This is a genomic window from Marinobacterium aestuariivivens, from assembly GCF_042661465.1.
GTDB lineage: Bacteria > Pseudomonadota > Gammaproteobacteria > Pseudomonadales > Balneatricaceae > Marinobacterium_A > Marinobacterium_A aestuariivivens.
The window spans coordinates 3567843-3680868 of the sequence record NZ_JBHSWE010000001.1; the positions used below are offsets into that span (position 1 = coordinate 3567843).

Below are 113026 nucleotides of genomic sequence, written 5' to 3' on the forward strand. Positions count from 1 at the left end.
GACCGTGACGGTCTGGGACTTTTCCGCCAGAAAGCCCAGCGAGACCAGGCCGGAGCCGATCTGCTCGACGCCGAGTCCGAGCGTCGTGGAGATGCCGAAGATGGTGCCGAATACGGTCAGGATATCGACGGTATGGCCAATCGGACCGTAGATCCTGTTGCCGATCAGCGGATAGAGCGCCGAGCGCATCGACAGCGGCAGTCCCTTGCGGAACGCGAAGTAGGCCAGCGACAGACCGACGATGCCGTACATGGCCCAGGCGATGGTGCCCCAGTGGAAGATCGTCAGCTTGAGACCGCCGGCGGCGGCCTCGGCGACCAGGTCGCTCGGCACCGGGAATCCCGCATCGCCGGGCAGCAGGCCATTTTCCAGCGCGATGCGTTTCGCCTCGAAAAAGGCCGCGACCGCCGCCTTGACCTCATGGCTGAGGAAGGGGTTGCCGCCGCTCCAGCCGCTGGCGAAATGGATCATCGGCTCGGATACGCCGAAGAACAGCAGGGCGGCGCCGGTGCCGCAGCCGAACAGCATCGAAAACCAGGCGAAGTTGCTGAATTCGGGCCGGTCGTCGTCACTGCCGAGCCGTATCCTGCCGACGCGGGAGAAGGTGACGTAGATGCAGACCAGGAACGCCAGAAACATCATCAGGACGTAGTACCATCCCAGGGTACTTTCGATCCAGGTTTTCAGTCCCAGAAACTGTTCGTTGGCTGTTTTACCGAGCAGAATCGCGTAAAGCATGAAAAACACGATCATGGTGATCGCGGTGATGCCCAGGGTGGAGTTTAATCCCTTCAATACCCCTCTGGGCTCGATAAGAGCATCTATCTTTTCACTGGAGAGCATGGGCTTTCCTCGTCAGACTGTGTTGGATTATTTGCTTTTATTTTAATTTTCATGTCCCAATAGCAATGAAAATATTCCTTCGTGCGCCCCTGGCGTTTTATTCGTAGATCACCGGAATCTACCGGCGATTAAAATTTCTTCGGGGAGGGCGGATAATCTTTTCTTTTCAGTAACTCCTTAAAAAACGGGCAGGCGGGCACTGCCTTTATTTTTTATTGACCACCGGTTTTATGCTGTCCTGCGAGGCGGATGCTGGCATTGATAATGCCCAGTGCCGGCGAGTCTGTAAACCGAGTGCAGGCTAATGGGTGTGATCATATTTGCTTATGTCGTGAGCGGTGTTGCACCCGTCGCTTCCGGGCATGTTGTCTGTATATACATGCTGTGAGCGGAGGAGGTGCTTTAATGGCATTAGTAATTATGATGTCAGCCATTAGCTCGGCCCCAGTTTACAGTGTCGATGACCCTAGGCAAGATCGAGCCAGGTTAACGCTGAAGTGACATTAACAAAACTAAGAGTTAAGCCGGCCTGAATTCATTGACAGGAGCACCCATGAGCACGCAACAGCCCAACATTCTCTTTATCATGGCCGATCAGATGGCGGCACCCGTACTGCCGATCTACAATCCGCAGTCGGTCGTCAAGACACCGAATCTCGATGCACTGGCCGAAGGTGGCGTGGTCTTCGATTCCGCCTACTGCAACAGCCCGCTCTGTGCGCCGTCTCGCTTCGTGCTGATGACCGGCCGTCTGCCGTCGAAGATCGGCGCCTACGACAATGCCGCGGAGCTGCCGGCCGATATTCCGACCTTTGCCCATTACCTGCGGGATGGCGGCTACCGCACCGCACTGTCCGGCAAGATGCATTTCTGCGGTCCGGACCAGTTGCACGGCTACGAAGAGCGCCTGACGAGCGACATCTACCCGGCGGACTTCGGCTGGGTCGTGAACTGGGATGAATTCGAGAAACGCCCGAGCTACTACCACAACATGTCCTCGATCACCCAGGCCGGGACCTGCGTGCGGACCAACCAGCTGGATTTCGATGACGAGGTGGTGTTCAACGCCAGGCGATACCTCTACGACCATGTGCGTGGCAACGACAAGCGTCCGTTCTGCCTGACCGTGTCGATGACCCATCCCCATGACCCCTACGCCTGCACCGAGGAGTACTGGAACCGTTACGACGACGTCGAGATCGACCTGCCGTCGGTCCAGATCGCCCCCAAGACCAGGATCCGCATTCCAGGCGCCTGCAGTTCGTCTACGAGGCCGACAAGACCGCCGTGACCGACGAGCAGGTACGCAATGCCCGTCGCGCCTATTACGGCAACATCAGCTACGTCGACGACAAGATCGGTGAACTGATGAAGACGCTGAAGGAGACCGGGCTCGACCGTAACACCATCGTCGTCTTCTCCGGCGACCACGGCGACATGCTGGGTGAGCGGGGCCTCTGGTACAAGATGAGCTGGTTCGAGCCGTCCGCCCGTGTGCCGATGATCGTCTATGCACCGGAGCAGTTCGCACCGCGACGGGTGGCGGCCAGCGTCTCGACCCTGGACCTGCTGCCGACCTTCCTGGAACTGGCGCAGGCCGGCCCGCCGGCCGAAACCGTTACGCCGATCGAGGGGCGCAGCCTGCTGCCGCACCTGAACGGCGAACAGGGGCACGACGAAGTGATCGGCGAATACATGGGCGAAGGCGCGATTGCCCCGCTGGTGATGATTCGTCGCGGCGCCTTCAAGTTCGTGCATACACCGGCCGATCCCGATCAGCTGTTCGACCTCAGCCGTGATCCGCAGGAACTGACCAACCTGGTTGGCAGCCCCGAACATGCAGGGCTGGTGGAGGAGTTCCGCCAGGAAGTCGCCGCGCGCTGGGATTTCGACCAGGTCACCGGGGACGTGCTCTGGAGCCAGCGTCGTCGTCGCCTCGTGGCGCGGTCGCTGACGAAGGGCAAGGTCACCCTGGGATTTCCAGCCGATGGTGGATGCAAGCCAGCAGTACATGCGCAACACCATCGACCTGGATGATCTCGAGGCCAGAGCACGCTTTCCGCGGGTAGCCGACTGAGGCTACCGGTGCCCAACCCCCGAACGAGAGGATCGACAACATGAACAATAAGATAAAGCGGTACCTGGGTGGAACTTTCCTGGCAGCGTCCATGCTGGTCGCGGCCACGGCTCAGGCCGGTGATCCGCAGCAGTGCCAACTGGTGCGCTTTACCGATCCGGGCTGGACCGACATCAGTGTCACCAATGCGCTGGCGTCGACGTTGCTCGACGGCCTGGGGTACAGGACGTCGGTCGATCTTCTGGCGGTCCCCATCGGTTTCGAAAGCCTGAAGAAAAACGAAATCGATGTTTTCCTGGGCAACTGGATGCCGGCCCAGCAGGCGTTTATCGACAAGTACGGCAGCGATGTCGATAAGGTGCGGGCCAATCTGGAAGGGGCCAAGTTCACCCTGGCCGTGCCCAGGTATGCCTACGATGCCGGTGTCCGGAGTTTCGCCGACCTGGGCAGGCACGCCGACCAGTTCAGCCGCAGGATCTATGGCATCGATCCGGGCGCGCCGGCGAACGGCCTGATCCAGAAGATGATCGATACCGGCGAATTCGGGCTCGACGGCTGGCGCCTGGTGGAGTCGGGCGAGCAGGCGATGCTGAGCCAGGTACGCCGGGCCGTGCGCAAGCAGGACTATATCGTCTACCTGGGCTGGGCTCCGCACCCGATGAACCTGCACGTCGACATGGCCTACCTGTCCGGCGGTGACGACTACTTCGGGCCGGATTACGGCGGCGCCACCATCTACACCCTGACCCGCAAGGGGTACCGGCAGGATTGCCCGAATGTGGCGGCCCTGCTGGACAACCTGCAGTTCACGGTCGAGATGGAGAGCGAAGTCATGAGCGGCATCCTCGACGACGGCAAGGATGCGCCCGATGCCGCCCGGGACTGGCTGGTCGCCAATCCGGAGGTGCTGGGCACCTGGCTCGAGGGCGTCAGCACCCTGGACGGCCAGTCGGGCCTCGAGGCGGTCCAGCGCCACCTCGGCGTGACCGGGGGCTGATACCGCCAGCCTGAGGAGCCCCGGCTGTTATTGTCGCTTCTGCGCAGGGGGCTTGTCTCCAGCCCGATGAGCAGCGATCGCCAGTTCGATGATCTCAAAAGTGGAATCATAGATTGCCGGCTGCTCCGTTGAGCCGGGTGTGTCCGCTGCCGATAATCGTCCCATCATGAATGCGGGCCGGGGTGTCCTCCGGCCCGGTCAGCATCGACAGCCAGGATATCCGAAGCATGAATGATCAGCCGAAGACAGACTTCAGCCCGGAGGGCGTGACCGTTGTCATCTCGCGTCGGGTGAGCCCCGGCAAAGAGGCGGAGTTCGAACGCCTGAGCAGTCAGATGACGGAAGCCGCGTCCCACTATGCCGGCTATATGGGCACCCATCTTTTTCGTCCGGTGTCACCCCAGGATCCCGAGTACCGTATCATTTTCCAGTTCGCCAGCCAGGCGGATCTCGCGCGCTGGCACCAGTCCGGCACCCGGGCCGGGATCCTCAAGCAGCTGGAACCGCTGCTCCAGCAGCCGAGCCAGGTCGAAGTCACCGACGGCATCATCAACTGGTTCACCCTGCCGGGCCACAACCCGGTGCAGCCACCACCCAAGTACAAGATGACCGCGGTCAGCTGGCTGGCCCTGTATCCGCTTGTCACCCTGATTTTCTTTCTGTTTGGCGAGGTGCTGGCACAGCTGCCGTTGTTGCTGCGTACCCTGGTCGTCACGGCGGTCGTGATGATCCTGATGTCCTATGTGGCCATGCCGCGCTTTACGCGCTGGTTTGCCTTCTGGCTCTACCCGAAACGCGAGCGCGATGTGCGGTGAGGGGAATAGTTTCATCGCAGCTTGACGGCACGTCGCTGTCGGGCGCCCGGGACCGTCATTTGCTACCGCGTAAGCGTCTATAGGGGATACCCGGGCTCAGGCGACCAGATCAGGTTCATCGAGTGTCGCGGCAATGCCCTGCGTTTCGAGTCGGTACAGCGCCGCTTCGAATGCCGAGTTCAGGGCGGCAGATGCGTGCAGGCGACTGCCGTATATCTCCTCCAGCCCCAGAAAACGCGCGCAAAGCCCGTCGGGTTGCCGGCAGGCCTGCAGGAGCCTGGGCGCTGCGGGGTCTTCCACTCTGTAATCCGCATCCGCCTGCAGTGCGCCGCGCAGATACAGCGCCCAGCTGGCAAGAATCAGCGCAAAGCGTGCGATGGATGCCTCTGCGGCGAGCCGCTCCTCCAGGGTGGCGAGAATGAACTTGGGTATTTTGCTGGAGCCATCCATGCACAGGCGGGACAGCTGATCGCCAATGCTCGGGTTGGAGAAACGTTCTATCAGGGTATCCTTGTAGCGTTCCAGGTCGATACCGGCGATGATGCCGAGTGTCGGTGTCACGTCGGCATCCATAAAGGTGCGAATAAAGGCCGCGAACTGTGGATCCCGCATCACTTCATGACTGTAGCGGTAGCCGGCCATGTAGCCCAGGTAACTCATCGCCGAATGGCCGGCATTGAGCAGCCGCATTTTCATCTTTTCGTAGGGCGTCACGTCCTGAGTAAACTGCACGCCGACGCTTTCCCATTCCGGGCGCCCGTTGCAGAAATCATCTTCCAGCACCCACTGGGTGAAGGATTCGCAGACCACCGGCCAGCCGTCATCGAGACCGGTTTCGTTGCGCAACAGCGCCTTGTGGGCGGCAGTGGTCATCGGCGTGATGCGATCGACCATGCTGTTGGGAAAGGTGACATGCTGCGCGATCCAGTCCGCCAGTACCGGATTTTGTCGCCGGGCAAATCCGAGCAGAGCCTGGCGGGCCCGGTCGCCATTCTGAGGGAGGTTGTCGCATGACAGCAGGGTAAAGGCGGGCAGGCCGCGATCGCGCCTTTTGCCCAGCGCAGCGCTCAGGTAACCGAAAACGCTGCGGGGCGTCCCGGGGTGTGCGAGGTCATGTTCGATATCCGGATGAGAGAAATCGAATTCACCGCTATGGTCGTCGATCAGGTAGCCGCCTTCGGTGATGGTCAGGGATACGATGCGGGTGTCGGCACAGGCGAGCTTTTCGATGACCGCGTCGGGGGCGTCGGGGGCAAAAAGGTACGCGCTGATGGCGCCGATGACCTGAACCGCAGGCGCTGTCGCCGCGCCCAGCGTCATGACCGAGTAGAGATGATCCTGATCCTCGAGCACCCGCTGCATGGCCTTATCGCTGTCACGCAGGCCGACACCGCATATGCCCCAGTCGAGACTTCCGCCCCGTTGCAGCAGTTCGTCGGTATACACCGCCTGATGGGCGCGGTGAAAGCCACCCACGCCTATGTGCACGATTCCATGACGGAGCCGGTTGCGGTCGTAGGCGGGCTTGAGAATGCCGTCACCCAGAAGTGACAGGTTTTCAGCCTTGAGTTTCATCTGTTCGTTACCTTGGCCGGATTGAAGGCATTGGAAATGGCGTTTCGGTGTGTCTGGGCGCTACCTTTATTCGCTGCGGGGGCGCAGCTCCTACGGCGTTCGGTCGGCCCGTAGGAGCGCCGCCCCGGTGCGAATATCGTTGGCACGGAGGTATGCAGAAACCTCATTCGTTGCGGGGCGCAGCTCCCACTATGGTCAGGCGGCCTGGGCCGGAGCGCCGGGCTTGGGCACCGCCCGGCCCTCTTTGTCGAACAGGTGGCAGTGCGCCAGCTCCGGCGCCAGTCCCACCTGCTCGCCGAAACGGCCGGCGAAATCGCCGCCGGCGCGCACGGTCAGCGTCTCGCCGTTATCCGCCTTGACGTAGCAGTAGGTGTCGGCGCCCAGGTGCTCGGTGACGTCCAGGGTGACCCGGAACGGGCTGGCATCGGCCGCGACCACTTCGATATGCTCGGGCCGCACACCGAGAGTCACCGCATCGCCCGCCTTGAGACCGCTGCCATCCAGCGCCAGCTGATATTCGGGGCCGCAGTCGAGCGCCACGCTGACGCCGGCATGCTCGGCTTTTGCCACCTTTCCTTTCAGGAAGGCCATCTTCGGGGTGCCGATAAAACCGGCGACGAACTGGTTGACCGGATGGTGATAGAGCTCCAGCGGCGAGCCGACCTGCTCGATGCGGCCGCCGTTAAGCACCACCACCTTGTCGGCCAGCGTCATCGCCTCGACCTGGTCGTGGGTGACGTAGATCATCGTGGCGTTCAGTTCGTGGTGCAGCCGCGCCAGCTCCAGGCGCATCTGTACCCGCAGCGCCGCATCGAGGTTCGACAGCGGTTCGTCGAACAGAAAAATCTTGGGATGGCGCACGATGGAGCGGCCGATCGCCACGCGCTGGCGCTGACCGCCGGACAGTGCCTTGGGCTTGCGATCCAGCAGGTGGCCGAGTTCGAGAATCCTGGCGGCCTCGTTGACCTTGTTGTCGATCTCGGCTCTGCTGACGCCGGCCAGCTCCAGGGCGAACGACATGTTCTTGCGCACCGTCATGTGCGGGTAGAGGGCGTAGGTCTGGAACACCATCGCCAGGTCGCGCTTGGCCGGCGCCACGTCGGTGATGTCACGCTCGTCCAGATGGATACTGCCGCTGGTGACCTCCTCGAGGCCGGCGATCAGGCGCAGCAGCGTCGACTTGCCGCAGCCGGACGGGCCGACGAAGACCACGAACTCGTGGTCCCTGATGTCCAGGTCGATGCCTTTGATGATGTCGATGTCTTCGAAGCTTTTTTCAGGTTGCGAATAGTCAGATCAGCCATGGGGAAAACCTCTTGTTATTTGACGGCGCCAAAGGACAGACCGCGGACCAGCTGTTTCTGGCTCAGCCAGCCGAAGATCAGGATCGGTGCGCAGGCCAGGGTCGAGACGGCCGAGAGCTTGGCCCAGAACAGCCCTTCGGGGCTCGAATAGGACGCCACCATCGCGGTCAGCGGCGCGGCGGCGGAGGCGGTCAGGTTCAGCGACCAGAAGGCCTCGTTCCAGCTCAGGATCAGGGACAGCAGCACCGTCGAGGCCAGGCCGCCCTTGCTGATCGGCAGCAGCACCCGCACGATCTCCTGCCCGGGGGTGGCGCCGTCGAGGCGCGCGGCTTCGAGGATGTCCTTGGGAATTTCCTTGAAGTAGGTGTATACCATCCACACCATGATCGGCAGGTTGATCAGGGTGTAGATGATGACGAGGCCGGTCTTGGTGTCGAGCAGGCCCGCATCCTTGAACAGCAGGTAGATCGGCACCAGTACGCCGACCGGCGGCAGCATCTTGGTCGACAGCATCCACAGCAGCGTCGACTTGGTGCGCCTGGTTTCGAAGAAGGCCATCGAATAGGCCGCCGGTACCGCCAGCAGCATCCCGGCCAGGGTCGAACCGAAGGATACGACCACCGAGTTCCAGGCGAAGTGGAAATAGTCGCTGCGCGCGTCGATATGGATGTAGTTCTCCAGCGTCGGCGTGAAGAACAGCTGCGGCGGCGTCGCGAAGGCGTCGATCTCGGTCTTGAAGCTGGTCAGCACCATCCAGAAGATCGGGAAGAAGATCGTCAGCGCCACCAGCCAGGCCAGGCCGCCGAGCAGCACCGTCTGCAGACGACGGCTTTGTTTCAGGGTCAACATGCTCATATGCCGTCCTCCTAGGCCTTTTCCGTCAGGTTCTTGCCTATCATTCTTATCAGGATGAAGGCCGCTATGTTGGCGATCACCACCGCCACCAGACCGCCGGCACTCGCCATGCCGACATCGAACTGCAGCAGCGCCTGGCTGTAGATCAGATAGGCCAGGTTGGTGGTCTCGTAGCCCGGACCGCCGCCGGTGGTGGTGAAGATCTCGGCGAAGATCGACAGCAGGAAGATGGTCTCGATCATCACCACCACCGCGATCGGTCGTGCCAGGTGCGGCAGGGTGATATGCCAGAAGATGGCGATCGGGCCGGCGCCGTCGAGACGGGCGGCATCCTTCTGCTCCTGGTCGAGCGACTGCATCGCCGTCATCAGCAGCAGCACCGCGAACGGCACCCACTGCCAGGACACGATCAGGATGATCGCCTGCAGCGGATAGGCGGCGAACCAGTCCACCGGGGTGGCGCCGAAGAACTTCCAGACGGCGGCGAAGACCCCGGACACCGGGTGTAGCAGCAGGTTCTTCCACACCAGGGCGCTGACCGTCGGCATGATGAAGAACGGCGAGATCAGCAGCACCCGGACGATGCCGCGGCCCCAGAAGGGCGCGTCGACCAGCACCGCGATCAGCACCCCGGCAACGACGCTGGTCAGCAGCACGGCGCCGACCAGCCAGAGGGTATTGAAGGCGCCATGGACGAAGCCTTCATCGGTGAGGAAGTAGTAGAAATTCTCGAAGCCGACGAATTCGTTGTCGCCGGGATAGAGCAGGTTGTAGCGGATCAGCGAGAAATAGACCGTCATCGCCAGCGGCACCGCCATCCAGACCAGCAACACCAGTACCGACGGCGATACGGTGAACAGACCGACCCGGCTCTGCCGCCGCTTTTCGGCTTTCACGGTGTCAACACCGGTCTGCGGTGCGACCGTCATCCCGGCTTGCACAGTTGAGATACTCATGGGACAGACTCTTGTTGTCATTATTGAGGAGGCCCTGCTCCTGTGCATCCATGCACCCGCAAGACAAGTACATCCCTGTACAAAGCGTGGCCGGGGAAATCCCCGGCCTGGAGGCGTACTTAGTAGTAGCGGGCGCGCTTCATCTCACGCTCGGTGATGGTCTGGGCGCTCTTCAGGGCCTGGTCGACCGACATCTGACCGGCCAGGGCCCCGGAAACCAGCTTGCCGACCTGGGTCGCGATGGACTGGAATTCCGGGATCGCGGCGAACTGAATGCCGATATATGGAGAGGGTTTCAGTGTGGCGTTTTGCGGATCGGCCCGGTCCATCGATTGCAGTGTCCGGGCGGCAAACGGTGCCGCGGCCATGTAGTCGGCGTTGGCATAGGTCGAGGCACGGCTGCCGGGTGGCATGGCGGCGATGCCGAACTTGTCGGCGACCAGCTGACTGTAAGTCTTGGAGGTCGCCCAGGTCACGAACTCGGTGGCGGCGTCCTTGGCGTCGGAGCTGGCCGGAATGGCTAGTCCCCAGGACCAGAGCCAGCCGGCGCCATTCCCGGTCACCTGCTTCGGCGCCAGCGCGAAACCGACCTTGTCGGCAATATTGCTCTGGGACCTGTCGGTGACGAAGGCCCCGGCGACGGTGGCATCGACCCACATCGTGCATTTGCCGGAGTTGAACAGGGCCAGGTTCTCGTTGAAGCCGTTGGACGATGCGCCCGGCGGGCCATAGTTGCCCAGCAGGTCGACATAGAAGTTGATGGCACCGTGCCATTCAGCACCGTTGAACTCGGGTTTCCAGTTCTCGTCGAACCAGCGCGCACCGAAGGTGTTGGCAACTGTTGTGACCAGGGCCATGTTCTCACCCCAGCCGGCCTTGCCGCGCAGACAGATGCCGTACTGTTCCTCGTCCGGCTTGTGCAGCACCTTGGTGAAATCGAGCATCTGTTCCCAGGTCGGCTGTTCCGGCATTTCCAGACCGGCCTGCTCGAACAGGTCCTTGCGGTAATAGGTCATCGAGCTTTCGGAATAGAACGGCAGGCCATAGAGGGTGCCGTCTGCCGAAAGGCCATTGCGCACGGAGGGGAAGATATCGGCCAGGTCGTATTCGGCCGGAAGGTCGGTCATCGGCTCGAGCCAGCCCTTCTTGCCCCAGATGGGCGCTTCGTACATGCCGATGGTCATGACGTCGAACTGGCCGCCTTCTGTCGCGATATCGGTGGTCAGGCGCTGGCGCAGCACGTTTTCCTCCAGCACGACCCAGTCCAGCTTGATGTCCGGATGGGACTTTTCAAACTCCGAAGACAACTCCTGCATCCGGATCATATCGCCGTTGTTGACGGTACCGATGGTGACGGTCGTGGCGGCGCTCGCCAGCGTGGCGCCGGCGGTCAGGGTGGCGGCCAGTATGGCGGAGGTAGTCGGTGATTTTTTCACGTTACGAGCCTCTTTTATCGTTATAGGGTCGGTCGACCTGCTCTTGGGGCCTGCCGTTTTCGCATCTTGGCCAAAGCGGCTTGGGCTGAATCCATTACACAACTTCAGGTACGTGCCGCACAAATACCCTGCTGACTCAGATCTATACTTTTTTGATATTTGTCTTTAGGTGAGTCCGCGTTGCGCCGCATGTATCGGTGGTTTTGTTGGTTTTTCAGCAGTCTTGTCACAGTCTTGCGGCGAAAAAGTACATATCTGGAGATGGGTGGGTTCACTCGAAGACGTCCGGACACGGGGCCTGTCCGGCCCCGGAGAGGCTGTATAACCGGGGCGGAACGGTTGTTCGGACGCTGAAGCTGATCGAACTGTCAGGTTGGCAGGCTTCCTAAGCGCTCTAGCCCCTGTACAGCGCGTCCGCCGAGGCGCGCCGGTATTCCGAGGGGGTCATTCCCTTGACGGCATGGAAGCGGCGATTGAAATTGGCGATATTGTTGTAACCGACCGCGTAGCAGATATCGGTAATCGGTTCATCGGTATGGGCCAGCCGTTCGCAAGCCCGGTTGATGCGCAGGCTGTTGACGAAATCGATAAAACGGTGGCCGGTGGCCTTCTTGAAGAACTTGGAGAAGTAGCTGGGGGCCATGTCCAGATGGGCGGCAACGTCCTCCAGCGACAGCTCCTTGTCGTAACGCTCAAGAATGTAGTGGATGGCCACGTTGACTTTTTCCAGAACCTTCTTGTCGGTCGTCGGAATATAGCTGGTGGATGAGAGCAGCCGGTATTCCGGCGTCGAGGCGAGCAGATCGAGCAGTGTCCAGAAGCGGGTCAGGCGCCGAAAGCCGGTGGATGCAGCCAATTCCTCGAACAGGCTGTCGGCTTTGGCGACGGTGTCGGGATCAAGAAACTCGATGCCGAACCTTGCCCGTTGCCAGAACGGCTCCAGCACCTGCAGTTCGGGAATGGCGCCGGCGCAGGTTTCGATGAAGTCCTGGGAAAAATTGATGACCCTGTCACGGAGCTCGACCGACTGTCCCTCCGCCATCTGGCTGATCCAGTTGTGCGGCAGGTTCGGACCGACCAGTATCAGCTGGTTGGGGCCGAAGTTGCCGATATAGTCGCCGACAAATACCTTCCCCGAGGTCGCCTTGATCAAGTGCAGCTCATATTCCTTGTGGTAATGCCAGCGCACGAGGTCGCAGGGGTATCCATGCTGCAGGTAGCGAATGGATTCATCTCCCTGCTGATCCACCCATTCGAACTCCGGCTTGATTTGCGTTTTTACGTCTGTCACGGGATTCGGCCTTGATCTCGGTGTATCTCTGCTACCGGAAAACATCATTGCAGTTTAGCAACCGCTGGGCGTAGAAATCAGACCGTCCGATCGATGGAATGTTTCGGTGCACCGGGTTTTCTATCCCTTCCAGCGGGCTGCCCGCCATGCCTCCCGCTGCTCCGGCCCGAGGTAACTCCAGGTGACAAAACGGCTGATTTTCTGTCCCTGGGCCATCTCGACGGTTCGGACCTGTGCGGCGCCTGCTTTCTTCAGTTCCCGATAGATGCCGGACAGGCTCGACTGTCTGGCGACCAGGGAGCTAAACCAGCAGCAGCGTTCGCCAAAGCTCCTGCTCTCGCGCACCATGCGGCAGACGAAGGCTTCTTCGCCGCCATCGCACCAGAGTTCGTTGGCCTGACCGCCGAAGTTGAGTTTCGGTGCCGCCGAGGCCTTTCCGTGCTTGAGGCCGCGCCATTTGCGGTTCGATTCCGCCGTCATGGCTGCTTTCGAGCTGTGGAACGGTGGGTTGCACAGGGTGATATCGAAGCGCTCGCCGTTACGCCAGATGCCGGCAAAGATCCGGTCGTCCCGGTCCTGCAGCCGGGCTTCGATTTTGCCTGCCAGGCAGGGGTTTGCGCTGACGAGGGTTTTGGCCGCGGCAATCGCCGTGGTGTTGATATCGGAGCCGACAAAGCGCCAGCCGTATTCCCGGGTGCCGATAATGGGGTAGATGCAGTTGGCGCCAATGCCGATATCCAGGGCCTTGATTGCAGGTCCCCGGGGAATTGAACCGTCGTTCGACGTCGCCAGCAGGTCGGCCAGGTAATGGATGTAGTCGGCTCTGCCCGGAATGGGCGGGCAGAGAAATCCCGCGGGAAGGTCCCAGTACGCCACCCCGTAAAAGTGCTTCAGCAGGGCGCGGTTGAGCGCCTTGACGGCGGCGGCGTCGCCAAAGTCGATAGATTCATTGCCGAACCTGTTTGGCCTGATGAAGGGCTGCAGGTCGGGGCTGTCGGCGATCAGGGCGGGAAAATCGTACCTGGCGCGGTGCGGGTTGCGGGGATGGAGCTCCGGCTTGGCAGAGCGCTTGGTATCAGGCTTGTTCATGGGAGGATCTGCTCGGGGTTGGGCGCCAGTATACCCCCTGTCAGGCTGTTGAAAAACGTCGGCGAGTCGCCGGCGCAAGCCTGCCTTGACCGGCTCGAGGCGAGGCAGGGCGTTCGGCGGGTGGTAGGCCAGGCCGGTCTGTCGCTATAGGGGACTTGCTGTACGGGATCTGCATTGACTGCTGCGTTCGAGCACCTTTGGCATGGTTTTGCGGGTGACCACAGCAACGTAAACTGTACGGTTTCCTGGCTTTTATGGTCTTGTTAGCGGTACCAAAAAAGTTTTTCGGTGCGTCGTGCGACGAGTTAATAGGTGTCGTTATTGGATAAGGGTTTTTTTATGAATGGTAGTAGGTGTTTTTTATATTAAATTATCCGTTATTGCATCTATAAGTTAATTAATATGGCTGTCGGTTCAGGACAGGTTGAAGTCGAAATAAGGCATTGTGTTTTGTAAAGTGCTCCTTTATCGTGTTGTACCAAAGTATAACGGACTCTCGAGCCCGTCACTCCCAAAGCAGGATATTTGAAAGTTTTCGCTCGACCATAATTTAAGCCGGAGCAGTATTCTCTGGGCACTGTCTGCGATCCTTGTCCCGTGCTGCCGGATGCGGGGGCAAGGACCGCAGGTCAAAGGCGGGGGAGATCCGGTTGCGGGACCGGTCTTCACGCCCGGGTTGCGGGCCCTGCGTGACATCGGGCCGGGGCCAACAGCCTGGCCCGGTGTAACGGCGTCTGACCGCAGGCGGCGCGCAGTCGATCAGGCAGGGGTATTTCGAAACCCTTCAAAGTACCGAATTAGCAATCAGAACGGACCCTGAACAGGCAGAGTTGTCTGTGGGGCCGGTATTTTTATCTGCAGCCTTTTTAGTTGAGGAGAACGTATCAATGCGAATAGGCGTCCCAAGGGAGATCGAGGAGGGGAAAAGCGCGTTGCTTTGACCCCCGATGTGGCCGTACAGCTGCAAAAGCTCGGCTTTAGCCTCGCGATCGAAACCAATGCCGGTCAAGCGGCCAGTTTCGATGATGAACAGTATCGGGCTGCAGGCGTCGAGATCGTCGAGGATCCGCGGGAGCTGTGGCGTTCGTCCGATATCGTCATGAAAGTGCGGCCGCCGACTCAGCACCCGGAGCTGGGCTTCTATGGCGTCGAGCTGCTGGACAAGGGCCAGACCCTGATCAGCTTCCTCTACCCGGCGCAGAACCCGGAAATGCTGCAGGCACTGTCCGAACGCGGCGTCACAGCGCTGGCGATGGACTCGGTGCCGCGCATTTCCCGCGCCCAGAAGATGGATGCGCTGAGCTCGATGGCCAACATTGCCGGCTACCGCGCCGTGGTCGAGGCGGCGCAGCATTTCGGCCGCTTCTTCACCGGCCAGATCACCGCCGCCGGCAAGATCCCGCCGGCCAAGGTGCTGGTGATCGGCGCCGGTGTCGCCGGCCTTGCCGCCATCGGCGCGGCCAAGAGCATGGGCGCCATCGTGCGTGCCTTCGACACCCGCCCCGAGGTGAAGGAGCAGGTCGAGAGCATGGACGCCGAGTTCCTGATGCTCGACTTCAAGGATGAGGACGGCAGCGGCCAGGGCGGTTACGCCAAGACCATGAGCCCCGAGTTCATCGCCGCCGAGATGGCGCTGTTCGCCGAGCAGGCGAAGGACGTCGACATCATCATCACCACCGCGCTGATCCCGGGCAAGCCGGCGCCGGAGCTGATCACCGAAGCCATGGTGGAAAGCATGAAGCCGGGCAGCGTCATCGTCGACCTGGCGGCGGAAGCGGGCGGCAACTGCAAGCTGACGGTCGCCGGTGAAGTGGTGGAAAAGCACGGTGTCACCCTGATCGGCTACACCAACCTGCCGAGCCGCCTGGCGGCGCAGTCGAGCCAGCTCTATGCCACCAACCTGCGTCACCTGCTGACGGACCTGTGCCCGGAAAAGAACGGCGAGATCGACGTCAACATGGAAGACGAGGTGATCCGCGGTGCCACCGTGGTGAAGGAGGGCGACGTGACCTGGCCGCCCCCGCACCGCGCCTGTCCGTGGCGCCGAAGGCGGATATCGGTGACAAGGCCAAGGCGGAGCTGGAAAAGGCCGCGCCGAAACCGGCGCACCCGCTGGCCTTCCTCATTCCGCTGGCGATCGCCGGTCTTGGCCTCTTCGGCCTCGGCGCCGTGGCGCCGCCGGCCTTTATCGGCCACCTGACGGTGTTCGTGCTGTCCTGCTTTATCGGCTACATGGTGATCTGGGGCGTCTCGCACTCGCTGCACACGCCGTTGATGAGCGTCACCAACGCCATCAGCAGCATCATCGTCATCGGTGCACTCATCCAGATATCCAGCGACAGTCCCTGGTGGTGGTGCTGGCGACGCTGGCGGTCTTCATCACCAGTATCAACATTGTCGGCGGCTTCGCCGTGACCCAGCGCATGCTGCGGATGTTCCGGAAATAAGGGCGAATACGATGAATACAGGTGTAATCACGGCTTCCTACATCGGTGCCAGTGCGCTCTTCATCCTGGCGCTGGGCGGTCTCAGCCACCAGGAAAGCGCGCGTCGCGGCAACCTCTACGGCATGCTGGGCATGGGTCTGGCGCTGGTGGTGACGATCTTCGGCATCGTCTCGAACAACTACTTCGTACTGCTGCTGGGCATGGTCGCCGGCGGCGCGATCGGCTGGTACCTGGCGAAAAAGGTCGAGATGACCCAGATGCCGGAACTGGTGGCGATCCTGCACAGCCTGGTCGGCCTGGCGGCGGTCTTCGTCGGCTACGCCAACGCCCTCGATCACGGCACCGCGATCAGCGGCGTCGAGAAGACCATCCACGACGTCGAGACCTACATCGGCATCCTGATCGGTGCGGTCACCTTCACCGGTTCCGTGGCGGCGTACCTCAAGCTCAGCGCCAAGATCAGCGGCAAGCCGCTGCAGCTGCCGGGCCGGCACCTGTTCAATGCGGGTCTGGGCGTGCTGGCAGTCATCTTCGGCATCCTCTTCGTGCAGGGCTCCGCGGAGGGCGGCGGCCTGGGCTGGCTGGTGCTGATGACACTGATCGCGCTGGTGTTCGGCGTGCACATGGTCGTGGCCATCGGCGGCGCCGACATGCCGGTGGTGGTGTCGATGCTCAACAGCTACTCCGGCTGGGCGGCGGCGGCGATGGGCTTCATGCTCGGCAACGACCTCCTGATCGTGGTCGGCGCCCTGGTCGGCTCGAGCGGTGCCATCCTCAGCTACATCATGTGCAAGGCGATGAACCGCAAGTTCGTCAACGTCATTCTCGGCGGCTTCGGCAGCGGTTCGAGCAAGAGCAGCGGCACCGCGGGTGTGACCGATGAAGTCGGCGAAGTCCACCCGATCGAGGCGGAAGAGGCGGCGGGCCTGCTGGAGCATGCCGGAAGTGATGATCCTGCCGGGCTATGGCATGGCCGTGGCGCAGGCGCAGCATACGGTGTTCGAGATCACCAAGCGGTTGCGCGAGAAGGGCGTCAACGTGCGTTTCGGCATCCACCCGGTGGCGGGCCGCATGCCGGGCCACATGAACGTGCTGCTGGCGGAAGCCAAGGTGCCCTACGACATCGTCTACGAGATGGACGAGATCAACGAGGACTTCCCGAAGGTCGACGTGTCGATCGTCATCGGTGCCAACGACATCGTTAACCCGGCGGCGCAGGAAGTGCCGGACAGCCCGATCGCCGGCATGCCGGTACTGGAGCCCTGGAAAGGCAAGACCACCATCGTGCTCAAGCGCGGCATGAGCACCGGTTACGCCGGCGTCGACAACCCGCTGTTCTACAAGGAGAACACGCGGATGCTGTTTGGCGATGCCAAGGACAGCGTCGATGCGGTACTGAAAGCGCTGGCCTAAGAGCCTGTCGGACTTAGCACTGATCTACTGCGGAAAAGCCGATTTTGGTCATTCTTTGAGCTCTTTTTCGTTGAATAGAACCACTATTCGCCTCAAAAGAGCCCAAAAACTGCCTCAAAACGGTCTTTCCCTCGCTACGATCCGCCAAGCCCGACAGACTCCTAGTCGGGCTCCTCGAGCCCGGAAGGCGCTATGCGGTCAATCGAATGCCGGACAGTCTGACTGTCCGGCATTTTCTTTTTCCGGGCGTCGGATGCTGTCTTTATCGTATTGGCTGGCAGTTTTCTGGTGGGGCCTGATTCTCTTTCTTTGACTGCAAGAGCCTATTTATACAGCTATGGTTTACTACTGGTTGTATATTGTTCTTTTTTGGCGCAGCCCAAGGCTTTTTTAAAATTCTTTTGCAGCGGCTGTTGACTCTCCCGCTGGGGTCTGTAGAATTCGCCTCCTCGCTTGGGGAGACAGCCGGAAACGGACATCGAAACAGGCGGTGGGGCCGGAAATAAGTGGTTGATTTTCAATGAAAATTAACGATAATGACCGGCCTCTGAAACAGCTCCGATTCACAGTCGCCACGGCGACGAAAGTTGAAAAAAGAGTTGACTTCGAAACCGGGCGCGCTAGAATATGCGCCTCGCTCGAGACGCCGGAAGGCGCTTCGACAGAGACAAAAGGATCAAGTCATCGATCCGGTCTCAACGCTCTTTAACAGATTGATCAGGTAATTCGTGTGGGCGCTTGTCGGGATAGGGCAAACAAAAGCTTTATCAAGATAAGCAACCTTACATGTGAATTCATTTAAAGTTGTTTTAACTTGAGTCAGATTTAGAAGTGTTTCGGCATTTCGAAAATTTAAACTGAAGAGTTTGATCATGGCTCAGATTGAACGCTGGCGGCAGGCCTAACACATGCAAGTCGAGCGGTAGCACAGAGAGCTTGCTCTCGGGTGACGAGCGGCGGACGGGTGAGTAACGCGTAGGAATCTACCGAGTAGTGGGGGATAGCCCGGGGAAACCCGGATTAATACCGCATACGCCCTAAGGGGGAAAGTGGGGGCTCTTCGGACCTCACGCTATTTGATGAGCCTGCGTAGGATTAGCTAGTTGGTAGGGTAAAGGCCTACCAAGGCGACGATCCTTAACTGGTCTGAGAGGATGACCAGTCACACTGGGACTGAGACACGGCCCAGACTCCTACGGGAGGCAGCAGTGGGGAATATTGGACAATGGGGGCAACCCTGATCCAGCCATGCCGCGTGTGTGAAGAAGGCCTTCGGGTTGTAAAGCACTTTCAGTGGTGAGGAAAGGTGTGTGGTTAATACCCGCATACTGTGACGTTAGCCACAGAAGAAGCACCGGCTAACTCCGTGCCAGCAGCCGCGGTAATACGGAGGGTGCGAGCGTTAATCGGAATAACTGGGCGTAAAGCGCGCGTAGGTGGTTGAGTCAGTCAGATGTGAAAGCCCCGGGCTTAACCTGGGAACTGCACCTGATACTGCTTGACTAGAGTACGGTAGAGGGCAGTGGAATTTCCTGTGTAGCGGTGAAATGCGTAGATATAGGAAGGAACACCAGTGGCGAAGGCGACTGCCTGGACTGATACTGACACTGAGGTGCGAAAGCGTGGGTAGCAAACAGGATTAGATACCCTGGTAGTCCACGCCGTAAACGATGTCGACTAGCTGTTGGGAGACTTGATCTTTTAGTAGCGAAGTTAACGCGATAAGTCGACCGCCTGGGGAGTACGGCCGCAAGGTTAAAACTCAAATGAATTGACGGGGGCCCGCACAAGCGGTGGAGCATGTGGTTTAATTCGAAGCAACGCGAAGAACCTTACCTACTCTTGACATCCAGAGAACTTGCCAGAGATGGCTTGGTGCCTTCGGGAACTCTGAGACAGGTGCTGCATGGCTGTCGTCAGCTCGTGTTGTGAAATGTTGGGTTAAGTCCCGTAACGAGCGCAACCCTTGTCCCTATTTGCCAGCACGTAATGGTGGGAACTCTAGGGAGACTGCCGGTGACAAACCGGAGGAAGGTGGGGACGACGTCAAGTCATCATGGCCCTTACGAGTAGGGCTACACACGTGCTACAATGGCCGGTACAGAGGGTCGCGATCCTGCGAAGGGGAGCCAATCTCAGAAAACCGGTCGTAGTCCGGATTGGAGTCTGCAACTCGACTCCATGAAGTCGGAATCGCTAGTAATCGCGAATCAGCATGTCGCGGTGAATACGTTCCCGGGCCTTGTACACACCGCCCGTCACACCATGGGAGTGGACTTCACCAGAAGTAGGTAGCTTAACCGCAAGGGGAGCGCTTACCACGGTGGGGTTCATGACTGGGGTGAAGTCGTAACAAGGTAGCCGTAGGGGAACCTGCGGCTGGATCACCTCCTTAAACGACCTTGCCCATCCCGGCACAGCGTTCACACGAATTACCTGATCGACAGTTAAAGCGGCAAGCTATAAGTCATAAGCTTTCAGCGCAAAGCTTATCGCTTAAAGCTTTACGCTTTAAACGCTCTTTAACAATATGGATTCGAATTCAATTCGAGATAAGTCTTGTACTGAGTACAAGCGCCAATGGCGAAAAATCTTATCGTACTCTCGTCCTTAACCAGACGCCTTCGGGTTATATGGTCAAGTGACGAAGCGTGCACGGTGGATGCCTTGGCAGTCAGAGGCGATGAAAGACGTGGTAGCCTGCGAAAAGCTTCGGGGAGGTGGCAAACAACCTTTGATCCGGAGATCTCTGAATGGGGAAACCCACCCGCTTGCGGGTATCTCTTGTCTGAATACATAGGACTTGAGAGGCGAACCCGGGGAACTGAAACATCTAAGTACCCGGAGGAACAGAAATCAATTGAGATTCCCTTAGTAGCGGCGAGCGAACGGGGACCAGCCCTTAAGCTCAGTTGTTGTTAGCAGAACGCTCTGGAAAGTGCGGCCATAGTGGGTGAAAGCCCCGTATGCGAAAGCGGCAATTGAGTGAAATCGAGTAGGACGGGACACGTGTTATCCTGTCTGAACATGGGGGGACCATCCTCCAAGGCTAAATACTCCTGACTGACCGATAGTGAACCAGTACCGTGAGGGAAAGGCGAAAAGAACCCCTGTGAGGGGAGTGAAATAGACCCTGAAACCGTGTACGTACAAGCAGTGGGAGCAGGCTTCGGTCTGTGACTGCGTACCTTTTGTATAATGGGTCAGCGACTTAATTTCAGTAGCAAGGTTAACCGTCTAGGGGAGCCGTAGGGAAACCGAGTCTTAATAGGGCGTTTAGTTGCTGGGATTAGACCCGAAACCGGGCGATCTATCCATGGGCAGGTTGAAGGTTGAGTAACATCAACTGGAGGACCGAACCGACTACCGTTGAAAAGTTAGCGGATGACCTGTGGATCGGAGTGAAAGGCTAATCAAGCTCGGAGATAGCTGGTTCTCCTCGAAAGCTATTTAGGTAGCGCCTCATGTCTCACCACCGGGGGTAGAGCACTGTTTCGGCTAGGGGGTCATCCCGACTTACCAACCCGATGCAAACTCCGAATACCGGTGAGTGCAATCATGGGAGACACACGGCGGGTGCTAACGTCCGTCGTGAAAAGGGCAACAACCCAGACCGCCAGCTAAGGTCCCAAAGTTATCGCTAAGTGGGAAACGATGTGGGAAGGCTCAGACAGCTAGGAGGTTGGCTTAGAAGCAGCCACCCTTTAAAGAAAGCGTAATAGCTCACTAGTCGAGTCGGCCTGCGCGGAAGATATAACGGGGCTAAGCGATACACCGAAGCTGCGGATGCCACTTGTGGCATGGTAGAGGAGCGTTCTGTAAGCCGTTGAAGGGGAAGCTGTGAGGCACCCTGGAGGTATCAGAAGTGCGAATGCTGACATGAGTAACGATAATGGAGGTGAAAAACCTCCACGCCGGAAGACCAAGGGTTCCTATCCAACGCTATTCGAGGTAGGGTGAGTCGGCCCCTAAGGCGAGGCAGAAATGCGTAGTCGATGGGAAGCGGGTTAATATTCCTGCACCGGCTGTAACTGCGACGGGGGGACGGAGAAGGCTAGGCCAGCGCGGCGTTGGTTGTCCGCGTTTAAGGATGTAGGTTGAGGAGTTAGGCAAATCCGGCTCCTTAAGACTGAGATCTGATGACGAGGTCCCATGTGGACCGAAGTGGTTGATGCCAAGCTTCCAGGAAAAGCCTCTAAGCTTCAGGTTACAGCTGACCGTACCCAAAACCGACACAGGTGGTCAGGTAGAGAATACCAAGGCGCTTGAGAGAACTCGGGTGAAGGAACTAGGCAAAATGGTGCCGTAACTTCGGGAGAAGGCACGCTCCTGACGGTGACCCCCTGCGGGGTGAGCGGTTGGGAGTCGAAGATACCAGGTGGCTGCGACTGTTTATTAAAAACACAGCACTCTGCAAACACGAAAGTGGACGTATAGGGTGTGACGCCTGCCCGGTGCCGGAAGGTTAATTGATGGGGTTAGCGCAAGCGAAGCTCTTGATCGAAGCCCCGGTAAACGGCGGCCGTAACTATAACGGTCCTAAGGTAGCGAAATTCCTTGTCGGGTAAGTTCCGACCTGCACGAATGGCGTAACGATGGCCACACTGTCTCCACCCGAGACTCAGTGAAATTGAAATAGCTGTTAAGATGCAGTTTACCCGCGGCTAGACGGAAAGACCCCGTGAACCTTTACTATAGCTTCACAGTGGACTTTGACATTACTTGTGTAGGATAGCTGGGAGGCTTTGAAGCGTGGACGCCAGTCTGCGTGGAGCCGACCTTGAAATACCAGCCTGGTACTGTTGAGGTTCTAACTCTGGACCGTGATCCGGTTCGAGGACATTGTGTGGTGGGTAGTTTGACTGGGGCGGTCTCCTCCCAAAGCGTAACGGAGGAGCACGAAGGTACCCTCAGCATGGTCGGAAATCATGCAATGAGCGCAAGAGTAAAAGGGTGCTTGACTGCGACACAGACACGTGGAGCAGGTACGAAAGTAGGTTCTAGTGATCCGGTGGTTCTGTATGGAAGGGCCATCGCTCAACGGATAAAAGGTACTCCGGGGATAACAGGCTGATACCGCCCAAGAGTTCACATCGACGGCGGTGTTTGGCACCTCGATGTCGGCTCATCACATCCTGGGGCTGAAGCCGGTCCCAAGGGTATGGCTGTTCGCCATTTAAAGTGGTACGCGAGCTGGGTTTAGAACGTCGTGAGACAGTTCGGTCCCTATCTGCCGTGGGCGTTTGAGATTTGAGAAGAGTTGCTCCTAGTACGAGAGGACCGGAGTGAACGAACCTCTGGTGTTCCGGTTGTGATGCCAATCGCATTGCCGGGTAGCTACGTTCGGACGGGATAACCGCTGAAAGCATCTAAGCGGGAAGCCCCCTTCAAGATAAGATCTCACCGGGACCTTGAGTCCCCTAAAGGGCCGTTCGAGACCAGGACGTTGATAGGCTGGGTGTGTAAGCGTTGCGAGGCGTTGAGCTAACCAGTACTAATTGCCCGTGAGGCTTGACCATATAACGCCCAAGGCGTTTGGGGTCGGGAGTTCAGGTGAAGAGCCTGAGATAAGATTTGAGCATTGGCTGAAGCTTGTGCACAGACAGGACAGGCGCGAGAAAGCGCTGAAAAATCCGAATTGAAGACTGGGGATATACCGGCCAATCACAGGTTATCCACAGGCAAAAGAATCCATATTGTGCCAGTTTTGCTTGGCGACCATAGCGAGGTGGAACCACCTGATCCCATCCCGAACTCAGTAGTGAAACGCCTTAGCGCCGATGGTAGTGTGGGGTCTCCCCATGTGAGAGTAGGTCATCGCCAAGCATCTAATTAAACAAAAGCGCCCCGGCCTCTGGTCGGGGCGTTTTTGTTTTATATGCTCTGACCTGGTCTCACATGGGGCATGTGAACAGCGCCGCTTGCGGCCGCCTTACCATGTGATAGTAGGGTCAAAACGGGACTTGTCGAAGCCTGCTTCGACCCGTTTTGACGGCTGCGGCGTGCATCGCCCGCGGGACGGCTCAGGCTCCGCCTGAGGCGCCAAGCATCTAATCAACGAAACAGCCCCGGCCGAAGGTCGGGGCTTTTTCGTTTATGGCCGTTCGGCGGCGATGACCCTCACAGGGGGCCGGTAGACAGCGCCGCTTGCGGCCGCCCTGCCCATGTAGAGTAGGGTGATATCGGATAGAGACGAAGCCTGCTTCGTCCCGATATCGCGACCGCGGCGTGCATCGCCCGCGAGGACAAAATTGTCGGGAGCAATTTTGAACGTCGCCATTTATGGCGACGGCCCCGAAGGGGCGAGGGCAGGGACAGCACGAGTAAGGCTCAGGCTCCGCCTGAGGCGCCAAGCATCCTGTCAGGATCTCCGAGTACAGATCGAAGTACCGGCTTCAGGCCTTGCCGGGCATCTTGGTATCAGTTTAGTCGAGTGCCAGTATCATTCGCTGCGGGGCGCAGCTCCTACGCCCGTTTCAGCGGGCCACGATGCGGTTGCGGCCGTTGCGCTTGGCCTTATACAGGGTTTCATCCACTCGCCCGATAATGGTTTCGTAGTTGCTGTCACTGCGGACCAGGCTGCTGACGCCTGTGCCTGCAGGTCAACTGTCAACGCCCGGTCACCGTTATGCGACATGCTGCGACTGAACAAGCGATTGATCGTCAACAGTCAGGGGCGATTTGGGTACAATGTCCGCTTTGCCGGGGCCGGGCCTCGTTGCCTCGTTTTTATGTTAGGAGCATGGAATGAATTTTGATCTGACGGCGATGCCGACCACCTTCGATGCCGCGCACGTCGGCCTGGCTGTACTGGCCGCTCTGTTTCTGATTCTGTACCTGGTCAAGGGGGCGTCCGACAAGTCGGCACCCCAGACTGCGCCGGAGCCCGAGGCGAAAGAACAGCCCAGGCCCGAAGCCAAGGCGGCCCCACAGCTCAGGGAGGCGACCCCGGATGCCGCGCTGCAACTGCTGTCGTTGCTGCAGCAGGAAGCGCGTTTCATCGACTTCATCCAGGAAGACCTGGGCGGGTTCTCCGATGCCGATATCGGCGCGGCGGCCAGGGTCGTGCATGAAGGCAGTCGCAAGGCGCTGAACGAATACTTCACCCTGGCACCGGTACGCAGTGAAGAAGAGGAGTCCCGGGTCACGCTGCCCGAAGGCTTCAATGCCCACGAGGTGCGCCTGACCGGCAATGTCGTCGGCAAGGCGCCCTTCACCGGCACGCTGGTGCATCGCGGCTGGAAGGTCACCGAGGTGAAACTGCCGAAACTGGCGCAAGGTCACGATACCCGGGTGATCGCACCGGCGGAGGTCGAACTCTGATGAACGAACAGATCCGCAGCCGCTATGCGGTCGGCATCGACCTCGGTACGACCCACTGCGTACTGTCCTATGTCGACCTCCAGGCCGACGAGGGCGAATCCCGTCTCGAGGTCATGCCGATCCCGCAACTGACGGCCCCCGGCACCATCGACGAAAAATGGCAGTTGCCGTCCTTCCTGTATCAGGCCCACGAATCCGAACTGTCGGCAGACGATATCAGCCTGCCCTGGGGGACTGCACCGGCGATCGTCGGAACCCTGGCCCGGGAGCTCGGCAGCAAGACGCCGATCCGCCTGGTTTCAAGCGCGAAAAGCTGGCTCTGCCACGGCGGTGTCGACCGCCATTCCGCCTTTCTGCCGCTGAACAGCCCCGAAGAGGTCCCCAGGGTATCGCCGCTGGATGCGACCGGCCAGTACCTGGAGCACCTTCGCCAGGCCTGGGATTACTGGTACCCGGAGACGCCGCTCATCGATCAGGACGTCACCATCACGGTACCGGCCTCGTTCGATCCGGCTGCACGCGAGCTGACTGCCGATGCGGCCCGTGCCATCGGCTTTCGTCATCTGACCCTGCTCGAGGAGCCGCAGGCGGCGGTCTACAGCTGGATCGAGGCCAGTGAAGGCAACTGGCGTGATCAGGTCTCGGTCGGCGATATTATCCTGGTGGTCGATATCGGCGGCGGTACCTCGGACTTCTCCCTGGTGGCGGTCACCGAGGAGGACGGCAATCTGGCGTTGAACCGGGTCGCGGTCGGCGATCATATCCTCCTCGGCGGCGACAACATGGACCTGGCGCTGGCCTATCGGATCAAGGCCAAGCTGGCGCAGCAGGGCACCAATCTGCAGCCCTGGCAGGTGATGGGTATTACCCACGGCTGTCGCGAAGCCAAGGAGAGCCTGCTGGCGGATCCGGAAGTCGAAGCGGTGCCGATCGTGGTTCCGAGCCGTGGTTCGAAGCTGCTCGGCGGCACCCTGCGTACCGAACTGACCCGCGACGAGGTGCTCCAGACCCTGGTCGAGGGCTTCTTCCCGGTGGTCGGCATCGACGAGCATCCGGCGACCCAGCCCGTGGCGCCCTGACCCAGATGGGTCTCCCCTATGCACAGGATGCAGCGATCTCCCGTCATCTCGCGGCCTTCCTGAGCCGTCAGCACGGGGCGGCGGACGATCTCCTGGGGCAGGCGGGCAGCGACTTTATCAAACCCACCCGGGTGCTGTTCAACGGCGGCGTGCTGAAAGCACCGCTGCTGGCCGGGCGCACGATGGCCATCATCAACGGCTGGCTGACCACCGCCGGTGCCGATGAGGCCGCACTGCTGACCGGACTGGACTTGGATCTGGCGGTGGCGCGCGGTTCGGCCTATTACGGTTCGGTGCGTCAGGGGCAGGGTGTTCGCATTCGCGGCGGAATCGCCAGTGCCTACTATGTGGGTATCGAAAGCGCGATGCCGGCGATCCCGGGAATGGAGCCGCCGGTCGAGGCGCTTTGCGTCGCGCCTTTTGGCATGGAGGAGGGATCCGAGGCCGAGGTGCCCGGCCGCGAGTTCGGTCTGGTGGTCGGCGAGCCGGTGCGTTTCCGGTTCTTCGGCTCGACCACGCGCCGCGACGACGAAGCCGGTACCCTGCTGGACTTCTGGGAACCGGACGAGCTCGAAGAGCTGCCGGAAATTCAGGCGACGCTGCCGGTCGAGGATCGCCGTCCGGGCGAAGTGGTGCCGGTACGGCTGGCGTCGCGCGTCACCGAGGTCGGCACCCTGCGCCTCGAGGCGATCCCGCGTGAAGGCGGCCAGCGCTGGCAGGTGGAGCTCGACGTCCGGGAAGGGCAGTAGACCATGACTGCAGCACGTTACATCGTCGGCATCGACCTCGGCACGACCCATACGGTTGTCGCCTACGCGGACATTTCGGCAGGCGCGAAAGCAGCGAAGCCTGAACTGTTCGAGATCGAGCAACTGGTGGCACCGGGCGAGGTGGCAAAGAAACCGCTGCTGCCGTCGTTCCGCTACCACCCGACCCAGGGCGAGCTGGTCGCAGACGATCTGTTGCTGCCCTGGCCGAAACCGGATCTGCCGGGCGAGCTGGAGCAGGTGGTGGTCGGCGAATGGGCACGGGAGCTGGGGTCCAAGGTCGAAGGGCGGCAGGTCACCAGCGCCAAGAGCTGGCTGTCCCACAGCCAGGTCGACCAGAGCGCGGCGATTCTGCCCTGGGCCGCGGCCGACGATGTCGCCAAGGTGTCGCCGGTGCTCGCCAGCGCCAGCTACCTGAGCCATGTGCGCCAGGCCTGGAACCACGAACACCCGGACGCGCCGCTGGAGGCCCAGGAGGTCGTCGTCACGGTACCGGCATCGTTCGACGAGGTGGCGCGCTCACTGACGGTCGAGGCCGCGGCCATGGCAGGGTTGCCGGATATCCTGCTGGTCGAGGAGCCGCAGGCGGCCTGCTACGACTGGTACGCCCGTCATCTGGAACAGGCGCAGCAGGAACTGCAGGACGTGCGGCTGCTGCTGGTCTGCGATGTCGGCGGCGGCACGACCGATCTCAGCCTGATCCGGGTGGCGGTGCGCGACGGCAATCTGGAGCTGAGCCGGATCGGGGTCGGCGATCACCTGATGCTGGGCGGCGACAATATCGACCTGGCGCTGGCGCATCAGGCCGAACAGCGCATCGTCCAGGGCGGCCGGAAGCTGCGTGCCGCCAGCCTGTCCCAGCTGATCCAGCAGACGCGCCGGGCCAAGGAGCGGCTGCTGTCGGAACCTGCACCCGACCAGGCGAAAGTCACCGCTCTCGGCGCCGGCGCTTCGCTGATCGGCGGCGCCAAAAGCTGCGAGTTCAGCCGCGACGAGGTCCGGACGCTGGCGCTGGACGGTTTTCTTCCGCTCGAGGAACTGACCGCGGCGCCCGACCGGCGTCGCAGCGCGGTCGTCGAGTTTGGTCTGCCCTATGCCGCGGATCCGGCGATCAGCAAGCATATCGCGGAGTTCCTCCGCCGCCATGCCGCGGCCTGCCGGGAAGCCCTGCAGATTGGGAAGGGCGACGAAAGGCCGGCGGTTCCCGATGCGGTGCTGTTCAACGGCGGCCTGTTCAACAGTGCCGCCCTCGGTCAGCGAATGCTCGACATCCTGCAGCACTGGCGCGGTGAATCGGTGCGGCAGCTCGATAATATTCATCCGGACCTGGCCGTGGCCCATGGCGCCGTTGCCTACGGTCTGGCCCGTCGCGGCGCCCAGCTGAAAATCGGCGGCGGCTCGGCACGCAGCTTCTTCCTGCAGGTGGAGGCCGAAGGCGAGCAGCGCCAGGGCGTCTGCCTGCTGCCGCGGGGCTCGGAAGAGGGGCAGGAAATCCGCCTGAGCGATCGCCGTTTCGCCCTGCGTCTGGGGCAGCCGGTGCGTTTTCATCTGCTCTCGTCCACCGCCGATACCCGTTTCGAAGCCGGCGAGCTGAGCCCGCTGGAGGACGAAAGCTTTGTCGATCTGCCGCCGCTGTTCGCGGCGCTGGAGGCAGACGAGGGCAGCAACGCCGAGGTCGAGGTCGAGCTGGTGTCGACCCTGACCGAAGTCGGCACACTGAAGATCGAATGTGTCAGCCTCGCCGACAGCCGCCGGCGCTGGGCAGTGGAGTTCCAGATCCGCAGGGACCTGGCCCGTCAGCGCCAGAGCGCCGGCATGCCCGGAGCCTCGCTGCCGCCCAGGTTCGATGAAGCGAAGGAGAAAATCGACGAAGTCTTCGGCCAGAGCCGCAAGGCGTTCGATCCCAAGTCGGTGAAGACGCTGCGCAACGATCTCGAAAAGCTGCTCGGCAAACGGGATGCCTGGAGACGCCGCTGCTGCGCGCGCTGTTCGACGAGTTTCTCGAAGGCCAGCAGAAGCGCCGTCGCTCCGAGACCCACGAACGGGTCTGGTTCAACCTGGCCGGTTACTGCCTGAGGCCCGGATTCGGCTATCCGCTGGATGACTGGCGGCTGCAGCAGATCTGGCCGCTGTACCGACAGGGGCTGCAGTTCGACAAGGGCAACCCGGCCTGGAGCAACTGGTGGGTGTTCTGGCGGCGGGCCGCCGGCGGTCTCGATCAGGATCAGCAGCAGAAGCTGTTCAACGATATTGCCAAATACCTCGATCCCGTGGCGCTGCGCAACCGCAAGCTGATGGCCGACCTGCAGACCCGGGCGTATGACGATATGGTGCAGCTGGTCGCCGGATTGGAACGCCTGCCGGTCGAGACCAAGGTCAAGGTGGGCAACTGGCTGCTCAAACGCCTCGAGAAGAAAAGCGAGACCCAGACCAGCTGGTGGGCGGTCGGTCGTATCGGTGCCCGGGTGCTGTTCCATCGCAGTGCCCATAACGTGGTACCGCCGGAGGTGGCGACAACCTGGTTGCGGCGGTTGCTGAAAGAGGACTGGAAGAAGAATCAGCAGATCGCCTTTGCCGCGGTGATGCTGTCGCGCCTCAGCGGGGATCGCAGTCGCGATCTCGAGCCTGAGGACCGGGACCGGGTAATCGTGAAACTGCAGGACGCCAAGGCACCGGCACTCTGGATCGAACTGGTCTCGCAAGCCCGCGAACTGAGCGATGCCGAAAACCAGATGCTGTTCGGCGAGAAACTGCCGTCGGGGCTCAAGCTGATCGACTGACCAGACCCCTATTCGAACTTGGAGACACAAACCTGATGACGCCAGAAGAGATCGAGAAGCGCCTTGCCTTTGCCCGGGCCGTTGCCGAGGATGCCGGCAAGATTGCGCTGCGCTATTTCCGCCAGCCGCTGGAGGTCGAAAACAAGCTCGAAGGTGAGCAGTTCGATCCGGTGACCCGCGCCGACCGAGAGGTCGAGGCCGAGATCCGGCAGAAGCTCGGCGAAGCCTATCCGGATGACAGCATCATCGGCGAAGAGGCCGGCACGTCCGAGGGCAGCAGCGACATCGCCTGGATCATCGATCCGATCGACGGCACCCGCGCCTTTATCAGCGGCGTGCCGGCCTGGGGCACGCTGCTGGGTCTGATGGAGAGCGACAACTGTGTCGGCGGCCTGATGCACCAGCCCTATATCGGCGAGACCTTCGTCGGCGGGCCGTCCGGTGCCTTTCTGTACCGTCAGGGGCAGCAGACGGCACTGCGTTCGCGCCAGGGCGCGACGCTTGGCGATGCCATCCTCTACTGCACCCACCCGAATCATTTCGAGTCCGAAGCGGACCTGGCCGGCTTCCAGCGTGTCGCCGAGGCGAGCCGGCTCTACCGCTTCGGCGGGGATTGCTATTCCTACTGCCTGCTGGCGCAGGGCCAGATCGACCTGGTCATCGAGGGCGGGCTGCAGCCCTACGACATCATCCCGCTGATCCCGCTGATTGAAGCCGCCGGTGGCGTGGTCACCGATCGCGATGGCCGGCCGGCGACTAAAGGCGGGCTGATCGTCGCCGCGGCCAACGCACGGCTTCATGCCGAAGCGCTGGCGCTGCTGAACGGCTGAACCGGCCATACCCGCGGCTGCCGTCTATGGGCAAACTACGGGAGGTCGTATCCGCGCCTGGGCGCGCAGACCGGTTGCAGGCTTTAATGGCTGTCGCACATGACGATCAATTGAACGATGGAGAACTCAGCACCATGGAGACCGAGGCCAGTATGACGTCGGCCAGCCTCGCCCGGCAGGCGTTGCACGAGGCTTTGCAGCAGGAGCGCTGGACAGCTGGGGAAAAGCTGCCTCCGGAGCGGGAGCTGTGCGAAACGCTGGGGGTCAAGCGGATGTCGCTGCGCCAGGCATTGCTGACGCTGGAAAACGAGGGGGCGATCTTCCGTATCGACCGCAAGGGCTGGTTTGTCGCCCAGCCCCGTTTCGTCTACGACCCGCTGGGTTACGTTAGTTTCCAGCGTGCGGCGCGGGAGCAGGGCAAGGCGAGCTGGCAGGATCTGGAGCAGGAGATGATCGGGGCAGATGCCAAACAGGCGGCTGACTTTGGCATTGAAACCGGGGCTCCGCTATTCCGGGTGTTTGGCTGGGGCGCCTTCAACGGTCATCGCATTTTTGTCCACGATGTGCTGATCAACTGCCAGCGGGCGCCGGGTTACCCGGACAGGCTGGAGGGCGGCTCCTTCACCGAGGTCTGGGAGCAGGCGTTCAATATTCGACCGCAGTTGTCGGATCTGCTGATCCGGCCCGTTCGGCTGGAGGGCAGGGCGCAGCAGCTGTTGGGGTGCACCAGTGGGGCGCCGGGGCTCTATATCGAGCGCATCAAGACCGATGGCAACGGGCAAATCATCCAGGTCGACCGGGAATACTGGCGCTTCGAGGCGCTGGAGTTGCATTTCTCTCCCGATGGCGCCGCCAGGCGGCGTTAAATCGTTCCTCCCTTTCGCGTGGGAGCGACATGCTCCCATCCTCGCTCAACGCTCGAAGGTCCGGTAGAGATGGGCGAGTTTCTGCTGCAGGTCCTGATTGAAGTACTTGTTGCCGGGGAGGTCGGGTTTGAGTCGCCAGGCCTCTGTGCGCGATGCGAGCGCTTCCTCGAGCTGCCAACGGTATTCGAATCGTTGTCCGACAGCCTCATTCAGTGCCAGCCACTGTTTCCGTGAGAACCATTCCCGGTCAAGTCGGCCGATCCTGTCATGGTCGAGGACAAAATCGCTGCGCAAGCTGAAGTGAATCAACTTTTGCTGGTCGTCGTTGTCGAGTGGCTGCTGGCTCTGGGCACTGGCGATCAGTTGTTGCGCGGAGCCGTACTCGCTATCGACCAGCATTTCCAGAGTCGTGGTATCGAGCCCCTGGGCCTTTAACCGCTTAAGGGCCGGCTCGGATATGACGAAATGCTGTGGCCGGGCGACGCTGAGATGCAGCAGGTCCTGCAGCACGAAAAGACAGAGCATGCAGATCAGAGCGGCCACCACCGGGGTCGAGACCCAGCCGCAGCCGATACGGCCGACCAGTCGCCAGTTGACCGAGTGGCCGCCCCTGAGCAGCCCGATGCCAACCACCGCACCGACGACGGCCTGGGTGCTGCTCACGGGCACCAGTGGAATGGGGGCAGGCCCCAGTCGATCAACTGCCGTTCGAGTGCCTGGGAGGCAAACAGAAACAGCACCAGCGAGTGGGCGACGACAATAATCCAGGCCGATACCGGGGATACCTGCAGCAGTTTGCAGCCAACGGTCAGCATCACGCGCTTCGAATAGGTATAAATACCGACCGCAATGGCCAGACTGCCCAGCAGGAACAACTGTTGCGTCGCGCTGAAGAGGAGGCCGGAAACGTCCAGGTCCTGAAAGGGCGAGACGGTGGTGAAAACGCCCATGACGTTGGCGATGTTGTTGGCACCGAGGGTGTAGGCGCCGAAAGCGCCTGTCAGTATCAGCGCCAGGCGCGTCAGGGCGTCCTGTCTCAGCAGATGGGGCCGAAACCGGCTCAGACACGACTCCACCGCTTGCGAGAGCAGTACGGCGAAAAGGCCCGCCAACAGCGGACAGAGCACCCAGGTGGCGAGAATCTTGAGCAGGGTATTGGTATCGGTCACGGAGCCGGTAAAGAGGTTCCAGCCGACGATAGCCCCGACAATCGCCTGGGTGGTGGAGGCCGTCAGCCCCATGCGTACCAGCATGAAAACCGACAGCGCCGCCGCCAGGGCGGTCGCGAAGGCACCGGCGATCTCATCGATGCCGCCCAGCGAACCGAGTGTGCGGGCGGCACCGGCACCATCGATGACCGCGCCGAGCACCACAAATACAGAACAGGTCAGCGCGGCGGTCGAAAAGCGCAGCATGCGTGATCCCACCGCGGTACCGAAGACGTTGGCGGCATCGTTGGCCCCCAGCGACCAGCCGAGAAACAGACCGCTCGAGACGAAGAAGAAAAAGCTCAGATCCATGCTGCCATCACCTAGATGCGACGCTTGATAGCGTAGATGGAGAGCCGGTCGCTGATGTCCTCGGCGGTGTTGGCGAGCTCGTCAATCCGCTCGACGAAATAGCGCAGGTGGACTTTTTGTGCGACATCCAGTTCCGAGCTAAAAATGCGTCGCAACAGTGAGGTGCTGAGCTTGTCCGCTTCGGTCTCGAGCATCTGTACCTTGCAATTGTGGTCCCGCACCACCTGAATATCCCGGAAGAAAGCCCTGGCAGAGGCGATCAACAGTTCGACGCAGTCGCATACGGTTTCCAGCAGGCGGTTCAGCTCCGCCAGGGTGGTTGCCGGGAACTGCGGACGCTCGATATGAAACTTGAACAGGCCGGCTTCGAACAGGTTGATCAGCACGTCAACATCCTCGAGCAACGACATCACGTCGGCCCGCAGATCGGGGATCAGGGTGTGGACATAGAGTTCGGTTTCGATCTCGCGGCGCAGCTGATCGCTTTCGCTCTCGAGCGCCTCGACCCGGGCCATTTTTTCCTCGAACTCGGGGCATATGCCCTGCTCGATATAGAGCTTCATCGCCTGCCTGAACAGCAGGCCAGCCATGACGACCTTGTCGAAGAAGTGATCAATGTTTCTCTCCACCCGGCTGGTACGGCTGAAGAGAGAGGGTAGTTTGAAGTTCATGATACTGTCCTTTCGCCGTTGCGGGACCCGATTCGCAAACCGGGCCCCAGTCCGCTGTTCGTCGCCGAAGCCAGCATCGCGGGCACTAGTCCGCCTGCCGACCCGCAGCCGGGCATCGGCCCTGCAGCACGGCCAGCGCCTGCCGATGCAGCTGTGGAGTGGCCGATGCCAGCAGGCTGCCATCCCAGTCCGGGCCGCCGACCGCCTGCCCGTGCCAGTCGCTGATACGGCCCCCGGCTTCCTCGATGACGGTGACCATGGCCATCACGTCGTAGATCTTCAGGTCGGCCTCCACCAGCAGGTCGATATGGCCGCAGGCCAGCAGACCCGCGAGGTAACAGTCGCCGCCAAAGCGCCGCAGCTTCACCTGTCCGGCCAGCCGGTTGAAGCGCTCGAGCTGACGCGGGCTGAAGGGGTCCGGTTCGGTGCAGTAGAGGATGGCATCCTGCAATTCGGTGACCGACGAGGTGTGGCAGGTCTGGCCGTTGTAGCGGGTACCGCATCCTCTCTGCGCCACCCAGCGTTCATCCGAGATCGGGATGTCGATCAGGCCGAATATTGGCAGGTCGGCTTCCTGCAGGCTGATAAGCGTGCCAAAGGTCGGCATCCCGGAGATGAAGCTCTTGGTGCCGTCGATGGGATCGATGACCCAGGTAAAGGCCCCACCCTGCTGGAGCTGTTCATGCTCCTCGCCGATGATGTTGTGGCTCGGGAAGTGGTTGCGCAGCATTTCGCGCAGTGCGCTTTCGGTTTCCCGGTCGGCGATGGTGACCGGGCTGGTGTCCGCCTTGTCCTGGATCGGGATACGGGTGCGGAAGTAGGGCTGAAGTATGCTTCGTGCACGATCGGCCATCTTGTTGGCCAGTTCATGGGGCAACATCTGGGTCATGGGTCGGTTCTCTCTTGATTCTGCAGTTCGGTGGAAGAGTGTCCTGTGGCTCAGCGGCTGGTGGGATCCAGTTTGTCCCGTACCCAGTCGCCTAGCAGCGCAAAGGCCAGGGTCGTAAAAAAGATCACCAGTGCGGGCAGGGTGGCGAGCCACCAGGCCGTCAGCAGGTAGTCGCGACCGAAGCCGACCATATTGCCGAGGCTGGTCATCGGTGGTTGAATGCCGAGGCCCAGGAAGCTCAGCGAGGTTTCCAGCATGATGGTCTGGGGAAAGTTCAGCGTCATGTTGACGATCAGCGCATTGGCGATGTTGGGCAGGATATGGCGGCCGTAAATGCGCCAGGGCGAAGCCCCAGGGTGCGCACCGCGACGGCATAGCCATGCTGGATCGACGACAGCGCGAGGCCGCGGGTAATGCGCGCGTAGCGTTCCCAGCCGAAGATCCCCATCAGCAGGATGAACAGCATCAGGCTGTTGCTGAAAAAGGCCACCACCGCCAGTGCCAGGATCATGAACGGAATCGAAGCCTGGTAGTCGATGGCGATCATCACCAGATCATCCACCCAGCCGCGGAAATGGGCGGCCAGCAGGCCGACCAGGGTGCCGAACAGGGCCCCGATCAGGGTACCGAGCAGCGCGACCAGCAGGCTAACCTGTATCGAGGTGACCAGCCGGCTCAGTACGTCGCGCCCGAGGTGGTCGGTGCCGAGCAGGTGGCTCCAGTTACCGCCCTCAAGCCAGACCGGCGGTTCCAGCCGGGCGCGCAGGTCGATCGACTGGTAGTCGTAGGGCAGCCAGAGGTCGCCGCTGACTGCGACCAGCACCATCAGTGCCAGCCAGGCCACTGAAAGCCAGATCAGCAGTGGCAGGCGGAATTTGCGGCGGGCAGGTACCGCCGTTGCCGTCAGTGTCGTCATTTCAGTCTCCTGTTCTCAGGCTGGCGACGCGTGGATCGAGCCAGCCGTACAGCAAATCGATCACCAGGTTGGTGAGTACCATGGAGCAGGCGATCAGCATGACGATGATCTGCACTACCGCCAGGTCGCGGTTGGCCACCGAGCTGACCAGCAGCCGGCCCAGGCCCGGCCAGGCAAAGAGGCTTTCGGTCACCACGCCGCCGGCGACCAGCGTGCCGACGAAGAATCCCACCACGGTGATCAGCGGTATCGCGGCATTCGGCAATGCATGTCGGCGTACCGCCTGATGCCAGCGCAGGCCCTTGGCCCTGGCGGTACGCATGTAGGGCTGGTTCAGGACCTCCAGCATGGCCGAACGGGTGAAGCGGGCGAAAACAGCCGCTTCCGCCACAGTCATGGTCAGCACCGGCATTACCAGGTGTTGCCAGGTGCCGCTGCCGCTGGACGGCAACAGCTGCCAGGTGACCGAAAACAGCAGAATCAGGAAGATACCGAGCACGAAGTTCGGCAGGCTGAAGCCGGCCACCGACACCAGCATGGTCAGGCGATCGACCCAGCTGTTGCGGTGCAGTGCTGCATAGATGCCCGCCGGGACCCCGATCAATAGTGTGCATATCCCGGTGATACCCATCAGCAGCAGCGTCTTGGGCAGGCGTTCAAGCACCGCGGTCATCGCGTCGCGTTCTTCGAAGTAGGAATAGCCGAAATCGCCTTGCAGGCAATTGCCGAGGAAATGCAGATACTGCTGCCAGATCGGCAAATCCAGACCCCATTGCTGGCGGAAGGCATCCAGCGCGCGGGGATCGGCGTCCAGTCCCAGTACATAGATGGCGGGATCGCCGGACAGGCGCAGTACGACAAAGACCGTGGTGACGATCAGCAGCACCGTGAGCAGTGCCCGGGCCAGCTTTTGGAGTACATAGAGCATGTTCATCAGGCCACCTCCTCGATCGGAATCCTGGCTTCAAAGCACGCCGTGGCATGGCCCCGGCGATCCGCAAGCAGGTCTGGCATTTGCTGGCGACAGTGCTCGGTCGCCAGACTGCAGCGCGGGTGGAAACGACAGCCGTCGGGCGGGTCGGCCGGGCTTGGCGGCTCGCCGACCAGGGCAATGCGATCACGCCGGGCGCCCGGGTCCGCTTTCGGGATGGCCGAAATCAGCGCCCGGGTATAGGGATGGCGGGGGGCAGAAAAAGTTGTCTGGCCGGTCCCATCTCGACGATCTGGCCGAGGTACATCACCGCCACCCGGTCGCACAGATGGCGCACCACCGACAGGTCGTGGCTGATGAAGAGCAGCGTCAGCCCCATCTCGTGCCGCAACCGTTGCAGCAGGTTGACGATCTGGGCCTGGATCGAAACATCCAGCGCCGAAATCGGCTCGTCGCAGATCAGCAGCTCGGGCTTGAGGATCAGTGCCCGTGCCAGCACCACGCGCTGACGCTGACCACCGCTGAGTTCGTGGGGATACTTCCCCAGCTGGCTGGATTGCAGACCGACGCTGTGCAGCAGCTCTTCGGCCAGTTGCCGCCGCGTCGCATTGTCGTGTTGCTGGTGGATGATCAGGGGTTCGATTACCTGATCCAGCACCCTCATGCGTGGATCCAGCGCGCCCAGCGGGTCCTGGAAGACATACTGCAGTTTCTGGCGCAGCGGCTTCCAGGCCGCATCGGACAGGTCCGTCAGTTCCTGGCCCCGGTACTGCACCGAGCCCTCGCTGGCCCTGGCCATGTTGAGAACCAGTTTGGCGGTGGTGGATTTGCCGCAGCCGCTCTCGCCGACCACGCCAAATGCCTCGCCGGGCTGGATATCGAAACTGACGCCGTTGACCGCGTGGATCAGCGGGCGCGGCCCGAACAGACTGCTGCCTTTGCTGCTCTTGAAGGCACAGTGCAGGTCGCGAATCCTGAGCAGAGGGGTACCTGAGGTCTCGGAAGTTACTATGCTGTTCATCATCGATGTGCTCGGGTCTTTTGTACGGGCAGGGGGAGAAGCAGCTGAACAGGTGGTCGCTGTCATTGCATTGCTGAGCTGGCGAGCCGTGGTAACAGCAGCCGGAGGCCTCGGGGCAGCGCGGTGCAAAGGCGCAGCCCTCCCCAAACTCGTGGGGCTGGGGAACGACCCCGGGTATCGGTGTGAGAGCTTCGTCGCTGCTGTCGATGCGCGGCAGCGATGCCAGCAGGCCCTGGGTATAGGGATGGCGCGGGCTCTGGAACACGGCCGCCACCGGACCGCTTTCGACGACGCGGCCGCAGTACATCACCAGCACCCGGTCGCAAGTCTCCGCCACCACGCCCAGGTCGTGGGTCACCAGAATGATCGACATGCCGCGCTGGTCCCGAAGCGAGCGCAGCAGGTCGATGATCTGCGCCTGCACCGTGACATCCAGCGCCGTGGTCGGCTCGTCGGCGATCAGCAGGCGGGGATTTCCGGCCAGCATCATGGCGATCACCACGCGCTGGTTCAGGCCGCCCGAGAGCTGGTGCGGATAGGCTTTCAGGCGCTGCTCCGGCGCCGGTACGCCGACGTCGCTGAGCAGACGGATGGCGCGATGCTTCAGTTCGCTGCGGCCGATGCGTTTGGCGCTGTGCAGCCGGATAGCCTCGTAGAGCTGTTTGCCGATGGTCTGCACCGGGTTCAGCGCACTCATCGGGTCCTGAAAGATCATCGCCAGCTCGTTGCCGCGCAGGACGCTCATGGCGTCGTCGTCCTGGCTGAGCAGCCGCTTGCCGTTCCAGCGGATCTCGCCGCGCAAGCGGGCGTTGTCGTCCAGCAGGCCCATCGCCGCCATGCAGGTCACGCTCTTGCCGCTGCCGCTTTCGCCCACCAGGCCGATAATCTCCCCGCGGCCCACCTTAAGGTCGACGCCCCGCACCACCGGAACGGATGTCTCTCCCGTGTCGAAAGAGACATGCAGGTCTAGGGTTTCCAACAAGGATTGCATCAGAACTCCTGATATCGGTTATGGGGCGGGTGAAACCCGCCGGTTAGGGAACCTGCGAACAAGTCCCAATGAGTCTCTGGCTTCCAGCGCACGCCGGGATCAAGGTGCAGCTTCGAAGGCATGCCGGGGGCCTGTCGAGAAGCTGCAACGCAGAGTACGGCGTGCGCTGGAAGCCTGCAGGGCGGGCCCTGAAGCATGCATCTGCTGCGTTGAAGTGCTTGGAAAGGACTAAGGCCATTCCCTGCGCACTTCGCCTTGCAACTGCACGCTTCAGGACCCGCAGAGGACAACTGGGACTTATTCGCAGGTTCCTAAAACAGCCCTGGCGTCAGCCCTTGATCCGCAACATGCGGGCGCTCATGTCCATGAAGGGGGTGTCGGTCGGCATCCATTCCAGGTCGCCGCGTACGCCGTAGAACATCGGCAGGGTGTGGAGGTAGGTACCCGGCGGATCCTGGCGCTCGTAGATATCCAGCAGCTCGCGCATCGCTTCGATCCGCTTGGTCTTGTCGCTGCTCTTGAGCTGCTCGCCCCACTGATTGAAGGCATCACTCTGGTAGGTGTGATTGCGCTGGAACCAGCCATCGGGGCCGTACAGACGGTAGATCTGGCCCAGCGGATCCGGGTACTCGGCGCTGTTGGACCAGTTGAAGATGCCGCGGCCCTCGGGATCATCCTCGATCTGCCCCCAGTTTTCCTTTAGCTCCAGCTTGACGTTGAGTCCCACCTGACGCCACATGTCGGCGAGGATCTGGGCGGTATTGACCTCGCTGGTGTAGTAGTCCTGCAGGTAGCGGTAGGAGATCTCCTCGCCGTTGTAACCGGCTTCCTTCAGCAACTGGCGGGCTTTGTCAGGATCGAACTGAGTGCCCTGGTGGTCACCGATATAGAGGTCGCCGAATACCTTCATCTGCAGGCCGTTGGGGACCACGGCTCGGCCGTCATAGAGGGCATCGACGATCAACTGACGGTCGATGGCGTAACTGAGGGCCTGGCGAATCTTCGGATTTTTCAGCAGCGGGTGGTTCTCGTCGAAAATAATGACGCGAATGCTGCGAATTGCACGGCCGACGACGTCGGTGTCGGGGTCGTCCTGCAGCAGGCTGAACTGGTCGGGCGTCAACTCGGTGGCGATCTGGTATTCGCCGGTTTTCAATCCGGCGATGCGGGCAGCGATCTCGGGCACCTCCTTGAAGGTCACGCTTTGCGCCGGCGCTTTGTCGCCCCAGTAACCGTCGAAGGCCTCAAGCTTGATGTAGTCGCCGTGCTTGACCTCCGCCAGCCGGTAGGGGCCGGTACCGACCGGCTGCTTGAGCCAGTTTTCCCAGCTGCCGGCTGCCTCGAAGGCATCCTTGCAGACCATCTCGCTCATCCAGTTGGCAAAGCGCAGTTCGAGCAGCGGGTCTTCCTGCTTGAAGTGCATGCGTACGGTTGTGGGGTCGATGACTTCGACCTTCTCCAGGCCGCCGAGATATTGTCGGGCGACAGCCCAGCCCGGTGCCTGTTCGCCGAGAAAGCGCTTGGGGCCCAGGCTGAAGGCCACATCTTCGGCATCGAAGGCTTCGCCGTTATGGCACTGCACATTCCGGCGCAGTTTGAGTTCAAGGGTTTTGTCGTCGAGTCGCTGCCAGCTTTCGGCCAGACCGGCCTCGAGCGTGCCGTCGGTCTGGCTGTCGGTGTAGATCAGGGTTTCCAGGACATTTTTCATTATCCGGGCATTGACGTTGCTGTTCTCGGCCATCGGGTCGAGGCGGGACGGGTTTTTCGCTACGGCCACGGCGATATCCGGGCGGCTGTCGGCCATCGCCGTGCCGGCGGTAGCGCCGATCATGGCACTGATCAGAAGGGTAGAGAGCCTGCGGGGGATAGGATGCATCTTTCAATTCTCCAGTTGTTATTGTGGTAGCAGGTCGTCAATCCGGTACCGCATGACTGTCGCGACAGGCCGGATTGGTTTAAACCATATCACCACTATTTGGTTTAAACCAGAAAGTTTTGTGGTTTAAACCATAAATCGGTTATTATGGTTTAAACCAATAATGTTTCAGTTGTGTGAATGGCGAGGAAATCAGCGGCATGGAAACGATGACGTCGGCCGGCATAGCCCGTCAGGCACTGCAGCGGGCACTGCAGGAACAGCGCTGGCGGGCCGGCGAGAAATTGCCGCCGGAACGTGAGCTCTGCGAAAGCCTTGGGGTAAAGCGAATGTCGCTGCGCCAGGCACTGCTGACGCTGGAAAACGAGGGGGCGATCTTTCGCCTCGACCGCCGGGGCTGGTTCGTTGCCCAGCCGCGCTACGTCTATGACCCGTTAAGCCATGTCAGCTTCGAACGTGCCGCGCGCGAGCAGGGCGACGCCAGCTGGGAGGACCTGGAGCAGGAGATGATCGCGGCGGACGCGGAGCAGGCGGCTGATTTCGGTATTGAACCGGGGGACCCGCTGCTACGGGTGTTCGGCTGGGGCGCGCTTAACGGCCATCGCATATTTGTCCACGACGTCCTGATCAATTGCCGGGCGGCGCCGGATTACCCGACCAGGCTGGACGGTCGCTCCTTTACCGAGGTCTGGGAACAGGAGTTCGATATCAGGCCGCAGCTGGCGAGCCTGATGGTCCGGCCGGTGCGGCTGGAGGGGATCGCGCAACAACTGCTTGGTTGCACCCGCGGTGCCCTGGACTCTATATCAAGCGCATCAAGACCGACGGGCAGGGACGCATTCTGCAGATCGATCGCGAATTCTGGCGCTTCGAGGGACTGGAGCTTCAACTATCACCGGAGAACGACAAATGACACCTACAGATAAGGTCGGTTTGCCTGCGCTGTCGCTCGACCAGGCGCAGACGCTGCTGGCGCGCAGCCAGCTGATACCGCTCTTTGCCCATGCCTACGCCTTTCATCTCAATTTTCGTTTCAACCGCATCGGGATCGAGAACCTTTTGCAGTTTGCGCACGATCATCGGCTGAATGGCATCAAGATCCATCTGGATGACGGTGAAGCCTTGAGCCTGAGGCACTGCGACGACAGCCGTCTTATGACATTGCAGAAACTGGCCCGGCAGCTGGGGCTGGAGATTCATGTGGAGGTCAGTTCCACCGACCGGGCGGAACTGGGGGCGGCGGTGCGTATCGGCCGCCTGCTGGCGGCGACCTCGATTCGTTGTTATCCCCGCTATGCCGGCCGGGTGTCCGAGATTATCGCCTGGACCATCCGCGATCTGCGCCAGCTCGATACACTGGATCCGCACAGGCAGTTCCGCTTCACGCTGGAGCAGCATGAAGACCTCAAGGGCGAGGAGCTGGTGCGGATCGTCGAGGCTGTCGAGAACCCCAATCTGAAGCTGCTGTTCGATTTCGCCAATATGCTCAACGCCTATGAACAGCCGCTGGAGGCTCTGAGGGCGATGGCGCCCCATATCAGCGATGTGCATATCAAGGATGCGGCGGTGGTCAGCGAGCAGGGCGGCTGGGGGCACCGGGCCTGTCGCAGCGGCGATGGCGAGCTGCCGATGGCCCGGCTGCTGCTGGAGCTGTTGCTGCTGGGGGACGACCAGCCCCAGGTGGTGGCTTACGGCCTGGAAGAGGAGGTCGACTACTATGCGCCGCCGCTGCGCTTTGCCGACGAACCGGCGGATCCCCTGATCCCCTGGCGCAACGTCAGCGAAACGACGCTGGCGCCGGGCGCCGACCTCGACGCCCTGCTGGCCAGGGAGATACAGGATGCCCGGGATCAGCTGGCCCATGTCCGCGGACTGTTGGCACAGCTGCGCCGGCATGCCGAACGCTTTCTGCAAGGACAATCGCCGGAGTGACAATGACGAAGAATGTCCTTTGGATTACCGCGGATCAGTGGCGCGGCGACTGTCTTGGTTGTGCCGGCAATCCGGTGATCCTCACGCCGAACGTCGACGCCCTGGCGGCGGACGGCGTTCGTTTCGCGCGCCATTATTCGCCTGCCACGCCCTGTGGGCCTTCGCGGGCATCCATGTTGACCGGCATGTATCCCCACAACCACCGGATGGTCTGCAACGGCACGCCGCTGGACGGTTCCCTGACCAATATCGCGCTGGAGATGCGCCGGCTCGGTTACGATCCGCTGCTGTTCGGCTATACGGATATCACGCCCGATCCGCGCTATGTGCCGGCCGGTGATCCCGCCCTGCGCAGCTTCGAAGGGGTGCTGCCGGGCTTCAGCGTTGCCGAACGCCTGCTGGAAGACAGCAAGCGCTGGCTGTCCTGGCTGAGACGGCAGGGGTATGAGATCAGCCAGTCGGGCTACGACGAAATTTATCGGCCGACCGATGGCGAGGGGGCTCGCGTCACCCGTCCGGCCCGCTACAGGGCCGAGCACAGTGATACCGCCTGGATGACCGACCGGGTGGTCGACCACCTGCGCTTTGTCGAGGGTGAGCCCTTCTTCTTTCATCTGAGCTATCTGCGACCGCATCCGCCCTATATCGCCCCCGAGCCCTATAACCGCCTCTACGACCCGGCGGATATTCCATTACCCACACGGGCATCTGACTGGCAGGCGGAATCGGCGCAGCATCCCTATCACGCCTATATTGCCGGACTGCTGCCCCATGGCCGCTTCGTCCAGGGGAGAGCGATGACCCGGTCACCGGCCTGCCGCTGGCGGAAGTCCAGCGCATGCGCGCGGTGTATTACGGTATGGTCAGCGAGGTGGATGCCCAGATCGGCCGTCTGATCGCCTGTCTGAAGCAAGAAGGGCTCTATGAGGATACCCTGATTATCCTGACGTCCGATCATGGCGACCTGCTGGGCGACCACCATATGTTCAGCAAGGAGAATTACTTCGAGTCCTGCTTCCATATTCCGCTGATCGTCAAGCCGGCGGCAAGCCACCGGATGCAGGCGTGTCCCGGAGCGGTGGTGGAGGCCTTTACCGAGAGCGTCGACCTGATGCCGACCCTGCTCGATCTGTGCGGGGGCGGATACCGGCGCAGTGCGATGGCGTCTCCCTCAGGCCCTGGCTCAAAGGGGTGAGCCGACCGGCTGGCGGGATTCGGTCTGTGCGCTGCTGGATTTCCGTGATGTCGAGAAACAGCGCGGCGAGCGCCATTTCGGCCTCGATCATGACCGGTGCGCGATGATGAGCCTTCGCGACCTGCGCTTCAAGTATGTGCATTTCGCCGGCCTGCCGCCCGCGCTCTACGACCTGGAACGCGATCCCGGGGAACTCCACAATATCGCCGACCGGCCTGAATATCGGGAGATACAGCTGCAATATGCACAAAAACTGTTGTCCTGGCGCATGCGCAACGAATACGGGGCGCTCGACAGCATGAAGGCGACTCCCGGGGGATGATCACGTCGAATGGCTGAGGCCGGCGGCACCTTTTTGAGCGAGTGCTGTCGCTGTTCCCCGAACGCCCGACGGTGACCGTGGTCTGAGTAGTGCAGCCGGCGTGTACGCCCACAGCACTCCGGTGACGGGATTTTCATAGATAAAAATCAAAGTATGTATTGATACGGTGATATTGTTCAATATATGGCACTTTTCCATACTTCGGGCAGGAGGGAGCGAAGGTCTTTCTTCGATCAATTGAAGCTGAAGGCTCTCTCTTCGATAACTATAAAAAACCAGGAGTCGATAATGGAAAAGAACAATAGCGACAGCTTTGTCTATTCCCCGGTTGGAAGCGGACCCGGAGCCGAACAGGCCCAGGATCTCGAACGACGGATACGTATTTACGAAGAACTGGAAGCACGCGGTCATATGCAGGGAGCCCTCGGCTTCAGCGACTATACCGCCATGATCCTGCTGACCCTTGGCCTCGTCGTCACTTTCTATCTGTGGGGGTACTGAGCATGTCATCGACTGAAAAAGTTGATCTGAAACTGGCCGCGGAACGCGGTGACGCCCCCTTCTTCCCGCCGAGCGGATGTGGGGCTTCTGGGAGTTCACCTATGCCAATTCGGCCCTGGCCATTGCCACCTGGGCCTTCCTCATCGGCGGCGCGACGGCGCTGTTCGTTGGCGTCAAGGCGGGCATCGCCGCCATCGTCATCGGCAATATTCTCGGCGTGTTGATCATGGCGCTGTCCACCTGCGTGGCCAGCGGCAAATACGGTACCGAGCAATTCACCTTCCTGCGCAGCATGTTCGGCGCCAATGGCAGCCGGCTGGTCTATCTGCTGGCGGTGGTCTTTCTGACGATGGGCTGGCTGGCCGTGCTCGGGTTGATGTTCGGGCGCTCGATCGACAGCCTGGCCGGACTGGTCGGCGAACGCGCGGCGGAGCCGCAGGGCATGCTGGTCTATCTGGCGGCCTTTTTCGCGATCGGGCTGACGGCCTTTATCGTTGCCCGGGGACCCACCTCGATCAAGGTGTTCAACACCATCATCGCCCCGACCCTGGTCATCATCATGGGGGTGATGCTCTACCTGATCTTCAGCAACAGCAGCGTTTCCGAACTGATGGCACTGCCGGCGCTGGACGAGCCCTTTGAAGACAAGCACCTGAACTTCATGATCGCGGTAGAAGTGAACATGGCGGCCGGTTTTTCCTGGTGGCCCTATATCGGCAACCTGGCGCGTCTGAGCAAGAATGAACGCACCGCCTTCTGGCCCAATATCATCGGTGTTTTCGGCGCTGCGGTACTGGGCGAGGTGGTCGGCCTGCTGGCGGCGGCCAAGTTCGGCGACAGTGACCCCACCGTCTGGATGACGCGGATCGGCGGCTTCGCCTTCGGTATCGTGGCGCTCGGCTTTATCGCCTTCGCCAATGTCACCAGCATGGCCAATATACTCTATACCTCGATTGTGGGTCTGAGGCAGGTCGTCGGGGAACGCCTGCGGCATATCAGCTGGGAACTGCTGGTGGTACTGTTCTGCATCGCGCCGGTCGTCATCGTGTTCACGGTACCTGGCATCTATGATGGCTTCTTTATCTTCCTGGTCTGGACCTCGGCGTTGAACAGTGCGCTGGCCGGCATCGGCATCGCCGACTACTTTATCCTGCGGCGTCAGCGGGTCAGCCTGCGCGCGGTCTTTGCAACCGGGCAGCGGTCGCCGTTCCGCTACTGGCGGGGCTTCAATCCGGCCGCTCTGCTGGCGCTGGTGGCGGGATTCGTCGTCTACGTGCTGATCTTCAATCCGCAGACACTGGACAATACCACGCTGTTCGCCTTCGTTTCGGCCTCGTTGCCCTCCTGCGCTCTGGCGGGTCTGGTCCATATCGTCCTGACGCGGGTGCTGGTCGGCAGATTCGGCTGGGGTGACTACCCCCAGGCGGCAAAGGACGGCGCCTACCAGGGTAGCCTGGCACCGGAACTGGGATCGGTTGCCGCCAAAGACTGAAGCCTTTCTGTTAATCTCCGAAAAAGCGGGCGCCTTCAGGGCGGCCGCTTTTTTCGACTCTTCGCAGAACTGTAGGATGGGGGCGGCGATGTACCCCGCCGATATTGAAGCTGCCCTCATTGTTTGGACATCGCTAACCCCATCAAATCGATCCTATTACAGATCGATTGGTTAGGGTTGGCACCGTGGGTTCGCGAAACCTCTGGCGTTGGGTTGCGCGGCTGCGCCGCTCCACCCAACCTACAGTGGATCTTGGCATGTCTTGTATAGGCACGGATTCCCAGGTTGTTCGCGCGCGAGTCGTGGCGGCGTAACCCATCACTTCGTACTCTCCGTTTCCATCTGCTGCCGCAGACACTGGGCGAAGGCCTGGGCGGCACGATTGCGCTCGCTCTTGCGGTACGCAAGGTAGAACTGCTCGTCGTACGAGAGCCGGTCTTCCATCAAGGGGCGCATCTGACCCGACTCCACCCACTTGGCGGCATAGTGGGAGGGGAGGTAGCCGAGATAGCCGCCGGACAGAATCATCAGCGCGATGCTTTCCATATGGGACGCCGTCGCCCGGTGCTTGAGCTCCAGGTCCTGCGGTGGTTGCCAGTCGCGCATGTAGGAGCGGCCGGCATAGGGCGACTCGGCGATAACCCCGGGGTAATCCCGGTTGCCGGTAGGCTGTACAGCGGATGATCGCTGCCGCAGTAGAGGACCTGCTGTTCCCGGAACGTCGGGATAAAGCGCACCGAACTGTGCAACCGCGACATCGGCGAAAGGATCACGTGATAGTGCTCCTCCATCAGGCCCTGCAGCAATTCCTGGGGCGACGATACGTCGATATGCAGTTTCACTTCCGGCGCCAGCCTGGCGAACTCGCCGATGCCCCGGTGCAGGTTGATCTCCTGGTTGCTGGCGATGGCGTCGACGATACCGAAATGGACCTCGCCGATCAGTTGCCCCCGCGTACTGCCCACCATGCCGCGAAAGTTTTCCACCGCGCGAAAGAGGCTGAGCGATGCCTCGAACACGATCTGCCCCTCTTCGGTCAGATGGAAGCCCTTGCGCCCGCGCTCGCACAGACGCATACCCAGGCGGTCCTCGAGTTGGCCGATCTGGATGCTGATGGTGGATTGCGAGACCCCCAGCTCGTCCTGAGCCGCGGCAAAGCCCTTGTTGTGGACCACGGCGTGAAAGACGCGCAGCAGGCGCAAATCGAAGTCGGCCAGGTTCGGCAGGCTGTGATGGCGGGCAGTCATATACTTTTTCTGGCCTCAAAGTAACTGTCGATACAGCATTATTGCCCAATGTTATGCGTTCTTCCATAGTGGCCCCTATTGCCCCTATTGCCCCTGTGCGCCAGTGCATCGACAGTGGGATTACCGGCCGCGCGTGCAGACATTGCCGCAGTATCCGGGACCGGTATCGGTTGGCTGACGCCGGGCGCTGGCACGTCTGCAGCCCGGGTCGGCTGGGCTATGCTGATAGGGACGGTTTGCGAGCACTGACCGCGTCGGTCTGAGCCGTAATGCTCCGCAGACTTTACTGGCAGTAGACAATCTCGAGAGGCCCCATGCGCTGTGCCGGCTGCGGGTTCGATAATCCCCAGGGAGCCAGGTTCTGCAATCAGTGCGGCGGCGCGCTGGTGCACAGCTGTCCCCGCTGCGGCCATACGCTGAGGCCGACCGCCAAGTTCTGCGACGAGTGCGGAACCGCGCTGGTGCAGGCGGCCGCCGGCACGGTCGCGCCCCCGGTTACCCTCGCCCCCATCCACTACACGCCCCAGCATCTTGCAGAGCGGATCATGGCGGAACAGGCGGCGTTCAAGGCGCGCGGCGATAGCGGAGGCGAGCGCAAGATCGTCACGGCGCTGTTCGCCGATATGGCCGGTTCCACCGCGCTGATCCAGAACCTCGACCCGGAAGAGGTCCGCAGCCTGATCGACCCGATCCTGGCATTGATGATGGAGGCGGTGCATCACTACGAGGGCTATGTCGCCAAGTCGCTGGGGGACGGTATCCTGGCGCTGTTCGGCGCGCCCATCGCCCACGAAGATCACCCGCAGCGGGCGCTCTATGCCGCATTGCGGATGCAGGAAGCGATGCGTCGCTATGCCGACCGGGTGCGTTTGGAAAAGGAGATCCCGCTGCAGATTCGTGTCGGCGTCCACACCGGGGAGGTGGTGGTGCGCTCGATCCATACCGAGGACCTGCGCACCGACTACGAGCCGGTCGGGCAGTCCATTCATCTGGCCTCCCGGATGGAAGGGATAGCGACCCCCGGCTCCATTGTGGTCAGCGATGCCACCCATCGTCTTGCCGAAGGCTATTTCGAGTTCAAGGCGCTGGGAGCCATTCCGGTCAAGGGCGTGACCGAGCCGCTCAGCGTCTACGAAGTACTGGGCAGCGGGCCGCTGCGCACCCGGCTACAGGTCGCGGCACGCCGCGGACTTGCACCTTTCGTTGGGCGCCAGCCCGAGCTCGGGCAGCTGTCCCATGCGCTCGAGCAGGCCCGGAACTCGCACGGTCAGGTGGTCGGGGTGGTGGGGGAGCCGGGCGTCGGCAAGTCGCGGCTGTTCTACGAGTTCCGGCCCCGCGCGCAGCAGGACTGCCTGGTGCTGGAAACCTTCTCGGTCTCCCACGGCAAGGCCTTTGCCTATCTGCCGCTGATCGAGCTGTTGAAGACGTACCTGCAGATCGGTCAGCAGGATGATGAACGGCGTCGACGTGAAAAGGTCACCGGCAAGGTGCTGACGCTGGATCGGCAGCTCGAAGACAGCCTGCCCTATCTCTTTTATCTGCTGGGTATGGCCGAGTCGAATTCGTCGCTGTCGCAGATGGATGCGCAGCTGCGGCGCCAGCGGACCTTCGATGCGATCAGGCGGCTGCTGATGCGCGAGAGCCTCGATCAACCGCTGGTGGTAATCTTCGAAGATCTGCAGTGGCTGGACAGCGAAACCGGTGCTTTTCTGGATTACCTGGTCGACGGCATCGCCAGCACCCGGCTGCTGCTGCTGGTCAATTACCGCCCCGAATACCGGCACGACTGGGGGTGCCGCAGTTATTACACCCAGCTGAGGCTGGATCCACTGGGGCAGGCCGAAGCCGAAGAGTTGCTCAGCTCCCTGCTTGGGGACGACCGCTCGCTGGCAGCGATCAAGCCACTGATCATGGCGCAGACAGAAGGGAACCCCTTTTTCCTCGAAGAGGTGGTGCAGACGCTCGTCGAAGAGCAGGTCCTGCTCGGTGAACCCGGGCACTATCGGCTCGAACAGGCACCCGAAACGTTGCATATCCCGACCACGGTACAGGGTGTGCTGACTTCACGTATTGACAGGCTGGACTCCGACGAGAAAGAACTGCTGCAGACGCTTGCGGTGATCGGCAAGGAGTTCCCCTGGAGCCTGGTGCTGCAGGTGGTGGAACGGCCGGAAGAGGAACTGCGACGCCTGCTGTCCCATCTTCAGGCTGGCGAATTCCTCTATGAGCGGCCGGCCTTTCCGGAGGTGGAATATACCTTCAAGCACGGCCTGACCCAGGAGGTCGCCTACGGATCTCTGCTGACGGAGCGCCGCAGCGCCCTGCACGAGCGCAGTGCGCAGGCGATCGAGGCGCTGTTTCCCGACCAGCTTGAGGAGCGTTGTAACGAGCTGGCCCATCACTACAGCCGCAGCGGCAACGTGCCGAAAGCCGTGGAATATCTGCAGCGTGCCGGCGAACAGGCGCTGCATCGCTCCGCCAACAGCGAGGCGCTGGAACATCTGGGCGCGGCACTGGCGCTGCTCGCGCGCCTGCCCGATACGCCCGAACGGCAACGACAGGAGCTGGGGCTGCAGCTGGCACTGGGACCGGTCTGGATGGCGATCAAGGGCTATGCGGCCAGCGAAGTGGATACGACCTACAGCCGGGCGCTGGCACTGGGTGAACAGGTCGGGGATGCGCCCGGGCGCTTTGCCGCCCTCTTCGGGCTGGATGCCTATTATCTGGTAGGCGGCGCGCTGCAGCCGGCCCGGGAGATGGCCGAACGCTTGCTCCAGCTGGCCGAACGCGAGCAGGATACCGACTTCCTGCTCGAGGCCTGTGGCGCGGTCGGTGTCGTGCTGTTTCCGTTGGGTGAGCTGGAGCCGACCCGCGAACATCTGGAGCAGGGGCTTGCGCTCTATGATCCCCGGCAGCACCGTTCCCACGCTTTTCTCTATGGCCTGGATCCGGGGGTACTCTGCCTCTGCTATCTGGCGCTGACGCTGGAACTGATGGGAGAGTCGGCGCAGGCGCGGGCGAAGAACGATGAGGCGCTGACACTGGCTCAGCAACTTGCCCATCCCATCAGTCTGGCATTTGCCCTCGACTTTGCCGGCGAGCTCCACCTGTTTCGGCAGGAGGGCGCGCAGGCGCAGGCGCGTGCGGAGGCCGCCATAGAGCTGTCGGCCGAGCAGGGGTTTTCGTACTGGCTGGCGCATGGTTGCATTCTTCAAGGCTGGGCACTGGCTGAACAGGGCGATTGCGATGCCGGGGTCGAGCAGGTCCGGCAGGGATTGGCGGCCTATCGCGCGACAGGTTCGGAAATGTTTGTGACCCATTTCCTTGGGCTCTTGGCCGATATCCTCCACCGAGCCGGGCAGACCGCAGAAGCGCTGCCGGTGCTGGACGAAGCGCTGGCGCTGGTGGAACGCACCCGGGAACGTTTCTACGAGGCTGAACTGTACCGCCTCAGAGGTGAGTGCCTGCTGGAAACGCCACCTGCGCCTGCTGTCGGGGACGAAACGCCCGAAGGCTGTTTTCTGAAGGCGATCGAGGTGGCGCGAGGGCAGGGCGCGCGGCTGCTGGAGTGGCGGGCGATGCTGTCGTTGGCGCGACTGCGGCTGCGGCAGAGCAGGGACGAGGATGCACGGGAGCTATTGAATGAGCTGTGCAAGGTCAATCCTGAAAATGGCGGGGCTCTTGTCGATACTGCCAGGGCTTTGCTGGGGCCGTTGGATGAAGTGAAGTGAGGTGGTTGGAATGAGGCTGAATGTTTCCGGCACGACGCGGTCACTTCTCATAGGAGGAGGTATTTACTCCCTACGTTGCTATTAATAACCCGCCGGGTTAATAACTATTCAGGGCTAGAATAGCGGCCCGATGAATAATGCGTGCATCGTCCAAAGCACGATGTGTACGATGATCTTTGGCTTCTTTTAACTCATCAAAACGGGTAACGAAAGTTTTTAGGTTGCTACTGTCCAGAAGTGTGTTGATATCCATAACATAAAATTTTTGTTCGCGACCCACCGTTTCGAATAAGCGGCGTAACCAGAAACTGTCCCAGTCTTCATGATCGGAATACACTATCTTAGACGCCAATAGTTCGTTAAGCTCCTTTGCTACTACGTCTACCGATTTGCCTTTCTCGTAGAGATCCTGGCGCGAAAGACCGTGCAACGCTTCTGATTTTACGTTCCAGTGTTCCCAGGATTCTTCAGGGATAATAAGCCTTTGATACTCTTGCTCGCCGTTAACCAAGCCAATCTCAATCGGATAACTGATTGGACTCAGGCCACTGGCTTCAATGTCCAAGATCCATAAATCATCCATCTTTCGACTCTTTCAGCAGGCGCACTTTCTCTTCCAGTTCTGCGATCCGCAGATCTCGCTCATGTAATAGTTTTTCTACATCCTCTCGATCATACCGCTGCGGAATATATTGTGGGCAGTTGCGATCCCAGGCCTCAACGGTAAATATAAAAACCTGTTCCGATCGTGTTCTATATTCATCCCGGCTGGACATCAGTCCCTCCAAAAGCCCTGGCTGATCCTCTACCACTTTTGCAATTCCCCAGATTTTGACTCGCGTCCTATTGACGTAATCAATTAAGAAGATAAAAGCCTTGGAGTTTTCTGTTAAATTTCCTTGACTGATGAACTGCTTGTTCCCCTTGAAGTCTGCAAATGCGAGGGTTTTCCTGTCGATAACCTTCAGAAAACCCGGAGGACCGCCGCGATGCTGGATGTAAGGCTGACCGTTGGCATTGGCGGTCGCCAGAAAGAAACTCCTCTGCGCAGCTACATAATCAGCCAGATCAGGCGTGATTTCCGTTTGCCAACTTCCGTTTTCTTCCATTTTAGCGTAAATTTTCCTGGACCCCTTTCGAGACTGAATTGCCTTCACAGAATCTGTAAATGCAATATCGCTTACATAGGTCAACCTTACTTACCTCTTTCTCTAAAGGCCGAGGTCACTCAGCCCGGGGTGATCATCAGGACGGCGACCAATAGTCCAATGAAACTTTCGGTCTTCAGCGTTGATCGCATGCTCATTAATGCTGGCTATTCGACGACGCATCAGACCGTTGTCTTCAAATTCCCAATTTTCATTACCATAGGCACGAAACCACTGTCCGGAGTCATCGTGGAATTCATAGGAAAAACGAACCGCAATTCGATTTTCAGTAAACGCCCATAGTTCTTTGATGAGACGGTAGTCAAGCTCACGGGTCCATTTGCGAGTCAGCAGTTGCACTATTTCTTCGCGCCCTGACGCAAACTCTGCTCGATTACGCCAAAAGCAGTTCTCGGTATATGCTAGAGCCACTTTCTGTGGATCACGTCCGTTCCAGCCATCTTCAGCAAGCCGGATTTTCTCAATTGCCGTTTCCTTGTTAAAAGGCGGTACAGGGGGCCTGGACATCATGCATTCTCCTATTAGAAGGTGCCGGGGGTGACGAGGACGCCACCCCCGCACTATTCTAGGCCGCCAGCGTACCGACAGCCGGGAAGTCGATTTCGGTACCCAGAACTTCATTGATGTAGTTAGTGAGCGTGTTCAGTGCAACGTGGCCCACGATCTCTACGATCTCGGCGTCGCTATAACCGGCAGCACGAACAGCCTCGAAGTCGCTGTCAGAAACCTTGCCGCGATTGTTCGCAATTTTGACGGCGAAGCTGACAGCGATTGCGGCTTTTTCGTCACCGGAGGTGCCACGGCGATTGGCTTCAATCTCTGCGGCGCTTAGCTTGGCCAGGTTGGAAGCAAGATATTGATGTGCGGCGAGGCAGTAATTGCAACCATTGACCTCGGCAACAGCAAGGGCAATGCGCTCACGTGTCTGGGCGTCCAGTAATCCTTTGCCTAGTGCGCCATTCAGACCGAGGTAGCCCTCCAGTGTCTGTGAGCTGTTGGCGACAATACGAAACAAGTTGGGAACACTGCCTAGAAGATTGTTGACCGCTTCCAGTGATGCTCTGGAAGCTTCCGGTGCATCCGCAATAGATGCCGGGGTAGGGATACGGGACATGGTTAACTCCTATGTACTCTTTGAATGGAGAACCCAGTATATAATTGAGTTTTATGAATATAATTAGAGAAAAAGTAAATTATCTATTACACTATTTGAAATAATTGTTCAGCTAAAATGTGATGTGTCATGGATAAGCTTGAAGCAATGCGGGTTTTCATCGAGGTCGCGGAATGTAAGAGTTTTGTCGGGGCCAGCCGCAAGCTTGATCTGTCGCCCCCAGCGGTAACCCGGTCTATCGCTCAGCTTGAGCATGCCCTGGGTGTGCGTCTGTTCAATAGAACCACCCGTCATGTTCGCCTCACAGATTCGGGGGCCCGTTTTTTCGAAGACGCCAAGCGCATATTGGAAGATGTCGAACAGGCCGTGGCAACGGCATCAGGAAGTTACGCCGAGCCGAAAGGGGTCTTATCTGTCACTGCCCCAGTCTTGTTTGGACAGATACATATAGCGCCTATTCTGACGGAATATTTGCAGCAGAATCCGTCTGTAGTAGTAAGAGCGGTTTTCTACGATCGCATTAGCAATATTATCGATGAGGGTTTGGACGTAGCTATCCGGATTGGCCATCTTAAGGACTCAAGTATTTATGCCATTCCAGTTGGAAGCGTTCAGCGGCTTGTGTGCGCTTCGCCCATTTATTTAGAAAAACATGGCATGCCCAAGTATCCTTCGGATCTTACAGATCATGAAATTATTCAGGCTTCGACGGTTGAGCCTTCAACGACCTGGCAGTTTGAATCATCGATAGGCAAGGAATCCATAAAAGTTTCTCCGCGCCTGCAATGTTCCCAGAATGGAGCTGCAATAGCTGCGGCCAAACAAGGCTTTGGGATCACCCGTCTAATGTCCTATCAGATTGGTGAGGAATTAAAAAACGGATCTTTGATACGCATATTACGTGACTACGAAACCAAACCACTTCCGGTCAGCATCATTCATCTCGAAGGGCGGCAGGCCAACGCAAAGATCCGATCGTTTATCGACCTTGCTATCACTCGATTAAGGGCTAATCCCTATATAGACCATTACTAAATAGGTCACTAATTTACGCGCCGATCCCTATAATACGTGCAGCCTGAGCTATGCATAACCTATATCTACCACTAGTTTTCCCATGCTATCTGACAGTTTGAGGCGGCGTGTTGAAATAGAATAAGGGCCGATAAGCTGGCTTATCGGCCCTTCCTCACGCCTTACGACTCAGGTCCTGACCGCGCTCTCCGGCAGAAAAACCCGCTTAACGATCAGCCTCTGGCCAGCCGGACGGCCCGTCAGACCTCCACCTTGCGCGCCGGCGCATGGGGGCGCTGCTGCGTCTCCCAGCCTTCGACCAGACCGACCTCGACGTCGGCCGGCGCCAGCGGCTGACGGCCGCGGACCAGGTCCGAGGCGCGTTCGGCCAGCATGATGGTCGGCGCGTTGAGGTTGCCGTTGGTTTCGCTGGGGAACACCGAGGAGTCGATCACGCGCAGGCCGGCGATGCCGCGCACACGCAGTTGCGAGTCCACCACCGCCATCTCGTCTTCGCCCATCTTGCAGGTGCCGCAGGGGTGGTAGGTGCTTTCGAGGTTGTCGCGCACGAAGGCGTCGATCTCGTCGTCGGTGCGCACGTCCGGTCCCGGGGCGATCTCGCCGTCGACATAGGGATCCATCGCCGGCTGGCCAATGATTTCCCGAGTCAGGCGCACGCACTTGCGGAAGCCTTCGCGGTCCTCCTCGCGTTCAAGGTAATTGAACTGAATGGCCGGATGGGTTTCGGGGTCGGCCGAGACGGCGCGCACGTGGCCGCGGCTTTTCGGCTTGTTCGGGCCGGTCAGCACCATGAAACCGTGGCCCTTGATCGGTGAATGGCCGTCGTAGCGCATCGCCGCCGGCAGGAAGTGGAACTGCACATCCGGCCACTTGAGCCCCGCCTCCGAGCGGATGAAGCCGCACGACTCGAAATGGTTGGTGGCGCCGAGGCCGTCCTTGCGCAGCATCCAGCGGGCACCGATCAGCGCCTTGCTCAGCAGGTCCATCTTGTTGTTCAACGTGATCGGCTGCTTGCACTTGAACTGGATATAGATTTCCGCATGGTCCTGCAGGTTCTCGCCGACGCCGGGAGTTCATGCAACTGACCGATGCCGGCGTCGCGCAACACCTGAGCGGGGCCGATACCGGACAGCTGCAGCAGGTGGGGCGAGCCGATCGGGCCGGCCGACAGCAGTACCTCGCGATTACAATGCACCGTATGGGTGCGGCCGCCGCATGCGTATTCGACACCGGTGGCCCGCTTGCCGTCGAGGAGGATTCTGCGTGTCATTGCATGGGTGACCACGGTCAGGTTGGGGCGGCTCATCGCGGGGCGCAGATAGGCATTGGCCGTCGACCAGCGCACGCCGTTCTTGACCGTCATGTGCATCGGGCCGAAACCCTCCTGCATCTGGCCGTTGCAGTCGTCGGTCTTGATATAGCCCGCCTCCTCGCCGGCATCGATAAAGGCACGGTACAGCGGGTTCGCCATGTCGTTGCCATTGTTGGTATGCAGCGGGCCGCTGTCGCCACGGTAGCTGTCGCCGCCATGCTGGAAGGTTTCGGCCTTCCTGAAGTAGGGCAGGCAGTGTTTGTAGCCCCAGTCTTTCGCGCCCAGGCTCTCCCATTCATCGAAGTCGCAGGCATGGCCGCGAATGTAGACCAGACCATTGATCGACGAGGACCCGCCCAGTACCTTGCCACGCGGACAGTGCACACGGCGCCCGTTCAGGTGGGGCTCGGGCACGGTCTCGTAGCGCCAGTTGTATTTTTTGGTGTTCATCGGCATCGAAAAGGCTGTCGGCATCTGGATGATGACGCTTTTATCGCTGCCGCCGCACTCCAACAGCAGCACCGAGGTGTCGGGATCTTCCGTCAGCCGGTTGGCCAGTACACAACCGGCGGAACCCGCCCCGATGACGATGAAATCATAACGATCAGCCATGCTTGATACCCCTTATTCTCTTATTGGGTTGCCGGGTCCTTGCGCGCCCACGAGCCCGTTGTATTGATTGCGCTTCAGCCCGTCCTCAGTCCCTATTCTTGATGAGGATGACATCATTGATAAATATCGTTGTATCAATCGATAAATTTATAAAAATAAATGTTTACGTCTCCAACCGCTCTTCTGTTACCGGCCGGCGCCTGCGCTCAATGCTTTGTTTTTTGTCAATGCAAGTATTGATAGATCGATATTTTTAAATGTTATGGGCTTTCCGATACTGACCATCAGAGGGTGTCAGGCGGCAGCCGACCCGGCCAACAACAAGCAGAAAGCAAGAGGCAGCGATGGACACTACCGTTAAGGCATATCTCGATAGCTATCAGGTTTCACAGGCCACCCGTGATTTTCTGGCCAAAGAGCAGCGCATGTTTATTGGCGGTCAATGGGTGGCGGCCAGTAATGGGGCCGACACCGAGGTAATCGAGCCTTCCACGGAGGCTGTGCTGACCCGGATTCCGGAAGGGACCGCAGAAGACCTGGACCGTGCTGTCGCCGCGGCCCGTTATCAGTTCGATGAGGGGGCCTGGAGCCAGCTCAAGCCGCTGGAGCGCGAACGTCTGCTGCATCGGCTGGCGGATTTGCTGGAAGCCAATGCCCGGGAACTGGCCGAAATCGAATCGATCGACATGGGCAAATCCGTGGAGCAGGCGCTCGAGGTCGATATTCAGGGCACCATCGATACCTTCCGCTACTTTGCCGGCTGGGCTTCCAAGATTCATGGCCGCAGCGCGGAGCCGGCATCGCTGCCGGGCAGCTATGTCGCCTATACCCGCAAGGAGCCGGTCGGGGTAGTAGGTTCGATCATTCCGTGGAACTTTCCGTTGCAGACCATGGCCTGGAAACTCGGTGCGGCGCTGGCGGTGGGCTGCACCGTGGTGGTCAAGCCGGCGGAGCTGACGTCGCTCAGCACCCTGCGTTTTGCCGAACTGGTGCAGCAGGCCGGCATTCCGGATGGCGTGGTCAATATCGTCACCGGCCGCGGCTCGGTGGTGGGCGCCGCCATGTCCAGCCATCCGGGCATCGACAAGGTCACCTTCACCGGTTCGACCCCGGTGGGACAGACCGTGGGCCGGGCGGCGCTGGACGACATGAAGCGCGTGACCCTGGAACTGGGTGGCAAGTCGCCGGTGCTGGTGTTCGACGATGTCGATATCGAGGCGACAGTCGAAGCCGTGGCCCAGGGGATTTTCTTCAATTCCGGGCAGGTGTGCGATGCCGGCTCAAGGCTTTATGTTCACGAGACGATCTACGACCGCTTCCTCGAGGCCCTGGCGGACTATGCCAACGGCCTGAAAATCGCGCCGGGACTGGACCCGGACTGTTTTATCAGCCCAATGGTCTCGGCCAGGCAGCAGGATAGCGTGCTGGGCTACATCGAGGCTGGCAAACAGGAAGGCGCGCGGCTGGTATGCGGCGGCGAAGCGCCGGAAGGGCCGGGTTACTTCGTGCAGCCGACGCTGTTCGCCGACTGCCGCAACGACATGAAAATCGTGCAGGAGGAGATCTTCGGGCCGGTCCTGGTGAGCCAGTCCTTCAGCAGCGAAGAGGAGGCGGTGGCACTGGCCAATGATTCCATCTATGGCCTGGCGGCCGCGATCTACTCCAACGATCTCAACCGCGTGCATCGCCTGATTCCGCAACTGAAAGCCGGCTCCGTCTATGTCAACGCCCACAGCACCATCGATCCGGCGATGCCGTTCGGCGGCTACAAGCAATCCGGCGTCGGCCGCGACCTGGGACCCGAGCAGCTGGACAGCCTGCTGGAAACCAAGTCGGTGTGGATCACGCTGGGCTGATGTGTGGCCGGCTCGCCTTGGGGACACTTTCGGACGGGTCAAGCCGCCATCGGTATGGTCGTTCTGATTGGCATACACCCACAGGGCGGCGTAACCCATCTATCGATCGTATTGCAGATCGATTGGCTTCGGCAGGGACTGGTGTTGGGTTACGCGGCTTCGCCGCTCCACCCAACCTACAAGGCGTCGCGTAACCCAGCCCGGGTCTGCCCGTCCTCCCACCAATCTGCGATGGATGTTTTCTGTTTAATTAGGCAGGCCGGTTTTACAAACCGGGCCTCCAGCTGAGGATATAAAGATGAGTGAAAACGCCTACGAAAAGGGCCGCCTGAACCTGCCGTTTGTCGGCTTCTGCACCTTCGCTAAGAGCCGCACCTGTGAGGACTGGGACAATATCCAGGCCGATGTCGCCTTTATGGGGGCCCCTTTCGACTGCGGCACCCAGTGGCGTTCCGGTGCACGCATGGGGCCGCGCTCGATCCGCGAGGCCTCGACGCTGTTTTCCTTTGGACACAGCGGCGCCTATTCCTACGAAGACGATGTGATGTATCTGGAGGGGGTCGAGATCGTCGATATCGGCGATGCCGACATGGTCCATACCAACACCGAGAAGAGCCACGCCAATATCGAGTACGGCGTGCGGAAAATGCTCGATGCCGGTGTGTTGCCTGTCGTGGTCGGCGGCGACCACTCGGTCAACGCACCCTGCATCCGTGCCTTTGAGGGCCGCGGTCCGATCCATATCATCCAGATCGACGCTCACCTGGATTTCGTCGACGAGCGTCACGGTGTGCGCTTCGGCCACGGCAATCCGATCCGTCGCGCGTCCGAGCAGGACTTCGTCACCGGCATGACGCAGCTGGGGATCCGCAACGTGTCGTCGTCCAACCGCGCCGACCACAAGGCGGCCGAGGCGGCGGGTTCCACCATCCTGTCGGTGCGCGACGTGCGCCGGCTCGGCACCCAGGGCGTGCTGGACCTGATCCCCAAAGGGGTCAATTACTACATCACCATCGATATCGACGGCTTCGACCCGTCGATCGCGCCGGGCACCGGCACCCCGAGCCACGGTGGCTTCCAGTACTACGAAGTGATGGAGGTGTTGCAGGGCGTGGCATTGGCCGGCGACGTGGTCGGCATCGATCTGTGCGAGGTGGCACCGGATTATGACCACAGCGGCTCGACCAGCATTCTCGCGGCCCAGGTGCTGATGAACTTGATCGGCTACGTTTTCCATGGTCGCCAGTTGCGGCAGCAGAACCCGTAAAGAAGAGTCCAGCTCTGCCGGCGCGCTTGCCGCCGGCAGAGCTGGAGCCGTAGCGAACGGTGGATAGCATCAGCAGATTCAGGCACCGACAGTATCGGCTGGTCACAACGGAACGAGGTCGTGACGGCCGTACGGGGGCATGACTATTTTTTCTTCTGGTTTACACTCAAGCAGCGATAAGGAGTGAAACAAGCCCATCGATATCTGTAATGTGGCGCCCTGAACCAGGCAAGAAACGGATTCGAAGATGCACATTAAAGGCAAGGCTCTGACCGGGGCCGTACTCACCGCCATGGCGATTCAGGCGCAGGCCGCCGACAGCGGTCTTCTGCAGGATGATAGCCTTAGGGCCCATCTGCGTACCTTTTACTTCAACCGCGACAAGAACCAGGGGCTGAGCGACTCGGAAGCGTTGGCACAGGCATTGAGGCTGGATTACGCCTCGGGCTTTGCCGGCGATCTGGTCGGCTTCGATGCCTCGCTGTTTACCGTGGGTAAGCTGTCGGGAGATCGGGGCGAAGGCGGTACCGGGGTGCTGCAGGAGGAGGGCGACGGCTCCCGGGGGCTACACCAAATTCGGCCAGGCCTTCGTCAAGCTGAAACTGGGCGAACAGGGAAGCCTCAGGGCCGGGCGTATGGTGCTCGGCACGCCGCTGTTTAATGACTCGGATTCCCGGGCCACCCCCAGCGCGACCCGGGCGGTGATCGCCGAAGGCCGCCTGGAGAACCTCGAGTACTACGGCATCTGGTCGGACAGGGCATCGTCCAAGACCGAGGACGGCTTCGAGACCTACCGCGACAACCAGGGCGATGATTACGAGGTCATCGTTGTCGGCGCCGGTTACCGCTTCGTCAATGGCGCGAACCTGCACCTGGCGTATGGCGAAGCGGACAAGGTGCTGCGGCAGACCTATTTCAATGCCGGCTACCCGCTGCAGCTGTCAGACGAAACAGCACTGTCGTTCGACCTTCATCACTACCGGGGCGAGGCCGACGGCGACGGGGCGCTGGATTCCGTCGGTCCCGGTTACGACAGCAGGCTGACCAACCTGGCCGCCCAGCTGCGCATCGACAACCTCAAACTGACGTTGTCGTATCAGAACGTCAACGGCGACGAATACGAGGAGTCCTGGGACGGCTTCGAGCACGACGACAACGGGCTGCAGACCTGGAACTCGGTGCAGCGGCTTGATTTCGACCGTGCCGACGAGCGCTCCTGGCAGGCGCGTTTCGATTATGCCTTCGAAAGCGTGCCTGGCCTCGAGGCCATGGCCCGCTATACGCGCGGCGACGACATCCGGCGCGACGACGGAGGCAAAGGCAGGGAGTGGGAGCGTGACGTCGAGCTGAAATACAGCTTTCAGACGGTCGAGGGGCTCTCGCTGCGCTGGCGCAATGCCAGCGTCCGCTCCACCGAGACCTATGACTCGGATGAGAACCGCCTGATCCTGAATTACAGCACCAATCTGCTGTAATTTGCCCTGGCTGCTCGAACGGGCTCTCCTTTAGGGCCCCATTGTTCCTTCCCCCGGGCCGCCTTGCGGCTGCCGGTAGCGCTCAGTCGACCGCCGCGATCACCGAGATCTCGACCAGCAGTTCGGGGCTGGCCATGCGCGCTTCGACGCAGGCGCGGGCGGGGGCCTGGCCTTCCGGTACCCAGGCGTCCCAGACCGCGTTCATCGCGGCGAAGTCCTTCATGTCGCGGATATAGAGCGTGGCCGAGAGAATCCGGTCGCGGCCGCTGCCGACGGATTCGAGCAGGGTATCCACTTTCGCCAGCATGGTTTCGGTCTGGCCGGTGATGTCGGCGCTGTGGTCCTCGGCGACCTGGCCGCAGAGGTAGACGGTACCGTTGTGCACCACGGCGCGGCTCATCCGGGCGCCGGTTTCGTATCGTTCGATGGTCATGGTTTCTCCCATTGAAAAGGCTTGTTTATTCAGCGGTATCCGCCAGTTCGCCGAGGGTCAGTGGCTTGATCGGCATCCGTACCTGGTAGTAGCCGACCTCGTCGACCGGCACGCCGCGCTTGTCGGCGATCAGCTGCGAGACCGTCAGCCCGCACATCCGGCCCGGCAGGGGCCCATGCCGCTACGACAGAACGCCTTGGTCTGGTTCGGACCGCGGCAGCCGTCGTCGACCATGCGGCGCAGCTCGCCCGCCGTGACCTCTTCGCAGCGGCAGACGATGGTCTCGTCCGCAGGCAGCAGGAATTCCCGGGCCGGGCGATAGAGCGCATCAAGGAAGGGCCGTATCGCGCGCTGCCGGCCCAGCTCCGCCTGGGCGTCACGGGCCTGGGCGTCGCGTTCGGTCGCACTCAGGCGGTCGAGCTGGTGGGCGGCCTGAAGGGCGACCAGTGTGCCGAAGGCCTCCGCGGCCAGGGCGCCGGCAATGCCGGCCGAGTCGCCGGCGACGAAGATGCCGGGCCGGCTCGATTCGCCCCAGGTATCGATCCTGGGGCGCCAGCACTGCTGCAGTTCGTCCCGGTCATGCTGCAGCTCGAGCGCACGGGTGAGCTGGACATTGGGCACCACGCCCTGGTGCACCAGCAGGGTGGCGCAGGGCAGCTCCCGGCGTTCCCCGCCGGCGCTGAACCGCACGGCACCGATACGCTCATCGTTGCCGGCAACGGCTTCGAGCTGGCTGGCTCCGGTGATTCGGCGGATGCCGGCTCGCCTGAGTTCGCTCAGCAGCCCCACGCCCTTGGCCAGCAGGGGCAGATTGCGGAACGCGCCCGGGAGATGTTTCAGTGCCGAGAAATACTGATGCTTCGGAGTGGTATCGAGGATCGCCTCGATCGCAACGCCGGCGCGGTGCAGCTGGGCGGAGATCAGCAGCAGCAGCGGACCGCTGCCGGCCAGAACCAGTGGCTGCGCCGGTACCAGGGCACTGCTTTTCAGCAGGATCTGGGCCGCGCCACAGGTCATCACGCCGGGCAGCGTCCAGCCGGGAAGGGCACCGGCCGCTCCTGGGCGCCGGTGGCGACCAGCAGACGCCGGGCTTGGATTCGCTGGCTGCGCCCTGGGAGGAAACACTCAGCGTCAGGTCATCGTCCAGGGCCCAGACCGTCGAGCCGGGCCGGTAGTCGACGCCGGCGCTTTGCAGGGCCTTGAGCAGCGAGCGGCCGTGATAGTAGTCGGGGCCGAGAATGCGCTCGTCCGCGGGGGCTGGCTGGCTTATCGAGCGGTAGATCTGGCCGCCGGGGCCGGCCTGCTCGTCGAGCACGATGGCCTTGAGTCCCTGTTTCGCCGCGGTGGCCGCGGCGGACATGCCGGCGGGACCGGCGCCGATAATGGCAAGGTCGTAAATCCTGTCGTTCATGCGGACAGTTCCTCCGCGTTATCGGAGACGAGATGGCGAGCCCCCTGCTGGCGACGAATGTCCATGCCCGGTTTCACCGGGGTCATGCAACCCTGGACGTTTTCGATGCCGTCGATCTCGAACAGGCACTCGAAGCAGACGCCCATCATGCAGTAGGGCGCGCGTCCGCTGCCGCTGACCGCTGTGGTGCGCGATGGCAGCATGCCGGCCGCAAGCACCGCGGTGGCGGCACTGTCGCCCTGGCGAACGCGCACCGGCTGACCGTCGACGCGGACGGTGATCCAGTTATCGTCGCGTACCGGCAGACGTTCAAAGCTCGAAGCGCTGGGCATTGAATACCTCCAGGGGTAGTTGGGTTTGGTCGCGGGCGATCCAGTCGGCGATCGGGGCTTCGTGCAGCGCGCCGAGGGTTACGCCGCTGTGGCAGGTCACCAGGTACGCGCCCGGGTGGGTTTCGGATGCCTGGTAGATCGGATAACCGTCGGCGGTCATGACCCGCAGAGCGCCCCAGGCGCGCACCATGCGTACATCACGCAGCAGCGGGAACATCCGGGTGGCGCGATTGGCGATCCGGGCCATCACCTCGGTGGTGGTGCCGCTGTCGAAACCCACATCCTCCTTGGAGTCGCCGATCTGCACCGTGCCCTCGCCGGTCTGGCGCACATGCCCGGTCGGGTAGTGCAGGAAGGGGCGCACCCGCTCGGCAATCAGCACCTGACCGCGGTTCGGGCTCACCGGGGCGGACAGGCCCACCTGCGGCGCCAGCTCGCGGTTGCCCAGGCCTGCGCTGAGCACCACCTTGTCGCAATGCCAGTCGCCCTCGGGCGTGGCGATGCGAAAGCCCGGGTTCAGTGGCGTGATGGCGCTGGCGCGTCCGCTGTTGGCAATACGGCCGCCGGCCTTGAGAAAGGCCTCGGTCATCGCCCGCAGCAGCTTCAGGGGATTGAGATGCCCGTCTTCCGGGCACCAGGTGGCGCCGGCCACCTCCGGGCCCGCTTCCGGGATGAATTCGCGCAGCTGTTTCAGGTCCAGGCGGCGGAACGGGTAGTCGCCGCCGGCGGCCTGCTGCATGCGGGTCAGCATCGTTTCGCGCTCGGCCACCTCCTGCTCGGTCAGCGACAGATAAAGGCCACCATTCTGCTGCAGTTCGATATCGACCCCGGTTGCTTCCAGAAGCCTTGCCGCGAGAGCCGGCCAGAGTCGGGAGGAAAGCCGGGTGACCTGGGCATACTCGGGCAGGGTGTCGCCCTTGCCCTGGACCCAGACCAGGCCGAAGTTGCCGCGCGAGGCGCGCAGCGCGACGTCGCCCTCGTCGAGAATCGTCACCTTGAGGCCGTTGCGCTGCAGGCCCAGCCCAACGGCAAGGCCGACGAGGCCGCCGCCGATCAGGCACAGGTCGGCCGTGCGGGCCTCTTGAATGATCGCCTGCGTCATCTGTTTACCTTCAAAATGTTTGATCGAACCCGGCGCGGGGCACCGGGCTTGGGTGACTTATTTCAGGTTCAACGCGTTTTAGCGGGCAAAAAACTCAAACGTAGGATGGGCGGAACGGCGCTTGTACAGGAAATATCCGAACCTGACATGATCAGGGCGTCGTGTAGCCCATCTTGGAATGTCGGTCCAGTACCGAGGAAGCCGAAGCCCTTGATGGGTTGCGCCGCAACAACTCCGCGGCGTACCGGCAGCAGAGTGCCATTGCGGCTCCACCCATCCTACGTTTTCCCTCTAAGTCTGCGAAAAACCTTACTTCAGCGCCGCTTCGAGGACCTTGTTGGCCCAGTCCGCGCCGATATCGTCGATGATTTCCGGCCACACCTTGTCGCGCACGATGGCCGCGGTTTCGTCGATCTGGGCATCGGTGACCGGCAGCACGGTGGCACCGGCTTCGGCCAGCAGGTTTTCATTGCGGGCCTGGTCGCCACGGGCGGTTTCCCAGCGCGCCGCTTCGAAGCGCCCGGCCGCGGCATCGAGCGCGGCCTGCTGCTCTTCGTCCAGCTCGCCGTAGATCTCGTCGTTGATCAGCAGGTACCACATCTCGAAGTGGGTGTTGATCGGCAGGTAGTACCGGGTCACGTCGCGGAACGACGCATAGTAGCCCTCGGCACCGGAGCCCATGACACCGTCGACGACGCCGGTCTGAACCGCGGTGAAGGCCTCGGAGAAGGGCAGCGGCGAACCGATAAAGCCGATATTGTCGGCAGTCAGCTGGAAGGTCTTGATCGGCGGCACGCGCAGCTTGGCGCCCTTGGCCACGTTCGGATTGGCGGCGTCCGGTACCTCCTTGTTCAGGGCGATGCCGCCGAAGTAGACCGGCCAGGCCGCGAGTACTCGGATGCCCTGGTCGCCGTAGAGCTCGGAGACGGTCTGGCGCATCGGCGAGCCCTTGGCGAAGACGTGCTGGGCGTCGTCCCAGTTCTTCACCAGGTAGGGCATGTAGACCACCTGGAAGCGCTTGTCGGCGCCGGATGCCGGCGGCTGAACGGCCATGTCGATGGCCCCGAGGCCGACACGCTCCTGCACCACGGTGTAGTCGCCCAGGGCACTGGCCGGATAGATGCGAATCTTGACCTCGCCGTCGGTGGCGGTGGCGACATCCTCAGCGAAGCGCTTGGCGTCGACGTCGATGGCGGTATCCTGCGGACGCACATGGGACAGCTTCAGCGTGGCCGCTTCGACCGCGGCGGTCAGGGTGGCGGACAGGGCAACGGCCAGGGCCAGCGGTTTGAACAGGGATTTTTTCATTTTTCTCTCCTGGGTTGAGCTTCGTAGTGACGCATGGATCAGTAACCGAATACCTGCGGAATGAATTCCGACAGGTCCGGCCAGACGGAAACCAGAATGACCACCGGGATATAGCCGAACAGGATCAGCATCATCGCCGGCTTTACCACCTCGGTGAATTTGACGTTGCCGATGCGCGCACCCAGGTAGAGGATGCTGGCGTACGGCGGGGTCACGCCGCCCATGGCGGTGTTGACGCCCATGATGGCGGCGAACTGGATCGGACTGACGCCAAGTGCCGACATCAGTGGCAACAGCAGCGGCGCGGTCAGGATGATCGCGGTGATGTCGTTGACCACCATGCCGATACAGAACAGGAACAGGTTGATCAGGATCAGCAGCAGCACCTTGTTGTCGGTGATGGCAAAGATCGAGTCGACCAGCGACTGCGGGATATCCTCCATGACGTAGATCTGGCTCAGCATCAGACTGAACAGGATCATGATCAGGATGGCGCCGACCGCGGTGGCCGATTCCTTGCCGGACTCGAGCAGGGTTTTCAGCGTCAGGCCACGGTAGATCATGAAGCCGACCGGCAGGGCGTAGATCACCGCCACGGCCGCCGCTTCGGTCGGCGTCATGATGCCGCCGTAGATGCCGCCGAGGATGATCACCGGCATCAGCAGCGCCGGTACCGCATTGAAGGTGCGCTTGCCGGCCTCGCGCATCAGCCGGTCGATCGGCAGCGGCTCGTCGAGGATCAGCGGGAACTTGCGCGACACGACCATGTTGACGACCGAAAAGTTGAACATGATCAGCAGGCCCGGGCCCAGGGTCGCGAGGAAGCAAGCGAGGATCGAGGTATCGGTGACCCAGCCGTAGACGATCATGGTCACGCTCGGCGGAATCAGCAGGCCGAGAATCGAAGAGTTGGCGATCAGCGCCGTGGCATAGGCGCGCGGATAGCCCTTGCTCTCCATTTCCGGGATCAGCAGCGGGCCGATGGCGGCGATGCCGGTCAGACCGCTGCCGGAGATGGCGCCGATGATGGCGCAGCTGACCGAGGCAACGACCCCGAGGCCGCCGCGGATACGGCCGATGAAGACGTTGACGAACTTCAGCAGGCTCGCGGCGATGCCGCTGACGCTCATGATGGTGCCGGCGAAGACGAACAGCGGGATCGCCAGCAGCACCGGGTTGGTCAGCTGACTGAAGCCCCACAGCATCATGCCGCGCATCGTGGCTTCGCCGATCAGCGTCATCACCATCAGGCCGGCGCCGAAGCAGTAGGGCAACGGGACGCCGAGGGTCAGCAGAATGACCAGCACGGCAAAGGCAAGGATTGCAATCTCAACCATGGTGACTGTCCTTCTGCGGTTCGGCGAGAATCTTGAATTCATGCACTTCGGCGGTTTCCGGGAAGTCGCTGTCGACGATATGGTCGGGCGTGGCGCGCAGTCCCGCGAGGTAGCGGAGGTTGCGCAGCAGGTGCCAGCCGGTGAACAGCGTCATCAGCACCAGGCCGAGAAACAGCGCCGATTCGTAGGTGAAGGTCGGGATATAGAGGGTCGGTGTCTCTTTCCAGACGCGCAGCGCATAGCTGAAGTATTTCCAGGCCCACCAGCACATCCAGATCGAGATGACGATGCTGATCAGGTCGGAAAGGGCCTGCAGCAGCGCCCGGCTGCGGTCGGTCTTGAGGAAGATTTCCAGCACGTTGGCGCGGATCTGGGTGTCCTCCCGCGAGGCATTGACGCTGCCGAGGACGTAGAGCCAGATGGTCGGGATCAGTGCCATCTCCTCAAGCCCCATCACGGGCATCTCGAAGACGTAGCGGGTGAGCACCTGGACGAACTGGAACAGCGCAACGAGGCTGATCAGAGCGGTCAGTGCATAGCGAAAGAAGCGTTCCATAGGCTTACTCTGGTTATGGTTGTAAGTCGAGCCCAAGGCCAAATGTACCCACTCATAGTGCGGACTCGAGTAAATAACATCAAATCGTTTATTTATATGATTTAATAATATGATGTTATCAAGTTGGGTGGAGGCTAAAGGCTGATGGCGCGATTGACCTACCGGCAGATCGAGGCGTTTCGGGCGGTGATGATCAGCGGCACGACCAGCGGGGCGGCGAACATTCTGTGCATCTCGCAACCGGCGGTGAGCCGGCTGCTGAGCGACTTCGAGGACACGGTCGGCGTCAACATGTTCGAGCGCCACAAGAAACGCCTGGTGCCGACGCCGGAAGCGCGCTTTTTCTACGAGGAAGTCGAGCGCGCCTTCGTCTCGCTGGAGCAGCTGTCACGGGCGGCCGAGGAGTTGCGCGGTTTCCATCTGGGGTCGCTGCGCATCGCCTCGATGCCGGCGGTGTCGGTGGAGTTTCTGCCGACACTGGTGCGTCGTTTCAGCGATGAACATGCCGGTATCTCGCTGACGCTGCAGGTGCGCAGCACCCAGCAGGTGGCGGACCTGGTGGCGAGTCAGCAGTTCGATCTCGGCGTGATTTCGGGCATTCATCTGACGGATCCTGCGATCGAGGAGGAGACCCTGGCGGACAGCCGCATGGTCTGCGTGCTGCCTGCGGGGCACCCTCTGGCGGACGCCGAACTGATCCGCCCCGAAGATCTGGAGGACGAGGCGTTCGTCTCGCTCGGTTCCGAACAGGACCTGCGCTACAAGATCGACAACGTCTTCGACCAGGCCGGCGTCAGGCGCCAGCTGCTGTTCGATACCCAGCTGCACTATGCCGCCTGCGCCTTCGTGCTGGCCGGCAACGGCGTTTCGATCGTCGATCCGATCACCGCCCAGCACTATGCCAGGCTCGGGCTGGTGGTGAAGCGGTTCGAGCCGCGCATCGATTACCGTTACGCCATCATCTTCCCGCGCCACCGCTCGAGATCGGGATTGACCAAAGCCTTCGTCGAGTTGTTGAAAGACGAACTGTCGGACCTGCAGCGCTCGTCCGGTGGGCTGTTCGAGATGGCCGGCTGATCCCGTCCGGACAACGACCCGGCCGATTCTCGGTCTAAACTGTTGTTAACGTGACCTGCAGGAGCCGCTCCGCGGGCGAATAAGGTTGGGCAGGCACTCGATTCGCCCGGAGACCGGGCTTCTACCGACTCGCTACAGCGCTGTATTCGAATAACGCATTCAGCCAATTGAACGAGGTGAGACCATGAGCCAGCGATTTATCGAAGTCACCACCGATCACCCGACAAACGAAGAACCCTACAAGCTGCTGCTGCAGATCGGGCAGATTGTGCAGATTCGTCCCGAACTGATCATGACAAGCGAACCGAAGCATGACCCGATCGCGATCGTGACATTGACCACCGGCGAGACCCTGGCGCTGAAGAACAGTTATGCCAGCGTTGCCGCCGAACTGGATGAAGTGAATATGGTGGTGCGGCCCTGAGTCCAGGCTGTTTCTTCCAGTCGATACTAACGGGCCGCAGGGCGGGAAAGGCGAACCCGCAGATGGCGGTTGCACCTTTCCGGCCAGGCGGGACGAGTTGGGCTCAGCGGCGCACGATGAAATTCGTTTCGATCAGCTCTGCATCCCCTTCCACCACCTTGGCATAGGTGGTTTTGGCATTGACGCGTACGACCTTGACAGTGGCGATTTGCTCCTCCAGTTGTCCGAGAGACTCTTTGGTATAGGGGTCGAACATTTCATCCCCGAGCAGGAATACTTTGAGCCTGTCACCGGCACTGAGGGTCTTGCCACCCTGATTCAATACCACCGTATTGCCCTTGACGGCCACCACCCGAATCGGATAGATGTTGGCCAGCGCTTCCTGCGACAACTTTTCTGCCAGCAGGGTGGTGATGCCTGCCTCGGTGGAACCGAAGCGCGACAAGAGGGCACGTATATCGTTATCGTTGAATGTCAGGTTGATAGAGTCGGACCACTTCACCTGTCGTGTGGCAGCCAGGATGATCTTGTAATCAAGGCTCGCGTTGCCGCTGTAACGAGTGATGGTTTCGCCGGTCAATTGCAGCGTCTTGACGTGGCGGTTGCTGCGAATGTCCCGGATATTGCCCACCACCAGATAGTCGGCACCCAGCACGTTGCCCGCGCGTGCACTTTCGGCCAGGGCGGCATCGTCGCTTAGCCAGAGCGCCTTCTCGCCCTCGAACTCGGTTCCGAACTCCCGGTCCAGCACATTGATGCGGCGCGACTGGGTGAACTGGTCGAGTATTCGGTTGCGAAGCACAGCCTCTAGACGGCTGGCGGCGGTGTTGTCCCCCAGCAGCGAGAAGCTGTGCTTGTCGGTATGGAACGGCAACACGGCGAGTGTGCGCCTACTGTCGGCAGACAGGCCTGGCTTGTCGTACTTGAGCACATGCACGGTCAGGTCTGCGCGATAACTTCCATCGTCCTGCTGTTCGATACTCAGTACATCGTAGCGCGAGACCAATCCCCGGGTATCCAGCCGCATATCGCCGCGGCTGGCCAGCTCGAAGGAGCTGCTGAACTGCTCGCCGTCGCTGTTGCTGACGCTGGCGCGCCCGGACAGCGACTGCATCACTTCGTGGCTGTCAATGCTGACCCCCGTGACCTGACGCAAACCCTGCACCAGTGCATCGGTAATTGCCTGGGAGCGGCTGCTGCCGTAGCCCGCGGTCTCGACCGCCTGCTCTGAGGCGAAGCCCAGCGCTGTCCAGCACAGCATCGCTATTCCCAACAGCTGTTTCACTATCGTTCGCATCGGTAACCCCTCAGAAGTCGTCGGCAGACATCAGGTCGCGGCTCTGTACCGTACCGGCCGAGCCGCCGCGACTTTCGGCGCGTGCTTGGCGTCCCTGCGACTGGCGTTCCGGCACGAAGTTGGACATGTTCCGGGCCTGCTGTTCGGACTTGGGATGCCAGATGTAGACCACGCCATTGATCTCGTTGCCATAGACTGGGTGCTTTTCGGTCCAGCGAAGAAGCTGTCGTGTGCCGGGTAGATTGTCGATGCCGGCGCGGGCGTTGATCTCGTTGTTGATGGTTTTTATCAGCTGCAGCCGGCTTTCTTCGGATTCGATGACGTCGCCTTGTTCGACGGTCGCCACGCCGTCGGTTTCCCGGGTGCTTTTCTGACTGGTATTCAGGTCGGTGCTGCCGGTGGAGTTCAACAGGTAGGCATAGTGGGCGTAGGCATCCGCCTTGGCATAAAGGAAGGCGCCCTTACGGGCATCCATAATGCGCGAGAAGTCGCTGCCTGCGTAACCGGTGCCGGACTGGCCAAAGGAGATCAGGACTGGATAACCCTGGTCGTCATACATTTTGCGAATACCGAATTCGTGGATCAGGGCTTGCTTGTTGGCGGCGAACAGCTCATGCAACGGGACCGGGCTGGCCTTTTCGGGACGGGGGCCATATCACCGCGACTGTTTTTCATCTCGTAGATGAATTGGCGCATCTTGTTGGATGCAACCGCGACAACCGCAATGGCATGGTTACCGTCTGCGTCGTTGGCTTCGAAGGTCTTAACGGGTACCAGGCCGATCAGGGAGGCGCGTGCACTGACGGCTATCTTTTCGCTGATCGAGTTCTCGAATATTTGGGCACGTTTTTCCGGCGGGGCGGCCTTGAATTCGGCCGGGTCTATACCCAGTTCAACGAGCTTCTCGTCCAGAAGTCCACCGGCGAGAGCGACCGCCTTGTCCAGAACTTCGGCCAGTTTGCTGGTGTTCTGCAACTCACCAGGCTCGAAAGAGGGCATCTGCGTCCGATCATCGAAGAAGCGGCTCAGCGTTTCGGCGCGGGCACGGATGCCTTCCCACTCGATATACTGGGACTGCGCGCCCATCAACGCTTCCTTGTACGCCAGAATTCGATGGTCCGCCCAGTCACGGCTCTCGGGCGTGACCTTGACCACGGCGATGCCCTCACTCATGAATATCTCGCCGTTCTCGGCCTTCTCGGCCAGGCTGCTGCCTGCGCCGCTCTTCCAGTCATCGATTTGTTCCATCAGTGCGACGCCCGGGTCAACCGGCGCAGGCTGTGCAGCAGCTACAGCCGCATTGTCCAGAGCATCTTCGCCGGCTGTCATGCCATTTTCCGGTGCTGTCTCGGTCTGGGGCTGGGATGCTGTGTTGGTGGCAGAGGCCGGCGGGATGCCCAATGAGGTAAGAGCTACCGCCAGAGTGGCTTGTTGAAATATCTTTTTCATCATCGTAGTCCTTTTACCAGGCTGTGCCTTTGGCGCTGCCGAGCTTGCGGATAGGGGTTTCGCCTTCCCAGACCGCGAGTCCGTTACCCAGATCGGTGAGCGTCAGTTGGAAGTAGTACTCGACCAACTGGCGGCTGCTGTCGACGCGGTTATTGCGTTGGAGGATCTTGCCGGAAAGGCTCATGTTCGGAGCCGTCAGCTTCTGTGTGACGAGGGTGCTGCGATCCACCTTCCGTGACTGGCTGAGTTCGCCGTAGGCCGCGGTCATTTTGTCCTCGGCACCATTCAGACCGATCGCAGTCGTGGTCATTACCTTGCCGCTGCGCAGCAGTTCGACCCGGATCTTCTTCACCAACTGATCGGTGTCGATGCGCTGCATGGTGTCGTTCAGGACAGTTGATACGACCATGATGTTCTTTTTGCCGTCGTGGCGATCTACCGCGCCGGAACCGAGCATGGACTGAATCGACTCGGCCGCGGCCTGCTCGAAGTCACTGGCGCTAAGCCCCATCGTGACGGGCTCGTCGACGGCGCCGGGCGTCAGCAGACGGGTTTGAGTTGCACAGCCGGTGGTGATGCCCAAGATGGCGGCCAGGCTGATGACCTTGATTGCAGAATTCATTTTCATCGGTCGCTTCCTTGTGTTGTGGGAGCAGTGGGTGAGTCAAGATCAAACAGATCGATACGGAACGCGGTTGCGTCGGGAGAGCCCGCGATGCCGCTGAGCGACAGCGGCTCGGCCGGCCTCATGAGAGTTTGCTGCCAGCGCGAGCTGAGCCCCGGAATCTCGAAGCCCCGGGCATCGAACCAGACGAAGCGATAACGCAGTATCTGCTCACTCAGGCCGTTATTGCTCAATCGGACGCCGGCCTGCAGCAGCTTTCCAGGCGTGATGCCCTGTTGCACCGATTCGATCTGCAGATAGCGCCCGGCGGCTGGGCCCAGGTTCAATTGCGGGAAAGTGGGTTGAGGGGGCTGCACCTGACATCCCGTTAGCAGTAGGGTGACGGCCAGGCCCCCGCAAGATAAATGTTCATCCGTTCTGTCCTCGGTAGCGCTTGCTGGTCAGGCGTCGAATCCCTTGATCATGTAGATGGGTTTGGCACCAGGAGCGCTTGCCTTGACATAGACGATAGAGAACTGGCTGTCCGGCAACTCAACCTGCATCGGTTCGCTCAGTCCAGGAGCCTTTATCAGCAGCTTTCCATCGCCGGGTTTTCTCAGGCGCGCAACCTGTACCTCCTTGGGAAGGGAGCTCCAGCTGCGGGTATCGGCCTTTGTGGTCGAGGCCTGATAGATGCCGGCAACCAGACTGCCGGTCAGACCGAACTCCTGGCGAGCCTTGTATTGGATAAAGGCCTTGGCCAGTGTGCTGGCGACGGCTTCGGTAACCTTGAGCGGGAACTCTTTCTTGAACTCGGTCTGGATGACCCGGTCCAGACTGGCCAGCAGCTCGGTTTTACCAAGCTGTTTCTTGCCGGAATAGATTTCCAGATGAGGGTAGGCCTGTTGCCGCAGCGACAGTTTAGGAAGCGCAATCTGCGAGTATTCGACCTTGTCATTGACAAGGAACAGCGGGATCGGAATCTGCAGTTCTTCGACGAGCGGTGCCTCACCATTCTCGAAGATAACCCAGACAGCGGGGTTGAGTCTGTGTTTGCTCCAGACACCCCGTCGCAAGTTCTCGGCGACCTTCAAATCGGTAGCGACCGCGCTATTGTTGGGTGTCATGCCCGCGACTCGGCGGAGCGAGTGGCGGGCCTTGCCATAGTCGTCACTGTCCTGACTGGAAAGGGTGAAGTAGAGTCCGTGCAGGTAGTCGGTATAGGGGTTTACAAAGTCAGGATAGGTTTTCCACTCTTCCAGTTCGGGGAAGGCAGCATAGATAGTATTCTCTGACTCTTCCCGGCTTTTATCGTATTGGATCGTCGCTGCGGCAGGCTTGTTATCTTTAGCCTTATTCTTTTGATCGGAAAGGGTCTGCTTCTGTTTTTCTATTCGGCCCTTGAAGTGTTCTTCCGCACGGCGCTGTCGGTCTGCCGCACGATTGAACTCTATACGAGCATTTTGCAGATCCTCAAGAAAGATAAAATTCAGCGCCTTGTAGGTATTGACCATCACACCGTCATAGACAGTGGGCGTATAGCGATTCAGATTGTTATTGATAATGGTGGCCGTCACCTTTTCCACCGCTTTGCGGCCGATATGCTCGGTGTCTTCCTCTTTCATCAAGGCTTCAGCACCATCAAAAACACTAGCGCTGAGCGCATAGTCGCCACTGGCGGTCAGGGCGGTGCCAGCATGTAGTGACCAGAGCAGATCATTCGACGTTCCATCCGTCTGTATGCTACCAGCGGCCAAGGCATTCTCAGCAGCGACCCGGTATTGGCCGATGGCAAATTCCTCATCGAAGGTTGCGAGGTTTTGCCGGTTCGAAAGCGTTTGACAACCGCTGATAAATAGGACGCTGGAGAATACGGCCAGCCCCTTGATGAAAGGGTTTCGGCTTCTCATCGATGACTCCTTGTCTTCCTGAAACCGCTTTAAAGAAATCTGTCGCAAATTGGGAACAGAAGCGAAAGCTGGACTTTACCAGTAATAAAAGTGAACGAAAACAGATAATTGAGTAGGAAAAAGGTCCTATATCCGTTATCTGAGCGGAAGAGTTGGAAGAGTCGGAAGGTATTAGGAAATAATAGAATTTTTTTGAAAGTCGAGGAGGTTTTAATATTTCCGATTATCCCTTTTCGGTCACGGTCATAAGCTCTACGGGTTAATGAATGGAGCAGGAACGCTTCATTATGACCGCAGGCAAATACGTACTTCATATAAACCAGTTCGTTTGCGTACTTGTACCTGTTTTTAGGGATGACGGGCAAACAGATGAAGCTTCTTATGCTGAGTGGGTTATGCGGTTCGGATTGACCCACCGGTGCCGGTGCTGCTGGCTGTCTGATCGAAGGCTGTACTGATCCGTTTCGGCTTGGGATTCGTAACGGCTTCTGGTGTAGACTGGGGCGCCAAAGCGGCCTCGAGTCTCCGGCCGAAATCGTTCTGAAACGGAAGTTAGCATGAAGGACCACGCCCTGCTGCTGGTTAACCTGGGATCGCCGGCATCGACCCGGGTCGAGGATGTACGCCGCTACCTCAATCAGTTTCTGATGGACCCCTATGTCATCGACCTGCCCTGGCCGCTGCGCCGGTTATTGGTGTCGCTGATCCTGGCCCGGCGGCCGAAGGCGTCGGCCGAGGCCTACGCCTCGATCTGGTGGGACGAGGGCTCGCCGCTGATGGTCCTTAGCCACCGGCTGCAGCAGGCGATGGCGCCGGTCTGGACCGAAGGCCCGGTGGCGCTGGCGATGCGCTATGGCGAGCCGTCGCTCGAGAGCCAGCTGCAGCAGCTGGCATCGCAGGGCGTAAAAAAGTGACACTGGCGCCGCTCTATCCGCAGTTCGCCGACAGCACCGTGACCACCGTGATCGAGGAGGCGCGCCGGGCCATCGAGGAGAAACAGCTGTCGTTCGAGGTGCGTTTGCTGGAGCCCTTCTATGACCGCCCGCAATACCTTGAGGCGCTGGTTGAGAGTGCCAGGCCCCACCTGGAGCAGGAGTACGATCACCTGCTGCTGAGTTTCCATGGTCTGCCCGAACGCCATCTGCGCAAGCTCGACCCGACCGGGCACTGCTGCAGCATGCCCGATTGCTGCCAGACCGCGTCGGACGAGGTGCTGGCGCGCTGTTACCGTGCCCAGTGCTTCAAAAGCGCCGAAGCCTTTGCCCGGATGGCGGGGCTGCCGGACGGCAGGTGGTCGGTTTCGTTCCAGTCCCGGCTGGGGCGCGCCAAGTGGATCGAGCCCTACACCGAAGCGCGGCTCGACGCGCTGGCGCGGCAGGGCGTGAAGAAACTGCTGGTGATGTGTCCGGCATTCGTCGCCGACTGCATCGAGACGCTGGAGGAAATCGGCGATCGTGGCCAGGAGCAGTTCCGCGAAGCCGGTGGCGAGGAGCTGGTGCTGGTGCCCTGTCTCAACGATCACCCGGCCTGGGTGCAGGCGCTCAAAAGCCTCTGTGAACGGGCCCCCTGATGCGTTGACTCAGGAACGCTGAAGGCCGTATTTGCGCAGTTTGATATACAGGGTGCTCTTGGCGATATTGAGCTGCTTTGCGACCCGGGTCAGGTTGCCGTTCTGCTCCTGAATGGCACGCGTAATGACCTCCTTTTCAGCCATATCCAGGGGTTCTGGCTGGGCACCGGTTTCGTATCGGCTCCCTGCGCAGGCTCGTCCGGCAGGTCGTCGGGGCCGAGTTCGTCGCGGTCGGAGAGAAAAAGGCGGCCGTGATCAGGTTGGTCAGCTCGCGGATATTGCCGGTCCAGGGCCTTGCTGTCAGTCGCTCGATCAGGGCGGGGCTGAGGTGCTTCTTGCCACCTCCATGCTGGTCGTGCAGATGGCCCAGGATGTGTTCCGCCAGTACGGCGATGTCCTCGCGCCGTTCGCGCAGTGGCGGGATTGTCAGGATCATTGACGAGATCCGGTAGTAGAGGTCCATCCGGAAGCGCCCGTCGGCCACGTCCTGGTTCAGGTTGCGATGGGTGGCGGCAATCAGGCGGAAGTTGACCTTGCGTGGCCGGGTTTCGCCGATGCGGCAGATCTCCATTTCCTGCAGTACCCGAAGAAACATGGGCTGCAGATCCAGCGGCATTTCGCCGATTTCGTCGAGGAACAGGGTACCGCCGTTGGCGGCCTCTATCTTGCCGGTCATGCCGCCCCGGCGGGCGCCGGTGAACGAGCCCTCGATATGACCGAACAGCTCCCCCGCCAGCAGATCCCGCGACAGCCCGCCGCAGTTCAGGGCCAGGAAGGGGCCGGCGCGCGTCGGGCCCTCTTCATGAATGGCCCGGGCGAACAGCTCCTTGCCGACGCCGGTCTCGCCCAGCAGCAGCACCGGAATCGGTGCCCGCGCCAGCCGGCGGGCCTGCTCGACGGTCTTCAGAAACAGCGGGCTGCGCCCGGCCAGGCGGTCGAAGCCGGCTGCGGCATCGGACTTTTTCGTTACCGCGGCCGGACTCCGCGTACTGCGCACGGGCATTGGAATCGCGGCGAGGAGGCCGATACGTTCCCCCGGTGCAGGATCGGCTCGATCCAGGACGGGTCGAGCCGTGACAGCGGCGACGGTGCGGGGGCGGTTGCCGGCGGCGCCGCATCAACGCCCTCGCTCAGGTTCAGCAGCGGATTGTGGGGATTCAGGTCGATCTGGATGCCCCGTGCCGCCAGCACCTTCTCGGCCTGGTGATTGGCCCGTACCAGCCGGCCCTGCCGGTCGAACAGCAGCAGGGCGTCGTTGCCCGGCGCGCCGAGGCGGCCAATGGTCAGGTCGATCAGCAAATCCCGTTGTGCCAGCTTGTGCTGGGCCAGCTGGCCCTCGATACGGCGGGCGCCGGATAGCGCCAGCGCCAGACAGTAGTCGTGCAGGGTCTCCTTCAGGCCCGAAATATTGACGGCACCCAGCAGCGTGCCTTCGAAGGGGTCGCGGATCACCGCGGCGGAACAGGTCCAGCGGCTGATGTTCTCGCAGAAGTGCTCGAAGGCATGGACCTGGAGCGCGCGGCCGGTACTGAGGGCCGTGCCGATGGCATTGGTGCCGGCGACCGCTTCGTTCCAGTCGGCGCCCGGCACCAGGCTGACGCGGCGCGCCAGTTCCAGGGTGGCGGGATCCCCTTCGTAGCGCAGAATCAGGCCGGCGGGCGAGACCAGGTGCATGATGGTGCCGGACTCGGCCAGCAGGCTCTGGGCCTCGCGCATGATGATATCGGAGGCCGAGATCAGCTCCTGGTGCGGATGAATCAGCGTCTGGAGTTGATTCTCGTCGAATTCCTGACCGTGCTGGGCGACCTGCGGATCGACCCGGGACGACAGGCAGCGCTGCCAGGATGCTTCGATCACCGAACGCACGGTGTGGTCGGGCAGGGGGCCCCCGCTCAGCAGCCGTTCCCGTGCCGAGGCAATCCGTTTGGGATGCTCGACGGCCGTGGATCCCTTCAGCAGATGGTCGGGATGCATGGAACTCTCCCAGGTCGTTGTTCTTATATCAGTCAATCCTGAACCAGGCTGTCACGAATTACAACAGCGGCTTTTATCCTCAGGCCTGGATCCGCGAGGATCGCGATTTTTCAGACTGCTTTCAATGCATTTGTCGTGCGTAGGGCGTTCGATTAACGGTCGTCGACCGTTCGATTATCGAACGGTCCCTGGCCTGCCGGGCACTGGTACCTCCAGGACCGCTCTTTTAAAAACAACGGCTTGAGTGACTTTTCCGGGGTTGGCACAGCGGTTGCTCTTTCCTTGTCGAAGCCGGCGGCGCTGCATCCCCCGTCGCAGCCGGCCTTCTTGGGCCCGGCCGCCCGTCAAGGGCGTAGCCGGGCACAGAACAACAATAAAATTGAGGACTTAACCTTGAATCAATTAGCCAATCCCGTCGAAGTGCTGGGCATCGATGCCGGCGGCACCATGACCGATACCTTCTTTGTCCGGGCCGATGGCGAGTTTGTCGTCGGCAAGGCCCAAAGCAACATCAACGAGTCCCAGGCGGTGCTGGAGTCCAGCCGAGATGCCCTGGCGCACTGGGACAGAACGGTCGAGGATGTGTACCCGGAGATGGTGACCTGCGTCTTCTCCGGCACCGCCATGCTCAACCGTGTCGTCGGGCGCAAGGGGCTGCGCACCGGTCTGATCGTCAGCAAGGGCTTCGAAGACTTCCATCGCATGGGGCGCGCGATCCAGAGTTATCTGGGCTACGCCTTCGAAGACCGCATCCACCTCAACACCCATCGCTACGATGAGCCCCTGGTGCATATCAAGGACACCCGCGGCGTTACCGAGCGCGTCGATTCCATGGGTAATGTGGTGGTGCCGGTGCGCCTGCATGAAGCGCGCGAGGCCGCCCGCGAGCTGATCGAGCAGGGCTGCAAGGCGATCGTGATCAGCCTGCTGAGTTCCTACCTGAACGAGGAGCATGAAAAGGCCGTGCGCGACGTCTGTCGGGAGGTGGCCAGGGAGATGGGCGTCGAGATCCCGGTGTTCGCCTCCGTCGATTATTATCCGGTGCGCAAGGAGAGTCATCGCACCAACACCACGATTCTGGAGGCCTATGCCGCCGAACCGTCCCGCGCCACCCTGGGCACGATCAGCGACAGCATGAAGGAGGTTGGGGGCCGGTTCGATCTGCGCGTGATGGCCAGCCACGGCGGCACCATCAGCTGGAAGGCCAAGGAGCTGGCACGCTCCCTGGTCTCGGGGCCGATCGGGGGCGTTATCGGCGCCAAGTTCCTCGGCGAGAAACTCGGCTACGAAAACATTGCCTGTTCCGATATCGGCGGCACCAGTTTCGACATGGCGCTGATCACCAAGAACAACTTTGCCATTCACAAGGACGGCGACATGGCGCGCCTGGTGCTGTCGCTGCCGCTGGTGGCGATGGATACCATCGGTGCCGGTGCCGGCAGCTTCGTGCGCATCGACCCCCATGCCAATGCGATCAAGCTGGGGCCCGACAGCGCCGGCTACAAGGTCGGCACCTGCTGGCCCGACGGCGGCATCAACACGGTCTCGGTGACGGACTGCCACATTATTCTCGGCTACCTGAATCCGGAGAATTTCCTCGGCGGTATTCTGCAGCTGGACGTCGAGCGCGCCCGCCAGGAGATCAAGAAGCAGGTCGCCGATCCGCTGGGTCTGAGTGTCGAGGACGCGGCGGCCGGGGTCATCGAGCTGCTCGATCTGTCGCTGCGGCAGCATCTGCGGGCGATGATCACCGGCAAGGGCTACAGCCCGAGCGATTTCGTCTGCTTCTCCTACGGTGGCGGCGGTCCCGTGCATGCCTACGGCTACACCAAGGGTCTGGGCTTCAAGGAAACCATCGTCCCCGCCTGGGCCGCCGGTTTCTCGGCCTTCGGCTGCGCCACGGCCGACTTCGAATACCGCTACGACAAGAGCGTCGATATCGGCATCACCGACGAGTCGACCGCCGAGGACGTCGCGACCGCCACCGCCACCCTGCAGGCGGCCTGGGACGAGCTGCGCGGCAAGGTGCTGGAAGAGTTCCGCATCAATGGTTTCAAGGATGAAGAGGTGACGCTGACACCGGGGTATTCGATGCAGTACCTGGGGCAGCTGAACGATCTCGAGATCGACTCCCCCTGCCTGCGCTTTCCGGGGCGGCGGACTGGGACAAGCTGGTGGATTCCTTCAACGACACCTACGCCCGGGTGTATGCCGATGCCGCGCGCTCTCCGGAGCTGGGATATGGCATTACCGGCGCCATCATGCGGGGGTCGGTTGTCACCAAGAAGCCCAATATCCCGGAAGAGCCGGAAGCCGGCCCTGAGCCCAGTGCCGAATCACACCTCGGTACGCGGCCTTTCTATTACGAGAAAAAATGGGTCGAGGCCAATATCTACAAGATGGAACTGCTCAAGCCCGGTAACGAAATCAAGGGACCGGCCGTGATCGAATCCGATGCCACCACCTATGTGGTACCGCCGGGTTTCGAAACCTTCCTGGACGTGAACCGCCTCTTCCATCTGATCGAATGCTGAACTTTCGAGAATAAATATAACAGTTAGAGGAATACCCATGACTATTCAAGAAACCATTGTTTCTGCAGAAGCGAAACCGTCAAGTCTGCTGCGAAGCGGACTGACGCTTAACGATCATCGCAACCTGATGCTGCAGCGGACAAAAGAAACCGGTTTTTACGATGGGCTGGAACGGCTCGAATTCAAGGAGAGCGACCCGATCGGCTACGAGCGGATATTCTCCAAACTGCGGGCGGGCCTGGTGAATTCCAGGGAAGTGGCGAAAAAGATCGCCGCGTCCCCGATCGTCGAGCAGGAAGGGGAGCTGTGCTTTACCCTCTACAATGTCGCCGGCGACTGTATCGCCACCTCCACCGGGATCATCATTCATGTCGGCACCATGGGCGCCGCGATCAAATACATGATCCAGAACAACTGGGAATCCAACCCCGGCATCAACCCCGGCGACATGTTCACCAACAACGACTGCCAGATCGGCAACGTCCATCCCTGCGATATCGCCACCATTGTGCCGATATTCCACGAGGGCAACCTGATCGGCTGGGTCGGCGGCGTGACCCATGTCATCGATGTCGGCGCCGTCGGCCCGGGCTCGATGTCCAACGGCCAGATCCAGCGCTTCGGCGACGGCGTGCAGATCACCTGCCGCAAGACCGGCGTCAACGACACCCGCTGCGCGACTGGCTGCACGAGAGCCAGCGCAACGTGCGCACGCCCAAATACTGGATCCTGGACGAGAAGACCCGCATCGCCGGCTGCCACATGATCCGCGACCTGGTCGAGGAAACGGTGCGCGAAGAGGGCATCGAGGCCTATGAAAAGTTCGCCTCAGAAGTGATCGAGGACGGCCGCCGCGGCCTGACCAGCCGCATCAGGGCGATGACCATTCCCGGCAAGATCCGCACCGTGGCTTTCGTCGACGTACCCTATTCCCACGAGGATGTGGTGGTACCGTCGCCTTTCGCCAAGGTCGATACCATCATGCATGCGCCCTGTGAAATCACGGTCAAGCCCGATGCCACCTGGCGCCTGGATTTCGAAGGCTGCAGCCGCTGGGGCTGGCACACCTACAATGCCAACCCCGTGGCCTTCACCAGCGGTATCTGGGTGATGATGACGCAGTCGCTGGTGCCCACCGAGCGGATCAACGACGGTGCCCGCTACGCCACCGAGTTCCGGCTGCCCAAGGGCACCTGGACCAACCCGGACGACCGCCGCACCGCCCATGCCGATGCCTGGCACTTCCTGGTCTCGTCCTGGAGTTCGCTGTGGCGCGGCATCAGCCGCAGCTATTTCGGCCGCGGCTATCTGGAGGAGGTTAATGCCGGCAACTCCAACCCCTGCAACTGGCTGCAGGGCGGCGGCATCAACCAGGAGGGCGAGATCCACGCCGTCAACAGCTTCGAGACCGCGGCCTGCGGCACCGGTGCCTGCGCGGTCAAGGACGGCCTCAACCATGCCGCCGCGATCTGGAACCCGGAAGGCGACATGGGCGATATCGAGATCTGGGAGCTGGCCGAGCCGCTGCTCTACATGGGCCGCACCATCAAGACCAATACCGGCGGCTACGGCAAGTACCGCGGCGGCCTGGGCTTCGAGACCCTGCGCATGGTCTGGGGCTCGGCCGACTGGACCATGTTCTTCATGGGCAACGGCTACATGAACAGCGACTGGGGGCTGATGGGCGGTTACCCGGCGGCGACCGGTTACCGTTTCGAGGCGCACAATACCGGGCTGCTGGAACGTATCCGCAGCGGTCAATCGCTGCCGCAGGGCAAGGATCGCGATCCCGGCGAGCGGGAGTTCGAAAAGCACCTTGGCGCCGATGCCCGGGTCAAGCGCGACAAGCAGTGCATCACCACCGAAGCGATCTTCGAAAACGGCGATCTCTATCTGAACTACCTGCGTGGCGGTCCCGGGTTCGGCGATCCGCTGGACCGGGATCCCGATGCGATCGAAGACGACCTCAACCAGAACTATCTGCTGCCGGAGTTCGCCGAAAAAGTCTATGGCGTGGTGATCTCGCAGAACAAGGCGGGCGACTGGTCCGTCGACAGGCAGAAAACGGCGGCACGGCGTCTCGAAGTGCGCAGGGAGCGAATCGCCCGCGGTAAACCTACCCAGCAGTGGATGGAAGACGAACGCCAGAAGATTCTCGACAAGGACGCATCGGTACAGGTGCAGCAGATGTTTGCATCGAGCTTCCGGCTGTCGGAGAAATTCCTCGGCGAGTTCAAGGCATTCTGGGATCTGCCGGCAGGCTGGGAACTTAAAGAGGAAGACCTCGGCATTCCGATGTTCGGTGCCAAGCACCATATGGACCTGAGCGAGCTTCCCGATGTGCACCCGGTCATCATGACGGAGCAGTAAAGGCTTGGACCCGGAGGGGTGCGCGACGCATCCCTTTGCGGATCTTCCCGGAATTCAAAGAATAAAAGAGAGACTTGTCATGTCAACATATACCAAGAAGCAAGTATCGGATCTGGTCAAAGGGGATCTGGACTGGGATACCCTGCATCGCATGCTGTCGATGCCCAAGGATAAAGAGCGTTACAGCCATTACATAGCCGTGTTGCAGGAACAGGTATCCTGGGACGACCGGATTATCCTGCCGCTGGGCCCGCATCTGTACCTCGCCGAAACCCAGGCGGATAAAACACTGGTGACCAAGTGCGAGTGCGGCTACGAATACGGGGATTACAGGAAAAACTGGAAACTGAATGCCCTGATCCATGTGCGCGACAGCGAAGAAAAAATGCAGGAGGTGTATCCCAAGCTGATGGCGCCGGATACCGGCTGGCAGGTGTATCGCGAGTACTACTGCCCAAGCTGCGGCACCATGCACGATGTCGAGGCGCCGACGCCCTGGTACCCGGTCATCCATGACTTCCAGCCCGACCTGAAGGCGTTTTTCGACTGGCTGGATCTGCCGGCGCCCGTCAACGCCTGACGGTATCCCGATCAGATCCCGGTCCCCTGCCGGGACCTGATATCTCTGCCCGAAATGAAACCGGGTCAGGACCCCTTCCTGCCCCGGTTCCGCGCACAACCGAGGATAAAATCATGGCGAGTAACAAGAACGGCAATTCCGCACCCTTCTTTTCGATGCAGAAAATCTACCTGAAGGCGAGCAGTTTCGAGTCGCCCGATGCCGCGGTGATATTCGGTCAGGACTGGAAGCCCGAAACCAGCCTGGATCTCAACGTGAGCCATAGCGACGTCGGGAACGGGCGCTACGAGGTGGTCCTGTCCGTGGCGATCAGGGCCCAGAATGCCGGACAACCGGCGTTTGTCCTCGAAGTGGATCAGGCGGCGCTGTTTCAGATCGAGGGCTTTGGCGAAGAACGCTGCCGCGAAGCCCTGGGGGCGGCCTGTCCCGCGATCATGTTTCCGTACCTGCGCGAGACCGTGGACCATCTTCTGCTCAAGGGCGGCTATCCGCCGCTGCTGCTGGCGCCGATCAATTTCGATGCGCTTTACGCCGACAAACAGCGTCGGTCGGCTTGATCGGGTATCGTTGCCAGGCGCCCAAAATCTACACGTAACCCGTAACCCGTAACCCCATTTTAAGCTTCGTTTTAACTGCACGGCGGCATGCTGATCTTCGACGAAAGAGGAGATCGGCAATGAACACTTTCCCATCGAAACAGAATGCGAACGGCGGGGTTCCGGTCTGGGACCCGCTGGTGCGCATCTTTCACTGGTCGCTGGTGGGCTTTTTCATGCTCGCCTGGCTCACCGAAGACGAACTCCAGGGCCTGCATCAGTGGTCCGGCTATGCCGTGGCCGGCCTGGTGGGATTCAGGGTGATCTGGGGCCTGATCGGTACCCGCCATGCCCGATTCAGCGATTTCGTGCGCGGTCCGCGCGAGATCCGGGCCTATCTGAAAACGCTGCTGACCCGACATCCACGCCATTACCTGGGCCACAACCCGGCCGGCGGCGCCATGGTGGTGCTGATGCTGGTCGGCCTCTCGGCCCTGACGCTCACCGGCATGATGCTGGCGGCCGCTGACGGCTCCGGGCCCTGGTCGGTACCTGGCTCGGCAGCTTTTCCGAGCACGATGTCGAGGAGGTGCACGAGTTCTTCGCCAACCTGATGCTGCTGCTGGTGTTCGTGCATGTCGGCGGTGTACTGGTCAGCAGTCTGCTGCACCGCGAGAATCTGGTGCGGTCGATGATCACCGGGCGCAAGAAGCTGCCCGAGTCGAAACAGGAGGCTGAGGCATGCGCAAGCGAAGCCAAGTCGCGGTCCTAGTCCTGGCACTGGGGGCGACGGCGGCAGGCTCCGCCGTGGCCTCGGAGGCGGTGCAACTGCTTCTGCAGCAGTACCGGCAGCAGGGCGTCGGGGCATTCGACGCCGATGCCGGAGCCGAGTTCTGGCAGAAAGCGTTCGACGGACGCAGCTGCACCAGCTGTCATACCGCGGACCCGAGGGTCCTCGGCAGGCATCGGCAGACCGGCAAGCCGATCGAGCCGATGGCGCCTTCGGTCAATCCGCGGCGTCTGACCGAGGTCAGGCAGATGAACAAGTGGTTCTACCGTAACTGCAACTGGACCCTGGGACGTGAATGCACGGCACAGGAAAAGGGCAATCTGCTGATCTGGCTGCAGGAACGCTAACGGCGAGGATGACGATATGAATCGATGGTTGAATGGCATGCGCTGGACGCTCGGCGCACTGACGATAGGTGCCGCTTTATCGTTGGGCGGCCTGGGACTGGCGGGCCTGATCGCAGGCGAGGGTGCCTGGGCCGGTGACGAGGGCGAACGGGAAACGCGGGAGCACCGCTCCGGGGACGCGAGGCCCGCTACTACCGTCCCGATCCGCTCTATGTCGAGGAGTGTTCGGCCTGTCATCTGGCCTATCCTGCCGAGATGTTGCCGGCGCGCAGCTGGCAGGCGATCATGGCGGGGCTCGAGGATCACTTCGGCGAAAATTCGGCGCTGATGCCGGAAACGGCGCAGAAGATCGGCGCCTATCTGAACGAAAGGGCGGCGGATACCGGATCGCGTTACAGGCGCGCGGTCGCGGTCGATGAAACGCCGATGCGCATCACGCAGTTGCCCTGGTTTCAGGACAAGCACGATGAGGTGCCTGATCGCCTGGTCGGGCCGGATACCGGGGTGCAGAGCTTCAGCCAGTGCCAGGCTTGTCACGGCGACGCGGCAGAACGAGGTATATTTGATGAAGATACCGTGGATATTCCAGGTTTTGGTCGCTGGGACGATTAGTCTGGCGGCATCATTGGCGCTGGGTGACAAGCGGATCGACCAGGACGAGGCCCAGGCGCTGGTGGAGCAGGGGCAGATGCTATCCCTCGAGCAGCTGCTGGCGTTGCATGCGGATCTTTTACGCGGCCAGCTGCTTGACCTGGAGCTGGAGCGTGAACAGGACCGGCTGATCTACGAGGTCGAGGTGCTGGGCGAGGATGGACGGGTGCGGGAGTTCGAGCTCGATGCCGCCAGTGGCGAGCTGATCAGGGAGTCATTCGATGATTAGGAGGACAGGGGATGCGTCTGTTGCTGGTGGAGGACGATCGGGCGCTGGTGGACCAGCTGAAGCCGCGTCTGCAGAAGGCCGGTTTCGCCGTCGAGGTCGCCGGTGACGGCGAGGATGCGGCCTTTCTCGGCGAGGAGGAGGATTTCGATGCGGTGATCCTCGACCTCGGTTTGCCGCGCAGGCCCGGACTGGACGTGCTGCGGGGCTGGCGTGCCGCCGGCCTGCGGATGCCGGTGCTGATCCTGACCGCGCGTGACGCCTGGCACGAACGGGTCGACGGCCTCAAGGCCGGTGCCGACGATTACCTCGGCAAGCCTTTTCATGTCGAAGAGCTGCTGGCCCGGCTCGAGGCACTGATTCGCCGCAACCACGGCCAGGCCAGCCCGACTCTCAGCGCCGCTGGCCTGACGCTCGATGCCGACCGGCAGCAGGTGCAGGACCGCGACGGTGAATGGCAGACGCTGACCGGCATCGAGTTTCGCCTGCTGCGCTACCTGATGCTCAATGCCGGCCGGGTACTGTCGAAGACCGAGCTGAGCGAGCATGTCTACGAAGAGGAACAGCTGCGCGACAGCAATGTGATCGAGGTCTATATCAACCGGCTGCGGCAACGCTTCGGCCGCGACCTGATCGAGACCCGGCGCGGTCAGGGATACTGTCTTGTCGACCGGCGGGAGCCGGCATGAGGTTTTTCGCCACGGCGGGGCCAGAGGCGAGCCTTGAGCGCCTTATCCGTCACAGGCTGCTGCTGGTGCTGTTGCTGGTGTCTGGCATGCTGCTGGCGCTGCTGCACCGGCAATCAATGCCCTGACCGCGGACTTTGTCCGCTCCCGCCTCGAACACGACGCCGAGAGTCTGATTGCGGCCCTGCAGCCGACGGACGACCGCTGGCGGCTGACCGAATCGGCGCTGCCGCTGGTCTACCAGCGTGCCCGTTCGGGCCACTATTTTATCCTGCAATACGACGACCGGAAGCTGCGTTCCCGCTCGCTCTGGGACCTCTCCATCGCCCCTGAGCCCCTGCCGGTGGGCGCGGCCCGCAGCCATGAACTGCGCCCCGCGATCCGCGATCAGTACTGGCTGGTGCTGGAGCAGGGCTTCCGCAAGGGCGATACCGATTTCAGCCTCTGGATCGCCGAGGATATAGCGCCGCTGCGCGCGATCCAGTACCGCTACGAGCGGTACGCCCTGGTGCCGGTATTGCTGTCGATTCCGCTGCTGCTGATCTGGCAGGGCCTGGTGCTGCGCCGCGGTTTTGGCCGTCTCGAACCGCTGCGCCGGGCACTGGCCGAGCAGAGCGCCGGCAGTGCCGCCGAACTGCCGGCCGGGGTTCCGGCCGAGGTGCAACCGCTGGTCGATGCGATCCGGCAGCGGCTCAACCGCTCGGGCGAACAAATCCAGCGTTCCCGCACCGCGCTCGGCAACCTGGCCCATGAGCTGAAAAGGCCGCTGCAGCAGTTGCACTGGCTGGCAGAAAACTGCGAACAGGACGCGCTGCAACGGTCGTTGCGGGAGGTGCACGATCAGCTGCGCCGGCGCATCGACAGCGAACTGCGACGTGCCCGTATTGCCGGCGCGCCGTCGCCGGGGCAGCAGTTCGTGCCGCAGGAGGAGGTCCCGCACCTGGTCCGGTTGCTGGAGCTCTCGGGGCGCCGTGATATCGGCTTCGACGGCCGGCTGCCCGAAGGAGCCCTGCCGTTCGATCGTGACGACATGATCGAACTGCTCGGCAATCTGCTCGACAATGGCTGGCGCCACGCCCGCTCGCGGGTGCGCCTCTGTATCGACCGGGCGCCTGGCGGCTGGCTGATGCGGGTCGAGGACGACGGCCCGGGTGTGAACGAGAAGGACCTCGAACGCCTGACCCGGCGCGGGCTGCGGCTCGATGAACAGGAACAGGGGGAAGGGCACGGACTGGGGCTGTCGATCTGCGCGGCCGTTGTCGCCAGTTACGACGGCCGGCTCGCGTTCAGCCGGTCGGCGCTGGGCGGGCTGTGCGTCGAAATAGAGCTGCCGGCATGACGCCTCGATAAGAGACGACATACCTGATCTGTAATCGGCAAAGCGGTGCGGTTCGCGTTGCTCACCAGCACCCTAGGCAATATATCGGAGAAAATCTGTAGGTTGGGCGTTGGCCCGACTTGGCGGATTACGCGACGCCCGGGCTGTCTGCCAGTTTCAAGCGAAGGCAGGGGGCGTCGCTAATCCGCCCTAAGGGGCTTTGATGCCTGTTCGAGAGACCACCAGCCGGGCAGCAGGCTACGCACCTCGGGGCGGCCGAAACGGTCGTCGATCAGTACCACCGTGCCCCGGTCCTCGGGCGTGCGGATCACCCGGCCGGCGGCCTGGACCACCTTCTGCATGCCGGGGAACAGGTAGGCGTAGTCGTAGCCGCGGCCGAAACGACGCTGTAGCCGCTTGCGCAGTTCCTCGTGCCAGGCGTCGAAGGGCGGCAGTCCGAGGGTGGCGACAAAGGCGCCGATCAGACGGCGGCCGGGCAGGTCGATGCCTTCGGCGAAGGCGCCGCCGAGCACCGCGAAGCCGATACCCTGGCCGTCTTCGGCGAAGCCGTCGATAAAGGCCCGGCGCGCGTCCTGCGACATGCCCGGCTGCTGGCACCAGAGCGGGATCTCGGGTGCCGTCTGCTGCAGCCGTTCGTAGACCTGTTGCAGGTAGGCGAAGCTGCTGAAGTAGGCCAGATAGTTGCCGGACTGCCGGCGGTACTGTTGCTGCAGCACCTGCACGATGGGATCGACCGAGGCCTGGCGGTGCTGATAGCGGGTACTGATGCCGGTTTCGAGCCGGGCCTCGAGCTGATGGGCGGCGAAGGGGCTCTCGACCTCCTGCCAGACCGTCGACTCCGGCAGGCCGAGCAGGTCGCGGTGATAGGGCGCCGGTGTCAGGGTGGCCGAGAACAGGGTGCAGCTGTGGCTGGCTTCGAAGCGCGGCGACAGGAAATCCGCCGGTATCAGGTTGCGCAGCGCCAGTTTCGCCCGGCCGCGGCCGCTGCGGCTCAGCTCGCACAGCGAGTGATCGCCGAAATCTTCGGCCAGGCGCAGATAGCGGATCGCCTCGAACAGCAGTTCCTGCAGTTCGGCATCGGCCGGCGCCTCGGCGAGATACTCGGTGATCGCGGTGACGGTACCCTGGAGGGCGCCGTGCAGCTCCCGTGGCAGAGCCGTCAGCTGGCGGCAGGCCGCGGTGTCGTCACTCAGTCCCTGCTCGCGCACCAGCTGGCTCCACTGGCGGGCCAGTGCCGAGAGCGGCTTTTTCAGCGCGGCAGGCGCCCGGCGCTTGAGGCCCAGGACCCGCTGCTGACCGATCTCGACGCTGTACATGCCCCTTGCCCGGTCGATCAGGTTGTGGGCCTCGTCGATCAGCAGGACGGTTTTCCAGTCGTTCTGCCGGGTCAGGGCATGGAGCAGGGCGTGCTGGTCGAAGAAGTGGTTGACGTCGGCGACCACCAGGTCGCTCCAGCGCGCCATCTCCTGGCCCAGGTAATAGGGGCAGATCCCGTGGGCCAGTGCCAGCTCGCGCAGCTTTTGCCGGTCGAGCGGCTGGTCACAGGCAGCGGCCGCCCGGCGCGCGTCGCCGAGGCGGTCGAAGAAGCCGCGGGCCAGCGGACAGGATTCGCCGTGGCAGGCCAGGTCCGGATGTTCGCAGGCGTGGTCGCGGGCGCTGAGCTCGAGTATGCGCAGCGGAACGGCCTCCGGCTGGGCCGCCAGCAGCTGCCCCAGGCCGTCAAGGGCCAGCTGGCGGCCGGTGGTGCGGGCGGTGAGAAAGAACAGCCGGTCGATCCGCTTCTTCGGCAGTGCCATCAGTACCGGGTAGAGGGTGCCGAGGGTCTTGCCGATGCCGGTCGGCGCCTGCAGCATCAGGTGCCGGCCGGTACTGGCGGCCTTGAAGACGCCCTCGGCAAGCGCCCGCTGGCCCTGGCGAAAGCCGTCGAACGCAAAGCGCAGCCGGCCGAGGGCGGCGTCGCGGGCATCGCGGTGCGACGCCTCCTGTCCGGCCCAGTCTCGGTAGGCGCGGCACAGCGCAACCAGGTGCGCCTGCAGCTCAGGTGCCCCGGCCTGCTCGGTCAGCGCGGTCTCCCGGTCGCGGCCGATATCGTAATAGATCAGCGCCAGCTCGATCGATTCGAGGCCGTCCCGGGCGCAGAGCAGGGCGCCGTAGACCCGCAGCTGCGCCCAGTGCAGCGCCTGCTGGGCCTCGGACAGTCGCGACAGGTCGCCGCGGTGGGTCTTGATCTCCTCGAGGCGCTGCCGGTGCGGATCATAACCGTCGGCACGGCCGTTCAGCTCGAGTCCCTCGCATTCGCCCGACAGCGCAAGCTCCGGTTGATAGTCGGAACCACGGCGGGCCTGAACTTTGGCGTGGCCCTCGATGCCCTCTTCGGCGGTTGGCGAGGGCGTATAGCGATGGTCCAGGCTGCCACTTCGGGCAGCGAAGTCGCACAGTGTTCTGACGGCGACGCGCATCATCGGCGTGGCCCCCGATTGCGACACCGGGATGCTGGATGGACGGCGCGGTGATCAAGCAGTCCACCCGGTTCGGCACTTCGTGCAGCGAAGTCGCACAGTGTTCTGACGGCGACGCGCATCATCGGCGTGGCCCCCGATTGCGACACCGGGATGCTGGATGGACGGCGCGGTGATCAAGCAGTCCATCCGGTTCGGCACTTCGTGCGGCGAAGTCACAGTGGGTGCGGACCGCGACGTGCATCAGGGCGCCTCCTGCCACTGCACATGGCAGACCGCGACCTCGAGGCCCTGTTCGATGCAGAATGCCAGCCAGCGCCGCTGGTGGTCCTGCAGCCGGTCGCCCGGGCCCTTCACCTCGATAAGCCGGCAGCGTTGTTCGTCGGGCCAGAACTGGATCAGGTCCGGCAGACCCGACCGGTATTCGCGCAAATCCTCGAGCATGCGTTCGAAGCAGGCGCGCAGCTGCAGCGGCTCGAGGCAGTCGAGGGCCTGGCCGACGAGTTCGCGTGTCAGCAGCGGCCAGTACAGGAAGGGACTGCTGATGCCCTGTTTCAGCTGCCAGGTCTCGAGGATGCGGTCGCGGTAGTCGCCGCTCTCGAGGCTCGCGAGGCAAGCCTCGAACAGCGCGCGACGCCGTTGGTAGAAGTCGCTGCGGTAGAGGTCGGCCGGGGCGGCTTGAAAGGGGTGGAAGAAGGCGCCGGGCAGCGGGGCGTAGATCGCCGGCCAGCACAGCAGCGCCAGCAGGCCATTGAACAGCAGGTTCTCGACGTAGTGGACAGGCGCTTCGTCGCTCGCGAAATACTCGGCCACCGCGAATTCGACCGACCCCTGGTCGGGCCTTGGCAGCAGCAGCTCGAAGGTCGGGATGGCCGGGGCACGGGGGCCGGGCGGCACCGCTTGGCCGAGGCGCTTGCCGAGACGCTGGCGCAGCCGTTCGAAGCCCTGCAGCTCGGCGGCGTTGCGCGGGGATGACAGCGCTTCGATCAGCAGCGGCCAGGCCTGTTCGCTTTCGCCGCGGCGCTCCATCAGCCGCAGCCGTTTCAGCCGCGCTTCCGGATGGGCGCTTTCGGCCCAGGCCTCGAGCGCCAGCGCCGGCTCGCCGCTGCGCTCGGCGGCCCGTCCCAGCGCGAACAGCAGCCGGGCGCGCCGTGTTTCGAGCCAGGGGTTGGCGTCCGGCTGCTGGGCACATCGGCCCAGACCCCGGCGGCCGGCTCGCCGGCGTCCAGGCGCTCGCGGCAGCGGTGCAGGTGCAGGTAGCTGTCGACCTCGCTGCGGGTCTGGAAGGCGCGTGACTCCGGTGCCAGCGGCACCGTCTCGTAGCGCTGGTGGCCGAGTTCGGCGAGCACGAATTCCGACCAGTCCTGGCGCAGGTTGCCGAAGAACATCAGCCGGATGCGCTCGAACAGCGGCATCGAGGTCAGGGCCAGGACCCGCTCGGTGCTGTCGGGCCACCACTGCGCCAGCGGTTGCGGGTCGAAATCGGCGGCACTCAGGGCCTCGAACATCTGTCCTTTGGCGGCGCTTGGGCGCAGGCCCAGAGCGTCGAGCTGGCTGCGCAGCGCGGTGGCGAGTTCCGCCCTGGTCAGCAGCGCGAAAAGCCCGGTCAGCGTCAGTGCCGGTTGCGGGTCTATCCAGCCGTCGTCGACCAGAGGCGCCAGAGCCTTCTCGCTCGGGCCGATCTCCGCGTAACGCAGCTTGCCGAGGCGAAAAAGCTCTCCCTTGCGCATCACCATCCGCACCAGCAGGGCCTGGAGGCCTCGGGCAGCGCATCGAAGCGCTCGAGACGTGCCCGTTCTTCGGGCTGCAGCAGGTCCGCGTGCCGGGCCGAGACCCAGTCCAGCACGGTGCGGAAGTTTTGCAGATAATAGAGCGGGTCGTCGAGATTGGCCGTCAGCGGCCGCTCGGGTGTCGGGTTCAAGGTGCAGTCCAGTACAACGGAAGCGGGCACAAAACCGTTAGGTTACGCTTTTCGCCAAAGCTGGCAACCTCAACTTTTGCAGGTGCCGGGGGCAATCCGATTTCGCCGGGCCTGGTGGTCGCGCTATCATGCAGCTGACTATCGGTACACTGGACTATGACCATGCTGGATCTGTCTGCATTGCAACGCGCGGTGATGTCCCTGGAGGCGGTCATCGGCGAAACCCGAAACGAGACCTTTATGGCTTCGCTGAACGAGGTTCAGCGCAGCGCCTTTATCGCCGGAGCCATTCAGAACTTCGAATTTACGTACGAGCTCTGCTGGAAGTTCATGAAACGCTGGTTGGACCTGAATCTCGGCAGCACCTATGTCGAAGGAGTCTCGCGGCGCGAGCTGTTCCGGTTGGCGCATCAGAACCGGCTGATTGATTCTGTCGACGACTGGATGCTGTTTCACCGGGCCCGCAACCAGACTTCCCATGTATATGACCGGAAAGTCGCCGATGAGGTGTATTCGGTGGCTGTACGTTTCCTGCCTGACGCGCGGGAGCTGCTGCAACGGATAGAGTCGAAGAATGATTGAGCTGTCCGAGGCGGATCTGGCGGCTGTTCGCAGGATCTTGAGCCTTCATCTCACGGAAGGACAAAGTGTCTGGGCATTCGGTTCGAGGGTAAAGGGCACCGCGAGACCCTGGTCGGATCTCGATCTGGTCGTAAAGGGGAGGGACCTGTGCCGCTACCCGACTACTATCGCCTGCAGGACGCCTTTGAGGAATCGGAGATCTCGGTAAAGGTCGACCTGCTGGACTGGCACCGAATATCGGAGGATTTTCGCGCGCTGATCGAACGTGCGAAGGAACCGGTCGAATATTGATAGCCGCATGCTGGCGTTCGGCTCGCCGTCAGCTGCCGGGATTCGCGGCCGAGGCTTCGGCGTTCAGCAGTATCACCTCGATCTCCTCGGTGATCTCTTCCTGACGGATCTCCCGGCCTTTCTGGGCCAGGGCTTCCAGGCGCTCGTCCAGGTAGCGCACGGCACCGTCAAGATGCTGGAGGCGCTGGTGGTTCTCCGCCATCAGTGAGCTGTAGGCGCTCTGGTGCAGCGCGGCAAACAGATAGTGATCGACCAGCTCGGCGAAGAACTGAGCCGGGGACAGGTACAGTTCGGGAGCGCAGCCGTAACGTTTCCCGCCGGGCGCAAGGGCGGTGAACGGGGGCAGCAGCGGTCGGACCCGTACCTCCTGGCCGTCTGTCTCGTGGTAGAACAGCGTCAGGTTCAGTGTACCGCCGTCCCGCTGAAGTTCCGTCAGCGCTTCGGTCAGCCGATTGAGCGTGCCGCTCACTTCGTCCAGTACCGAGGCGCCGTCGATGGCCCGGTAGAGCCGGGGATCATCCCCCAGTCGGCTGCAGAGCTTGTGCCCGCATGCGATCAGGCGGGCCCTTTTGTCGTCGTTGCGCTGTTCCAGCGCCTGCAGCAGACGTTCATTGAAATTGCCGCAGAAGCCGCGTTCGGAGCCCAGCAAAATATGCACCGGCTCGCCCCGTGCCGGCAATGCAAGGAACTGCGGATAAAAAGCGAGAAAGTCCGTGGCGGCCGCTTCGAGGCTCTGCATCATGGCCTGCTGGACTTCGATGCGCCGCGCCAGCCGTCGTGTCTCCATGTAGGCCAGGGATTTCATCGCGTCCATGATTTCGCGTGCTTCGCCCAGCTTGCGGAGGTGCCGCTCGAGTTGCTGCCGGCTCATGGGGCTGTGCCGTCTTCCGTCTTCAGCCAGCTGCCGACCGCCGATGACCAGCGCTCGCGGCCGTCGTCGAGCGTCAGCCCCGACTCTGCCGTCCTGCGTTCCAGCTGTTGCAGTATGCTGGCGACCCCGGCCGGCGGCAGGTCATCCAGCAGGCCGTCGTTGAAGGCCAGCATCCAGGCCAGCTGAAACTCGATCGAAACCGGCGAGAGCCGCTCCTGTTTCAGGATCTCCCGCAGCACGCGGCCACGGCGGATGCTCTTTTCCATGCTGGCTTCCAGCCGGGCACCGAAGCGGGTGAAGAGTTCCAGTTCCAGAAACTGCAGATAGTCCAGCTTCATCCGGCCGGCCTCCTGCTTGATACTGGCATGTTGGGCACGGCCGCCGATACGGGAAACCGACTTGCCGATGTCGATGGCCGGTCGGAAACCACCGGCGAACAGTTCGGCATCGAGATAGATCTGGCCGTCGGTGATCGAGATCAGGTTGGTCGGGATATAGGCGGCGATCTCGCCGAGGCGGGTCTCGACGATAGGCAATGCGGTCATGCTGCCGCCGCCGAGCGCGGGTTCGAGGCAGGTCGCCCGCTCCAGCAGCCTTGCATGGACCGAGAAGATATCGCCGGGATAGGCTTCGCGGCCGGGTGGGCGGCGCAGCAGTAGCGACAGTTCGCGATAGGTCTTGGCATGGGTCGAGAGATCGTCGTAGATCACCAGGGTATGGTGGCCGGTACGCATCCAGCATTCGGCAATGGCGCAGCCGGCGAAGGGGGCCAGGTGCTGCAGTCCCGGCAGGGCACTGGCTTCGGCCACCACGACAGTGGTGTATTCCAGGGCGCCGTGGTCGCGCAGCAGGTTGATGGTATCGACCACGGTGGATCGCTTCTGGCCGATCAGTACGTAGACGCAGAGGGTCTGCTGGCCGCGCTGGTTGATGACGGTATCCAGTGCCAGGGCGCTGCGCCCGAGGCCTTCGTCGCCGATCAGCAGCTGGCGCTGGCCGTGTCCGACCGGAATCAGGGTGTCGATCACCTTGATACCGGTATAGAGCGGCCGGTGAACGAAATCGCGCTCGACGATCGCTGGCGAGCGGTGCTCCAGTCGCTGCCAGCGGCTGCTGTCGGGGAAGCCTTCGCCGTCGAGCGGGTTGCCCAGCGGGTCGATCACCCGTCCGAGCAGGGCATCGCCGACCGGGATGCTCAATGGGGTGGGGCTGAGATGCACCCTGGTACCGGCCGTCAGAGCGTCGGTGGCCTGCAGCAGTATGGCCCCGATCAGCTCCTGATTGAGGTCGAATACCAGTCCACGGCTCCCATCGGCGAACAGCAACACATCGTCTATGGCGGCGGTCGGCAGGCCGCTGACCCAGGCAATGCCGTCGCCCACCGATACCAGCCGGCCCTGCTCGGTGATGCGAACCTGGGGGCGATAATGCTCGAGCCAGTCCTGCTGCCGGGTCAGCAGGTTTGCGGGTCGCCTGGCCGCCGCGTCATCTCCGTTCATCGCTATCCTCCGGCCTCGACTCGGCCTGCCTATCGGCGCCGCTCATTTTGTCATGGCCGTTCGCCAGCGCCAGGTCGGCAAAGCTCTGCAGTTCGTCGCGGATACTGGCCCGGAACATCCAGGGACCGATCGAGATCCGCAGGCCGGCCAGCAGCTGGGGATCCTCGTGAAAACGGCATTTGACCTGCCGCCCCAGCAGCGGCTGCAGACCCTGGCGTATCTGTTCCTGCGCCGTTCCGTCGAGTTCGAAGGCACTGGTCACCTCGGCCGGTTCGGGGTGTTCCGTCTCGCGTTCGCGAAGGGCCAGACGCTGATCTTCGGGGATCCGGGGCAGCGACTGCAGCAGCATCGTCTGCAGGCGCTGTTGCAGCTCGGGCCCTGCGCTCTGCTCCAGCAACCGGGCGGCGAAGCGGCCGGCCAGGCGCAGGGCCTGCTGTTCGAGTTGCAGCTTCAGTTCCTGCTCGCGTCGTTCGAGGCTGGCCCGCGCCTTTTCCCGCTCCCGCTCCAGTGTTTCGGCAAGCGCCGTCTCCTGCCGGGCCTTCTCCCGGTTCAGCTCGGTCTGCAGCTTTTCCCGGGCTTGCTGTCGCTCCTGCTCCCAGTGACTGAGCCGGCTCTCGAAGCTGGATCGCAACTGCTCTGCCTGCCGCTGCCTTTCGCGGGCTTCGTCCAGCTGCCGGTCGATGCCTTCCCGGCGACGGGCGATCACCGCCCGCAGCGGCTGGTAGAAGAAGCGCTGCAGCAGCCAGATGAGCACCAGGAAGTTGATGATCTCCAGCAAAAAGGTCGATACGCTCAGTTCCATGCCGGTTCTCCGCCGCCTTCAGGATGACGCCTGCAGCACGTATTCCAACAGGGGGTTGCGGAACAGTACGATCAGGACGATCACGAGCACGTAGATGGCCAGGGACTCGATCATCGCCAGGCCGATGAACAGGGTGCGCATGATCGATTTCTCGGCTTCGGGCTGCCGGGCGAGGGCATCCAGTGCACTGCTGATGGCCTTTCCCATTGCCAGTGCCGGCAGCAGCACGCCGATGGCGATGCCGATCACGGCTGCGACGGTCGAGGCCAGGGTAATCCAGGTCATGGCGGTCATGAAGACTCTCCTTTGTGCTTTCTAAGCTGTTGCGACTGCAGGCCGCCGGCCACGTAGATCAGCGCCAGCATGCCGAAAATATAGGCCTGTACCAGCGCTTCGATGATATGCAGCATCAGAATCGGAATCGGGGCGAGGAAGCCGGCGACCAGCAGGATCAGCAGGGCCGCGGTTTCCAGGCTCATGATATTGCCGAACAGCCGCACCGCCAGCGCAATGGTGCGGGTGATCTCGCTGATGATATGGAAAGGCAGCAGAATCGGGCTTGGCGTCAAATAGTGGCGCAGATAACTTTTCAGGCCCTGGCTGCGGATCCCGAACAGGTGCACCGACAGGAACACCAGAATCGCCAGCGCCGAGGTTGCCGACAGGTCCCGCGTCGGCGAATGGATGCCGGGGACGAGGCCCGAGAGATTGGCCACGACCAGAAAGATCCAGAGGCTGGCGATAAAGGGCGTCAGCAGGCGGACATGGTCCGGCGCCACCGCCCGGATGGCTTCCTCGATGGTCGTCAGGATACCCTCGGCCAGCAGCTGCACGGGCCCCGGCTGCAGCTGCAGCCGGCGGCTCAGCAGCCAGGCCGCGCCCCCAGCAGCGCGAGGATGCCCCAGGTGGTGACGACGGTGCCGGTGACTTCGAGCGGTCCCAGCCGGAACAGGACGGTGGCGAACATCCCCGAATCGTTCATGCGCTACTCCCGAATCAGCAGATAGACATTCATGGCGCCGACGACGACTCCGATGAAGATAAAGCTCAGGGTCCAGCGCATGGAGTAGCCGGCGGCGAGGCTGTCGAGCCACTGGCCGAGGTAGGCACCGCCGATGACCGGCAGCACGAACACCAGCCCGAGGGTGCCGATATAGATGGTCTGGGCCAGCAGCGTTGGCCGTTCCCGCTCGGCCTTCTTCATTCTCCGGGCCTGGCGGTCGACCTGCTGCTGCAGCCGGCGGTTGCGGTCGGCGTTCATCAGTGACCTCCGAACAGGCGTTCCGCCCGGTCCTGCCCAAGCTCCGACAGCCGACGCAGCACTTCGTCCTCCATTCTGCGCAGACTCTCCTTCATCGCCTGCAGTTCGTTTTCTTCCGCCAGAAGCTGTTGCTGCAGCAGGTGCGAGATACGTTCGTAATCCTCATCGAGCAGATAGCGGCGCGTGCTGATCTGCAGCCGGTTGTCGACGAAGTAGAGCAGGGCGCCGGGCAGTGCCAGGTACTGCCAGGGTGCCTGGCCACAGCGAAACCGGGCCAGACCGAAGATCAGTGACGTCATCAGGCGGCCATGCCCGGGCAGCAGACCGAAACTGCCCGAGGCGTCTTCGCCGACGAAGGAGGTGACGCCTTCGATCTGCGTCTGTTCGGTGGTCGAGAGCAACTGCAGTGAAAAACTGTTCATGTGGATACTTCCTGCATGCTACCTCGCATGTAGCAGAGTTCCTCCGGCACCTCGTCGTGGTCGCCCCGCAGGAAGGCTTCGCAGTCGTCCAGGGTGGTCTTGAGGGGCACGGAGACGCCGGGGATGCCGGTATGGGAGGCGGTGACCTTGAACGGCTGGGTCAGATACCGCTGCAGCTTGCGCGCCCGCATCACGACCTGCCGATCCTGCGGCGACAGTTCCTCGACTCCGAGCATCGCGATGATGTCCTCGAGCTCATGGTAGCGCGCCAGGTGTTCGCGTACCGATTCGGCGACATTGTAGTGGCGGTCGCCCAGCGTGTGGCGATCCATCAGACGGCTGCCGGACTGCAAGGGCTCGACGGCCGGATAGATACCCTTGCCGGCCTGGGTGCGGGAAAGCACCACCTTGGAGTCGAGATGGCTGAGGATCGCGCCGACGGCCGGATCGGTCATGTCGTCGGCCGGCACGTAGACCGCCTGCACCGAGGTGATGGCACCTTCGCGGGTCGAGAGGATGCGGTCCTGCAGCTCGGCGACCTCGGTAATCAGCGTCGGCTGGTAGCCGACAGTGGCGGGCATGCGCCCGAGCAGGCTGGAGATCTCGCTGCCGGCCTGGACGAAGCGGAAGATATTGTCCATCACGAACAGCACCTCCTTGTGCAGGCTGTCGCGCAGGTATTCGGCGTAGGTCAGGGCCGAGAGGCCGATGCGAAAGCGCACGCCGGGGGATTCGTCCATCTGGCCGAACATCAGCAGGGACTGGGGCAGCACGCCGGCCTCGCGGATCTCGTGCCAGAGTTCGTGGGCCTCGCGAATGCGTTCGCCGACCCCGGCAAACACCGAGACGCCGCTGTGCAGCGCCGCCACGGCCTGCATGAACTCCATCACCAGCACCGTCTTGCCGACGCCGGCGCCACCGAAAAGACCGGTCTTGCCGCCGCGGATAAAGGGGCACAGCAGGTCGATCACCTTGATGCCGGTCTCGAGGATGGCGCCGGTGCCGACCGCATCCCAGAGTGCCACCGGCGTGCCGTGGATATTGCGGTAACTGTCGGCCTGCAGCGGCTCGCCGCCGTCCAAAGGCTCGCCGAAGATATTCAGCAGGCGGCCGAGGCAGGCCTTCGTCACCGGCACATGCAGCGGCGCGCCGGTATCGTAGACCGTCATGCCGCGGTGCAGGCCGCTGGTGCTGTGCAGGGTAATGGCCCGCGCGTGGTGCTGATCCAGATGCTGGTGTACCTCGAACAGATAGGTCTCGTGGTCGAAGGACGCCTGCAGCGCCTGGCGCAGCGGCGGCAGTTTCTGACAGCGGATCACCACCACCGGGCCGTGGACTTCGGCAATGGTGCCGACGGCGGTGTGAGTAACGGTGTCGATCGCTTTGCTGGCCATGCTGCTCCATCAGGTCAGGCAAGTACTGATCCAGCATAGAACATTCGCGCTACAGGCCGGTTGATGCAGCGCAAAAAGGGGCCCGGAGGCCCCGAATGGGATGGTCCCGAATCAGCGGAAGGCGATATCACGCAGGAAGAGGGATATCTGCGGGAAAATCACCAGCAATACGGTGGCGACGAACAGGATCACCAGAAAGGGCGGCACGCCACGGATCACGTCGATAAAGGGCCGGCGGAAGACGGCAACGGCGGTGAAGATATTGCAGCCGAATGGCGGCGTCGCGGCGCCGATGGCGACCTGCAGCGTGATCAGCACCCCGACCAGCACGGGATCGAGTCCGGCGGCCTTGACCAGCGGCGCGAAGATCGGTACCAGGATCAGGATCACGACGATGGAGTCGACGAACATGCAGCCGATGAAGAAGGCAATGTTGATCGCCACCAGCGTCATGATCGGGCCGGCGCCATCGAGCCCTATCGAGGCGATGATCTGCTGCGGGATCTGGGCGTATGACAGCACCCAGGAGAAGGCCGCGCCGGCGGCGATCAGGATGAACACCACCGAGGTGACGGCGCCGGTCGACAGCGCGATATCGAAGATGTCGCGCATCTTGATCGAGCGGAATACGATCGCTTCCAGAATCAGTGCATAGAGCACGCAGATCGCGGCGGCCTCGGTCGGGCTGAAGATGCCGCCGTAGATGCCGCCGACGACGATGACCGGAAAGCCCATTGGCCAGACGGCGCGGCGGATCGAGGCCAGGCGTTCACCCCAGCTGGCTTTCGGCTCGACCGGGATGTTGTGGCGCTTGGCATACCAGATGCAGTAGATCGAGAACAGCACGATGATCAGCAGCCCCGGCCCGAGACCGGCGATGAACAGTTCCGAGATCGAGGTGCCGGAAATGACGCCGTAGATGATCATGCCGATCGACGGCGGGATCAGGTAGGCGAGGTCCGCGGCATTGACGATCAGGCCGATCGAGAAGCCGTCGTTGTAGCCGGCCCTGAGCATGCGCGGACGCATGGCGCCGCCGACCGCGACTACGGTGGCCTGGGTCGAGCCGCAAACCGCCCCGAAGAGTGCGCAGGCGGCGGTGACCGATACCGCCAGACCGCCGCGGATATGACCCATGAAGCGCATCACCACGTCGACCAGGCGGTCGGCCGAGTGGCCGCGGGTGATGATATCGGCGGCGAGGATGAACATCGGCACGGCAATCAGCGCGGCGGGTTTGACGCCGCCGATCATCTGCTGGACCACCATCTGCAGGCTCAGGTTCGGCAGGTAGAGGATGAAAGCCACGATGGTCGCGGCCAGCAGGGGCATCATCATCGGGAAGCCGGCGAGCAGCAAGGCCAGCATGATACCGAGCATTACTAGGGACATGGTGGGCGCTCCTGTTGTTATTGGGACTTGTCGGGAGACTGCCCGGCATCGCTGTCGGCCGGGTGGTCCTGGTTGTACAGGTGCATCACCTCGGCGATTTCCGGATCCTCGTACTCGTCTACGGTGGTGAAGGAGATGTAGACGTCCGGGTCGGACAGATCGAGGTTTTTGAACACCGTCAGCAGGTACTGGATGCCGGTGACCGCGAAGCCGACGATGACCCAGATGTAGGTCAGGTAGAGCGGAAACTGCAGTGCCGGCGTGACGCGGCCGCGGCGGGCGATCTTGGCCACGTATTCGAAGGCATACCAGGCCAGCGCCAGCATGGCGACGGCCGTCACCGCGGCGATCAGAATCATCAGCACCTTGCGGGCCCGTGCCGGCAGCACGTCGTACAGGGCCGACATGCGGATATGACGGCCCTTGCGGGTGACGTAGCCGAGCCCCATGAAGGTGATGATGACGATCAGGAACTCGTTGAGCTCCTCGGTGAAATAGATGCTCTGGGAGAACAGGTAGCGGCCGAACACGTTGGCGATGGTGTTCAGGGCCATGATAATGATGCCCCAGCCCAACACATACATTTCGGCTTTGCCGATGATCCTGTCCAGCAGCGTAAGCAGCCGGTGGGTGATGGAGCGGGAGGGGCGCATTGCTTTTCCCTCGGGTTGAGCGATTGCCTGATGGGATGTCATGTCTTGTCGGCTCATGGATGACTTCTCCTGCACGGTCGTGCGGAACCTCCTAAGCCAGGGACTTCAACGTATAACTTAGGACAGGATAAGGCCCGGTGGTAATGACTCCCGGGGCCGCATTGGCAGGGGGCAGGCGCCAGCCTCCAGGGTGGCGCCTTTGGCCGAACGGCTTACTGCATCGCGTTGACTTCGAGCAGCAGGTCGTCAAGCAGGGACTGGCCACGCTCGCCGGCGATCTCGACGTAGGCCGAATGAGTCGCCTGGCTGCGCTCGCGGAAAGCGGCGCGCTCTTCTTCGGACAGCTGGATCATCTTGATCTCGGGCCGGGCGGTCTTGATTTTTTCGAGCTTCTCGGCGTTGAAGCGCTCGACGATGTCGCGGATATAGTTCTGCAGTTCGTCAGTGGTCTCGCTGATCAGCTGCTGGCGTTCCGGACTCAGGGTTTCGTACCAGTCGGTACCGGACATCACCGAGGTGACCAGTTCCTGCTCGCCGGCCCAGATCATGTAGTCGGTGACCTCGTAGAACTTCATCTCCTCGATCGCCGAGACCGGGTTGATCTGGCCGTCGACCTGCTTCAATTGCAGCGCACCATAGACCTCGCCGAACGGCAGTGGCGTCGGGCTGGCGCCGAGATCTTCATAGGCTTTGAGCAGGATCGGCGAGACCATCACCCGCATCTTGAAATTGTCGAAGTCCTCGGGGCTGCGAATTTCGCGGTTGGTGGTCCAGACCTGGGGCCTTCGGAATAAAGGGTATGCAGCTGCAGCCCTTATTCTCGAAATCCTGGCTAAGGTCGTTGTAGATCACCTTGCTTGAGCCCAGCAGCTTCGAAATGGCGGCCGAATCGGAGGGCAGGGTGTAGGTCAGCAGAAAGAGCTGGGATTCCGGCACGATGGTGCCGAGGTTGCCGACCGAAACGTTGGCAAACTGCACCACGCCGTCAGCGACCTGCTCGACCAGTTCGGTCGGGGTGCCCAGGGTGCCCAGCGGATAGATGCGGACGGTGACGTTACCGTTGGTTTTGGCCTCGATGCGCTTCTTGAATTCCTGGGCGTAGCTGTCCATGATCGAGCCCGGAATCTCCTCGATCGCGAACTTCCACTCTTCGGCCAGGGCCTGGGCCGAGGCCAGGGCGATGGATGCCGACAGTACGGCACCTTTAAGCAGTTTCTTGAATGTAGTCATGGCGAATACCCCCGTCACTCTTGTTGGTTTTATATCGGATCGGCTCGTAACAGGTCCAGTATTGCAAAAGGCTATTCATCGAAAAATATAAATTTTAATATACTCATATTCGTAAATTTTATGTAAGTCCGTCAGGGGAAACCGCCATGTCCGCCTACTCGATGAAACACATGCAGACCTTTTGTACCGTTGTCGAGTACGGCGGCTTTGTCGGCGCGCAATCAGCCCTGGGGATGAGTCAGCCGGCCATCAGCACTCATATCCGCGACTTCGAGATCCGCCTGGGATTCCAGCTCTGCCATCGCGGGCGCAGCGGTTTCAGCCTGACGGAGAAGGGCGAGGTCGTCTATCGCAAGTGCCGGGAGATGTTGAACTCGATCTCGGATTTCGAGGCGGATCTTGGCGAGCTGCGCAATACCCTGACCGGCACCCTGCGCGTCGGGCTGGTCGACAATGTCATCACCAACCGGGATCTGCCGATATCCGATGCCATACACCGCTTCTACAGTCGCAAGAACGATGTCTCGATCCGGCTGCTGGTGCTGGCGCCGGAAGATCTCGAGCGCGAGCTGCTGACCGGCAATATTCATCTGGCCATCGGACTGTTTCAGAACCGCAGCAATTCCGTGACCTACCGGCATCTTTGCAGCGAGCGGCACGGTTTCTACTGCGGTCGCCGGCACCCGCTTTTCGACCGGCCCGAGAGCGAGATCAGTGTTGAATTGATCCGCCAGTACCCGATTTCATCCCGTACCTATCTGCAGCATGCCGATCTGCAGAATATCAAGAAGAGTCGCAGCGTCGCTTTCGTCTCGAACATGGAAGCCCAGGCGCTGCTGATTCAGAGCGGCAGCTTTCTCGGATTCCTGCCGACCCATTATGCGTACCAGTGGGTGGAATCCGGCGAGATGCGGGCTTTCGAGCACCTCAACCTGTCCTGGCAATCGGAGTTCAGCCTGGCGATGCGCGCGTCACCGGCGCCGCAGAACATCGTCCAGGTATTCGTCGGCGATATCGAAGCGGCACTGGAGGCCCGTTCGCAAGCGCGGGAGCGGGCAGATTAGCCTTCATGCCTGTCCGGTTATTTACATCAAATAATATAATATTAACATTCTGTGTTTTATATTTTTTGATGAAAAATGTTTTGCAATACTGCCTCTGTCAAAGCCACCCGGCCCTGTGCGCCGGGTCATGCCCAACAATAAGACCGGTCTCGGACCGAGAGCAGACAGAGGTCATCAACTATGAGTGGAAATGCCTACGAAACGGGTCGTCTGAACCTGCCGTTTGTCGGATTCTGCACCTTTGGCAAGAACCGAACCTGCGAGGATTGGGACAATATCAAGGCCGACGTGGCCTTTATGGGCGCCCCCTTCGACTGCGGTACCCAGTGGCGTTCCGGCGCGCGCATGGGGCCCCGCTCCGTACGCGAAGCTTCGACGCTGTTTTCCTTCGGCCACGGCGGCGCCTACTCCTACGAGGAGGACACTCTCTATCTGGAAGGCGTCAACATCGTCGACATCGGCGATGCCGACATGATCCATACCGACACCGAGAAGAGCCATGCCAACATCGAGTACGGTGTGCGCAAGATCCTCGAATCCGGCGCGCTGCCGGTGATCGTCGGTGGTGACCACTCGGTCAACGCCCCCTGCATCCGTGCCTTCGAGGGCCGTGGGCCGATCCACATCATCCAGATCGACGCTCACCTCGACTTCGTCGACGAGCGTCACGGCGTGCGTTTCGGCCACGGCAACCCGATTCGCCGCGCCTCGGAGCAGGAGTTCGTCACCGGCATGACCCAGCTCGGCATCCGCAATGTGTCGTCGTCCAACCGCGCCGACCACAAGGCGGCGGAAGATGCGGGCTCCACCATCCTGTCGGTACGCGACGTGCGTCGGCTCGGCACCCAGGGCGTGTTGGATCTGATTCCGAAAGGGGTCAACTACTACATCACCATCGACATCGACGGCTTCGACCCGTCGATCGCGCCGGCACCGGCACCCCGAGCCACGGCGGCTTCACCTACTACGAGGTGATGGAGATCCTGCAGGGTGTGGCGTTCAGCGGCGACGTGGTCGGCATCGACCTGTGCGAAGTGGCGCCGGACTACGACCACACCGGCAGCACCAGCATCCTGGCCGCTCAGGTGCTGATGAATTTGATCGGCTACGTCTTCCACGGCCGCAAGCTGCGCCAGCAGGGCTGACGAATCCATACCAGCAGTACCCCCGAAAAAACGCGGCCTCTGATTTCAGGGCGCCGCTTTTTTCGTTTGTAAGCAGAAGTCCGCTCCGCACTTGCAAATCAGGCGGTTATTCGACCGACTAGCCGGCGTACCAAGGGGGCCACGATTGCGACCGTTGGAAAGACCACGGGCCATGTCGTGACACAGCTCCTGACCTACTGGTCAAAAAATACCGGGTGGATCATCCCCTGTGAGATCAAAAGGACGAAAGCAGAGACGATGCAGACCATGATGGCAGAGAGCAGGGCACTGAAAAGGATGGGCGCGAAACGAGCAGGAATACGCACTTCATTCTCCTGGTATGGTTGTGATGGATAGAATGGTGGTCAACCCGAAGCTGTTCAAGGCGAGTAAAAGCTCCGGGCCACCCAGGCTGTCGCATACAGGCCGAAACCAAAAACTGCATGTGTGAGGAGGCTCTGTAGACGAGCAGCGCCGGGACGCGGTGTTCGGGATGCGGCAATGCCGGCGCCCATGCCCGGTTGCATCAACAGGAAAGGGGCGAGAACGGTACCAATGCCGACAATCAGTGCAGGGCCAGGCGTGGGCTGCCGGACCCATTCGATTCCCCAGATAGCTATCAGCAAGGCCGCGAAAGCGATACCGGTCAGGTAATGGACGGCCCAGCCGATCAATCGTTCGCCGCGTACCGGAGCCGCGGCCGCGATGGACTCATGTCGAAAGTGCCCGTCAGCCATGTGGGCGAACCAGCGGCCCACCAAGCCATAGTTGGGGAGCGCGATGCCGAGCAATGGCTTGCGAAGGATCCCCCATAAATCCATCACCGCCGTAGCGCCGATCCCGATGAGCAGCGTCAATCCTACGTAATCCATGAAGCTCTCCAGCGTTTGTCCAGTTGGGTAAGTAGTGCTAGCGTACAACTTCAAGTTCACTTGAGGTCAAGGGCCGGATTATGGATATCACCGAAGTCTCGAAGCGTTCCGGACTTCCCGCCTCGACGCTGCGCTTCTACGAGGAAAAGGGGTTGATCACGTCCATTGGGAGGCAGGGCCTGCGTCGACTTTTCGGCGCCAGGGTGCTGGAGCAGCTGGCACTGATCGCGCTGGGCCGTTCTGCGGGATTTTCATTGGACGAGATCGCCGGAATGTTAGGGGCTGACGGACGCCCCAGGATCGACAAGCAGGTGCTGGCAGACAAGGCGGAAGAACTCGACAGGTCTATTCGCAAGTTGACGGCGATGCGTGACGGGCTGCGTCATGCCGCCGTTTGCTCGGCGCCGAGCCATATGGAGTGCCCGACGTTCCGCCGACTGCTGGGGCTGGCGGCGTCTGGAGCCATTGGCAAGCCGGAAAAGGCGACGTCGCCACGAAGGCGCCGTACCGACAAAAAGGAGCCGCCGGCCGGGCGCTGAAGGGCGTGATTCGCCCGGAGGGCCGGGCTCCCACCTGGGGTTGGGTTCCGTGGGAGCTCGCTCTGCGAGCGAACGGGCACAAAAAGGGGCGGAACTTGCGTTCCGCCCCTGTGGGATGCTGATCTCGAGGTGTGATCAGGCGTTGGCTATCAGCCGAACTGGTTCATCGTGTTGTCCTTGCCACCGGCCTTCAGCGCGGCTTCGCCGGCGAAGTATTCCTTGTGGTCGTCGCCGATGTTGGAGCCGGCCATGTCCTGGTGCTTGACGGTGGCGATACCTTCGCGCAGCTCGCGGCGCTGGACGCCACCGGCGTAGGCCAGCATGCCTTCCTTGCCGAAGTAGCCCTTGGCCAGGGTGTCGGTCGACAGGGCCGCGGTGTGATAAGTCGGCAGCGTGATCAGGTGGTGGAAGATACCGGCTTCACGGGAGGCATCGGCCTGGAAGTTCTGGATGCGGGCATCGGCTTCGGCCGCCAGCTCGGTGTCGTCGTATTCGACGCTCATCAGTGCGGCGCGGTCGTAGGCGGAGACGTCCTTGCCGGCCTGGCTCCAGGCATCGAAGACCTGCTGACGGAAGTTCAGGGTCCAGTTGAACGACGGGCTGTTGTTGTAGACCAGCTTGGCGTTCGGCACCACTTCGCGGATGCGGTTGACCATGGCGGCGATCTGGCCGACGTGGGGCTTCTCGGTTTCGATCCACAGCAGGTCGGCACCGTTCTGCAGCGAGGTGATGCAGTCCAGCACGACGCGGTCTTCGCCGGAACCGGCCTTGAACTGGAACAGACCGGAGGCCAGGCGCTTGGGACGCACCAGCTTGCCGTTCTGCTTGATGACCACGTCGCCGTTGGCGATATCGTCGGCACTGTTGATCTCGTCACCGTCGATGAAGCTGTTGTACAGGTCGCCCAGGTCGCCCGGCTCCTTGGTCACGGCGATCTGCTTGGTCAGGCCGGCACCCAGGGAGTCGGTACGGGCGACGATGACACCGTCGTCGACGCCCAGTTCGAGGAAGGCGTAGCGCACGGCGTTGATCTTGGCGAGGAAGTCCTCGTGCGGCACGGTGACCTTGCCATCCTGGTGGCCGCACTGCTTCTCGTCGGAGACCTGGTTTTCGATCTGGATGCAGCAGGCGCCGGCTTCGATCATCTGCTTGGCCAGCAGGTAGGTCGCTTCGGCATTACCGAAACCTGCGTCAATATCGGCAATGATCGGTACAATATGGGTCTCGAAGTTGTCGATCTGGCTGACCAGCGCTTCTTCTTTGGCCTTGTCGCCGGCTTCGCGGGCGGCATCCAGGTCGCGGAACAGGTGGTTCAGTTCCCAGGCATCCGCCTGTTTCAGGAAGGTGTAGAGCTCCGCGATCAGGCCGGAAACGGCGGTTTTCTCGTGCATCGACTGGTCGGGCAGCGGGCCGAACTGGGAACGCAGGGCAGCGACCATCCAGCCGGAGAGGTACAGGTAGCGCTTCTGGGTGGTGCCGAAGTGCTTCTTGATGGAGATCAGTTTCTGCTGACCGATGAAGCCGTGCCAGCAGCCCAGGGACTGGGTGTAGGCGGCGGTGTCGGCATCGTAGTCAGCCATGTCCTGGCGCATGATCTTGGCGGTGTACTTGGCGATATCGAGGCCGGTGTTGAAACGGTTCTGCAGTTTCATGCGGGCGGCCGATTCCGGGTTGATGGCTCTCCAGCCGTCACCCATGGCGGCGCGGAGGCTGGCGATGGCGTCGATCTCTTGGCGGTAGTTAGACATGCTAGATCCCTCGGTTGTGGTTCAGCCGCTGACTTGGCTGCTGTAGTTGTTGTTCGAGATCCATACTATGCCGGTCTCGATCATAATTGAAATAAATGGGTTCTATTTGTAACATTCAGGAGAAAAATATTTGTCTCAACTGCCGATGATATCTGGCTTTGCGCGGGGGAGTCGACAATGAATCTGGAGCGGCTGGATCTGAATCTGCTGGTCTATCTCGATGTGCTGCTGCGCGAGCGCAACGTAACGCGCGCCGCGAGTCTTCTGGGCATTACCCAGCCGGCGATGAGCAATGGCCTGCGCCGGCTGCGCGAAACTTTTTCCGACCCGCTGCTGGTGCGGACCAGCGAAGGCATGATGCCGACCGAGCGGGCGCTGGGGTTGCAGCCGGTGATACGCAGCGTGCTGGCCACGGTCGAGCAGGCCGTGGAGCCCAGCGCGCGTTTCGATGCCGCGTCCAGCGACCGCGTCTTCCGCATCATGACCAGCGACTACGGCGAGTCGACGCTGATACCGCTGGTGCTGGATCGCCTGGCCGATACCGCGCCGGGGGTGGTGCTCGATATCCTGACCCCGAGCGACATGAGCTTTCAGGATGTGGAGCAGGGCCATGTGGATCTGGTGATCAACCGGTTCGACAGCATGCCCCAGGCGTTTCATCAGGTGACGCTCTGGTGGGACAGTTTCTGCTGCCTGTTCAGCCGCGACAATGCCCTGGCAGCCAGTTACAGTCTCGAATCCTATCTCGAGTCCGACCATGTCTGGGTCAGCAAGACCGGCATGGGCGCAAGCATGGGGATTACGCCTCAGGACATCAAGCGCCTGGGCTGGGTCGACGAGGCGCTGAAAAATTCGGCCGTCAGCGTCACATTACCGTCTTCACCCGGCACTATCAGTCCGCCGCCCAGATGGCGGAACAGAAGAACCTGGTGGTGACGATACCGACCCGTGCGGCGCTGTTGCAGAAGAACAATCCGCGCCTGCTGATGCGTACGCCACCGTTCGAGATTCCGAAGTTCGAGCTGAAGATGGCCTGGAGTCCGCTGCTGCAACAGAACCGAGCGCACGAATGGATCCGCCGCTTGGTGGTGGATGTCGCCAAATCAGCGGTAAAGGAATCGGCATGAGCCTGGCTACGGCCGTAGGGTGGGTGTAGCCGCCATCGCTTTGTGCTTTCCGAGTGGTACCCTGTGCGCAGCGGCGCAACCCACCATAGGCGCCGAAGGCGCCTTTGCCTCCGACGGCGCGGACCCCGACTAACTCACCAGGTGACGTCATAGCCGCCGGGGATAGCCTTGACGGCCATGGCCACCGCATCATGGGCATGCAGGCTTTCCTGGTGCTCCACCCTGATCCGGAAGTCTGTGCCATTGAGCGCGGCCTGGATGCGTCGCGCGGCATCTTCGCAGAACATCAGGTTCTGGCCGTTGAGCCGGGCGAAAGCCTGTTCGTCCTCCCGTTTGACCGCTGTCTGCACTGGCGTCTGCAGGGCGCTCTCGATGATACCGATCAGCCGCTCAAGCGGAAAAGTGTCGATGCCGGCCAGCCGGACCCGGACCTTGGCAAAGGAGCGCTGGCTGTGCGGTGTCGCCCAGCTACCGCCCTGGTGCTGCAACCAGTCGTGGACCTCGGTGACCGAGAGGCTGGCGCGGTCTTGGAACGACTGCTGCAGAGCGCCTGCTCCAGAAACCGCCGGAGACTGGTCGGTGTCACCGCCGTGCTACCTGCAAAGGCGTCCAGCAACAGGTAGAGCCGTGACATGTGGATGCCCTTTGCGTGCGGATCGCTCAGGCTGACGTAAAAGCTCGCCGCGCCCTGGCAGGGGACCTCGCCGCGTTCGGCAACGGCAAGCGTAAACGGAAGGGCGAGGCCGGACATGCCAACGGCGTCGAGGTTCCCGCCAACAGGGGGAAGATTGGAGCTGTCCGGGTCAGGCAGGGGGAGATTGAGGGCGCTGTTCATGCGGGACACGGATCCTCTTCAGTCGCTATGAAATTCCACCGGACGGTTTGCCGCTAAAAAGCGAACGGTTATGATGATGTTGTTATATTATAACAACGCAAGGTCGGTCTCTATCGCGGAGGAGTTCAGGACCAGGGCAATCGCACTATCACGAGGCGATGACAAGATCGTCAGGGTCGATGTGGTCGGGCCTGTCTGACACGCCGTGAACTCGTCCCTGAGGGCTCGGCTGCCGCCGTCCTGGCGGCAGACGGTCAGCCAGACCCGACCACATCAGCCTCGGCGAGCCCGGTGCCGGTACGAAAACGGCTTAGTTCCGGCATTTGCAGCAACCGTTGCCATGCTGCCGAACCCCAAGCCTTTCTTCGAATCCCTCCCCGATCCGCGCCGGACCACGCAAAACAAGCTGCATGGGCTGTCGGACATCCTCGGTATCGCCCTTTGTGCAATACTCTCCGGCATGGATGACGGGGAAGCCGTGGCAGAATTTGGCCGTACCAAGGAGGACTGGTTGCGACAATTCTTGCCGCTGCCCAACGGCATCCCCTCCCACGACACCTTCGGGCGCGTCTTTTCCCTGATCGACCCGGAGGCGTTCGAGGCGGCGTTTTTCGATTGGGCCGCCCATGCCCGAATCGGCGGCGACAGGCTGGATCAACTGGCACTGGACGGCAAAACCGTCCGCCGCTCCCACCGTGGTTCAGCGGCTCGTGCACTGCACCTGCTTCATGCCTGGTCCTGTGAGGCTCGCCTGTTGGTGGCTCAACGCCGGGTGGACGCGAAGGCGAACGAGATCACGGCCCTGCCCGAGATCCTGTCCTTGTTCGACCTGGACGGCGTCACGGTGACGATCGACGCTATCGGCTGTCAGAAAACGGTGGCCCGGCAGATCACCGAGGGCGGTGGCGACTATGTGCTGGCCCTCATCCGGCGCTTCGCCCTGAACCTCCTGCGCCAGGCCAGGGGCTCCAAACCCGGGGTCAAGAATAAGCGGCTGCGTGCTGCCTATGACGACGCCTTCCGGGCCTCGGTGCTGCAGCTGACGCCGCGAGTGCACTGAGGGTTCTCGCCGCCGGCTTGCCTGGCCATTGTCGGGTAGCGAGCCGGGTTCGGTGCGCCTGTCGGTTGGCACCGCGCTGTCGAGGGGTGGGGGTACCGCTTCAGGGCGACCGTCTGCCGCCAGGGAGGGCGGCAGCCGAGCGCTCAGGGACGACGTAAAGCGTGTCGCCCGGAAACGGTACCGCCGGCCCGGACTGGCACTCGCAGTCGTCAGGTAGTGCGATTGCCCTGAGTTCAGGACTGTTCAACCTTGAACAGCGGCAGCAGGAGTATGGCAAGGAGCATGAGTACCGTCAGCTTATGGCGGGCGATGTGGCACTGCTCAAGGGCAATGGCTGGTTCGGCAACGAAGGAGGCGGGGTGTACACCGCTTGCCGGCGGTGACTCCGGAGGACGTGGGCGACTCCTTCTGTCCCTCGATATTTTGGAATGAAGGCGCCAGTCCGGGGCTGAACGGGTGTGCTGGCGTATACTGTGCCAACATGTCGCCTTCTGGCGAAGGGGTCAGCCGTTTTGTCATCGCCTTCAGTCCGCCTATCCGCTAATGCCACACCCGGTTCGGCCTGGACGCCGCTGCGCCAGCCGGTGTTCCGGATGCTCTGGATCGCCTGGCTCACCGCCAACCTCTGCATGTGGATGAACGACGTCACGGCGGCCTGGCTGATGACGTCCCTCAGTGGCGAGCCGGTGATGGTGGCGCTGGTGCAGGCGGCGGCCACCCTGCCGGTGTTTCTGCTCGGCGCGCCGAGCGGAGCCCTGGCCGATATCCTCGACCGGCGGCGCTACTTTATCGCCACCCAGCTCTGGGTCGCGGCGGTGGCGGTGCTGCTGTGCATCGTAGCGCTCGCTGGCGTACTGACACCCATGCTGCTGTTGTCGCTGACCTTTGCCAACGGCATCGGTCTGGCGATGCGCTGGCCGGTATTCGCGGCGCTGGTGCCGGAGCTGGTGCCCCGGGGCGAGCTGGGCAAGGCGCTGGCACTCAACGGGGTGGCGATGAATGCCTCGCGCGTGGTCGGGCCGGTGATCGCCGGTGCCATCATCGCCTCGGCCGGCGGTGCCTGGGTGTTCCTGCTCAATGCCCTGTTGTCGATCGGGGTGGCGCTGGCGCTGCTGCGCTGGCAACGCGAGCGCAAGGTCAGCGCGCTGCCGGCCGAGCGATTCTTCGGCGCGCTGCGGGTCGGGTTCCAGTACGCCCGGCAGTCGCCGGAACTGCGGGGCCTGCTGCTGCGTGGCTTCTCGTTTTTCCTGTTCTCGATCGCGACCCTGGCACTGCTGCCGGTGATCGCGAAACAACTGCCCGGCGGCAATGCCGGAACCTACAGCCTGCTGCTGGCAACGATGGGCGGCGGTGCCATCCTGTCGGTGGTGCTGTTGCCGCGGGTACGCCAGCTGTTCGGGCGTGACGCGGTCGCCCAGTACAGCACGGCGCTGAATGCGCTGGCGACCCTGGGACTGGCACTGGCGCCGAACCTCTGGCTGGCCTTGCCGGCATTGCTGCTGGCGGGCATGACCTGGCTGGCGACCGCCAATTCCATCACCGTCAGCGTGCAGCTGGCGCTGCCGGACTGGGTGCGGGCGCGGGGCATGTCGATCTATCAGATGGCGATGATGGGCGGCAGCGCCCTCGGCGCCGCGCTCTGGGGGCAGGTGGCCAGTCTCAGCGATACGCGCACCAGTCTCGGCATCGCCGCAGGTGCCGCGCTGCTGGTGTTACTGCTGGTTCGACGGATTCAGCTGGAGTCGGATGCGGGCCCGGACCTGACGCCCGAACCGTTCTGGGACATGCCGGAGACGACCCTGCCGATCGCGCCACACCAGGGGCCGGTGATGGTGCAGATCGAATACCGTATCGATCCCGGGCAGGCCGATGCCTTCAAGGCGCTGATGCAGGAAAGCCGGCGCAGCCGGCTGCGCAATGGCGCCCTGTCCTGGGAGCTGTTCCAGGATGTGGTCGAGCCCGGGCGTTTCATCGAGTATTTCGTCGACGGCTCCTGGGTCGAGCACATGCGCCAGCACGAGCGGGTCACGGCCCACGACCGGGCGCTGTGGGAGCGCAAGAAGACCTTCCACCTCGGTGAAGGGCCACCGCGGATCTCCCACTTCATCGCCCGGCGGGTCAGGCGCGATTAAATAGCCACCCTGTACTCATCAGAGAGCGTTCAATGCCGCCTCGTAATCGGGCTCGCTGGCGATTTCCGAAACCTGTTCAGTGTGCACGACCTTGCCGTTTTCGTCGATCACCACTACGGCACGGGCGAGAATGCCCTGCAGAGCGCCGCCGGTGATGGTTTGACCGTAATCCTGACCGAAGCTCGAGCGGAAAGTGGAGGCGGTCGCGACCTTGTCGATGCCTTCGGCGCCGCAGAAGCGGGCGGAGGCGAACGGCAGGTCGGCCGAGACGCAGAGGACATTGATACCGCTGTCAGCCGCTTTCTTGTTGAAGGTACGGACCGAAGTGGCGCAGGTCGGCGTATCGATCGACGGGAAGATATTCAGTACCAGCTTCTGGCCCCGGTAGTCGCCGAGGGAGACTTCGCTGAGATCGGATTTCACCAGGGTGAAGTCCGGTGCCTGGCTGCCGACGGCGGGCAGCTCGCCGCAGGTTTCTACCGGGTTGCCTTGCAGGGTAATGGAGGCCATGTTCGGATCCTTGTTCATTATCGATGTTGGGTTACAAAGCCCACTGAGCATAGCATTGTTTGAGCGGCAAGCTGTAGATGCCCGGAGGACCGGGTGCCCACGCCGTTAGATGTCGCCCTATACGTTTTTTCCATGGTGTCGGGCGCGCTGGCCGAACAGAACTTTCCGGACGTCTGGGTCCTGGGCGATGCGGTCGCCCTGGCTGTCGTCGCGACCGAGTTCCAGTCCCCTTGCCACGGCGGAACGCGCCAGCATGCGCTCGTACCACGCCTTCAGACTGGGAAATTCCTCAAGGTCCTGCCCCTGTTTTTCGTGCGAGCGAATCCAGCCGACACAGGCGATATCGGCAATCGAGTAGTCGCCGGCCAGATAGTCGCGATCCGCCAGGCGGTCATCCATCACTTCGTACAACCGGTTCACCTCGTTGGTGTAACGCTCGATGGCGTATTCGATCTTCTCGGGCGCGTAGCCGCGGAAATGATGGGCCTGACCGGCCATCGGGCCCAGGCCGCCCACCTGCCACATCAGCCACTGCTCGACCTCGACACGCCGGCGC

At 61.6% G+C, this 113026-nt stretch carries 102 protein-coding genes, 3 rRNA genes and 16 pseudogenes (2 of these 121 only partly in view); 56 read left to right on the forward strand and 65 right to left on the reverse strand.

The genetic code is table 11. The annotated features are described in order from the left end of the window. A protein-coding gene (locus tag ACFQDL_RS18640; RefSeq protein ID WP_379910336.1) for a BCCT family transporter crosses the window boundary here: on the reverse strand, positions 1 to 843 show its start. Its footprint begins 891 nt before the window's first position; only the first 843 of its 1734 coding nucleotides appear in the window; it begins with the start codon at positions 841 to 843; its stop codon lies beyond the left edge, outside the window. 553 nt (positions 844 to 1396) lie between these two features. Here ACFQDL_RS18640 and ACFQDL_RS18645 point away from each other — a divergent pair. The 5 genes and pseudogenes from ACFQDL_RS18645 to ACFQDL_RS18665 all read left to right on the forward strand — a co-directional run bounded on the left by ACFQDL_RS18645 (position 1397) and on the right by ACFQDL_RS18665 (position 4732). After that, on the forward strand, positions 1397 to 2134 hold the full coding sequence (locus ACFQDL_RS18645; protein WP_379910337.1) for a sulfatase-like hydrolase/transferase: 738 nt from the start codon (positions 1397 to 1399) through the stop codon (positions 2132 to 2134). Next, positions 2131 to 2658, forward strand: a pseudogene (locus ACFQDL_RS18650) (sulfatase-like hydrolase/transferase); the annotation flags it as partial. The gene ACFQDL_RS18645 and the pseudogene ACFQDL_RS18650, both read left to right, overlap by 4 nt. A 172-nt stretch (positions 2659 to 2830) precedes the next feature. Continuing rightward, a complete protein-coding gene (locus ACFQDL_RS18655) occupies positions 2831 to 2920 on the forward strand; it encodes a hypothetical protein (protein ID WP_379910338.1) in 90 nt (29 codons plus the stop codon). A 40-nt stretch (positions 2921 to 2960) separates the two neighbouring features. Continuing rightward, a complete protein-coding gene (locus tag ACFQDL_RS18660) occupies positions 2961 to 3917 on the forward strand; it encodes a choline ABC transporter substrate-binding protein (RefSeq protein ID WP_379910339.1) in 957 nt (318 codons plus the stop codon). A gap of 227 nt (positions 3918 to 4144) precedes the next feature. Continuing rightward, positions 4145 to 4732, forward strand: a complete 588-nt coding sequence (locus ACFQDL_RS18665; protein WP_379910340.1) for an antibiotic biosynthesis monooxygenase — start codon at positions 4145 to 4147, stop codon at positions 4730 to 4732. Positions 4733 to 4828: 96 nt separating this feature from the next. On the opposite strand, the gene ACFQDL_RS18670 is transcribed toward ACFQDL_RS18665, so the two are convergent. The 7 genes from ACFQDL_RS18670 to rlmF all read right to left on the reverse strand — a co-directional run bounded on the left by ACFQDL_RS18670 (position 4829) and on the right by rlmF (position 13238). Then, positions 4829 to 6307, reverse strand: coding sequence for a mannitol dehydrogenase family protein (locus tag ACFQDL_RS18670; RefSeq protein ID WP_379910341.1), 1479 nt, complete (start codon positions 6305 to 6307; stop codon positions 4829 to 4831). A 195-nt stretch (positions 6308 to 6502) separates the two neighbouring features. Next, positions 6503 to 7567 (reverse strand): ABC transporter ATP-binding protein, encoded by a 1065-nt coding sequence (locus tag ACFQDL_RS18675; protein WP_379913173.1) that lies wholly within the window; start codon positions 7565 to 7567, stop codon positions 6503 to 6505. A 59-nt stretch (positions 7568 to 7626) separates the two neighbouring features. After that, positions 7627 to 8460, reverse strand: a complete 834-nt coding sequence (locus tag ACFQDL_RS18680) for a carbohydrate ABC transporter permease (RefSeq protein ID WP_465263944.1) — start codon at positions 8458 to 8460, stop codon at positions 7627 to 7629. A 17-nt stretch (positions 8461 to 8477) separates the two neighbouring features. Next, positions 8478 to 9284 carry a carbohydrate ABC transporter permease gene (locus ACFQDL_RS18685; protein ID WP_379913175.1) on the reverse strand — a complete coding sequence of 269 codons (807 nt, stop codon included), beginning with the start codon at positions 9282 to 9284 and terminating at the stop codon, positions 8478 to 8480. A gap of 257 nt (positions 9285 to 9541) precedes the next feature. Further along, positions 9542 to 10858 carry an ABC transporter substrate-binding protein gene (locus ACFQDL_RS18690; protein ID WP_379910342.1) on the reverse strand — a complete coding sequence of 439 codons (1317 nt, stop codon included), beginning with the start codon at positions 10856 to 10858 and terminating at the stop codon, positions 9542 to 9544. Between the two features lie 394 nt (positions 10859 to 11252). Continuing rightward, positions 11253 to 12149, reverse strand: coding sequence for an AraC family transcriptional regulator (locus ACFQDL_RS18695; protein WP_379910343.1), 897 nt, complete (start codon positions 12147 to 12149; stop codon positions 11253 to 11255). Positions 12150 to 12269: 120 nt separating this feature from the next. After that, positions 12270 to 13238, reverse strand: a complete 969-nt coding sequence (gene rlmF, locus ACFQDL_RS18700; protein WP_379910344.1) for a 23S rRNA (adenine(1618)-N(6))-methyltransferase RlmF — start codon at positions 13236 to 13238, stop codon at positions 12270 to 12272. Positions 13239 to 14175: 937 nt separating this feature from the next. On the opposite strand from rlmF, the gene ACFQDL_RS18705 reads away from it, so the two are divergent. The 13 genes and pseudogenes from ACFQDL_RS18705 to ACFQDL_RS18765 all read left to right on the forward strand — a co-directional run bounded on the left by ACFQDL_RS18705 (position 14176) and on the right by ACFQDL_RS18765 (position 30743). Continuing rightward, on the forward strand, positions 14176 to 15438 hold the full coding sequence (locus ACFQDL_RS18705) for a Re/Si-specific NAD(P)(+) transhydrogenase subunit alpha (RefSeq protein WP_379910345.1): 1263 nt from the start codon (positions 14176 to 14178) through the stop codon (positions 15436 to 15438). A 32-nt stretch (positions 15439 to 15470) separates the two neighbouring features. After that, positions 15471 to 15685, forward strand: a pseudogene (locus ACFQDL_RS18710) (proton-translocating transhydrogenase family protein). An 11-nt stretch (positions 15686 to 15696) separates the two neighbouring features. After that, positions 15697 to 17098: pseudogene (gene pntB, locus ACFQDL_RS18715) on the forward strand (Re/Si-specific NAD(P)(+) transhydrogenase subunit beta). Between the two features lie 854 nt (positions 17099 to 17952). Continuing rightward, a 16S ribosomal RNA gene (locus ACFQDL_RS18720) occupies positions 17953 to 19493 on the forward strand. A 240-nt stretch (positions 19494 to 19733) separates the two neighbouring features. Next, positions 19734 to 22617 (forward strand): 23S ribosomal RNA (locus ACFQDL_RS18725). 191 nt (positions 22618 to 22808) lie between these two features. Further along, positions 22809 to 22924 (forward strand): 5S ribosomal RNA (rrf, locus tag ACFQDL_RS18730). Together the 16S, 23S and 5S rRNA genes form the textbook arrangement of a ribosomal RNA operon. A gap of 921 nt (positions 22925 to 23845) precedes the next feature. Further along, complete coding sequence (locus ACFQDL_RS18735; protein WP_379910346.1) at positions 23846 to 24421, forward strand: DUF2760 domain-containing protein; 576 nt, start codon at positions 23846 to 23848, stop codon at positions 24419 to 24421. Beyond that, positions 24421 to 25500, forward strand: a complete 1080-nt coding sequence (locus ACFQDL_RS18740; protein ID WP_379910347.1) for an Hsp70 family protein — start codon at positions 24421 to 24423, stop codon at positions 25498 to 25500. The genes ACFQDL_RS18735 and ACFQDL_RS18740 overlap by 1 nt, the downstream gene beginning before the upstream one ends. Before the next feature lie 5 nt (positions 25501 to 25505). Beyond that, positions 25506 to 26249: an Hsp70 family protein gene (locus ACFQDL_RS18745; protein WP_379910348.1), complete on the forward strand. Its 744-nt coding sequence runs from the start codon at positions 25506 to 25508 to the stop codon at positions 26247 to 26249. Positions 26250 to 26252: 3 nt separating this feature from the next. Beyond that, positions 26253 to 28343: an Hsp70 family protein gene (locus ACFQDL_RS18750; RefSeq protein WP_379910349.1), complete on the forward strand. Its 2091-nt coding sequence runs from the start codon at positions 26253 to 26255 to the stop codon at positions 28341 to 28343. Beyond that, entirely contained in the window at positions 28340 to 29047 is a 708-nt protein-coding gene (locus ACFQDL_RS18755) for a hypothetical protein (protein ID WP_379913177.1), read from the forward strand. Before ACFQDL_RS18750 ends, ACFQDL_RS18755 begins: the two co-directional genes overlap by 4 nt. Before the next feature lie 35 nt (positions 29048 to 29082). Continuing rightward, positions 29083 to 29877: a histidinol-phosphatase gene (gene hisN / locus ACFQDL_RS18760; RefSeq protein ID WP_379910350.1), complete on the forward strand. Its 795-nt coding sequence runs from the start codon at positions 29083 to 29085 to the stop codon at positions 29875 to 29877. An 86-nt stretch (positions 29878 to 29963) separates the two neighbouring features. Continuing rightward, a complete protein-coding gene (locus tag ACFQDL_RS18765) occupies positions 29964 to 30743 on the forward strand; it encodes a GntR family transcriptional regulator (RefSeq protein WP_379910351.1) in 780 nt (259 codons plus the stop codon). Between the two features lie 45 nt (positions 30744 to 30788). Here the strand turns inward: ACFQDL_RS18765 and ACFQDL_RS18770 are convergent, their stop codons facing one another. The 10 genes and pseudogenes from ACFQDL_RS18770 to ACFQDL_RS18815 form a co-directional block, all read right to left on the reverse strand. Next, positions 30789 to 31406: an inorganic phosphate transporter gene (locus ACFQDL_RS18770; protein ID WP_379910352.1), complete on the reverse strand. Its 618-nt coding sequence runs from the start codon at positions 31404 to 31406 to the stop codon at positions 30789 to 30791. Continuing rightward, positions 31403 to 32263, reverse strand: coding sequence for an inorganic phosphate transporter (locus ACFQDL_RS18775; protein WP_379910353.1), 861 nt, complete (start codon positions 32261 to 32263; stop codon positions 31403 to 31405). Before ACFQDL_RS18775 ends, ACFQDL_RS18770 begins: the two co-directional genes overlap by 4 nt. 11 nt (positions 32264 to 32274) lie before the next feature. Then, complete coding sequence (locus ACFQDL_RS18780) at positions 32275 to 32934, reverse strand: DUF47 domain-containing protein (protein ID WP_379910354.1); 660 nt, start codon at positions 32932 to 32934, stop codon at positions 32275 to 32277. Between the two features lie 85 nt (positions 32935 to 33019). Then, positions 33020 to 33823 (reverse strand): inositol monophosphatase family protein, encoded by an 804-nt coding sequence (locus ACFQDL_RS18785; protein WP_379910355.1) that lies wholly within the window; start codon positions 33821 to 33823, stop codon positions 33020 to 33022. Between the two features lie 50 nt (positions 33824 to 33873). Next, positions 33874 to 34739: pseudogene (locus tag ACFQDL_RS18790) on the reverse strand (ABC transporter permease). Between the two features lies 1 nt (position 34740). Beyond that, a complete protein-coding gene (locus ACFQDL_RS18795; RefSeq protein ID WP_379910356.1) occupies positions 34741 to 35673 on the reverse strand; it encodes an ABC transporter permease in 933 nt (310 codons plus the stop codon). Continuing rightward, entirely contained in the window at positions 35673 to 35996 is a 324-nt protein-coding gene (locus tag ACFQDL_RS18800; protein WP_379913179.1) for an oligopeptide/dipeptide ABC transporter ATP-binding protein, read from the reverse strand. The genes ACFQDL_RS18795 and ACFQDL_RS18800 overlap by 1 nt, the downstream gene beginning before the upstream one ends. Further along, a complete protein-coding gene (locus tag ACFQDL_RS18805) occupies positions 35897 to 36694 on the reverse strand; it encodes an ATP-binding cassette domain-containing protein (RefSeq protein ID WP_379910357.1) in 798 nt (265 codons plus the stop codon). Before ACFQDL_RS18805 ends, ACFQDL_RS18800 begins: the two co-directional genes overlap by 100 nt. 94 nt (positions 36695 to 36788) lie before the next feature. Beyond that, positions 36789 to 37682: pseudogene (locus tag ACFQDL_RS18810) on the reverse strand (ABC transporter ATP-binding protein); the annotation flags it as partial. Between the two features lie 328 nt (positions 37683 to 38010). Further along, positions 38011 to 39558, reverse strand: a complete 1548-nt coding sequence (locus tag ACFQDL_RS18815; RefSeq protein WP_379910358.1) for an ABC transporter substrate-binding protein — start codon at positions 39556 to 39558, stop codon at positions 38011 to 38013. Between the two features lie 200 nt (positions 39559 to 39758). On the opposite strand from ACFQDL_RS18815, the gene ACFQDL_RS18820 reads away from it, so the two are divergent. From ACFQDL_RS18820 to ACFQDL_RS18850, 7 genes are all read left to right on the forward strand, one after another. Continuing rightward, a complete protein-coding gene (locus tag ACFQDL_RS18820) occupies positions 39759 to 40484 on the forward strand; it encodes a GntR family transcriptional regulator (protein WP_379910359.1) in 726 nt (241 codons plus the stop codon). Next, positions 40468 to 41490, forward strand: coding sequence for a sugar phosphate isomerase/epimerase family protein (locus ACFQDL_RS18825; protein ID WP_379910360.1), 1023 nt, complete (start codon positions 40468 to 40470; stop codon positions 41488 to 41490). The genes ACFQDL_RS18820 and ACFQDL_RS18825 overlap by 17 nt, the downstream gene beginning before the upstream one ends. Before the next feature lie 2 nt (positions 41491 to 41492). Further along, entirely contained in the window at positions 41493 to 42386 is an 894-nt protein-coding gene (locus tag ACFQDL_RS18830) for a sulfatase-like hydrolase/transferase (RefSeq protein WP_379910361.1), read from the forward strand. Further along, a complete protein-coding gene (locus ACFQDL_RS18835; RefSeq protein ID WP_379910362.1) occupies positions 42350 to 42685 on the forward strand; it encodes a sulfatase-like hydrolase/transferase in 336 nt (111 codons plus the stop codon). Before ACFQDL_RS18830 ends, ACFQDL_RS18835 begins: the two co-directional genes overlap by 37 nt. After that, complete coding sequence (locus tag ACFQDL_RS18840; protein ID WP_379910363.1) at positions 42645 to 43007, forward strand: sulfatase/phosphatase domain-containing protein; 363 nt, start codon at positions 42645 to 42647, stop codon at positions 43005 to 43007. The genes ACFQDL_RS18835 and ACFQDL_RS18840 overlap by 41 nt, the downstream gene beginning before the upstream one ends. 288 nt (positions 43008 to 43295) lie before the next feature. Beyond that, a complete protein-coding gene (locus ACFQDL_RS18845; protein ID WP_379910364.1) occupies positions 43296 to 43508 on the forward strand; it encodes a hypothetical protein in 213 nt (70 codons plus the stop codon). A 76-nt stretch (positions 43509 to 43584) separates the two neighbouring features. After that, a complete protein-coding gene (locus ACFQDL_RS18850; protein ID WP_379910365.1) occupies positions 43585 to 45000 on the forward strand; it encodes a purine-cytosine permease family protein in 1416 nt (471 codons plus the stop codon). Positions 45001 to 45318: 318 nt separating this feature from the next. Here the strand turns inward: ACFQDL_RS18850 and ACFQDL_RS18855 are convergent. Further along, positions 45319 to 46247: pseudogene (locus tag ACFQDL_RS18855) on the reverse strand (LysR family transcriptional regulator). A 314-nt stretch (positions 46248 to 46561) separates the two neighbouring features. On the opposite strand from ACFQDL_RS18855, the gene ACFQDL_RS18860 reads away from it, so the two are divergent. Beyond that, positions 46562 to 49978 (forward strand): adenylate/guanylate cyclase domain-containing protein, encoded by a 3417-nt coding sequence (locus tag ACFQDL_RS18860; RefSeq protein WP_379910366.1) that lies wholly within the window; start codon positions 46562 to 46564, stop codon positions 49976 to 49978. 97 nt (positions 49979 to 50075) lie between these two features. On the opposite strand, the gene ACFQDL_RS18865 is transcribed toward ACFQDL_RS18860, so the two are convergent. The 4 genes from ACFQDL_RS18865 to ACFQDL_RS18880 are packed head-to-tail and all read right to left on the reverse strand — an operon-like array spanning position 50076 to position 52261. Beyond that, positions 50076 to 50561 carry a 3'-5' exonuclease gene (locus ACFQDL_RS18865; RefSeq protein WP_379910367.1) on the reverse strand — a complete coding sequence of 162 codons (486 nt, stop codon included), beginning with the start codon at positions 50559 to 50561 and terminating at the stop codon, positions 50076 to 50078. Further along, positions 50554 to 51171 (reverse strand): pyridoxamine 5'-phosphate oxidase family protein, encoded by a 618-nt coding sequence (locus tag ACFQDL_RS18870; protein WP_379910368.1) that lies wholly within the window; start codon positions 51169 to 51171, stop codon positions 50554 to 50556. The genes ACFQDL_RS18865 and ACFQDL_RS18870 overlap by 8 nt, the downstream gene beginning before the upstream one ends. Before the next feature lie 18 nt (positions 51172 to 51189). Then, entirely contained in the window at positions 51190 to 51657 is a 468-nt protein-coding gene (locus tag ACFQDL_RS18875; protein WP_379910369.1) for a nuclear transport factor 2 family protein, read from the reverse strand. Between the two features lie 55 nt (positions 51658 to 51712). Further along, positions 51713 to 52261: a carboxymuconolactone decarboxylase family protein gene (locus ACFQDL_RS18880; RefSeq protein WP_379910370.1), complete on the reverse strand. Its 549-nt coding sequence runs from the start codon at positions 52259 to 52261 to the stop codon at positions 51713 to 51715. Between the two features lie 129 nt (positions 52262 to 52390). Here ACFQDL_RS18880 and ACFQDL_RS18885 point away from each other — a divergent pair, with 129 nt between their 5' ends. Further along, complete coding sequence (locus ACFQDL_RS18885; protein ID WP_379910371.1) at positions 52391 to 53296, forward strand: LysR family transcriptional regulator; 906 nt, start codon at positions 52391 to 52393, stop codon at positions 53294 to 53296. Between the two features lie 239 nt (positions 53297 to 53535). Here ACFQDL_RS18885 and betA read toward each other — a convergent pair. Next, positions 53536 to 55220 (reverse strand): annotated as a pseudogene (gene betA / locus ACFQDL_RS18890) (choline dehydrogenase). Positions 55221 to 55564: 344 nt separating this feature from the next. Between betA and ACFQDL_RS18895 the strand changes: the two are divergent. From ACFQDL_RS18895 to ACFQDL_RS18905, 3 genes and pseudogenes are all read left to right on the forward strand, one after another. Further along, on the forward strand, positions 55565 to 57076 hold the full coding sequence (locus ACFQDL_RS18895; RefSeq protein ID WP_379910372.1) for an aldehyde dehydrogenase family protein: 1512 nt from the start codon (positions 55565 to 55567) through the stop codon (positions 57074 to 57076). Between the two features lie 298 nt (positions 57077 to 57374). Continuing rightward, positions 57375 to 58343, forward strand: a complete 969-nt coding sequence (locus ACFQDL_RS18900) for an agmatinase (protein ID WP_379910373.1) — start codon at positions 57375 to 57377, stop codon at positions 58341 to 58343. Positions 58344 to 58635: 292 nt separating this feature from the next. Then, positions 58636 to 59818, forward strand: a pseudogene (locus tag ACFQDL_RS18905) (OprD family outer membrane porin). An 82-nt stretch (positions 59819 to 59900) separates the two neighbouring features. Here ACFQDL_RS18905 and ACFQDL_RS18910 read toward each other — a convergent pair. The 9 genes and pseudogenes from ACFQDL_RS18910 to ACFQDL_RS18950 all read right to left on the reverse strand — a co-directional run bounded on the left by ACFQDL_RS18910 (position 59901) and on the right by ACFQDL_RS18950 (position 66297). Continuing rightward, the gene (locus tag ACFQDL_RS18910) at positions 59901 to 60251 is read right to left on the reverse strand and encodes a RidA family protein (RefSeq protein WP_379910374.1); all 351 of its coding nucleotides are present in this window, start codon (positions 60249 to 60251) and stop codon (positions 59901 to 59903) included. A gap of 25 nt (positions 60252 to 60276) precedes the next feature. Then, entirely contained in the window at positions 60277 to 60408 is a 132-nt protein-coding gene (locus tag ACFQDL_RS18915; protein ID WP_379910375.1) for a hypothetical protein, read from the reverse strand. After that, entirely contained in the window at positions 60396 to 61268 is an 873-nt protein-coding gene (locus ACFQDL_RS18920; RefSeq protein ID WP_379913181.1) for an FAD-dependent oxidoreductase, read from the reverse strand. The genes ACFQDL_RS18915 and ACFQDL_RS18920 overlap by 13 nt, the downstream gene beginning before the upstream one ends. A gap of 304 nt (positions 61269 to 61572) precedes the next feature. Continuing rightward, positions 61573 to 61662: pseudogene (locus ACFQDL_RS18925) on the reverse strand (FAD-binding protein); the annotation flags it as partial. After that, on the reverse strand, positions 61659 to 61994 hold the full coding sequence (locus ACFQDL_RS18930; protein WP_379910376.1) for a (2Fe-2S)-binding protein: 336 nt from the start codon (positions 61992 to 61994) through the stop codon (positions 61659 to 61661). The gene ACFQDL_RS18930 and the pseudogene ACFQDL_RS18925, both read right to left, overlap by 4 nt. Continuing rightward, positions 61972 to 63096 carry an NAD(P)/FAD-dependent oxidoreductase gene (locus ACFQDL_RS18935; RefSeq protein WP_379910377.1) on the reverse strand — a complete coding sequence of 375 codons (1125 nt, stop codon included), beginning with the start codon at positions 63094 to 63096 and terminating at the stop codon, positions 61972 to 61974. The genes ACFQDL_RS18930 and ACFQDL_RS18935 overlap by 23 nt, the downstream gene beginning before the upstream one ends. Before the next feature lie 309 nt (positions 63097 to 63405). Next, positions 63406 to 64404 (reverse strand): TRAP transporter substrate-binding protein DctP, encoded by a 999-nt coding sequence (gene dctP / locus ACFQDL_RS18940; protein WP_379910378.1) that lies wholly within the window; start codon positions 64402 to 64404, stop codon positions 63406 to 63408. A gap of 38 nt (positions 64405 to 64442) precedes the next feature. Continuing rightward, positions 64443 to 65741: a TRAP transporter large permease gene (locus ACFQDL_RS18945; protein WP_379910379.1), complete on the reverse strand. Its 1299-nt coding sequence runs from the start codon at positions 65739 to 65741 to the stop codon at positions 64443 to 64445. Then, positions 65734 to 66297 carry a TRAP transporter small permease gene (locus ACFQDL_RS18950; protein ID WP_379910380.1) on the reverse strand — a complete coding sequence of 188 codons (564 nt, stop codon included), beginning with the start codon at positions 66295 to 66297 and terminating at the stop codon, positions 65734 to 65736. The genes ACFQDL_RS18945 and ACFQDL_RS18950 overlap by 8 nt, the downstream gene beginning before the upstream one ends. A gap of 144 nt (positions 66298 to 66441) precedes the next feature. Here ACFQDL_RS18950 and ACFQDL_RS18955 point away from each other — a divergent pair, with 144 nt between their 5' ends. Continuing rightward, positions 66442 to 67374, forward strand: coding sequence for a LysR substrate-binding domain-containing protein (locus ACFQDL_RS18955; RefSeq protein ID WP_379910381.1), 933 nt, complete (start codon positions 66442 to 66444; stop codon positions 67372 to 67374). Between the two features lie 184 nt (positions 67375 to 67558). Further along, positions 67559 to 67798 (forward strand): hypothetical protein, encoded by a 240-nt coding sequence (locus ACFQDL_RS18960; protein ID WP_379910383.1) that lies wholly within the window; start codon positions 67559 to 67561, stop codon positions 67796 to 67798. A gap of 103 nt (positions 67799 to 67901) precedes the next feature. Here ACFQDL_RS18960 and ACFQDL_RS18965 read toward each other — a convergent pair whose 3' ends face one another. The 6 genes from ACFQDL_RS18965 to ACFQDL_RS18990 form a co-directional block, all read right to left on the reverse strand. Beyond that, positions 67902 to 69095 carry a hypothetical protein gene (locus tag ACFQDL_RS18965; RefSeq protein ID WP_379910384.1) on the reverse strand — a complete coding sequence of 398 codons (1194 nt, stop codon included), beginning with the start codon at positions 69093 to 69095 and terminating at the stop codon, positions 67902 to 67904. Positions 69096 to 69105: 10 nt separating this feature from the next. Next, complete coding sequence (locus ACFQDL_RS18970) at positions 69106 to 69714, reverse strand: hypothetical protein (protein ID WP_379910385.1); 609 nt, start codon at positions 69712 to 69714, stop codon at positions 69106 to 69108. Then, a complete protein-coding gene (locus tag ACFQDL_RS18975; protein WP_379910386.1) occupies positions 69678 to 70544 on the reverse strand; it encodes a DUF6844 domain-containing protein in 867 nt (288 codons plus the stop codon). Before ACFQDL_RS18975 ends, ACFQDL_RS18970 begins: the two co-directional genes overlap by 37 nt. Positions 70545 to 70557: 13 nt before the next feature. Next, entirely contained in the window at positions 70558 to 71166 is a 609-nt protein-coding gene (gene lpoB, locus ACFQDL_RS18980; RefSeq protein WP_379910387.1) for a penicillin-binding protein activator LpoB, read from the reverse strand. A 2-nt stretch (positions 71167 to 71168) separates the two neighbouring features. After that, positions 71169 to 71525, reverse strand: coding sequence for a DUF1425 domain-containing protein (locus ACFQDL_RS18985; protein WP_379910388.1), 357 nt, complete (start codon positions 71523 to 71525; stop codon positions 71169 to 71171). A gap of 84 nt (positions 71526 to 71609) precedes the next feature. Beyond that, positions 71610 to 73058, reverse strand: coding sequence for a COG3014 family protein (locus ACFQDL_RS18990; RefSeq protein ID WP_379910389.1), 1449 nt, complete (start codon positions 73056 to 73058; stop codon positions 71610 to 71612). A gap of 557 nt (positions 73059 to 73615) precedes the next feature. Here ACFQDL_RS18990 and hemH point away from each other — a divergent pair. Then, positions 73616 to 74628, forward strand: a pseudogene (gene hemH / locus ACFQDL_RS18995) (ferrochelatase). A 9-nt stretch (positions 74629 to 74637) separates the two neighbouring features. Here hemH and ACFQDL_RS19000 read toward each other — a convergent pair. Genes ACFQDL_RS19000 through ACFQDL_RS19010 form a run of 3 tightly spaced genes read right to left on the reverse strand, consistent with a single transcriptional unit; the run spans position 74638 to position 76602 of the window. Next, complete coding sequence (locus tag ACFQDL_RS19000; protein ID WP_379910390.1) at positions 74638 to 74772, reverse strand: helix-turn-helix domain-containing protein; 135 nt, start codon at positions 74770 to 74772, stop codon at positions 74638 to 74640. Then, entirely contained in the window at positions 74765 to 75625 is an 861-nt protein-coding gene (locus ACFQDL_RS19005; protein ID WP_379910391.1) for a sigma 54-interacting transcriptional regulator, read from the reverse strand. Before ACFQDL_RS19005 ends, ACFQDL_RS19000 begins: the two co-directional genes overlap by 8 nt. Further along, entirely contained in the window at positions 75595 to 76602 is a 1008-nt protein-coding gene (locus ACFQDL_RS19010) for a GAF domain-containing protein (protein WP_379910392.1), read from the reverse strand. Before ACFQDL_RS19010 ends, ACFQDL_RS19005 begins: the two co-directional genes overlap by 31 nt. Before the next feature lie 420 nt (positions 76603 to 77022). On the opposite strand from ACFQDL_RS19010, the pseudogene ACFQDL_RS19015 reads away from it, so the two are divergent. The 13 genes and pseudogenes from ACFQDL_RS19015 to ACFQDL_RS19075 all read left to right on the forward strand — a co-directional run bounded on the left by ACFQDL_RS19015 (position 77023) and on the right by ACFQDL_RS19075 (position 86661). Next, positions 77023 to 79136, forward strand: a pseudogene (locus tag ACFQDL_RS19015) (hydantoinase/oxoprolinase family protein). A gap of 37 nt (positions 79137 to 79173) precedes the next feature. Then, positions 79174 to 79902, forward strand: coding sequence for a hydantoinase B/oxoprolinase family protein (locus tag ACFQDL_RS19020; protein WP_379910393.1), 729 nt, complete (start codon positions 79174 to 79176; stop codon positions 79900 to 79902). Then, the gene (locus ACFQDL_RS19025; protein ID WP_379910394.1) at positions 79842 to 81506 is read left to right on the forward strand and encodes a hydantoinase B/oxoprolinase family protein; all 1665 of its coding nucleotides are present in this window, start codon (positions 79842 to 79844) and stop codon (positions 81504 to 81506) included. The genes ACFQDL_RS19020 and ACFQDL_RS19025 overlap by 61 nt, the downstream gene beginning before the upstream one ends. 79 nt (positions 81507 to 81585) lie before the next feature. Further along, on the forward strand, positions 81586 to 82086 hold the full coding sequence (locus ACFQDL_RS19030; protein WP_379910395.1) for an acetone carboxylase subunit gamma: 501 nt from the start codon (positions 81586 to 81588) through the stop codon (positions 82084 to 82086). Positions 82087 to 82199: 113 nt separating this feature from the next. Continuing rightward, positions 82200 to 82643 (forward strand): protein-export chaperone SecB, encoded by a 444-nt coding sequence (secB, locus tag ACFQDL_RS19035; RefSeq protein ID WP_379910396.1) that lies wholly within the window; start codon positions 82200 to 82202, stop codon positions 82641 to 82643. Positions 82644 to 82762: 119 nt separating this feature from the next. Then, positions 82763 to 83236, forward strand: a complete 474-nt coding sequence (locus ACFQDL_RS19040) for a cytochrome b/b6 domain-containing protein (RefSeq protein ID WP_379910397.1) — start codon at positions 82763 to 82765, stop codon at positions 83234 to 83236. After that, positions 83212 to 83394: a hypothetical protein gene (locus ACFQDL_RS19045; protein ID WP_379910398.1), complete on the forward strand. Its 183-nt coding sequence runs from the start codon at positions 83212 to 83214 to the stop codon at positions 83392 to 83394. Before ACFQDL_RS19040 ends, ACFQDL_RS19045 begins: the two co-directional genes overlap by 25 nt. Continuing rightward, on the forward strand, positions 83364 to 83759 hold the full coding sequence (locus tag ACFQDL_RS19050; RefSeq protein WP_379910399.1) for a DUF1924 domain-containing protein: 396 nt from the start codon (positions 83364 to 83366) through the stop codon (positions 83757 to 83759). Before ACFQDL_RS19045 ends, ACFQDL_RS19050 begins: the two co-directional genes overlap by 31 nt. 222 nt (positions 83760 to 83981) lie before the next feature. Then, positions 83982 to 84371, forward strand: a pseudogene (locus ACFQDL_RS19055) (hypothetical protein); the annotation flags it as partial. 13 nt (positions 84372 to 84384) lie between these two features. After that, positions 84385 to 84639, forward strand: coding sequence for a PepSY domain-containing protein (locus ACFQDL_RS19060; protein ID WP_379910400.1), 255 nt, complete (start codon positions 84385 to 84387; stop codon positions 84637 to 84639). 11 nt (positions 84640 to 84650) lie between these two features. Then, positions 84651 to 85325 (forward strand): response regulator transcription factor, encoded by a 675-nt coding sequence (locus tag ACFQDL_RS19065; protein ID WP_379910401.1) that lies wholly within the window; start codon positions 84651 to 84653, stop codon positions 85323 to 85325. Continuing rightward, positions 85322 to 85450, forward strand: a complete 129-nt coding sequence (locus ACFQDL_RS19070) for a hypothetical protein (RefSeq protein ID WP_379910402.1) — start codon at positions 85322 to 85324, stop codon at positions 85448 to 85450. The genes ACFQDL_RS19065 and ACFQDL_RS19070 overlap by 4 nt, the downstream gene beginning before the upstream one ends. 215 nt (positions 85451 to 85665) lie before the next feature. Then, entirely contained in the window at positions 85666 to 86661 is a 996-nt protein-coding gene (locus ACFQDL_RS19075; RefSeq protein WP_379910403.1) for a sensor histidine kinase, read from the forward strand. A gap of 179 nt (positions 86662 to 86840) precedes the next feature. Here the strand turns inward: ACFQDL_RS19075 and ACFQDL_RS19080 are convergent, their stop codons facing one another. The 4 genes and pseudogenes from ACFQDL_RS19080 to ACFQDL_RS19095 all read right to left on the reverse strand — a co-directional run. Next, on the reverse strand, positions 86841 to 89123 hold the full coding sequence (locus tag ACFQDL_RS19080; RefSeq protein WP_379910404.1) for an ATP-dependent DNA helicase: 2283 nt from the start codon (positions 89121 to 89123) through the stop codon (positions 86841 to 86843). Positions 89124 to 89363: 240 nt separating this feature from the next. After that, a complete protein-coding gene (locus tag ACFQDL_RS19085) occupies positions 89364 to 90149 on the reverse strand; it encodes a VRR-NUC domain-containing protein (protein ID WP_379910405.1) in 786 nt (261 codons plus the stop codon). A 14-nt stretch (positions 90150 to 90163) separates the two neighbouring features. Further along, positions 90164 to 90817 (reverse strand): hypothetical protein, encoded by a 654-nt coding sequence (locus ACFQDL_RS19090; RefSeq protein WP_379913183.1) that lies wholly within the window; start codon positions 90815 to 90817, stop codon positions 90164 to 90166. Next, positions 90809 to 91071, reverse strand: a pseudogene (locus tag ACFQDL_RS19095) (VRR-NUC domain-containing protein); the annotation flags it as partial. The pseudogene ACFQDL_RS19095 and the gene ACFQDL_RS19090, both read right to left, overlap by 9 nt. A gap of 132 nt (positions 91072 to 91203) precedes the next feature. On the opposite strand from ACFQDL_RS19095, the gene ACFQDL_RS19100 reads away from it, so the two are divergent. Genes ACFQDL_RS19100 through ACFQDL_RS19110 form a run of 3 tightly spaced genes read left to right on the forward strand, consistent with a single transcriptional unit; the run spans position 91204 to position 91914 of the window. Beyond that, positions 91204 to 91623: an HI0074 family nucleotidyltransferase substrate-binding subunit gene (locus tag ACFQDL_RS19100; protein ID WP_379910406.1), complete on the forward strand. Its 420-nt coding sequence runs from the start codon at positions 91204 to 91206 to the stop codon at positions 91621 to 91623. Continuing rightward, on the forward strand, positions 91616 to 91831 hold the full coding sequence (locus ACFQDL_RS19105; protein WP_379910407.1) for a nucleotidyltransferase domain-containing protein: 216 nt from the start codon (positions 91616 to 91618) through the stop codon (positions 91829 to 91831). The genes ACFQDL_RS19100 and ACFQDL_RS19105 overlap by 8 nt, the downstream gene beginning before the upstream one ends. Continuing rightward, entirely contained in the window at positions 91771 to 91914 is a 144-nt protein-coding gene (locus tag ACFQDL_RS19110; RefSeq protein WP_379913500.1) for a hypothetical protein, read from the forward strand. Before ACFQDL_RS19105 ends, ACFQDL_RS19110 begins: the two co-directional genes overlap by 61 nt. Positions 91915 to 91942: 28 nt before the next feature. Here ACFQDL_RS19110 and ACFQDL_RS19115 read toward each other — a convergent pair whose 3' ends face one another. From ACFQDL_RS19115 to dctP (ACFQDL_RS19170), 12 genes are all read right to left on the reverse strand, one after another. After that, the gene (locus ACFQDL_RS19115) at positions 91943 to 92785 is read right to left on the reverse strand and encodes a F0F1 ATP synthase subunit gamma (RefSeq protein WP_379910408.1); all 843 of its coding nucleotides are present in this window, start codon (positions 92783 to 92785) and stop codon (positions 91943 to 91945) included. Further along, positions 92782 to 94284, reverse strand: a complete 1503-nt coding sequence (locus ACFQDL_RS19120) for a F0F1 ATP synthase subunit alpha (protein ID WP_379910409.1) — start codon at positions 94282 to 94284, stop codon at positions 92782 to 92784. The genes ACFQDL_RS19115 and ACFQDL_RS19120 overlap by 4 nt, the downstream gene beginning before the upstream one ends. After that, positions 94271 to 95086: a F0F1 ATP synthase subunit delta gene (locus tag ACFQDL_RS19125; protein WP_379910410.1), complete on the reverse strand. Its 816-nt coding sequence runs from the start codon at positions 95084 to 95086 to the stop codon at positions 94271 to 94273. Before ACFQDL_RS19125 ends, ACFQDL_RS19120 begins: the two co-directional genes overlap by 14 nt. A gap of 18 nt (positions 95087 to 95104) precedes the next feature. Beyond that, positions 95105 to 95380, reverse strand: coding sequence for an ATP synthase subunit c family protein (locus tag ACFQDL_RS19130; protein WP_465263969.1), 276 nt, complete (start codon positions 95378 to 95380; stop codon positions 95105 to 95107). Beyond that, on the reverse strand, positions 95377 to 95919 hold the full coding sequence (locus ACFQDL_RS19135; protein ID WP_379910411.1) for a F0F1 ATP synthase subunit A: 543 nt from the start codon (positions 95917 to 95919) through the stop codon (positions 95377 to 95379). The genes ACFQDL_RS19130 and ACFQDL_RS19135 overlap by 4 nt, the downstream gene beginning before the upstream one ends. Before the next feature lie 152 nt (positions 95920 to 96071). After that, positions 96072 to 96347, reverse strand: coding sequence for an AtpZ/AtpI family protein (locus tag ACFQDL_RS19140; RefSeq protein ID WP_379910412.1), 276 nt, complete (start codon positions 96345 to 96347; stop codon positions 96072 to 96074). Next, positions 96347 to 96769 (reverse strand): F0F1 ATP synthase subunit delta/epsilon, encoded by a 423-nt coding sequence (locus ACFQDL_RS19145; protein ID WP_379910413.1) that lies wholly within the window; start codon positions 96767 to 96769, stop codon positions 96347 to 96349. The genes ACFQDL_RS19140 and ACFQDL_RS19145 overlap by 1 nt, the downstream gene beginning before the upstream one ends. Next, positions 96766 to 98163, reverse strand: a complete 1398-nt coding sequence (gene atpD / locus ACFQDL_RS19150) for a F0F1 ATP synthase subunit beta (protein WP_379910414.1) — start codon at positions 98161 to 98163, stop codon at positions 96766 to 96768. Before atpD ends, ACFQDL_RS19145 begins: the two co-directional genes overlap by 4 nt. A gap of 111 nt (positions 98164 to 98274) precedes the next feature. Next, positions 98275 to 99555, reverse strand: coding sequence for a TRAP transporter large permease (locus tag ACFQDL_RS19155; protein WP_379910415.1), 1281 nt, complete (start codon positions 99553 to 99555; stop codon positions 98275 to 98277). Between the two features lie 17 nt (positions 99556 to 99572). After that, on the reverse strand, positions 99573 to 100208 hold the full coding sequence (locus tag ACFQDL_RS19160) for a TRAP transporter small permease (protein WP_379910416.1): 636 nt from the start codon (positions 100206 to 100208) through the stop codon (positions 99573 to 99575). A gap of 212 nt (positions 100209 to 100420) precedes the next feature. Next, a complete protein-coding gene (gene dctP / locus ACFQDL_RS19165) occupies positions 100421 to 100921 on the reverse strand; it encodes a TRAP transporter substrate-binding protein DctP (protein WP_379910417.1) in 501 nt (166 codons plus the stop codon). Further along, positions 100890 to 101438: a TRAP transporter substrate-binding protein DctP gene (gene dctP / locus ACFQDL_RS19170; RefSeq protein WP_379910418.1), complete on the reverse strand. Its 549-nt coding sequence runs from the start codon at positions 101436 to 101438 to the stop codon at positions 100890 to 100892. The genes dctP (ACFQDL_RS19165) and dctP (ACFQDL_RS19170) overlap by 32 nt, the downstream gene beginning before the upstream one ends. Positions 101439 to 101584: 146 nt before the next feature. Between dctP (ACFQDL_RS19170) and ACFQDL_RS19175 the strand changes: the two genes are divergently transcribed. Beyond that, positions 101585 to 102502 (forward strand): LysR family transcriptional regulator, encoded by a 918-nt coding sequence (locus tag ACFQDL_RS19175; RefSeq protein ID WP_379910419.1) that lies wholly within the window; start codon positions 101585 to 101587, stop codon positions 102500 to 102502. Positions 102503 to 102799: 297 nt separating this feature from the next. Then, positions 102800 to 103647: pseudogene (locus tag ACFQDL_RS19180) on the forward strand (agmatinase). Between the two features lie 98 nt (positions 103648 to 103745). Here the strand turns inward: ACFQDL_RS19180 and ACFQDL_RS19185 are convergent. Then, a pseudogene (locus tag ACFQDL_RS19185) lies at positions 103746 to 103826 on the reverse strand (DUF2798 domain-containing protein); the annotation flags it as partial. A 201-nt stretch (positions 103827 to 104027) separates the two neighbouring features. Further along, positions 104028 to 104519 carry a DUF2938 domain-containing protein gene (locus ACFQDL_RS19190; RefSeq protein ID WP_379910420.1) on the reverse strand — a complete coding sequence of 164 codons (492 nt, stop codon included), beginning with the start codon at positions 104517 to 104519 and terminating at the stop codon, positions 104028 to 104030. Between the two features lie 80 nt (positions 104520 to 104599). Between ACFQDL_RS19190 and ACFQDL_RS19195 the strand changes: the two genes are divergently transcribed. After that, positions 104600 to 105058, forward strand: coding sequence for a helix-turn-helix domain-containing protein (locus ACFQDL_RS19195; protein WP_379910421.1), 459 nt, complete (start codon positions 104600 to 104602; stop codon positions 105056 to 105058). A gap of 149 nt (positions 105059 to 105207) precedes the next feature. On the opposite strand, the gene ACFQDL_RS19200 is transcribed toward ACFQDL_RS19195, so the two are convergent. After that, the gene (locus ACFQDL_RS19200) at positions 105208 to 106806 is read right to left on the reverse strand and encodes an isocitrate lyase (RefSeq protein WP_379910422.1); all 1599 of its coding nucleotides are present in this window, start codon (positions 106804 to 106806) and stop codon (positions 105208 to 105210) included. A 177-nt stretch (positions 106807 to 106983) separates the two neighbouring features. Between ACFQDL_RS19200 and ACFQDL_RS19205 the strand changes: the two are divergent. Continuing rightward, positions 106984 to 107933 (forward strand): annotated as a pseudogene (locus tag ACFQDL_RS19205) (LysR family transcriptional regulator). Between the two features lie 134 nt (positions 107934 to 108067). Here the strand turns inward: ACFQDL_RS19205 and ACFQDL_RS19210 are convergent. Next, on the reverse strand, positions 108068 to 108421 hold the full coding sequence (locus tag ACFQDL_RS19210) for a GTP cyclohydrolase, FolE2/MptA family (protein ID WP_379910423.1): 354 nt from the start codon (positions 108419 to 108421) through the stop codon (positions 108068 to 108070). After that, entirely contained in the window at positions 108316 to 108768 is a 453-nt protein-coding gene (locus ACFQDL_RS19215; protein ID WP_379913187.1) for a GTP cyclohydrolase, FolE2/MptA family, read from the reverse strand. Before ACFQDL_RS19215 ends, ACFQDL_RS19210 begins: the two co-directional genes overlap by 106 nt. Positions 108769 to 109108: 340 nt before the next feature. Here ACFQDL_RS19215 and ACFQDL_RS19220 point away from each other — a divergent pair, with 340 nt between their 5' ends. From ACFQDL_RS19220 to ACFQDL_RS19230, 3 genes are all read left to right on the forward strand, one after another. Beyond that, positions 109109 to 109828 (forward strand): ISAs1 family transposase, encoded by a 720-nt coding sequence (locus ACFQDL_RS19220; RefSeq protein ID WP_379910424.1) that lies wholly within the window; start codon positions 109109 to 109111, stop codon positions 109826 to 109828. Between the two features lie 161 nt (positions 109829 to 109989). Continuing rightward, positions 109990 to 110211, forward strand: a complete 222-nt coding sequence (locus tag ACFQDL_RS19225; RefSeq protein ID WP_379910425.1) for a DUF1826 domain-containing protein — start codon at positions 109990 to 109992, stop codon at positions 110209 to 110211. Positions 110212 to 110340: 129 nt separating this feature from the next. After that, positions 110341 to 111960, forward strand: a complete 1620-nt coding sequence (locus ACFQDL_RS19230; protein WP_379910426.1) for an MFS transporter — start codon at positions 110341 to 110343, stop codon at positions 111958 to 111960. 18 nt (positions 111961 to 111978) lie between these two features. On the opposite strand, the gene tpx is transcribed toward ACFQDL_RS19230, so the two are convergent. Further along, positions 111979 to 112470 carry a thiol peroxidase gene (tpx, locus tag ACFQDL_RS19235; protein WP_379910427.1) on the reverse strand — a complete coding sequence of 164 codons (492 nt, stop codon included), beginning with the start codon at positions 112468 to 112470 and terminating at the stop codon, positions 111979 to 111981. 117 nt (positions 112471 to 112587) lie between these two features. Continuing rightward, on the reverse strand, positions 112588 to 113026 hold the 3' portion of the coding sequence (locus ACFQDL_RS19240) for a glutathione S-transferase family protein (RefSeq protein ID WP_379910428.1). It continues 269 nt past the right edge of the window; 439 of the gene's 708 nt are visible here — the last part of the coding sequence; its start codon lies off the right edge, out of view; the stop codon is at positions 112588 to 112590.

Coding starts and splice junctions, on each gene's coding strand:
- ACFQDL_RS18645 (WP_379910337.1), top strand. CDS start 1,397: ATGAGCACGCAACAGCCCAACATTCTCTTTATCATGGCCGATCAGATG.
- ACFQDL_RS18655 (WP_379910338.1), top strand. CDS start 2,831: ATGGTGGATGCAAGCCAGCAGTACATGCGCAACACCATCGACCTGGAT.
- ACFQDL_RS18660 (WP_379910339.1), top strand. CDS start 2,961: ATGAACAATAAGATAAAGCGGTACCTGGGTGGAACTTTCCTGGCAGCG.
- ACFQDL_RS18665 (WP_379910340.1), top strand. CDS start 4,145: ATGAATGATCAGCCGAAGACAGACTTCAGCCCGGAGGGCGTGACCGTT.
- ACFQDL_RS18670 (WP_379910341.1), bottom strand. CDS start 6,307: ATGAAACTCAAGGCTGAAAACCTGTCACTTCTGGGTGACGGCATTCTC.
- ACFQDL_RS18680 (WP_465263944.1), bottom strand. CDS start 8,460: ATGTTGACCCTGAAACAAAGCCGTCGTCTGCAGACGGTGCTGCTCGGC.
- ACFQDL_RS18685 (WP_379913175.1), bottom strand. CDS start 9,284: ATGGCGGTGCCGCTGGCGATGACGGTCTATTTCTCGCTGATCCGCTAC.
- rlmF (WP_379910344.1), bottom strand. CDS start 13,238: ATGAACAAGCCTGATACCAAGCGCTCTGCCAAGCCGGAGCTCCATCCC.
- ACFQDL_RS18735 (WP_379910346.1), top strand. CDS start 23,846: ATGAATTTTGATCTGACGGCGATGCCGACCACCTTCGATGCCGCGCAC.
- ACFQDL_RS18740 (WP_379910347.1), top strand. CDS start 24,421: ATGAACGAACAGATCCGCAGCCGCTATGCGGTCGGCATCGACCTCGGT.
- ACFQDL_RS18745 (WP_379910348.1), top strand. CDS start 25,506: ATGGGTCTCCCCTATGCACAGGATGCAGCGATCTCCCGTCATCTCGCG.
- ACFQDL_RS18750 (WP_379910349.1), top strand. CDS start 26,253: ATGACTGCAGCACGTTACATCGTCGGCATCGACCTCGGCACGACCCAT.
- hisN (WP_379910350.1), top strand. CDS start 29,083: ATGACGCCAGAAGAGATCGAGAAGCGCCTTGCCTTTGCCCGGGCCGTT.
- ACFQDL_RS18765 (WP_379910351.1), top strand. CDS start 29,964: ATGGCTGTCGCACATGACGATCAATTGAACGATGGAGAACTCAGCACC.
- ACFQDL_RS18775 (WP_379910353.1), bottom strand. CDS start 32,263: ATGGATCTGAGCTTTTTCTTCTTCGTCTCGAGCGGTCTGTTTCTCGGC.
- ACFQDL_RS18780 (WP_379910354.1), bottom strand. CDS start 32,934: ATGAACTTCAAACTACCCTCTCTCTTCAGCCGTACCAGCCGGGTGGAG.
- ACFQDL_RS18785 (WP_379910355.1), bottom strand. CDS start 33,823: ATGACCCAGATGTTGCCCCATGAACTGGCCAACAAGATGGCCGATCGT.
- ACFQDL_RS18795 (WP_379910356.1), bottom strand. CDS start 35,673: ATGAACATGCTCTATGTACTCCAAAAGCTGGCCCGGGCACTGCTCACG.
- ACFQDL_RS18805 (WP_379910357.1), bottom strand. CDS start 36,694: ATGATGAACAGCATAGTAACTTCCGAGACCTCAGGTACCCCTCTGCTC.
- ACFQDL_RS18815 (WP_379910358.1), bottom strand. CDS start 39,558: ATGCATCCTATCCCCCGCAGGCTCTCTACCCTTCTGATCAGTGCCATG.
- ACFQDL_RS18820 (WP_379910359.1), top strand. CDS start 39,759: ATGGAAACGATGACGTCGGCCGGCATAGCCCGTCAGGCACTGCAGCGG.
- ACFQDL_RS18825 (WP_379910360.1), top strand. CDS start 40,468: ATGACACCTACAGATAAGGTCGGTTTGCCTGCGCTGTCGCTCGACCAG.
- ACFQDL_RS18830 (WP_379910361.1), top strand. CDS start 41,493: ATGACGAAGAATGTCCTTTGGATTACCGCGGATCAGTGGCGCGGCGAC.
- ACFQDL_RS18835 (WP_379910362.1), top strand. CDS start 42,350: ATGGTCAGCGAGGTGGATGCCCAGATCGGCCGTCTGATCGCCTGTCTG.
- ACFQDL_RS18845 (WP_379910364.1), top strand. CDS start 43,296: ATGGAAAAGAACAATAGCGACAGCTTTGTCTATTCCCCGGTTGGAAGC.
- ACFQDL_RS18850 (WP_379910365.1), top strand. CDS start 43,585: ATGTGGGGCTTCTGGGAGTTCACCTATGCCAATTCGGCCCTGGCCATT.
- ACFQDL_RS18860 (WP_379910366.1), top strand. CDS start 46,562: ATGCGCTGTGCCGGCTGCGGGTTCGATAATCCCCAGGGAGCCAGGTTC.
- ACFQDL_RS18865 (WP_379910367.1), bottom strand. CDS start 50,561: ATGGATGATTTATGGATCTTGGACATTGAAGCCAGTGGCCTGAGTCCA.
- ACFQDL_RS18875 (WP_379910369.1), bottom strand. CDS start 51,657: ATGATGTCCAGGCCCCCTGTACCGCCTTTTAACAAGGAAACGGCAATT.
- ACFQDL_RS18880 (WP_379910370.1), bottom strand. CDS start 52,261: ATGTCCCGTATCCCTACCCCGGCATCTATTGCGGATGCACCGGAAGCT.
- ACFQDL_RS18885 (WP_379910371.1), top strand. CDS start 52,391: ATGGATAAGCTTGAAGCAATGCGGGTTTTCATCGAGGTCGCGGAATGT.
- ACFQDL_RS18895 (WP_379910372.1), top strand. CDS start 55,565: ATGGACACTACCGTTAAGGCATATCTCGATAGCTATCAGGTTTCACAG.
- ACFQDL_RS18900 (WP_379910373.1), top strand. CDS start 57,375: ATGAGTGAAAACGCCTACGAAAAGGGCCGCCTGAACCTGCCGTTTGTC.
- ACFQDL_RS18910 (WP_379910374.1), bottom strand. CDS start 60,251: ATGACCATCGAACGATACGAAACCGGCGCCCGGATGAGCCGCGCCGTG.
- ACFQDL_RS18915 (WP_379910375.1), bottom strand. CDS start 60,408: ATGTGCGGGCTGACGGTCTCGCAGCTGATCGCCGACAAGCGCGGCGTG.
- ACFQDL_RS18920 (WP_379913181.1), bottom strand. CDS start 61,268: ATGACCTGTGGCGCGGCCCAGATCCTGCTGAAAAGCAGTGCCCTGGTA.
- ACFQDL_RS18930 (WP_379910376.1), bottom strand. CDS start 61,994: ATGCCCAGCGCTTCGAGCTTTGAACGTCTGCCGGTACGCGACGATAAC.
- ACFQDL_RS18935 (WP_379910377.1), bottom strand. CDS start 63,096: ATGACGCAGGCGATCATTCAAGAGGCCCGCACGGCCGACCTGTGCCTG.
- dctP (WP_379910378.1), bottom strand. CDS start 64,404: ATGAAAAAATCCCTGTTCAAACCGCTGGCCCTGGCCGTTGCCCTGTCC.
- ACFQDL_RS18945 (WP_379910379.1), bottom strand. CDS start 65,741: ATGGTTGAGATTGCAATCCTTGCCTTTGCCGTGCTGGTCATTCTGCTG.
- ACFQDL_RS18950 (WP_379910380.1), bottom strand. CDS start 66,297: ATGGAACGCTTCTTTCGCTATGCACTGACCGCTCTGATCAGCCTCGTT.
- ACFQDL_RS18955 (WP_379910381.1), top strand. CDS start 66,442: ATGGCGCGATTGACCTACCGGCAGATCGAGGCGTTTCGGGCGGTGATG.
- ACFQDL_RS18960 (WP_379910383.1), top strand. CDS start 67,559: ATGAGCCAGCGATTTATCGAAGTCACCACCGATCACCCGACAAACGAA.
- ACFQDL_RS18965 (WP_379910384.1), bottom strand. CDS start 69,095: ATGCGAACGATAGTGAAACAGCTGTTGGGAATAGCGATGCTGTGCTGG.
- ACFQDL_RS18975 (WP_379910386.1), bottom strand. CDS start 70,544: ATGAAAAAGATATTTCAACAAGCCACTCTGGCGGTAGCTCTTACCTCA.
- lpoB (WP_379910387.1), bottom strand. CDS start 71,166: ATGAATTCTGCAATCAAGGTCATCAGCCTGGCCGCCATCTTGGGCATC.
- ACFQDL_RS18990 (WP_379910389.1), bottom strand. CDS start 73,058: ATGAGAAGCCGAAACCCTTTCATCAAGGGGCTGGCCGTATTCTCCAGC.
- ACFQDL_RS19000 (WP_379910390.1), bottom strand. CDS start 74,772: ATGGCTGAAAAGGAGGTCATTACGCGTGCCATTCAGGAGCAGAACGGC.
- ACFQDL_RS19010 (WP_379910392.1), bottom strand. CDS start 76,602: ATGCATCCCGACCATCTGCTGAAGGGATCCACGGCCGTCGAGCATCCC.
- ACFQDL_RS19020 (WP_379910393.1), top strand. CDS start 79,174: ATGACTATTCAAGAAACCATTGTTTCTGCAGAAGCGAAACCGTCAAGT.
- ACFQDL_RS19030 (WP_379910395.1), top strand. CDS start 81,586: ATGTCAACATATACCAAGAAGCAAGTATCGGATCTGGTCAAAGGGGAT.
- secB (WP_379910396.1), top strand. CDS start 82,200: ATGGCGAGTAACAAGAACGGCAATTCCGCACCCTTCTTTTCGATGCAG.
- ACFQDL_RS19040 (WP_379910397.1), top strand. CDS start 82,763: ATGAACACTTTCCCATCGAAACAGAATGCGAACGGCGGGGTTCCGGTC.
- ACFQDL_RS19050 (WP_379910399.1), top strand. CDS start 83,364: ATGCGCAAGCGAAGCCAAGTCGCGGTCCTAGTCCTGGCACTGGGGGCG.
- ACFQDL_RS19065 (WP_379910401.1), top strand. CDS start 84,651: ATGCGTCTGTTGCTGGTGGAGGACGATCGGGCGCTGGTGGACCAGCTG.
- ACFQDL_RS19070 (WP_379910402.1), top strand. CDS start 85,322: ATGAGGTTTTTCGCCACGGCGGGGCCAGAGGCGAGCCTTGAGCGCCTT.
- ACFQDL_RS19080 (WP_379910404.1), bottom strand. CDS start 89,123: ATGATGCGCGTCGCCGTCAGAACACTGTGCGACTTCGCTGCCCGAAGT.
- ACFQDL_RS19085 (WP_379910405.1), bottom strand. CDS start 90,149: ATGGAGCGCCGCGGCGAAAGCGAACAGGCCTGGCCGCTGCTGATCGAA.
- ACFQDL_RS19100 (WP_379910406.1), top strand. CDS start 91,204: ATGCTGGATCTGTCTGCATTGCAACGCGCGGTGATGTCCCTGGAGGCG.
- ACFQDL_RS19105 (WP_379910407.1), top strand. CDS start 91,616: ATGATTGAGCTGTCCGAGGCGGATCTGGCGGCTGTTCGCAGGATCTTG.
- ACFQDL_RS19115 (WP_379910408.1), bottom strand. CDS start 92,785: ATGAGCCGGCAGCAACTCGAGCGGCACCTCCGCAAGCTGGGCGAAGCA.
- ACFQDL_RS19120 (WP_379910409.1), bottom strand. CDS start 94,284: ATGAACGGAGATGACGCGGCGGCCAGGCGACCCGCAAACCTGCTGACC.
- ACFQDL_RS19125 (WP_379910410.1), bottom strand. CDS start 95,086: ATGGAACTGAGCGTATCGACCTTTTTGCTGGAGATCATCAACTTCCTG.
- ACFQDL_RS19130 (WP_465263969.1), bottom strand. CDS start 95,380: ATGACCGCCATGACCTGGATTACCCTGGCCTCGACCGTCGCAGCCGTG.
- ACFQDL_RS19140 (WP_379910412.1), bottom strand. CDS start 96,347: ATGAACGCCGACCGCAACCGCCGGCTGCAGCAGCAGGTCGACCGCCAG.
- ACFQDL_RS19145 (WP_379910413.1), bottom strand. CDS start 96,769: ATGAACAGTTTTTCACTGCAGTTGCTCTCGACCACCGAACAGACGCAG.
- atpD (WP_379910414.1), bottom strand. CDS start 98,163: ATGGCCAGCAAAGCGATCGACACCGTTACTCACACCGCCGTCGGCACC.
- ACFQDL_RS19155 (WP_379910415.1), bottom strand. CDS start 99,555: ATGTCCCTAGTAATGCTCGGTATCATGCTGGCCTTGCTGCTCGCCGGC.
- ACFQDL_RS19160 (WP_379910416.1), bottom strand. CDS start 100,208: ATGCGCCCCTCCCGCTCCATCACCCACCGGCTGCTTACGCTGCTGGAC.
- dctP (WP_379910417.1), bottom strand. CDS start 100,921: ATGGTCTCGCCGATCCTGCTCAAAGCCTATGAAGATCTCGGCGCCAGC.
- dctP (WP_379910418.1), bottom strand. CDS start 101,438: ATGACTACATTCAAGAAACTGCTTAAAGGTGCCGTACTGTCGGCATCC.
- ACFQDL_RS19175 (WP_379910419.1), top strand. CDS start 101,585: ATGTCCGCCTACTCGATGAAACACATGCAGACCTTTTGTACCGTTGTC.
- ACFQDL_RS19190 (WP_379910420.1), bottom strand. CDS start 104,519: ATGGATTACGTAGGATTGACGCTGCTCATCGGGATCGGCGCTACGGCG.
- ACFQDL_RS19195 (WP_379910421.1), top strand. CDS start 104,600: ATGGATATCACCGAAGTCTCGAAGCGTTCCGGACTTCCCGCCTCGACG.
- ACFQDL_RS19200 (WP_379910422.1), bottom strand. CDS start 106,806: ATGTCTAACTACCGCCAAGAGATCGACGCCATCGCCAGCCTCCGCGCC.
- ACFQDL_RS19215 (WP_379913187.1), bottom strand. CDS start 108,768: ATGAACAGCGCCCTCAATCTCCCCCTGCCTGACCCGGACAGCTCCAAT.
- ACFQDL_RS19220 (WP_379910424.1), top strand. CDS start 109,109: ATGCTGCCGAACCCCAAGCCTTTCTTCGAATCCCTCCCCGATCCGCGC.
- tpx (WP_379910427.1), bottom strand. CDS start 112,470: ATGGCCTCCATTACCCTGCAAGGCAACCCGGTAGAAACCTGCGGCGAG.